Here is a 111379-nt window from a genome sequence, read left to right on the forward strand (position 1 = left end):
GTGATCACCGATGTGCACGAGCCATTCCAGGCCGCTCCGGTGGCCGAGGTCTGCGACATCATCCAGCTGCCGGCCTTCCTCTCGCGGCAGACCGATCTGGTGGTGGCGATGGCCAAGACCGGCGCGGTGATCAACATCAAGAAGGCGCAGTTCCTCGCCCCGCAGGAAATGAAGCACATCCTGAAGAAGTGCGAGGAAGCCGGTAACGACCAGCTGATCCTCTGCGAACGCGGCTCGTCCTTCGGCTACAACAATCTGGTCGTCGACATGCTCGGTTTCGGCATTATGAAGTCGTTCGAGTATCCGGTGTTCTTCGACGTCACCCATGCGCTGCAGATGCCGGGTGGCCGCGCCGATTCGGCCGGTGGGCGCCGTGCCCAGGTTACCGACCTGGCCAAGGCAGGGTTGTCCCAAGGGCTGGCCGGATTGTTCCTGGAAGCTCATCCGGACCCGGACAATGCCAAGTGCGACGGTCCCTGCGCGCTGCGCCTGAACAAGCTGGAACCTTTCCTCACCCAGCTCAAGCAGCTGGATGATCTGGTCAAGAGTTTTCCGCCAATCGAAACTGCTTGAAAGCCTTGCAGCTATCTATGGAGTGTTAATAACAATGGCAAAGATCATCGACATCAAGGGTCGTGAAGTCCTCGACTCCCGCGGCAATCCGACCGTGGAAGCCGACGTGATCCTCGATAACGGCATCATCGGCAGTGCTTGTGCACCGTCCGGCGCGTCCACCGGCTCGCGCGAGGCGCTGGAGTTGCGCGATGGCGACAAGAGTCGCTACCTGGGCAAGGGCGTGCTGAACGCAGTGGCCAATGTCAACGGGCCGATTCGCGATCTGCTGCTGGGCAAGGACCCGGTCGACCAGAAGGCGCTGGATCAGGCGATGATCGAACTGGACGGTACCGAGAACAAGGCCAAGCTGGGCGCCAACGCGATCCTCGCCGTGTCTCTGGCCGCCGCCAAGGCTGCTGCCCAGGCCAAGGGCGTGCCGTTGTATGCGCATATCGCCGACCTGAACGGCACGCCTGGCCAGTACTCCATGCCGGTGCCGATGATGAACATCATCAACGGCGGCGAGCACGCCGACAACAACGTCGACATCCAGGAATTCATGGTCCAGCCGGTCGGCGCCAAGACCTTTGCCGACGCTCTGCGCATGGGCGCGGAAATCTTCCATCACCTGAAAGCCGTGCTGAAGGCCCGTGGCCTGAATACCGCCGTGGGTGATGAAGGTGGCTTTGCACCGAACCTGGCCTCCAACGAAGACGCACTGGCGGCCATCGCCGAGGCAGTCGCGAAGGCCGGCTACCAGCTGGGCAGCGACGTGACCCTGGCCTTGGACTGCGCATCCAGCGAGTTCTTCAAGGATGGCAAGTACGATCTGTCCGGCGAAGGCAAGGCATTCGACGCCGCCGGCTTCGCCGACTACCTGGCCGGCCTGACCCAGCGCTATCCGATCATCTCGATCGAAGACGGCATGGACGAGTCCGACTGGGCTGGTTGGAAGGCGCTGACCGACAAGATCGGCGAGAAGGTCCAGCTGGTCGGCGACGACCTGTTCGTCACCAACACCAAGATCCTCAAGGAAGGCATCGACAAGGGCATCGCCAACTCGATCCTGATCAAGTTCAACCAGATCGGCTCGCTGACCGAGACGCTGGAAGCCATTCAGATGGCCAAGGCCGCCGGCTACACCGCGGTGATCTCGCACCGCTCCGGCGAAACCGAAGACAGCACCATTGCCGACCTGGCCGTGGGTACCGCAGCCGGCCAGATCAAGACTGGCTCGCTGTGCCGTTCCGACCGGGTGTCCAAGTACAACCAGCTGCTGCGTATCGAGGAGCAGCTGGCTGGCAAGGCACCTTACAAGGGGCGTGCCGAATTCCGCGGCTGAGTTGCGGCATTTAAAAAAGGGCGGCGCGAGTCGCCCTTTTTTGTTTCAATCGGCTCGACGCCCAACGCCGCGGAAGTCACTCGGGCCGCCAGCGGTGCGCTCGCCATCTTTCCATACTGAAAACCGCCGAAGTTCGTTTCATGCCTGCTATGCGCCGTCCCTACTGGTTGTTCGTCGTGCTGATCCTGCTGCTGGGCGGTTTGCAATATCGTCTGTGGGTAGGCGAGGGCAGCCTTGCCCAGATCAGCAGCCTGAATAAACAGATCGCCGAGCAGAAGGGCGAGAACGAACGCCTTCTTGAACGTAACCGCATCCTCGAAGCGGAAGTGCTGGAGCTGAAAGCCGGCATGGAGACGGTCGAGGAGCGCGCGCGCCAGGAGCTGGGCATGGTCAAAGAGGGCGAGACCCTCTATCAGCTGACCGAATGAGCCGCGCATTGCCTGATTTCTGGGTGGTGATACCGGCCGCTGGTGTGGGCAGCCGTATGCGTGCCGATCGCCCCAAGCAATACCTGCCGCTCGGTGGGCGTTGCATCATCGAACACACCCTCGACTGCTTTCTCGATCATCCGGGATTGCGCGGACTGGTGGTCAGCCTGGCCGACGCCGATCCGTACTGGCCGGGCCTCGCCTGTGCCCGCGACAAACGCGTGCAGCGCGCCGCCGGCGGGCGCGAGCGTTGTGACTCGGTGCTCAATGGTCTGCAGCGACTTGGCGAGCTGGGTGCGCAGGACCAGGACTGGGTGCTGGTGCACGATGCGGCGCGCCCCAACCTGACGCGTGAAGACCTGGACACGCTGTTGGCCGAGTTGGGCGAAGATGCCGTCGGCGGGCTTCTGGGTGTGCCGGCGCGCGATACGCTCAAGCGTGTCGGCGCCAACGGGCGCGTGCTGGAAACGGTGGATCGCAGTGTGATCTGGCAGGCATACACGCCGCAGATGTTCCGTCTCGGTTTGCTGCGTGACGCGCTGGAAAGGGCGCTGCGCAGCGGCGTAAGCGTCACCGACGAGGCCTCGGCACTGGAGTGGGCGGGCTTTGCGCCGCTTATGGTGGAAGGACGGGCAGATAATCTGAAAGTCACCCGGCCGGAGGACCTGCTCTGGCTGCAGCAGCGTTGGCCGGCCAAGACGCCGGACAACAGCTAGACGCCGCGCTCGCTACCGCTGGATACGATAGAGCGCCGCCGCACCGCGCGTGGACGACGGCTCGAGCACAGCGTCAACCTCTTTGCCCAGGTCTCCGGATTGTCAGCCCGTCTGACGCGATCATGATTAAGTACGCGCTAGAGCAGCGTCCCGGCATATTCGGGGCGCTGTGCCAGGCCGATCTTCAGCGCCTCGATGAGTAAACGGACCTTCGGTAGCGGATAGCGCCGTTGCGGGTAAACGGCCCATACGGCGGTGTCCGGCGGCTGATTGGCCTCCAGCAGCGAAACCAGCTCACCGTGGCGCAGCGGTTCCTGCACGTAATAGTCGGGCAGCTGGCAGAGTCCGAAGCCGCGCAGGGCAGCGTCCAGCACCGCCTGGCCACTGTTGCAGCGCCAGTTTCCGCTTGGCTTGAAGTGCTGTTCGCGGCCGTCGATCTGGAAGGTCCAGGTGTCGCCGGTGCCGATCAGGCAGTTGTGTCGGCCCAGCTCGGAAAGCGTGTGCGGTCGCCCGTAGCGCTCCAGATAGGATGGCGCCGCACACAGGTACATCGCGCGCGGCGCGATACGGGTGGCGACCAGTCGCGACTCACCGAGGCGGCCCAGGCGGATCGCCAGGTCATAACCTTCCTGCACCAGATCCAGCGTGCGGTTGGACAGTTCGATCTCGACTCGCAGCTGCGGGTGTTGTGCCATGAATTCGTTGACCAGCGGCACGATGAAGCGCTCGCCGTAGGCCACCGCCGCGGTCATGCGCAGCAGCCCGGTGGGAGCGGCGTGCAGGTCGCTGATTGCCAGGAATGCCTCGTCGCGTTCCTCGATTAATCGCTGGCAGCGCGCAAAGAAGGTGTGACCCGCTTCGGTCAGCGACACCCGGCGCGTGGTGCGGTAGAGCAGGCGTGCCTGCAGACGTTCCTCCAGGCGGGCGACCTGACGGCTGACATGTGAAGACGAGACGCGCAGATGCTCGGCGGCGCGCATGAAACTGCCGCATTCGGCAACAGCGACGAATTCGTCTAGGCCTTCCCAGCGACTCATCGTTGATCTCCCATTCTGGCGTCACAGGCCATTGTCCCTGATTGGCAATAATGTTTTCCAGAAAAGGCTGATTAAACCAATCTGTCGCTCAATTACACTCTTGGCTTTCCTTGTCACCTCGAGAGTGCCCCTATGACCATCAAATCGCGCGCCGCCGTCGCCTTCGGCCCGAACCAGCCTCTGCAGATCGTCGAGGTCGACGTCGCTCCGCCCAAGGCTGGTGAAGTGCTGGTACGCATCGTTGCCAGCGGTGTCTGCCACACCGACGCCTACACCTTGTCCGGGCAGGACTCCGAAGGGGTCTTTCCCTGCATCCTGGGTCACGAAGGCGGCGGCATCGTCGAGGCGGTCGGCGAGGGCGTGACTTCGGTGGCAGTTGGCGATCATGTGATTCCGCTCTATACCGCCGAATGTCGCGAGTGCAAGTTCTGCAAATCCGGCAAGACCAACCTGTGCAGCGCCGTGCGCGCCACCCAGGGCAAGGGTCTGATGCCGGACGGTACCACGCGCTTCAGCTACCAGGGGCAGCCGGTCTACCACTACATGGGCTGTTCGACCTTCTCCGAGTACACCGTGCTGCCGGAAGTCTCGGTGGCGGTGATTCCCAAGGACGCACCGCTGGAGAAGGTTTGCCTGCTCGGCTGCGGCGTGACCACCGGCATCGGTGCGGTGCTCAACACCGCCAAGGTCACCGAAGGCTCGACCGTGGCGATCTTCGGTCTGGGCGGCATCGGGCTGGCGGCGATCATCGGCGCGAAGATGGCCAAGGCCAGTCGCATCATCGGCATCGACATCAACCCCGCCAAGGAAGCCGTGGCTCGCGAGCTGGGGCTCACCGACTTCGTCAATCCGAAGGACCATGACAAGCCGATCCAGGATGTGATTATCGAAATGACCGACGGCGGCGTGGATTACAGCTTCGAGTGCATCGGCAATGTCCAGTTGATGCGCGCGGCGCTGGAGTGCTGCCATAAGGGCTGGGGTGAGTCGACCATCATCGGCGTCGCTCCGGCGGGTGCGGAAATCAGCACCCGTCCATTCCAACTGGTGACCGGGCGCGTATGGCGCGGCTCGGCGTTTGGCGGCGTGAAGGGGCGCACCGAGCTGCCCAGCTACGTCGAGAAGTCGCAGGCCGGCGAGATCCCGCTGGATACCTTCATTACCCACACCATGGGGCTGGACGACATCAACAAGGCTTTTGACCTGATGCACGAAGGCAAGAGCATCCGCACCGTCATCCATTTCTGACCTGTAGGGTGGATAACGCCGCCGCACGGCTTATCCACCTTATCCGGTGGGAAAACCTTGCGGTTTTTCACCCTGCGCGAGGCACGTCCATGACTCTAGAAATCGTTTCCAGCAATAAGAGTTTCGGTGGCTGGCACAAGCGCTACCGTCATCGGTCCAGCAGTCTGAACTGCGATATGGTGTTCGCCGTCTACCTGCCGCCGCACGCGGAGCAGGGTGCCCGACTGCCCGTGCTGTACTGGTTGTCAGGGCTGACTTGCACCGACGAGAACTTCATGCAGAAGGCCGGTGCACAGCGTCTGGCCGCCGAGCTTGGGCTGATCATCGTCGCTCCGGATACCAGCCCACGCGGCGCGGATGTGCCGGACGACCCCGACGGCGCCTGGGACTTAGGCCTGGGCGCTGGCTTCTATCTCAACGCGACCGAGCAGCCCTGGGCGCAGCATTACCGCATGTATGACTACGTGGTGCATGAGCTGCCGATGCTGATCGAGGCGAACTTCCCGGTTTCCGATCGCCGAGGCATCAGCGGGCATTCGATGGGCGGGCACGGCGCGCTGATCTGCGCGCTGAAGAATCCGGGGCGTTACCGGTCGCTGTCGGCGTTCGCGCCGATCAGTAACCCGCTGGACTGTCCGTGGGGTGAGAAGGCGTTTAGTCACTACCTCGGCGAGGATCGCTCACGCTGGCGCGAGTGGGATGCCTGTGCGCTGCTGGCCGAGGCGGGCGAGAAGCTGCCGATTCTGGTGGATCAGGGCGATCGTGATGATTTCATGGATAGCCAGTTGAAGCCCCGGACGCTCGAAGCCGCCGCCAGGGCCGCCGGGCATCCGCTGACCCTGCGCATCCAGCCGGGCTATGACCACAGCTACTATTTCATCGCCAGCTTCATCGAGGACCATCTGCGCCATCATGCCGAGGCGCTGAACGCATAGGGTGAATGACGGCGTAGCCTCATCCACGTGCCGGTTCAATCGAGCGTCTGCCTGTCACGCCGGGGGCGTTGAACACACTCGGGACGGACCGGAAGGATGAACGCCAAAGACGGGCACAAAAAAAGGCCCGGTCGGAATTCCCGACCGGGCCTTTCCATCGCCGGAGCTTAGAGCGACGGATAATCGGTGTAGCCGACCGGCCCCTGGGCGTAGAACCGCTCGGGCTTGGGCGCGTTCAGCGGTGCATCCTGGCGTAGACGCTCGACCAGATCAGGGTTGGCGATGTACGGAATGCCGAAGGCGACTGCGTCGGCTTTGCCTTCTGCCAGCCAGGCATTGCCCTGTTCCTTGGTGAAACGCTCGTTGGCGATATACACGCCGCCGAAGATCTGCTTCAGCTGCGGCCCGAGGCTATCTTCGCCGGCGTATTCGCGGGTGCAGATGAACGCGACGCCACGCTTGCCCAGCTCACGGGCGACGTAGCCGAAGGTTTCGGCGCGATTGGAATCGCCCATGTCATGCGAATCGGCGCGCGGCGCCAGGTGTACGCCGACGCGACCGGCGCCCCAGACACTGATGGCGGCGTCGGTCACTTCAAGCATCAGTCGCGCACGGTTTTCCAGCGAGCCGCCATAGGCATCGGTGCGCTGGTTGGTGCTGTCCTGCAGGAACTGGTCGAGCAGATAGCCGTTGGCGCCGTGGATTTCCACGCCGTCGAAACCGGCCTCCTTGGCATTCTCGGCACCCTTGCGGTAGGCCTCGACGATGGCCGGGATCTCGCTGGTTTCCAGCGCGCGCGGAGTTTCGTAGTCCTTCATCGGACGCACCAGGCTGACATGGCCAGCCGGCTTGATGGCGCTCGGAGCGACCGGCAACTGGCCGTCGAGGTACAGCGGATCGGAGATACGCCCCACATGCCAGAGCTGCAGCACGATCTTGCCGCCCTTGGCATGCACGGCTTCGGTGATCTTCTTCCAGCCTTGCACCTGCTCAGCCGACCAGATGCCGGGCGTGTCCGGGTAGCCGACACCCATCGGCGTGACCGAAGTGGCTTCGCTGATGATCAGGCCGGCACCGGCGCGCTGCGCGTAATACTCGACCATCAAGTCGCCGGGGACGCGGCCGGGTTCGGCACGACAACGGGTCAGAGGCGCCATGATGATGCGGTTGGTGAGTTCCAGATCGCCGATCTTGATCGGGTCGAAGAGAGTGGGCATAGCGATACCGCTCCTGTGCATTGGGAAAATGAAGAGCTTCAGAGTGACTGGCCGATGCGTTCGACGAAGGCCTGAATCACGGCCTCGTTGCGCTTGAAGAAATGCCACTGGCCGACCTTCTGGCTGTTGATCAGGCCGGCCTTCTGCAGCGTTGCCAGGTGCGCTGACACTGTCGACTGCGACAGCCCGGCCCGTTGATCGATCTGCCCGGCACAGACGCCGTTCTCCAGCGAGTGATGCTGTTCGGCGAAATGCAGGTGCGGCTCCTTGAGCCAGCGCAGAATGTCGCGGCGCAGCGGGTGGGCGAGTGCTTTGATGATGTCGTCGAGGTCGTCCGGCATATCGGTTCCGTTGAAAGGTATATCGGAATGAGGCGAACTATATATCGTGGTTTGGCGATATATGATTGATATAGTTGATGATGCTTATCGCCGATATCGATAGCTCAGCGGCTCTTTGTCATCCGGACACTACGGGGTCCTGTAGAATCGGCCGCCTGCGTTCTTTCGAAGGTATCTCTCATATGCGTATCGGCCACGGTTATGACGTACACCGCTTCGGTGAGGGCGATTTCATCACGCTCGGCGGTGTGCGGATTGCGCATCGCTTCGGGTTGCTGGCGCATTCCGATGGTGACGTGCTGCTGCACGCCTTGAGCGATGCACTGCTCGGCGCGGCGGCGCTGGGTGACATTGGCAAGCATTTCCCGGACACCGATCCACAGTTCAAGGGCGCCGACAGCCGCGTGCTGTTGCGTCATGTGCTAGAGCAGGTGAAAGCCAAGGGCTGGGCGGTCGGCAACGTCGATACCACCATCATTGCGCAGGCGCCGAAGATGGCGCCGCACATCGAGCGCATGCGCGAGCTGATCGCCGCCGATCTGCAGGTGGCGCTGGATCAGGTCAACGTCAAGGCCACCACCACGGAGAAGCTTGGTTTCGTCGGGCGCGAGGAGGGAATCGCGGTGCATGCGGTCGCCTTGCTGGTACGCGCATGAGCGAGAACCAGCTGCTGGGGCCACGGGCGCATGGCGAGCCTTGCGGAAGTGCGGTGCTGAAGGCGGTGGCCGAGGACTTTCAGGTCGACGAGGTGCTGGACATCGCCTTGTCCGGTGAAGGCGAGCACCTGTGGCTATGGGTGGAAAAGCGCAACCTCAACACCGAGGAAGCCGCCCGACGCATCGCGCGAGCCGCCGGGGTGCCGCTGAGGATGGTCAGCTACGCAGGGCTGAAGGACCGCCAGGCGCTGACCCGGCAGTGGTTCAGTCTGCACCTGCCGGGCAAGAGCGACCCGGACCTGGCGGCTGCGGAGAACGAAAGCCTGAAGATCCTCCAGCGCAGCCGCCACCAGCGCAAATTGCAGCGCGGCGCCCATTCGGCCAACGGCTTCACTCTGCGCCTGACGGAGCTGCGCGGCGAGCGTGCAGCGCTCGACGCGCGCCTGGAGCGCATCCGGGATCAGGGTGTACCCAACTATTTCGGTCTGCAGCGTTTCGGCCATGAAGGTGGCAATCTGCACGGCGCCCGCGAATTCGCCGGCCGCGGGGAACTGCCGGAGCAGCGCAACTTGCGTTCGCGGCTACTCTCGGCCGGCCGCAGCTACCTGTTCAACCGCGTTCTTGCCGACCGGGTCGCTGCGGCAACCTGGGATCGTGCTCAGGTGGGTGATCTGCTCGCGTTCACCGATAGCCGCAGTTTTTTTCCGGCGGGTGAGGCTGAATGTGATGATCCGCGGCTGGCGATTCTCGATCTGCATCCCACCGGACCGCTGTGGGGCGCTGGAGAATCGCCGGCCGCAGGCGATGTCCAGGCGCTGGAACAGCGGATTGCTGGCAATGAGCCGGTGATCGCCAAGTGGCTCGCAGATGCTGGCATGAAGCACGAACGGCGCATTCTTCGCCTCCCCATTGGGGGTTTGTCGTGGCATTATCCCGAGCCTGACATTCTGCAACTGGAATTCGTCCTGCCGACCGGATGTTTCGCCACCGCTGTGGTGCGCGAGTTGGTCAACCTGGCAGGGCAGATGGACATCTGATGCGTATTCTGATCGCCAACGACGACGGGGTGCATGCGCCCGGGCTCGCCGCGCTTTATGACGCGCTGGCCGACTATGCCGAGTGCCGGGTGGTTGCCCCGATCCAGGACATGAGCGGCGCCAGCAGCGCACTCACCCTGGATCGCCCGCTGCATCCCGTGAGCATGCCCAACGGCTTCATCGGCCTGAACGGCTCGCCCACCGATTGCGTGCACCTCGGGCTCAACGGGCTGCTGGCCGAAACGCCAGACATGGTCGTCTCGGGTATCAACCTCGGCGCCAACCTGGGCGACGACGTGCTTTATTCAGGCACCGTCGCGGCGGCCATCGAAGGACGGTTCACGGGGCGTCCGGCATTCGCCTTCTCGCTGATTTCCCGTTCTCCGGAAAACCTGCCGACTGCAGCCGCCATCGCCCGGACGCTGGTCGAGAAACATGATCAGCTCGATCTGCCGCCGCGCACGGTGCTCAGCGTCAATGTGCCGAACCTGCCGCTGGATCACATCCGCGGTATTCGGCTGACCCGTCTTGGGCATCGCAGCCGCGCCAAGCCGCCGGTCAAGCAGGCCAATCCGCGTGGCAAGGAAGGTTATTGGATTTCCGTCGCCGGAGACGTCGAGGATGGCGGACCTGGTACGGACTTCCATGCCGTGATGCAGGGCTATGTGTCGATCACGCCGCTGCAGCTGGATCGCACGTTCCGCGAGGCATTCCACGGCCTTGATCGCTGGCTGGAGGATCTGCTGTGAGTCATCGCGGATCGGGCGATCTGATGCGACACGGTACCGGCATGACCTCGCAGCGCACCCGCGATCGGTTGATCCAGCGGTTGTACGAGGAGGGTCTTTCCAATCCTCATGTGCTCGAAGTGATCCGCCGCACGCCGCGGCATCTGTTCGTCGACGAAGCACTGGCGCATCGCGCGTACGAGGACACTGCGCTGCCCATCGGACACAACCAGACGATTTCGCAACCGTTCATGGTCGCCCACATGAGCGAGCTACTGCTGGCCGACGGCCCGCTGGACAAGGTGCTGGAGATCGGTACCGGTTCGGGTTACCAGACCGCGGTGTTGGCGCAGCTGGTCGAGCGGGTGTTTTCCGTGGAGCGCATCCAGGCGTTGCAGGAGCGTGCCAAGGAGCGTCTGGCCGAACTCAAGCTGCGTAACGTGGTCTTTCGCTGGGGTGATGGCTGGGAGGGCTGGCCTGCGCTGGCGCCCTACAATGGCATCATCGTTACTGCGGCGGCTGCCGAGGTACCGCAGGCCCTGCTCGATCAACTGGCGCCCGGTGGGCGTTTGGTGATTCCAGTCGGGGCCGGCGAGGTTCAGCAACTGATGCTGATCGTTCGTGAGGAAACCGGCTTTTCGCGCCGCCTTCTGGATTCCGTACGCTTCGTGCCGCTGCTCAATGGACCGGTTGTTTGATCATCAGTGGAAGGAAGCATGAAAGACGCTTTGTTGCTGTACGCCAAGGGCATGGCGATGGGTGCGGCGGATGTGGTGCCTGGCGTATCCGGCGGGACTGTCGCGTTCATTACCGGCATCTATGACGAACTGCTGCGTTCTATCGCGGCGTTTCCCCGGGCGCTGGGATCGTTGCTACGTGGCCGGGTGGGCGAGGCCTGGACAATCGCCAATGCCGGGTTTCTGATAACTTTGCTGGCCGGTATCCTCACCAGCGTATTCAGTCTGGCTCGCTTGATTACCTATCTGCTGGAGCAGCATCCGATTCCAGTGTGGTCGTTCTTTTTCGGTCTGATTCTGGTCTCGGTGCACCTGGTCGCTCGGGAAATCCGTCAACGCAACCTGTCGAGCGGTATCAGCTTCGTGCTGGGTATCGCCTTCGCCTACTGGATCACCGTGGCGGCACCGATGCAGTGGGGAACCGATAGTCTTAGCCTGTTCTTCGCAGGAGCCATCGCCATCTGCGCGATGATCTTGCCGGGTATCTCCGGCAGCTTCGTGCTGGTGCTTCTCGGTCTCTATCCGACGGTGCTGGCCGCGGTAAAGAGCTTCGACATCGCCGTACTGGTCGTGTTTGCGGTCGGGTGTGCGGTAGGGCTGCTCAGCTTCGCCAAACTGCTTCACTGGACGCTGCATCGCTGGCGCGATCTGACGCTGGCCTTTCTCACCGGGCTGATGTTGGGTTCGCTGAACAAGGTCTGGCCGTGGAAGGAAACGCTGACCTGGCGCACCAATTCGCACGGCGAGCGTACGCCGGTGCTGGAACAGAACCTGTTTCCGGGCGCCTATGGCGAACTCACCGGGCAGGATCCGCAATTCGTATTGGCAGTTGTTCTGGCGGTCGCCGGTATCGCGCTGGTGCTCAGCCTGGAGTGGCTCGCCAGTCGCCGCCAGCCGGCAGCAGAAAGCGTCTGAACAGAGAGTTCTTCTTCAGGGAGCGAGCATTGAGGCTCACAGCCATTCAGCGGTTGATTCGCGATCCCTTGTTCCGTTTCGTGCCTGGCGCGCTGTTGGCCGGCTGGTTGCTGACCGGCTGTTCGACACCCCAGCAGGGAGGCGTGCAGGTGGTGGACCGTAACGGCCGTCCGGCCGTTACCAGCGGCTATCACACGGTGCGTCGCGGCGACACGCTGTCGTCGATCGCCGGTCGCTACGGGTGGGATTGGCGCGCACTGGCCCGCGCAAACGGGATTCAACCGCCCTATGTCATCCATCCAGGGCAACGCATTCGCTTCGACCGGGGTGCGAGCAACGCCGTGGCCGGTGCTCCGATACCTCGAAGCGCGCCAACGCCTGCGCCAACCCCCAGGACAGTGCCGCCTGCTGTTGTCGCAACGCCCGTCCCTCAGCAGTCGCCGCCAACACTCAGCAAGGCGCCCACCCAACCGGTGCCGGCCACGAAGGTCACTCCGGTGGCACGTTCGGCCAGCGGCTGGGCATGGCCAACGAACGGTCAGATCATCGGGCGTTTTTCCTCAAACGGGAGTTTGAATAAAGGCGTTGATATCGCTGGGCAATTAGGCCAGCCTGTTTTGGCTGCTTCTGATGGGACTGTTGTGTACGCCGGTAGTGGTTTACGGGGTTACGGCGAACTTGTGATCATCAAGCACAACGATACCTATGTGAGCGCCTACGGCCACAACCGCAGGCTGCTGGTTCGGGAGGGTCAACAAGTCAAAGCTGGGCAGAGCATTGCCGAGATGGGTTCGACGGGCACCGACCGCGTAAAGCTGCATTTCGAGATCCGCCGTCAGGGCAAACCCGTAGACCCCATGCAGTACCTGCCAAGGCGTTGACCTGACGGCCACCCGTTCCACGTAGGATGGGCTCTGGTTTCGCCAAGGATCGCGCGTCGCCTGAGCCCGTTGTCGAACTCAGAACGGGACAATAAAAATGGCACTCGAAAAAAAAGCGCTGGAGTTTGACGTTGACGACGAGGTTCTGCTCATGGAACCCACCCTAGACTTCGAGGCGGTTGGCGAGGCGCATCGAAGTCCCGCGAGTAGCAAAGGCAAGCTCGCGGCCAGCAAGCAACACAAGTTCATCGACTACAACCGCGCGCTCGACGCCACGCAGTTGTATCTCAACGAAATCGGTTTTTCCCCCCTCCTGACCCCCGAAGAAGAAGTTCATTTCGCCCGCCTGGCGCGCAAGGGCGATCCGGCGGGGCGCAAGCGCATGATCGAAAGCAACCTGCGACTGGTCGTCAAGATCGCCCGACGTTACGTCAATCGCGGTCTGTCGCTGCTCGATCTGGTGGAGGAGGGCAACCTGGGGCTGATCCGCGCGGTGGAGAAGTTCGATCCCGAGCGTGGTTTCCGCTTCTCGACCTATGCCACCTGGTGGATTCGGCAGACCATCGAGCGGGCGATCATGAACCAGACCCGCACCATCCGCCTGCCCATTCATGTGGTCAAAGAGCTCAACGTCTACCTGCGCGCGGCCAGAGAGCTGACCCAGAAGCTCGATCACGAGCCCAGCCCCGAAGAAATCGCCAACCTGCTGGAGAAGCCGGTGGCCGAGGTGAAACGCATGCTCGGGCTCAATGAACGTGTTACCTCGGTGGACGTATCGCTTGGACCGGATACCGACAAGACCTTGCTCGACACCCTGACGGACGACAAACCGAGCGATCCCTGTGAGCTGCTTCTCGATGACGATCTGTCCGCCAGCATCGATCAGTGGCTTTCCGATCTGACCGAAAAGCAGCGTGAAGTGGTGGTGCGTCGTTTCGGGCTGCGCGGTCATGAGAGTTGCACGCTGGAGGAAGTCGGACAGGAGATCGGCCTTACTCGCGAGCGCGTTCGGCAAATTCAAGTCGAAGCGCTGCGGCGGTTGCGCGAGATTCTGGAGCGCAATGGTCTTTCTAGCGAGGCGCTGTTCCAGTAGGGAGTTGCCCGCTATTAGCCCGGCCGCTCTGCCGGGCCAATAGCGAGCATGCCCCGCCGTAGTGATGCCCTTTGCCAATTCGACGGCTCACGGTCGATGGAATTAATCGCGAGTCGTAGAGGTTTCCCGTGTGTCGCTTTCTTTTGTAAGCATTTGCTTACGCACACTGTAAGAGAAGCGTGTAATCGCGCTGCTGCGTTTTCCTCGATTCGCCAGAATTTTGCTTATCTGATTGATTTTAAAATTCTTTTTCTGAGGTCCGGGCTGTTAGGCAGCATCGGTGCGCGAATCTCTGCGAGTTGTCGGCGCCCTTAAAGTCATTAATATCCCCTCCGTGCTTATGGATAAGCACGGGTCAGCAGGGATGAGGGCCAAGGAACAATCGCGGAGCGATTTCATCAGGAAGATGATGGACAAAGGGAGCAGGGAAGAAGACGGGCGGGGATAAACTCCCGCCCCTTTTTTTTTGCCCGGAAAAAGTAGCGCCAGTGTCGAACCCACGGCTTGCCGCAAGCGCAGCCGCGCCGATCAGCTTTAACGGCAGTTCTTTAATCAGTCGCTGCAGGTTGTGTAAAGCGCAGCGAGAGCCGGTCTTCGCGCTCCAGCAGCAGCGGTAGAATTTTTTCACGCAGCAGCGGTGCCAGATGCTCGGTACGCGCAGGTGGCAAGCCCAGCCAGTCCAACTCCTCCAGTTCCGCCTGCACCTTTACGGACTGGGTAAGGGACGCTTGGAACACCTCCGCTTCGAGCCAGTGTCCCGGCTCGTTCGCGGCTGGCGCTGAATGATGACCGAGCGACTGGAACGCGCCTTCATCCAGCTGCAACCCTAGCTCTTCCCGCAGTTCACGTTGCAGCGTCTGTATGGGTGTTTCGCCTGGCTCCGACTTTCCGCCGGGCAACATGAAATAGGAGCTGCCGCGCTTGCGCACGACGAGGACGCGTCCGGATTCATCGAACAGGCAGGCAATGGATATCGTCAGCGTTGGTCTGGGCAAGGGGGTCATCCGCGCGTTGCGTTGAAGGGCAATCAATGTCTTGGTTTGCTGGTAGCGTGCCAGCCGATCAGCCAGCGCCTCGGGCAGGGTGCTAGCTAGGGTAAATCCGAGACGTGCATAGAAGCCATAAAGACGTGGCTGGCAGAACAGCCAGATCGGCTGCTGGATGTCCTTCAGGGCCTGCCGCATCAATTGTGCGCCGATGCCCTGGTTGCGCTCATCTGGAGCGATCAGCAGGCCGGTCAGGAAATGGCCGTACGCCACGGGTGTCAGGCACAGCCCACCAATGATCTCGCATCGTCGGCGTACAACCCAGCATCGTGCCTGTGGCCGAACCCGGTTGCGACTGTGATGGGTCCGGTAGAACTTCACGATCAGGGGGTGTTGCGCGGCAGAGAGCTGCAGGAAGTCGAGGGCTGACATGGCCGTCCGCTGGTTTTTGAGGCCGCCTAGTCTAGCGTTCGAGCCGCTCGTATCGAAGCCTGATGAAGCTGAACGATGAAGCTGTGCCGCGTTATTGCCGCGCGCCTGGACAACCATGCGCGGGCTGCGCCTGGAGAATACGCTGGGCGGGTACGCGCAGCTGCTGGAGCAGGTATTCGGCGAATTCGGCGGAATAGGGCTGTCGTGCAATGGCGTAGGCCATGCAGTCGAGCCAGGCGTCGCGCTCGGCGTCGCCGACCTCCCAGCGTGTATGGAATTGCGGAATGCTGATTGGACCGAATTTTTGCGCATAGTGACGCGGCCCGCCCAGCCAGCCGCTGAGGAATGCGGCCAGTTTCTCGCGTGGCAATGTCAGGTCTTCGGGGTACATAGCGCGAATACCCGCTGCCTGTGGGAGTTGATTCATGGCGTGATAGAAATCATCTACCAGTCGCTCGATGCCGGCAGTGCCGCCCGCTGCCTGGAACGAGGCGTCGGCGGTGCCGAAAGGGGGAGTTTCAGGGGTTGTCATGCTTACCTCAGCGTCGCGTGATTAGCCTGAAATGATGCCTGCTTGCGCCAGATCAAGACAGCCTCGATGGTGGCGAGCCGCTGTCATGCTGCTGGGCTATGCTCAAGTTCACTCAACAAGGGAGGTGTCTATGCGCAATATTCTGCTTGCATTCGATGGTTCGGAAAACGCCAAACGCGCGCTGCAGTATGTGATCGATCTGGTTCGCGATACGTCGTTGCCGCTGCAGGTGCAGGTACTGAATGTCCAGCACGAACCCATCATTTACGGCGAATACGTTACCGCCAGCCTGATCGACGATCTCAACGCCGGCCTGATGGCGCAAGCTCAGGAAGTGCTCGACGAGGCCGCACAGAAGCTGAAGGCTGCCGGAATCACCCATGCAACCCATGCAGTGCTTGGCAACGTCTCCGAGCAGATCAACGATGCGGTCAAGCGTCTGGGTTGCGATACCGTGGTGATGGGGACGCGCGGGCTGGGCAGTTTCACCGGACTGGTGCTGGGCTCCGTGGCGACCCGGGTGATCCACGAGGTGACCGTTCCGGTTCTGCTGGTCAAGTGACGGCTCGGGCGGCTTGGCCGCCCTACGTCATTGCTTGCCCTTGAGCAGATCGGCCAGGTTGGCGAAGGCCTTGAAGGTTTCCTTCGGCCCCAGGTCGCTGCCGGGGCGGGCTTCTGCCTGGTACTGACTATCCGTATAGCGGGAATGCTCGTTGTCGTGACAGTACAGGCAGAGCAGCTCCCAGTTGGAACCGTCCTCCGGGTTGTTGTCGTGATTATGGTCCTTGTGATGGACCGTCAACTCGCTGAGACGCTTGCCGGAAAATTCCCGCGCGCAACGTCCGCAGACCCAGGGATACATCTTCAACGCCTTTTCCCGATAACCCTGCTCGCGCTGGCTGTAGGGCGTGGTTGGCTTGTTCGTGCTCATGGCTGGTCCGCTCGCTGAAGTCTGTTCACGGTGAAGGTGTGTCGTACGTCAGCCGGCCAGACCGACGTAGACATGCTGGACATCGTCGTGTGCATCGATGGCTTCGAGGAACGCTTCGACTTCCTCCAGCTCGGCTCCCGACAGGCTGACCGGATTTTTCGGTCGATAGCCCAGCTGTGCCGATTGCACGGTGAAGCCGAATTCCGGCAGTGCCTTGCACACCGCATCGAGGTCGGTAGGCTCGGTGATGAACAGCGTGGCACCCTCATCTGCCGCTTCGAAATCCTGCGCGCCGGCCTCGATGGCGGCCATTTCAGGATCGGCATCGCCTTCGGGGGCCGCTTCGATCATGCCGACATGGTCGAAATCCCAGCTCACCGAACCGGAGGAGCCCAGCTGGCCCTTGCGGAACAGCACGCGGATTTCCGCCACGGTGCGGTTGAGGTTGTCGGTGAGGCACTCGACGATCAGCGGAACCTGATGCGGCGCGAAGCCTTCGTAGAGGGTGCGCTCGTAATGGACGACCTCACCGCTCAGGCCCGCGCCTTTCTTGATGGCACGCTCCAGGGTGTCTTTGGGCATGGAGGCCTTCTTGGCCTGCTCGACCACCAGGCGTAGACGGGGGTTCATGTCAGGGTCGGCGCCGCTGCGGGCGGCAATCATGATTTCCTTCGACAACTTGCCGAAGATCCGTCCTTTGGCGTTCGCTGCCGCTTCCTTATGCTTCGCTTTCCACTGTGCGCCCATAGCCTGTCTCGTGTGAGGTCGTTCGAGCGGCGAATTCTAGCTGGTCGCCGTTCCGGCGGCATCTGTATGCAGCGAATGGCGGCGAACTGTATCGACGAAATGCCTGTTCACTGTACGGAGAGGTCCGTCCGGACAGCGGCTCTAATGATTCTTTACCCGATGCGGGGTGGGGTGTCATGTCGCCGAGAGATCTGTTGCTCGCTCTGGTCGTGATCGTGGTCTGGGGCTTGAACTTCGTCGTCATCATGGTGGGGTTGCAAGATGTGCCGCCCATGCTGCTCGGGGCGTTGCGCTTTTTGCTGGCGGCGTTGCCGGCGGTTTTCTTCATCAGGCCGCCGCGGGTGCCGTTGCGCTGGTTGTTGGCCTATGGCCTGACCATTTCGCTGGGGCAGTTCGCGTTCCTGTTCTCGGCAATGAAGGTAGGCATGCCCGCCGGGCTGGCTTCGCTGGTTCTGCAGTCGCAGGCGTTCTTCACGCTGTTCTTTGCCGCGCTGCTGCTGGGCGAGCGGGTGCGTTCCGTTAATCTGTTGGGATTGCTGGTTGCTGCCGGCGGGCTGGCGCTGATCGGCGCGCAGAGTGGGCAGGGGATGACGCTGGCCGGCTTCGTGCTGACCATCGGCGCAGCGTCGATGTGGGCGCTGGGCAACGTCGTGACGCGCAAGATCGGCGATGTGAATCTGGTTGGCCTGGTGGTGTGGGGCAGCCTGGTGCCGCCGTTGCCGTTTCTGGGGCTATCGTGGTGGCTGGAGGGGCCGGTAGCCATCGAGGCCGCACTGCAGGGCTTCGGCCTGAAGTCCTTGTTGGTGCTGGCCTATCTGTCGTTCGGGGCGACCATTCTCGGCTACAGCCTGTGGAGTCGACTGTTGTCGCGCTATCCGGCGAGCCAGGTGGCGCCGTTCTCGCTGCTGGTGCCGGTGGTTGGTCTGTCGTCGTCGGCGCTGTTGCTCGGCGAGCGCCTCGATGCGCTGCAGATGACCGGTGCCCTGCTGGTCATGCTGGGCTTGTTGGTCAATGTCGGCGGCGCGCGGCTGGTCGGGCTCATGCGTCCGCTCGGAGCGCGCTCGTAATGCTGATTGCTGAGGCCAAACGCCCCGCAGTGTGCGGGGCGTGCTTGGCGGGATTGTCGCCTAGTGGGTTGCGGTGTGGCTGCCCAAGAGCGTGGAGCCGCTCTTCTTGGCGCGCTTGGCCAGGCGTTTTTCCTGAGCGCTTTTCAGCGGCTTCTTCTTGGCCTGCTTCTTCGTATCCATACCCTTGCTCATGATGTTCACCTCGGACGGTAAGTGGCTGGGTACTTCGAGTCGGCGGGACGGGGCGACTGGTCGAACCGCGCCTGCCTGCCCAAACAGTATGGACCCGCTGTCGTCAGGCAGCCTGTTCAACGAGACGGGTGGCTGCGCTCATTCTCGGGTTCGCGGCTGAGCCGCTCGAGTTCGCGACGGACCATCGAGGCGTATTCGGCGGGACTGAGCCGATAAAGCTCGGTCGCGGCCCAGGCGAGCCACTGCGCACCCAGCGTAGCGCGCTGGTCGAGCAGCCGCTGTGCTTCGGCCTGGGCACGTGCTGCGTTCTGCTGATGGAAATCCGCTCGTTTCATGGGGCCTCCTGTCGATGTGGGCGACTGGATAGCAGAGCCCGCGCGCCAATGCCAGTCCCGCGCTTGGTATCGCGGCGACAGCGCGTTAGGCTCGGCGCTTTCCGTTGTGCGAGTGCGAGCTATGCCGGTTGATTTCAAGGAAAAGATTTCCCGCCAGCGTCCCTACGGCAGGGTCGAGGCCGGCATGAAGGCGAGCGACGGCGACATTGGCGCAATTCTCGATCAGCTGGAAAGCGATCGTGGCCGTATCATCAATTCCGCTGCCGTGCGTCGGTTGCAGCAGAAGACGCAGGTCTTTCCGCTGGAGCGCAACGCCGCGGTGCGCAGCCGCCTCACGCATTCGCTGGAGGTGCAGCAGACCGGCCGGTTCATCGTCCGCACACTGTACAAGCAGCTGGGTGCCAGAGCGTCGGACTACGGTCTGGACGGGATCGAAAACGTGTTGCAGAGCCTGGTGGAGATGGCCTGTCTGATGCACGACATCGGCAACCCGCCCTTTGGCCATTTCGGCGAATTCGCTATCGGCGAATGGTTCGCGCGTCATCTCGACGAGCTGTTTGGCGCCGCGGTACCGCTTGGGCAAGGCGATGCCGAGCTGCGCGCGCGCATGCTGGCCGATCTCAAGCGCTTCGAGGGTAACGCGCAGGCGATCCGTCTGGTGGTGAGCCTGTTGCGGTTGAATCTGACCTATACCCAGACCGCCGGACTGCTCAAGTACGTGCGTGCCGCGTATGCCGAGCGGCCGGTGCAAGGCAGTCCCGGCGCCTATCTGCAGAAAAAGCCCGGTTTCTACCTGTCGGAGCAGCCGTTCATCGAGCAACTGCAGCAGGTGCTCGACTTGCAGCCCGGTAGCCGCCATCCGCTTGCCTACATCATGGAGGCCGCCGATGACATCGCCTACTGCCTGGCCGATATCGAGGATTCGGTGGAGAAGGGCATCTTCACCATCGAGCAGTTGGCGCAGCTGCTGCTGGTCAAGTTCGCCGAGCATGGCGCGCTGGATGAGCCGATTCCCGGTGCCGAGCGCAGCTTTCGCAGCATGGTTGGCTATGCACTGGAGCGCGCCGGGCGCGAGCCGATCAACAAGACCGGCGAGTTCTTCATCTGGCTGCGGGTGACCATGATTCACCCGCTGGTGCAGCACGCCGCGCGGCAGTTCATCGACAACATCGAGGCGATCTTCCACGGCACGCTGGATCGGGCGTTGCTGGAGGATCGCAGCTTGCCCAACGCCATCGTGCAGACATTCAAGGATGTAGCGATGGAGCGGGTGTTCTGCCATCGCGAAGTGGAAACACTGCAACTGCAGGGCTATCGCATCCTCCAGGGACTGTTGGATGACTATGGCGCGTTGCTACGGGTTGCGCCGGCGACCTTCCGTGCGCTGGCCGCCGGCGACTGTCGGCGCGAGCCGCAACTGCAGATGCTTGCCCGTCGCCTGCCCGATCAGCTGGTCAAGGCCTATCACGAGGCGCTGAAGGATGTGCCGCAGGCTTCGCCGGACTTTGCGCTGTGGGAGTTCTACTACCGCAGCCGTCTGCTGCAGGACCTTGTCAGCGGCATGACCGATCAGCTCGCTCAGGACGAATACCGCGCGCTGTCGGCGCTGTAGCTGGAGGCAGGGAGGAGGGCGGTCGTGGAGTGCGCTATGCCATCGTGCTGGGGAAACGTGGTGGAACTGCATCGCTTGCAACGGCCTCTTATCTGCAACGGCGCGCGCATGATCGCCTGCGCCATCGATGCGGAGAATTTCATGGAACTGCCCAATAAAGACCTCGGTACCCTGTTCGAACAACTGGGGCTGGACTCCGATCCGGCCAGTATCGACGCGTTCATCGCCCAGCATGCGCCGCTGCCCAACGAGGTGAAGGTGTCCGAGGCGCCGTTCTGGAACGAGTCGCAAGCGGCATTCCTCAAGGGCGAATTGCTGGAGGACGCGGAGTGGGCGCCGATCGTCGATGAGCTCAACGTGCGCCTGCACGAACACAACGCGCCGTGACCTCCGGCACGCTTATGGATCCTGTGTAAGCGCTACGGCCAGCCCCAGCGCGATACTCAGCGAAAAGCTCAACAGCGTACCCAGCAGTACGTATTCGCTGCGCTGGCGGTTGTTGCGGCCCTTCAATTCGTTGAAGCGCAGGATGCTCTTGGCAGTCAGCAAAAAGCCGATCGCCTGCCATTGGTCCAGCAGCACGAAGGTCACGATCAGGCCACGTTCCAGATAGCCGACGAACGCGCCGCCGTTGACCAGTGAATCGTCAGTGCCTAGGCGCTCCTGCCAGGGCTTGAGCAGGGCGCCGATCAACGCCGAGGCTGGTTTGAAGGCCACCAGATAGGTCAGCAGGATCGACAGGTGATGGGTGCTGGCCTGCGCCTGCAGGAAGGTCGGGAACGAAGTCCACAGTCGTTCGCTGGATAGCCAGAGCGCTAGCACCAGTACCACCTGCACGCCATGTTCCAGAAGGAGCGTGGCGGCAGTGCGAGGACCTCGGCTGGCCGCCCAGCCGGCGGTCAGCAGGCGACCCGACGCCAATACCAGGGCCGCACCGCAGGCGAACGCCAGTCCGCCGCGCAGCAGGGCGAATATCACCAGCGCCGCGAGTCCTTGGGCAAATGCCAGAAGATAGAGCGCCGGGCTGCGCCAGGCTGGCGTGTGAGTCCGAATACGCTGGCGCAGTGGCAGCAGGAAATCCACGGCGACGTGTCCGAGCAGTAGCGCCAGCAGCAGCGTCGTCGAGTCAGGCATGCTGCAGCTCCTCGACCCAGCCGCGAGTGCAGGCCAGATAGCGATCCACCAGGCGCGCGTCGGCGCGTTGCAGGGCCTTGGTCACCGTCACGCGGGATTTGCCCAGCTGCTCGGCGATGCTCTGCTGGTCGCGACCTTGGACCAGATGCAAGAAATAGGTCTGCGCTTCCACGGGGGTCCAGCGATCAATCAGTGCAGCGAGAAATGCGGTCGGCAACTCGGTGCAGCGCTGGAGCCCGGGCTCGTCGCTGAAGATGCAGAACGTCTCTTTTTTCATGCCATCCAACCCCCTGCCGGAGAGAACGAAGGCTTCGCTGTAGGGCTGCGCCGCGGTGTTGTCCTGGCTGATGCCCAAGGCCAGCCGCGCATCCCAGCGCTCGCCTGGCGCGCTGGCGGCAAGCAGGCCGGCGCGTATCGCCACCGCGCAGTCGAACACGTCCTGCGCATGGCGCATGACAACCTGAAAGCCATCGCCGCGGAAGGTTTCGACCTGGGCGTCAAAGTGCTCGCCGAGTTCGCTGAGCAAAATCTTCAGCTGAGCGATGAATGCGTTGGGGTCGCGCATCGAGCGTGAGTCGATGAGATCTCCGGTCAGGACAGCCTTCAGGTTCACGAGTCGCTCCGTTGGTGTACATACGCTACCTGCCAGAAAGTAGCCCTAATTGGCTACATATTCAAATGTTGCTTATAAGGGCTACTTGAAATATCCGGGATGCGGTAGGCCCGAGCGCTGCCTGTCTTTAGAATCCCGCCTTCACTTCGGCTTCTGAGGATTTTGCGATGGCTTCTTCCACCGGCACCACGCTCGATATCGAGGCGCGTTATGCCTGGGCGAAAAGCGTGGCACAGCAGGCAGCGCAAATGGGCATGGAGTTCTATCAGCAACGCAACGATCTAACGGTAGAGCACAAGGGGGATGACCGACAGGACGTGGTCAGCATTGCCGACAAGCAGATCGAAGCCTTCATTCGTGCGCAGCTGAGCGAGCATTTCCCCGAGGATGGCTTTCTCGGCGAGGAGAGTGGCTCCGCCGATCTCAATGCACGCTGCGTCTGGGTCATCGATCCTATCGATGGCACCGCCTGCTTCGTCAATGGGCTGCATAACTGGTGTGTGTCCGTCGGCCTGCTGGTCGACGGCGAGCCGTACCTCGGTGCCATCGCCGATCCGAATCACCGCGAGCTGTTCCACGGTTGCAAGGGCAGCGGTGCCTTCGTCAATGACACGCCGCTCGCTGTCAGTCAGGCGCGACATGTGCGTGAGGGGTTGACGGGGACCGGAACCTTTCATCCGCGCGGCAAGGAGCATTTCATCCCCTTCCTGCAAAAGCTGCTGGAGGAGGGCGGCATGTTCATCCGCAACGGTTCCGGTGCGCTGATGACGGCCTATGTCGCCGCCGGGCGCTTGATCGGCTACTACGAAACGCAGCTCAAAAGTTGGGACTGCGTCGCCGGCCTTGTGCTTGTGACGGAAGCTGGCGGACGGATCAACGACTTCTTTCGCAACGATGGCTTGCTCGATGGCAATCCTTATCTGGTGGCCGGTCCGGGCGTTTATGACCAGCTGGCGGAATTGATTGGCCCGTCGCTGGATGGCTGAGGCGCCCTTCGTCGGTCGCACATTGCATTGCCGTGGTGAGGCGCGCAGCCTGTCGAACACATCCGCTAGGATCCGTTCTCGGATTGCATGCCGGATGGATGCTTGGTACTCCAGCGGGGCTTTTGTTGCTGTCGAACAGTCGTATCGTCCTGATGGATGCCTTCGAGACTGCGAGGTACCGATCATGAGCACGATGCAATGCACCTACCGTGGCTATCACATCATTGCCGATGTGATGGAGTATCCCGGTTCGCCGACGCCTTGGGCCGGCGGTTGCCGAATCAGCGACCCGTCGGGTCATGCTACCCGCCGCATGTCCCTGCCCGTCGAGCACGCCTTCATGGCGGAGCTGGACAAGGCCCAGCGTCTTTCCCTTGCGCATGGAAAATGGCTGGTAGATCAATGTCTTGATCACGGCTTGCGGCTATTTCCCGAGGCGGCCTGAAAACGATGCGTGGTTTGGCTGGTTTTCGATGCGGCCCCTCCAGAAGCGGGGCCGGCGACGAACGCTCGCCAATCATCGGGTAATTGCCCGTATCGCGCTGCTAAACGGCAGAGCCGTGTCGGCAGTCATCAGGCTCTTTTCACGGCTGCGCTGATTTCCCCGTTGCTTAAAAACGGCAACGGTGGCATAGCTTGTCTCAAGCCATCTGAAAAGATGGCCTTCACGAAGCGGAAGTAAGGACGACGTATGCAAATCCAGGTTCATAGCGATAACCACATCGAAGGCAGTGCCCGGTTAGTCGACTGGGTGAGTGCCAGTGTCGCCAGCAAGCTGGAGCGTTTCGACGACGAACTGACCCGAATCGTCGTGCATCTCAACGACGAAAACGGCGAGAAAGCCGGCGCGCATGACAAACGCTGCCAGATCGAGGCACGCCCGAAAGGGCAGCAGCCGATTTCCGTGACCCACAAGGCCGAGTCGCTGGAGCTGGCCATCGACGGTGCGATCGATAAGCTAGGCAACGCGCTGAGCCATCAGTTCGGCAAGCTGCGTAGCAAGCGTGCCGTCACCCAGCCACAAGGAAATGAAGGCGGCGCCGGCATGCAGGATGCGCTGCTGGAGGAGGATTTCCTCGCCGACGAGCAGCTGCGTAGCTCGTGAACGCACCGCCGAGCCTTGCATCGCCTAGCGGTGGCGAGGCCCGACGAGTGATTTCCCTTCTTCGCTAACAAAAAACGGGGTGCCCGCATGCGGTGCACCCCGTTTCTCTTTGCGGCTTCGATTATTGAGCGTTCAATGCTTGGCCGTTGATGCCTGCGCTATCGGGACCCATGAGATACAGATAGACCGGCATGATGTCCTGTGGTAGCGGATTGACCAGCGGATTCTCCCCTGGGTAGGCCTTGGCGCGCATATCGGTGCGTGTGGCGCCCGGGTTCACGCTGTTTGCGCGAATTGAGGCGGTGCCATCGAGTTCGTCGGCCAGAACCTGCATCAGCCCTTCAGTAGCGAACTTCGATACTGCGTAAGCGCCCCAGTATGCGCGGCCCTTACGACCGACGCTGCTGGAAGTGAAGATGACCGACGCATCCGCCGATAGCCTGAGCAGCGGCAGCAGCGTGCTGGTGAGCATGAACATTGCGTTCACGTTCACCTGCATCACGCGCATGAAATTGTCGCCTGAGAGCTGCTCCAGCGGTGTACGAGGACCGACAATGGCAGCGTTGTGCAGCAGGCCGTCCAGACGACCGAACTCTCGCTCGATCATTGCGGCGAGTTCGTCGTACTGGTGCGGCAATGCCGTCTCGAGGTTGAACGGAATGACTGCCGGACGTGGGTAACCCGCTGCCTCGATATCGTCGTAGACGCGGTTGAGGTTGTCTTCGTTCTTGCCCAGCAGCAACACCGTGGCGCCATGAGCAGCGTAAGCCTTCGCGGCCGCTTCGCCGATCCCCCGGCCAGCGCCGGTCACCATGATGATTCGGCCCGCGAGAAGGTCGGGGCGGGCGGAGTAGTCAAACATGAAAAGTCTCTCTTGTTTCAGAAGTCTGGACGCAAAGCGCCAACGGCTCAGCAGCTGCACAGTGCCCGGTCAAGCACGGAGCGCAGTTCAAGCGGGTTGTCCACCACCACGTCGGCCCCCCACAGGCCTGGGTTGTCGTCCGGGTGGATGTAGCCGTAACGCACCGCGGCAGTCTTGCTTCCGGCGGCGCGCCCCGATTCGATATCGCGCAGATCGTCGCCGACGAAGAGTACGGTAGACGGGTCGAGCTGCAGCTTCCTGCAAGCGAGCAGCATCGGCTCTGGATCAGGCTTGCTGCGACTGACATGGTCGGGACAGACCAGCACCGAGGAGCGCGAAGCGAGCCCGAGCTGCTGCATGATCGGTTCGGCAAAACGCAACGGCTTGTTAGTCACCACGCCCCAGATCAGCTTCGCTTGCTCGATGTCCTGAAGCAGTTGCTCCATCCCGTCATACAGGCGGCTGTACACCGCGCAATGCGATTGGTAGCGCTCGAGAAACTCCAGACGCAGCGTTTCGAACTCGTCTGACATGGGGTCGACGTCGAATGCACTCAGTACCATCGCCCGGGCGCCGCCAGAAACCACATCGCGTATCTGCTGATCCGCGACCGGAGTCAGGCCGCGCGCCAGTCGCATGGCTTGGGCAACGGCGATGAAGTCAGGGGCGGTATCGAGCAGCGTTCCGTCCATATCGAATAAAACGGCGCGCAGGCGCATCAAGCCTCCTTGATGGTCTGAACCATATAATTGACATCGACATCCGCCGACAACTTGTAGAACTTGGTTAGCGGATTGTAGGTGAGACCGACGATATCCTTGACTGCCAAGCCGGCATCGCGGCTCCAGGCGCCCAGCTCCGACGGCCGGATAAATTTCTTGAAATCGTGCGTGCCGCGCGGCAGCAGTTGCAGCAGGTACTCCGCCCCGACGATAGCGAGCGCATAGGCTTTCGGGTTGCGGTTGATGGTCGAGAAAAACACTTGGCCACCGGGTTTGACCAGCGCGCAGCAGGCGCGAATTACCGAGGCCGGGTCCGGCACGTGTTCCAGCATCTCCAGGCAGGTTACGACATCAAACTGTTCGGGGCATTGCGTAGCCATGTCTTCGGCAGTGATTCTCCGGTAATCGATCTCCAGTCCCGACTCCAGCAGGTGCAGGCGCGCCACGGAAAGCGGTGCTTCGCCCATGTCGATACCCGTAACCTGGGCGCCGCGCTGAGCCATCGCCTCGCTGAGAATCCCTCCGCCGCAACCGACATCGAGCACTTTCTTGCCGGCCAAGGCGACGTGCTCGTCGATCCAGTTGACGCGTAGTGGATTGATTTCGTGCAGCGGCTTGAATTCGCTTTCACGATCCCACCAGCGATGGGCGAGTGCTTCGAATTTGGCGATTTCGGCGTTGTCGACGTTGCTCATGGTCTGTTCCGTTTAAGATCTTGAGGTGAAGCTTGAGCTGCAATTGCCCATGTTGCCAGCCTCAGTCCGATAAAGGAGAGAGGTAATGTTCTCTCTCGTGGGGCAGTTTGTCGCAGTGGTGCAGCGTCCTGTAGAAAGAGTCAGAGCTTTTTTCCGTTGCGTATCTTCGTGCCCCACTGACGCACGCTCGCCATCAGTTCGTCCTGATCGATGCGGGTCAATCGGCGATCGCTGAGCAGTTGCTTTCCGGCTACCCAGACATGGCGAACGCAGTCCCGGCCGCAGGTATATATAAGCTGTGACACCGGGTCGTAAACGGGTTGCTGTGCCAGGCCGGAAAGATCAAATGCCACCAGATCCGCAAACTTACCAACCTCCAGCGAACCCGTATGCTCGTCCAGACCCAACGCTCGAGCGCCATTCAAGGTCGCCATGCGCAAGGCGCGATGCGCGTCCAGCGCGCTGGCCGATCCGGCGACGGCTTTGGCAAGAAGCGCCGCGGTTCGGGTTTCGCCCAGCAGATCGAGATCGTTGTTGCTTGCCGCGCCGTCCGTGCCGATCGCCACATTGACGCCGGCGGCCCAAAGCCGTTCCACGGGACAGAATCCACTTGCCAGCTTCAGATTCGATTCGGGGCAATGGATTACGCTGCAATTATTCTCGACGAGGAGCGCAAGGTCTTCGTCGTCGATCTGCGTCATGTGTACGGCTTGGAAGCGGGGTCCTAGAAGCTGTCGTTTCGCCAGGCGTGCCAGTGGGCGCTCGCCATGACGCTGCAACGCTTCATGTATCTCCGACGCGGTTTCGTGCAGGTGCATATGGATGCCTGCATCCGTCTCCGCAACCAGGATGCGCATTTTTTCAAGACTGTCGTCGCCGACTGAATAGGGGGCATGCGGACCGAACGCAATGCTGATCCTTGGATGGTGCTTGAGATCGTCGAAAAGCGCGACGCCCTTGCGTAACGCTTCGCCTGCGTCGCGGGCTCCCGGAACGGCGAAATCCATTATCGGAACGGCGATCTGGGCTCGCATCCCACATCTATGTATGACTTCACTGGCTACTTCTGGGAAGAAATACATGTCCGAAATGCAGGTGATACCGCCTAGCAGTTGCTCGGCAATTGCCAGTTCCGTACCGGTCTGAATGAAAGCTTCGTCAACCCAGCGATTTTCGGCAGGCCAGATGTGATCGTGCAGCCAACTCTTGAGCGGAAGATCGTCAGCTAGTCCGCGAAACAAGGTCATCGCAGCATGCCCATGCGCGTTGATCAGCCCCGGTGCGAGAAGCATGTCGGGCAGCTCCAGAACGCACCTTGCTGCATGCTTGTTTGCCTCCGGCCGCGGAGCGATCAAGACGATGCGTCCGTCGCGAATACCCAGGCCATGCTCCCGGAGAACTACGCCCGCTGGCTCGACCGGAACGAGCCAGGTAGGAAAAAGGAGAAGATCCAGCTGTTCGGAGTCGAGTTCTGACATAGCAGGGCCAAAGCAATAACAAAGTTGGCAAGTGTAAAGCCGATGGGTTTACGGCGCGAATGAAACCCCGCAAGAGAGATCCGCCCATGGCCACGGCTTGTGGTTGAGCCATGAGCGCAATAAAGCGCTTGACGCACACTTTCAGCCCCCTATAATGCGCACCACTTCTGGCGCGGTCCTCTGCTAAAAGTTCTTGTAAATCAACAAGTTGCTTGAGACTGAGGGTTGTGCTGGTGGCGGATTCGAGTAGAATGCGCCGGGCTGGCAGGGTGGTGGTTGAGTCCTGTTGGTGGCTTCGGTCGGATTGATCGGAAGCGGTGAAAGAGGTGGTTGACAGCGGTTTTGAACGCTGTATGATTCGCCTCCCGCTGACGAGAGATAAAGATTGATCGGAGCGGCAAGCGGTTGAGTAGAAAAGAGATTTTCGAAAAACAGCTTGACAGTGAGAAAGGCTGCTGTAAAATGCGCGGCCTCGGTTGAGACGAAAGACTTGATCGAAACGCTCTTTAACAACTGAATCAAGCAATTCGTGTGGGTGCTTGTGAATGTAAGACTGATAGTCGCATGATTATCAGCATCACAAAGCAACACTCGTTAATTCGAGAGTTACTCTTTACTTGTAAAGAGATTTGCGATTGCTGAGCCAAGTTTAGGGTTTTCTCAAAACCCAAGCAGTATTGAACTGAAGAGTTTGATCATGGCTCAGATTGAACGCTGGCGGCAGGCCTAACACATGCAAGTCGAGCGGATGAATGGAGCTTGCTCCATGATTCAGCGGCGGACGGGTGAGTAATGCCTAGGAATCTGCCTGGTAGTGGGGGACAACGTTTCGAAAGGAACGCTAATACCGCATACGTCCTACGGGAGAAAGTGGGGGATCTTCGGACCTCACGCTATCAGATGAGCCTAGGTCGGATTAGCTAGTTGGCGAGGTAAAGGCTCACCAAGGCGACGATCCGTAACTGGTCTGAGAGGATGATCAGTCACACTGGAACTGAGACACGGTCCAGACTCCTACGGGAGGCAGCAGTGGGGAATATTGGACAATGGGCGAAAGCCTGATCCAGCCATGCCGCGTGTGTGAAGAAGGTCTTCGGATTGTAAAGCACTTTAAGTTGGGAGGAAGGGCAGTAAGTTAATACCTTGCTGTTTTGACGTTACCGACAGAATAAGCACCGGCTAACTTCGTGCCAGCAGCCGCGGTAATACGAAGGGTGCAAGCGTTAATCGGAATTACTGGGCGTAAAGCGCGCGTAGGTGGTTCGTTAAGTTGGATGTGAAAGCCCCGGGCTCAACCTGGGAACTGCATCCAAAACTGGCGAGCTAGAGTATGGCAGAGGGTGGTGGAATTTCCTGTGTAGCGGTGAAATGCGTAGATATAGGAAGGAACACCAGTGGCGAAGGCGACCACCTGGGCTAATACTGACACTGAGGTGCGAAAGCGTGGGGAGCAAACAGGATTAGATACCCTGGTAGTCCACGCCGTAAACGATGTCGACTAGCCGTTGGGATCCTTGAGATCTTAGTGGCGCAGCTAACGCATTAAGTCGACCGCCTGGGGAGTACGGCCGCAAGGTTAAAACTCAAATGAATTGACGGGGGCCCGCACAAGCGGTGGAGCATGTGGTTTAATTCGAAGCAACGCGAAGAACCTTACCAGGCCTTGACATGCTGAGAACCTGCCAGAGATGGCGGGGTGCCTTCGGGAACTCAGACACAGGTGCTGCATGGCTGTCGTCAGCTCGTGTCGTGAGATGTTGGGTTAAGTCCCGTAACGAGCGCAACCCTTGTCCTTAGTTACCAGCACGTTATGGTGGGCACTCTAAGGAGACTGCCGGTGACAAACCGGAGGAAGGTGGGGATGACGTCAAGTCATCATGGCCCTTACGGCCTGGGCTACACACGTGCTACAATGGTCGGTACAAAGGGTTGCCAAGCCGCGAGGTGGAGCTAATCCCATAAAACCGATCGTAGTCCGGATCGCAGTCTGCAACTCGACTGCGTGAAGTCGGAATCGCTAGTAATCGTGAATCAGAATGTCACGGTGAATACGTTCCCGGGCCTTGTACACACCGCCCGTCACACCATGGGAGTGGGTTGCTCCAGAAGTAGCTAGTCTAACCTTCGGGGGGACGGTTACCACGGAGTGATTCATGACTGGGGTGAAGTCGTAACAAGGTAGCCGTAGGGGAACCTGCGGCTGGATCACCTCCTTAATCGAAGACATCAGCTTCTTCATAAGCTCCCACACGAATTGCTTGATTCATTGCGAAGACGATTGGGTCTGTAGCTCAGTTGGTTAGAGCGCACCCCTGATAAGGGTGAGGTCGGCAGTTCGAATCTGCCCAGACCCACCAATGTTATGGGGCGCAGGCTTCAAGACATTGGGGCCATAGCTCAGCTGGGAGAGCGCCTGCTTTGCACGCAGGAGGTCAGGAGTTCGATCCTCCTTGGCTCCACCACCACTCGTTAGAGTTCAGAAATGAACATTTGCAGGTTTTCTGTGGAATGTTGATTTCTGGTCTTTACCAGAATCGTTCTTTAAAAATTTGGGTATGTGATAGAAGTGACTGTTCGATCATTTTCACTGATGATCGGATAGCTCAAGGTAAAATTTGCGAATTCAAGCGCGAATTTTCGGCGAATGTCGTCTTCACGTTATAGACAGTAACCAGATTGCTTGGGGTTATATGGTCAAGTGAAGAAGCGCATACGGTGGATGCCTTGGCAGTCAGAGGCGATGAAAGACGTGGTAGCCTGCGAAAAGCTTCGGGGAGTCGGCAAACAGACTGTGATCCGGAGATGTCTGAATGGGGAAACCCACTGAGCACAAGCTCAGTATCTTGCACTGAATACATAGGTGTAAGAGGCGAACCAGGGGAACTGAAACATCTAAGTACCCTGAGGAAAAGAAATCAACCGAGATTCCCTTAGTAGTGGCGAGCGAACGGGGATTAGCCCTTAAGTTGATTTGAGATTAGCGGAACGCTCTGGAAAGTGCGGCCATAGTGGGTGATAGCCCTGTACGCGAAAGTCTCTTTTCAATGAAATCGAGTAGGACGGAGCACGAGAAACTTTGTCTGAATATGGGGGGACCATCCTCCAAGGCTAAATACTACTGACTGACCGATAGTGAACCAGTACCGTGAGGGAAAGGCGAAAAGAACCCCGGAGAGGGGAGTGAAATAGAACCTGAAACCGTATGCGTACAAGCAGTGGGAGCCTACTTTGTTAGGTGACTGCGTACCTTTTGTATAATGGGTCAGCGACTTATATTCAGTGGCGAGCTTAACCGAATAGGGGAGGCGTAGCGAAAGCGAGTCTTAATAGGGCGTTTAGTCGCTGGGTATAGACCCGAAACCGGGCGATCTATCCATGGGCAGGTTGAAGGTTAGGTAACACTGACTGGAGGACCGAACCGACTACCGTTGAAAAGTTAGCGGATGACCTGTGGATCGGAGTGAAAGGCTAATCAAGCTCGGAGATAGCTGGTTCTCCTCGAAAGCTATTTAGGTAGCGCCTCGTGTATCACTGCTGGGGGTAGAGCACTGTTTCGGCTAGGGGGTCATCCCGACTTACCAAACCGATGCAAACTCCGAATACCGGCAAGTGTCAGCACGGGAGACACACGGCGGGTGCTAACGTCCGTCGTGAAAAGGGAAACAACCCAGACCGTCAGCTAAGGTCCCAAAGTCATGGTTAAGTGGGAAACGATGTGGGAAGGCTTAGACAGCTAGGAGGTTGGCTTAGAAGCAGCCATCCTTTAAAGAAAGCGTAATAGCTCACTAGTCGAGTCGGCCTGCGCGGAAGATGTAACGGGGCTCAAACCATGCACCGAAGCTACGGGTTCAACGCAAGTTGAGCGGTAGAGGAGCGTTCTGTAAGCCTGTGAAGGTGAGTTGAGAAGCTTGCTGGAGGTATCAGAAGTGCGAATGCTGACATGAGTAACGACAATGCGAGTGAAAAACTCGCACGCCGAAAGACCAAGGGTTCCTGCGCAACGTTAATCGACGCAGGGTGAGTCGGTCCCTAAGGCGAGGCTGAAGAGCGTAGTCGATGGGAAACGGGTTAATATTCCCGTACTTCTAGTTACTGCGATGGGGGGACGGAGAAGGCTAGGCCAGCAAGGCGTTGGTTGTCCTTGTTTAAGGTGGTAGGCAGAGATCTTAGGTAAATCCGGGGTCTTAATGCCGAGAGCTGATGACGAGCTTTCTTTTAGAAAGCGAAGTGGTTGATGCCATGCTTCCAGGAAAAGCCTCTAAGCTTCAGGTAACTAGGAACCGTACCCCAAACCGACACAGGTGGTTGGGTAGAGAATACCAAGGCGCTTGAGAGAACTCGGGTGAAGGAACTAGGCAAAATGGCACCGTAACTTCGGGAGAAGGTGCGCCGGTGAGGGTGAATGATTTACTCAGTAAGCCCATGCCGGTCGAAGATACCAGGCCGCTGCGACTGTTTATTAAAAACACAGCACTCTGCAAACACGAAAGTGGACGTATAGGGTGTGACGCCTGCCCGGTGCCGGAAGGTTAATTGATGGGGTTAGCGCAAGCGAAGCTCTTGATCGAAGCCCCGGTAAACGGCGGCCGTAACTATAACGGTCCTAAGGTAGCGAAATTCCTTGTCGGGTAAGTTCCGACCTGCACGAATGGCGTAACGATGGCGGCGCTGTCTCCACCCGAGACTCAGTGAAATTGAAATCGCTGTGAAGATGCAGTGTATCCGCGGCTAGACGGAAAGACCCCGTGAACCTTTACTATAGCTTTGCACTGGACTTTGAATTTGCTTGTGTAGGATAGGTGGGAGGCTTTGAAGCGTGGACGCCAGTTCGCGTGGAGCCATCCTTGAAATACCACCCTGGCAACTTTGAGGTTCTAACTCTGGTCCGTTATCCGGATCGAGGACAGTGTATGGTGGGTAGTTTGACTGGGGCGGTCTCCTCCTAAAGAGTAACGGAGGAGTACGAAGGTGCGCTCAGACCGGTCGGAAATCGGTCGCAGAGTATAAAGGCAAAAGCGCGCTTGACTGCGAGACAGACACGTCGAGCAGGTACGAAAGTAGGTCTTAGTGATCCGGTGGTTCTGTATGGAAGGGCCATCGCTCAACGGATAAAAGGTACTCCGGGGATAACAGGCTGATACCGCCCAAGAGTTCATATCGACGGCGGTGTTTGGCACCTCGATGTCGGCTCATCACATCCTGGGGCTGAAGCCGGTCCCAAGGGTATGGCTGTTCGCCATTTAAAGTGGTACGCGAGCTGGGTTTAGAACGTCGTGAGACAGTTCGGTCCCTATCTGCCGTGGACGTTTGAGATTTGAGAGGGGCTGCTCCTAGTACGAGAGGACCGGAGTGGACGAACCTCTGGTGTTCCGGTTGTCACGCCAGTGGCACTGCCGGGTAGCTATGTTCGGAAGAGATAACCGCTGAAAGCATCTAAGCGGGAAACTCGCCTCAAGATGAGATCTCACTGGAGCCTTGAGCTCCCTGAAGGGCCGTCGAAGACTACGACGTTGATAGGCTGGGTGTGTAAGCGTTGTGAGGCGTTGAGCTAACCAGTACTAATTGCCCGTGAGGCTTGACCATATAACACCCAAACAATTTGGCTGTTAGACGGTAAGTCGACAAACAAACCGAAAATTTGCAAGAATTCGCGTTACCAGCATCACATACCCAATTCGCTGCAGCGGCTAAACCGAGGCAGCAACCGAATTGCTTGACGACCATAGAGCGTTGGAACCACCTGATCCCATCCCGAACTCAGTAGTGAAACGACGCATCGCCGATGGTAGTGTGGGGTCTCCCCATGTGAGAGTAGGTCATCGTCAAGCTTCTATCCCAAACCCCCGATCCGCTTGCGCGGTTCGGGGGTTTGTCTTTGTGCGAAAAAATGCTGAGTGGCGATGTTGCGGCGTGATGCCGAGCAGAATTACGGAGGCTCCAAAAGCGGAAGAACAGATTCTCGACTTTTTCACGCAGGTAGAGGCCGGTGTGCCGATTGAGGAGCTGCGCCGGCGGCATTGCTTCAGTGATGCCTCGTTCTACACCTGGCGTGCCAAGTTTGGTGGCATGACCGTGCCGGACGCCAAGCGGCTCAGGGATCTCGAACTGGAGAACAGCCGGCTGAAGAGGCCGCCGGTCGAAGCCCATCTGGATATCAAGGCACTGAAGGTGGTCGCCCGGGGAAAAGGGTAAGCCTGACAGCGCGGGGCGGGAGGCGGTGGAGGAGATGCAGGCCAGAACCGAACCGGCATCTCCGAGCGCCGTGCCGTTCCGCTGATCTGGTTGTCTCGTTCGTTGCTGCGCTATCAGTCCCGCTCCAGCGAGCAAGGCTCCAGGCTGCAAACCCAACTCGTGGAGCTGGCACAGGAGCGTCGGCGCTTTGGCTACCGGGGCCTGCATATCCTGCTGCGGCGGCAGGTATGCAGGTCAACCATAAGCGGATCTATTGCCTTGACCGGGCTGCCGGTTTGATGGTGAAGCGCCGAAGGCGCCCGCCACGGTGTTGCCGTAGAGCACGAGCGGCTGAGCCTGCCGAGCGCGCCGAACAAGGTGTGGTCGATGGACTTGGTCTTCGATGCACTTAGTACGGGGCGGAGGATCAAATGCGTAACGGTGCTCGATGATTTCGCCAAGGAGACGGTAGGTATCCTTGTGGATCACGGCATCAGCGGCTTTTTTCGCGTTACTCGCGCATTGGATGGAATAGCCCGATTCCGCGATTACCCCATCGCAATTCGCACCGCCCCAGACCCCAATTGACCGACAAGGCACTTGTCCTATGGGCCTATCAGCGCGACATCAAGCTGAGGCGGCTTCAGCCTGGTAAGCCCGCACAGAATCATTCAATGGCAGGTTTTTCGGATGAATGCCTGAACGAGCACTGGTTCTGCTCCCTGGCCGAGGCCAGAAACCGCATCGCGGCCTGGCGACGGGGCACAACGAGCACCGACCGCCCAGTGCTATCGGTACATGCATAAGGTTTGTGTGATGGTGCTATTCCGCATGTTCATCGATCACGGTAGGTCGCTAACGAGCTGGCATGCTCCGAAACGCTCGAGAAATTCTTGCAGCAGGATCACTCGCCGCGATATTCGCAGCCACTGGTGCAGGTTTCATGAATACGGATGCGCGAAAGCTCTGGAAGAAGCGGTTTTAGTTCGTTCCAGATCCATTTAGCGAGATTTTCGCTGGTTGGATTTTCGAGGCCGGCAAGGTCGTTGAGATAGTTGTGATCTAGCTGTTCATAGATCGGGCGGAAAATCGCTTTGAGTTCGCTGAAATCCCGAATCCAGCCGGTAAATGGGTCTACTTCGCCAGCAATGTAGATGGCTACACGAAAAGAATGGCCATGGAGGCGTCCGCATTTATGGCCCGCGGGCACATTCGGAAGTCGATGAGCAGATTCGAAAGTGAACTCTTTGAAAATTTCCACAAGAAACTCGCTAAATGATGAGGCGGCAATGCAGTGATTTTACTGCCTTTCCTGAGAGTCGTCGCGAATAGCCGACCAGCCTGCACCAGAAGTGCTAGCTAACGTGGACGGGCTGGGCTGGTGCTCAAATGGCAAACTGGACACGGATAATGCGTTATTGCAGAGTACGCCCCTTTCTCTCAAGTCTGGCTCGCGTAACGGTGAAGTTTGATGAATGCAGTGGTGGTTGCGGTCGGCGTCATGCTGATCTTGAGTTTATGCCGAGTGCACGTTGTAGTTGCGTTGATCGCCGGTGCGCTGTGCGGTGGGCTTCTTGGCGGCTTGGGTATCGAGTCTACGCTTGCGGCATTCAATAAAGGGCTCGGCGGAGGCGCAACGGTCGCGTTGTCGTACGCGCTGCTGGGAGCATTCGCCGTGGCCATCGGTAAGAGCGGTCTCGCTCATGCGCTGGCTGACAAGGCGCTGATGATGGTGGGAAACCGTACGGCGCAGTCAGGTCAGTCCGTCAAATGGATAGTGATGGCATTGTTGCTGGTGGTCGCGATCTCTTCCCAGAATATTTTGCCGATTCACATTGCTTTCATCCCGCTGCTGGTTCCTCCCTTGTTGTCTGTGGTGTCCAGCCTGCGCATCGACCGTCGCTTGATCGCTTGTGTGTTGGCCTTCGGGTTGATCACGCCCTACATGTTTTTACCGGTCGGTTTTGGCAACATCTTTCTCAACGAGATACTGCTCGCCAACGTTGCGAAAGGTGGGGTGGATGTATCTGGAGTAAAGGTGACGGAGGCGATGCTGATTCCAGCGCTTGGGATGGTCGCAGGGCTGATCATCGCCTTCTTTAGTTATCGCAAGCCGCGTGATTACGACCTGGGCCGAATAGATGAGGTCGAGCGGGTTAATGCAACCTACAGTCCCGTCACACTGCTCGTGGCGGCTATTGCCATCGGTGCTGCGTTCATTGTGCAGTTATGGCTGGATTCGATGATTATCGGTGCGCTTGCCGGGTTCGTGATCTTCTCTGCCTCCGGTGTGGTGCGTTGGCGTGAGGCGGACGACCTGTTCACCGAGGGTATGAAAATGATGGCCATGATCGGCTTCATCATGATTGCTGCAGCGGGGTTCGCCGAGGTCATGCGAGAAACCGGTCAGGTGAAATCGCTGGTAGACGCCTCCGCCGCGTGGATCGGCGACAGCAAGGCGGTGGCGGCGCTGCTGATGCTATTGGTCGGCCTTTTGGTAACCATGGGTATCGGTTCGTCGTTTTCGACGGTACCGATTATTGCGGCGATCTTCGTGCCGCTGGGCGTGGAGCTGGGGTTCAGCCCGCTTGCAATCGTGAGCCTGGTGGGCACGGCGGGCGCGTTGGGTGACGGTGGCTCTCCCGCGTCGGATTCGACCCTGGGACCGACCGCTGGCCTCAACGTCGACGGCCAACACAACCATATATGGGATACCGTGGTTCCGACGTTTCTCCACTACAACTTGCCGCTGCTCGCCTTTGGTTGGGTGGCAGCAATGATCCTGTGATTCGATAGGATCGAACGAAGAGGGCAGGGTAATTCCTGCCTTCTTTTTTGCGTGGAGAGAAAAGCTGCGCACTCGCGAATCCGTATGTTGACTAACGGGATAGCACAACGGATTTCTGGGTGAAGAATGATCAGATCGACGCTCGAGCAGAAGACCTTCCTCATTTTACTGGTGCTGGTTTCCCTCGCATTCGGCTGGATCCTCCTGCCATTCTATGGAGCGGTATTCTGGGCAGCGGTACTCGCCATACTCTTCTCGCCATTGCAGCGACGGCTGCAGCAGCGCTTCGTCGGGCGCCCGAATGTAGCTGCATTGCTGACTTTACTGATATGTCTATTGGTGGCGGTTATTCCCGTAATCGTAATTACCGGAATGCTGGTGCAAGAAGGTGCTGCGCTATATCAGCGCATCGAGACCGGTGAACTGGACGTTGGCAGCTACCTGGCACAAGTGAAGGCAATGATGCCGGATGGTCTGCGGGTGCAGCTCCAGCGGTTCGGCCTTGGCGATCTGGACAGCATGCGAGAAAAGCTTTCCAGCGGCGCGCTGGAAGGCAGTCAGTTTCTAGCGACGAAAGCATTCAGCTTTGGGCAGGGTACGTTTCAGTTTCTGGTGAGCTTCTGCGTGATGCTCTACTTGCTGTTCTTCTTCATTCGCGACGGGCGTGAGCTGGTGTTGCGGATTCGGCAGGCGCTGCCGCTGAGCGATACTCAGAAACGGAGGTTGTTCAATAAATTCACCCGAGTAGTGCGAGCCACCGTGAAGGGCAACGTCATTGTTGCGATCACGCAGGGCGCGCTCGGCGGAGTGATTTTCGCGGTGCTCGGTATATCAGGAGCCCTGCTCTGGGCGGTCTTGATGGCATTCCTGTCACTGCTTCCCGCCGTCGGGGCCGGACTGATCTGGACACCTGTAGCGATCTACTTCCTATTCAGCGGCGCAGTCTGGCAGGGAGTGATTCTGATCCTGTATGGGGTGATGGTTATCGGCCTGGTGGACAACATCCTTCGCCCGATCCTGGTGGGCAAGGACACCAAGATGCCCGATTACCTTGTCCTGATTTCCACCCTCGGTGGGCTCGCTCTGTTCGGGCTGAATGGCTTCGTGATCGGGCCGCTTATCGCGGCCTTGTTCATCTCATCGTGGGGGCTTTTTACCAATGGCGATCGGCCACGAGGTTCAGCTGACGCGGGCGAATGAACACCTTTTTAATCAAGGGCCGGCAGGGCCGGCCTTGATCAGGGGACGTCTCACATCAGTCGTTTGCCGTCCTTGCGGCTGATGATGACTGTTGCAGAACGCGGCCGCAGGCCAGGACCATCCGGCCAGCTGCTGCTGTAATTGCCCGGCGTAGACCCCTCACCTGGATGCTGGATATTCACGAACAGCGTGCGGAAATCGGGCGTTGCGGTGATGCCAGTCACCTCCGCGCCTAGCGGTCCGACCAGAAAGCGCTTGGTTTCCCCTGTCTTGGGATCAGAAACCAACATCTGATTGTTACCGAACGGGCCTGATTTCAGCTGGCTGCCGCTCATGTCGGTCTGGATCCAGAGTCGGCCTTCGTCATCGAACCACAGCCCATCTGGACTGGCCAGGATGTTGCTGTCATCCAGAGCGCGGCCCCTTGGGGTTCTGCTGTCGCCCTGCGGACCCGCCAATAGGTAGATGTTCCAGCGAAAGCGGGTTCCTGCGTAGTCGCGGCTTTCTTCCGACCAGCGAATGATATGGCCGTAAGGATTGGGCGAGCGCGGATTGGCTGCATCGGCCTCGCTACGCGCACTGTTGTTGGTCAGGGTGAAATAGACATCACCGTTGTCCGGGTGAACGGCACCCCATTCCGGGCGATCCATTCGCGTCGCGCCGGCGATGTCGGCAGCCAGACGGGTGTTGATCAGCACTTCGCCCTGATCGGCGAAGCTCACACCGGCCGTTGCGCAGGCCTGCTGGAACGCCGGGTCGTCAATGTCCAGAGCCAGCCAATCGCCGCTGCCATCCGCGTTGAAACGGGCTACGTAGAGCGTTCCCGCATCCAGCAGGCGACCATCGCTACGCAGCGGGCGGTAGCGGTCACGGCTGACATACTTGTAGATGTATTCATTCTGCGAGTCGTCACCTGAGTAGCAGACCAGCGGGCGACCCGGTTTGACGGGTGCAAACACCAGCCCCTCGTGCGCAAAGCGGCCGAGGGCGGTGCGTTTTACCGGCATGGCGTCTGGATCGAAGGGATCGATCTCCACGATCCAGCCGAAGGTGTTCGGCTCGTTGCGATAGTCGGACCGCGGATCGGCGCCGCGGCGTGTCGCATCGAAACGCTGGAACTCATCGCCAGCGATGGTCTCCCAGGCATAGCGGCTGGTGTCACGTACACCGTAACGGCTGAGCTCGCGCGGTAGTTCACTGTCCTGGCTGGCAAAGTAACCGGCCCAGTTCTCTTCGCAGGTCAGATAGGTGCCCCACGGGGTAAAGCCATTCGCGCAGTTGTTCAGTGTGCCGCGGGTGGAAGTGCCGCTCGGGCTGTAGCGGGTGCGCAGCAAGGCATGCCCCTTGGCGGGACCTTCGATACGCATGGCGGTGGCGCCGGTGATGCGGCGATTGCGGGCAGATGGCAGTACGGACCAGTCGCCGCGCACGCCGCGACGGATCTCCACTACGGAAACCCCGTGCGCATTGATTTCCTTACGGACTTCGTCGACTACGGTGCGCTTGCCGTCGACCACGGTCGGCCCGTTGGGGTGCAGCAGCGGCGCATCAATGTACTCGTGATTCACCACCAGCAATCCGTGATCGCTCTGGTGCCCGCCGTATTTGGCATTGATTGGGAAGAAATGCATGCCATCGTGATGCATGCCTGTCTGGTGCGCTTGGTCCTCGGCGCTGTTGCTGGCGTCTTCCAGATAGGCCGGATAGCGCCCGCTAATAGGGGTGCCCCACGGAATGAACGTCGTTGCGGTGTATCCCGGCGGGACGCTGATGCCATCGTGGCGAGTGACTGGAACAGCTGAGAAGGGAAGTCGGCTGCGGCGCTTCAGCGGAAAATCCTTGAGCCGCTCTGCCGATTGACCGGCGGCCTGGACCGCTCCCGGAAGTGTCGCTCCCAGGAAGGCCAGCGCGCCTAGCGAGGCGCCACCGGCCAGTACCTGGCGACGGCCGAGATTGATCACATCCTGAATATGGGTATTTCCGGAACGGTTGCTGGGTAGCTCATCGCCATTGCCGAACAGAATATTGTCGTTGTCAGTGCTCACGTCGCGTTCCCTGAGTCGATTGACGGAATCCTGACTCTAGTTTTGTCGTGAGACAGCTATATGACACCGCTCCGCATTACGACGAGCGACATGAGCGCTCGAAACGCAAAGGCCCCGGCTTAGAGCCGGGGCCTTTGCTACACCGCAGCCTGTTGCCAGGCTGAAACCGTTCCTTAGTGGAACTGGTTCATGGTGTTGTCCTTACCGCTCGCCTTCAGAGCCGCTTCGCCAGCGAAGTACTCCTTGTGGTTGTCACCAATGTCGGAGCCAGCCATGTTCTGGTGCTTGACGCAGGCGATACCCTGACGCAGTTCCTGCCGCTGAACGCCCTTCACGTAGGCCAGCATGCCTTGGTCGGCGAAGTAGCCCTTGGCCAGGTTGTCGGTGGACAGCGCGGCAGTGTGGTAGGTCGGCAGAGTGATCAGGTGGTGGAAGATGCCGGCGTGAGCGGAACCGTCCTTCTGGAAGGTACGGATCTTCTCGTCTGCAATCTGAGCCAGCTCGGTTTCGTCGTACTCGACGCTCATCAGCTTGGCGCGGTCGTAGGCGGAAACGTCCTTGCCTTCGGCGACCATGGCGTCGAACACTTGCTGACGGAAGTTCAAGGTCCAGTTGAACGACGGGCTGTTGTTGTAAACCAGCTTAGCGTTCGGGATCACTTCGCGGATGCGGTCAACCATGCCCTTGATCTGGCCAACGTGCGGCTTCTCGGTCTCGATCCACAGCAGGTCGGCGCCGTTCTGCAGGCTGGTGATGCAGTCCAGGACGCAGCGGTCTTCGCCGGTGCCCTTGCGGAACTGGAACAGGTTGGACGGCAGACGCTTCGGACGCAGCAGCTTGCCACCGCGGTTGATCACGACGTCGCCATTGCCCAGGTCGGAGGCAGCAACTTCTTCGCAATCCAGGAACGAGTTGTACAGGTCGCCCAGGTCGCCCGGCTCTTTAGTCACGGCGATCTGCTTGGTCAGGCCTGCACCCAGGGAGTCGGTACGCGCCACGATCACGCCGTTGTCGATACCCAGTTCGAGGAAGGCGTAGCGCACGGCAGCGATCTTGGCGAGGAAGTCGGCGTGCGGAACGGTCACTTTGCCGTCCTGGTGGCCGCACTGCTTCTCGTCGGAAACCTGGTTCTCGATCTGAATGCAGCACGCACCCGCTTCGATCATGCGCTTGGCCAGCAGGTAGGTGGCTTCCGGGTTACCGAAGCCAGCGTCGATGTCGGCGATGATCGGGACGATATGAGTCTCGTAGTTGTCGATCTGGTTCTGGATTTCAGCAGCCTTGGCGTTATCGCCGGCTTCGCGAGCGGCATCCAGGGCGGTGAACAGCAGATCCAGTTCGCGGCTATCGGCCTGACGCAGGAAGGTGTACAGCTCTTCGATCAGGTCGGAGACTGCGGTCTTCTCGTGCATCGACTGGTCCGGCAGCGGGCCGAACTCGGAGCGCAGAGCGGCAACCATCCAGCCGGACAGGTAGAGGTAGCGCTTGTTGGTGGTCTTCAGGTGCTTCTTGATGGAGATCAGCTTCTGCTGACCGATGAAGCCATGCCAGCAGCCCAGCGACTGGGTGTAGACGGACGAGTCGGCATCGTACTCGGCCATGTCCTTGCGCATGATGTCGGCGGTGTACTGAGCGATTTCCAGACCGGTCTTGAAGCGGTTCTGGGCGCGCATGCGGGCCACGGATTCCGGGTTGATAGCGCTCCAGCTGCTGCCGAACTTCTCTTTCAGGGCGGCAACTGCCTTGATGTCGTCTTGATATGCGGACATGGTCAATCCTTCATAGATGTGAATTTGGTTGAGCACCGACTTTCCCACCAAAAACTGCGTGCTAACGGATCAATGCGAGCAACACGCGGCAGAGCGTCGAACTGCGACCAGGACGAGGATTGAAACCGAGGAGGAGGGCATGGACACGATCGCCGGGCTGGCTCTTGGTTGCGAAGCTCCCGGTTGGCGTGGCTGCCGTGGGGCCTGACAACGTCGAGACTATAAGTCTGGCTGATGCGTTAATCGCTTCCCCGTCCCTCAGGACGACTCGTTCCAGTCGCAACCTCGTCAGTCCGCCTTGTGGGCAGTACAGTCACGGGACGGCTCGGCTGGTTGGCTGGAGCGCGCCCCGGAGACCCTTTCCAGAGCCTCTGGTTAGCGGGAGCGGGGCAATGATGCGCTGCCGGGAAAGCCTCGTCAATCATTTTGTAGTGTTTTTTTTGTGGCACTACATAAGCGGGGCGCTGCCACATTGCGCGAAGCGCTATCACTCCAGTACGTCGACTTTCAGTCGCAGCGAAAGGTCTTGCCGGCCCTGCGTGCTGTAACGTCGCAAGGTGCCGTCGTGTTGTGATGAGGCACTTTCGTCGATGCCGCCCAGGCTGATCCACTCGCCAACGCGGCCACTGACGCGGGTATCGGCGAGCTGCGTTTCGATCACATTCGGGGTCATCTGATTGACCCGATCACGGTTGCTGCTGACGGTGATCTGAACACGATCACCGATGAGATTGGCCGTCACGTAGAAGCCGCGGGTGACGTCGCGATACTGCGTCTGCTGGTAGATCCGGCCATAGCCGTCGGTGCCACTGGTGGTCAGCGGTACGCTCTGGCCGACCTGGATCAGCGCCGGATAGCCCTCATTGGTCTGGATCTGCTGGATGCCGCCCTCCTGACTGCTGGTCGAACGCCGGATGATGCGCACCTGGTCGCGACCATGACGTTCGCCACGGCCTGTCTCGAACTCGACATCTCCGGCGCGGATCGAACCATCCACACTGTAGCCGCTGGAGTTGCCAGCAGCCGAATCCTGGGTGTCGACACTGATAAGCAGGCGCTTGGGTTCGCTGTCGAGCTGCTCGAGTACCTGACGAAGTTCTACGATCGCCGCTTGCGGAGCATTGACGATCAACTGATTGCCGTAGGCGTTGACCCGACCCTGTTCGCCGATCACCGATTGGGCTACCGGCAGGACATCCTCAGCCATCCGGTATTGCAGCGGGATGACCTCCGTGGCGGCGTGCAACGGCAGGCAGATGGCCAGAGCGAGTGTGGCAAGATGGCGGCGTAGGGTCATAGCAGAAAGCTCCGCAGGTTGGCATCGGACAGGCTGCGTTCCCAGGCCTGGTCGAAGCTCGACTGGCTCAGACGGACCCGCGCCGGGTTGTTATACAGCGCATACCCGTTATGGGGATCGCGATGGGGACGTATCAGCAGGCCGGTTTTGTCCGCGATCAGATAGGCGTCCTCTTCGCGCGGATACTCGGGATTGACCTTGCGAATCTGGGCATTGCTGCTGAGGCGCCTGGCCAGCGCCAGCAGGCGGTGACCGCTCTGCACGGCCCGGGTGGAATCCTCGATGAGGATACGCAACCGGTTGCGCGGGTGCGCCAGCAGAAAGCGTGTGCAGGCCTGCTGGATACTGCTGTGGTGAAACAGCCAGGGTTCCAGGTCCGGGCTGTAGAGACACAGGTTGCGTTGCGCCTGCTGGAAGAACGCCAGCGCGTGCGCGCGAACCTGCTCGGGACTGGTGAAGTGCTGTACGCCGGCGTCCTCTCCGAGTCGCGCCGACGCGGCCTGCCAGGACGTCGGCGCCGGTTGGTCCGACAACGGATTATGCACGTCGAATCGCCCCGGCGATTGGAAGTCGATGATTAGCGACTCGCCTGTATCGTCCCGATCATCCTTGGCGTTGTCGTGCATGGCGAACCTCAGTGGCTATTGCGCAGCATGTCCACGTGCGGGATGCCGGCTTCGAGAAACTCCTCGCTGACGACCTCGAAACCCAGCCGTTCGTAGAAACGGGTTGCATGTACCTGTGCGGTCAGTTTCTGTTCACGCAGGCCGCGGCGTTCGGCTTCGGCGAGTACCGCTTGCATCAGCGCGTCGCCCACATTCATGCCGCGCCAGTCGCGCAGAACGGCGACGCGACCGATCTGGCCGTCCGCGAGCAGCCGTGCGGTACCGATGGCGTAACCATCCTCGAGTGCAAGGAAATGCACGGCCTCGACATCGTCGGCATCCCATTCCTGTTCTGGCGGGACGGCCTGTTCGGCGATGAACACCGCTTCGCGTATGCGCCGCAGGTCGGCGTTGTCCTTCTGCCAATCGGCGATGCGTACTTGGATGTTATTCATCAGCGAACTCCAGGCTTCCTTGTTTGATCAATTCCTGCAGCAGCTTACGCCCGTCGTTATCGCCAAGCCACGGAGCAAGATTGTCCTCGTGCAGGGCGTCGGCCGAGCAGATCAGCTTGAGCAGATCGCGGAGTTGGATGGGGAGCAGACGACTCTGGCCGCTGGCGAACAGTAGCAGGCCGAGATCGATCTCACTCCAGGCCATGCGCGCCGCGGGATTGCGTACCAGCACGGCGCCATCGGCGAGCGCTGCGCGCAGATCCTGCTCGGTCAGTTCGACGCCTTCGATCCGCTCGGGATAGCGAGGCTCGGTCATGAACTGGCCGAACCAGGTTAGCAGCAGTCGCTCGTCGCCCATATGCTCGGCCAGCAGCCTTTTCAGACGTTCCAGCGCGTCACTCTGAATCTGGTAGGGATCGTCGCTCGGTTGCAGATCGGCGTCGCCGTAGCGTTCTTCATCCGGCAGAAACTGGGCGAGGAAATCGGTGAAGTGGGTTAGCACCTCGGCGGCGCTGGGCGCGCGGAAGCCCACCGAATAGGTCATGCAGGCATCCTCGGCCGTGCCGAAGTGTGCCAGGCGCGGCGGTAGGTACAGCATGTCGCCAGGCTCCAGAACCCATTCGTCGGTACCCTGGAAGTCGGCGAGGATGCGCAGGTCGCCATGCTCGAGCAGTGCGCTGTCACTGTCGCACATCTGGCCGATGCGCCAGCGCCGTTGACCGTGCGCCTGCAGCAGGAACACGTCGTAGTTGTCGAAATGCGGGCCTACGCCGCCGCCCGGTGCGGCGTAGCTGATCATTACGTCGTCGATGCGCCAGTTCGGGAGAAAGCGGAACTGCCCGAGCAGCTCTGCCACTTCGGGCACCAGCTGATCGACGGCCTGGACCAGCAGGGTCCAGTCACGCTCGGGCAGCTGCTGGTAGGTGTCCTCGGCGAAGGGGCCGCGGCGCAGCTCCCACGGGCTGTCACCGTGCTCGATGACCACGCGCGACTCGACTTCCTCTTCGAGAGAAAGGCCGGCCAGCTCGTCCGGCGAGATGGGGCTTTGGAAATCCGGGATGGCCTGGCGGATCAGCAGCGGCTTCTTCTGCCAGTAGTCACGGAGGAACTCCCGCGCGCTGAGGCCGCCGAGGATTTGAAGTGGAGCATCAGAAGTCATGCGTAACACCTTGCTCTATATGCAGAGCTGCAAATAAAAACGCCCGGCGCAGCCGGGCGTGCGTATATGGAAATCGGTCAGACGCGCTTGGCCTGATCGCCGGCGTTGCCGATGTAGCTGGCCGGAGTCAGTTTGCGTAGTTCGGCTTTGGCTTCGGCTGGAATCTGCAGCGCGTCGATGAAGGCCAGCAGGGCGTCCGGCGTGATGCCCTTGCCGCGGGTGAGATCCTTGAGTTTTTCGTAGGCGTTTTCCACGGCATAGCGACGCATGACGGTCTGTACCGGCTCGGCCAGCACTTCCCAGCAGTTGTCCAGGTCTTCGGCGATGCGCGCAGCGTTCAGCTCCAGTTTGCCGATGCCCTTGAGGCTGGCTTCGTAGGCGATGACGCTATGGGCGAAGCCCACGCCCAGATTGCGCAGGACAGTGGAGTCGGTCAGATCGCGCTGCCAGCGGGAGATCGGCAGTTTGCTGGCCAGATGCTGGAGGATGGCGTTGGCGATGCCGAGGTTGCCTTCGGAGTTTTCGAAGTCGATCGGGTTGACCTTGTGCGGCATGGTCGAAGAGCCGATCTCGCCGGCCACGGTCTTCTGCTTGAAGTAACCGAGGGAGATGTAGCCCCAGATATCGCGGTCGAAGTCGATGAGGATGGTGTTGAAGCGCGCGATGGCGTCGAACAGCTCGGCGATGTAGTCATGCGGCTCGATCTGAGTGGTGTAGGGGTTCCACCTCAGACCCAGGTCCTGCTCGATGAACTCGCGGGCGTTGGCTTCCCAGTCCACCTGCGGATAAGCGGACAGGTGTGCGTTGTAGTTGCCCACGGCGCCGTTGATCTTACCCAGCAGCGGCACTTCCGCGACCTGCTTGATCTGCCGCTCCAGGCGATACACGACGTTGGCCAGCTCTTTGCCGAGCGTGGTCGGCGAGGCCGGCTGCCCGTGGGTGCGGGAGAGCATCGGGACATCGGCGAACTTGATGGCCAGCGCGCGGATTGCCTCGGCAATCTGGCGCATCAGCGGCAGCAGTACCTGGTCGCGGCCCTCGCGCAGCATCAGCGCATGGGACAGGTTGTTGATGTCTTCGCTGGTGCAGGCGAAGTGGATGAATTCGTTGACAGCGGCCAGTTCCGGCAGCTGCTTGGCCTGCTCCTTGAGCAGGTACTCGACGGCTTTCACGTCGTGATTGGTGGTGCGCTCGAACTCTTTGACGCGCTCGGCGTGCTCCAGCTGGAAATTGTCCGCCAGCTTATCCAGCAGCGCGTTGGCTTCGGCAGAGAATGGCGCGACTTCCGGGATGCCCGGGTGAGCCGCCAGACGCTGGAGCCAGCGCACTTCGACCTGAACACGGCAACGGATCAGGCCGAATTCGCTGAAGATCGGGCGCAGGGCGCTGGTTTTGCCGGCGTAGCGGCCATCGACGGGGGAAACCGCCGTGAGCGAGGAAAGCTGCATAGAGGGCATTCTCGGACAGTCGGGCAACGAAAAGGGCGCAGATTATACATGAAAGCACCGGCCACCGGACCGCGCTCCTGGGTGAATGCATCGGATCCGAACGACTTTCGCCGGTGGTGCTGCCGGCGCTGAACCGCTGTGGCTGGAGTGGCGGCGCGCAGTCAGTGGTTATCGGTCTGCGAGCGAACCTTGGGATACAGCGCGTCGAGCAGTTTGCGTCGGCTGATAATCATCTGCCAGCGATGCCCGCCGAGCTGTCGCCACAGGCGGGCCGAGCGGATACCGGCCAGCAGCAGCGCGCGAATCTTCGCGGCGTTGTCCGGCTGCTGCAGGTGGCGCATGTCGCCCTGCACCTGAATGCGCTGGCGGAATGTGCTCAGAGTGTCCTGATACAGACCGCCGAATGAGGCGATGACATTCTCATGCGTCAGGCCGAAGTGCTCGACCTGCTGCTGGATCTGATCGAGCCGGCTGCCGATGACCTGCAGCATGTCGCCACGCTTGTCCAGTTGTCGTTCGAGACCGACCATCGCCAGCGCGTAGCGCAGCGGTTCGCGTTGCAGGCTGCTGCTGTCGCGCTCCAGCGCGCCTACCAGAGCGCGATAGCCGTCGCGCAGATTGAGATCGTCGCCGCCGTAGATTTCCAGCGTCGTCTGCGGGTTGCGCGCCAGCAGACTGCCGAGCATGCAGGCAACCTGTGCGGTGGGGGCCTGGCCCGTGCGGGCGATGCGATCAACCAGCACGGCAGCCTCGAAGACGGCGCCAAGGGCGATCAGTTGCTCTTCGACGGAACTCATGGGTGGGCTCCTTCGAACCAAGGCTCGGCGTGCTCAATCACGCCGCCCCCCAGGCAGATTTCGCCATCGTAGAGCACCACGGACTGGCCGGGCGTCACGGCGCGCTGCGGAGCGTCGAAGAGCACACGGTAGCCCTGTGCAGTTTTCTCCAGTGTGCAGTCTTGGTCTGTCTGTCGGTAGCGCACCTTGGCAGTCAGTCGGCGCGGGGTGCTGATATCCAGCGGGTTGACCCAGTAGATTTCTGAAGCGAGCAGGGCGCGGGCAAACAGCCAGGGGTGATCGTTGCCCTGGCCGACGATCAACACGTTGCGCTGCAGGTCCTTGCTGAGTACGTACCAGGGCTCGTCCGAGGCGTCCTTGAGGCCGCCGATGCCCAGGCCCTGGCGTTGACCGATAGTGTGGTACATCAGGCCGTGGTGGCGGCCGATAACTTCGCCGTCGATGGTTTCGATATTTCCCGGCTGAGCGGGGAGGTACTGCCTGAGGAAATCGCTGAAACGGCGCTCTCCGATGAAGCAGATGCCAGTGGAGTCCTTCTTCTTCGCCGTGGCCAGCCCGTATTTCTCGGCGATTGCCCGCACCGCAGGCTTTTCCAGCTCGCCGACGGGGAACAGTGTCTTGCTCAGTTGTGCACCGCCGACGGCGTGCAGGAAATAGCTCTGGTCCTTGTTCGGGTCCAGGCCTTTGAGCAGCTCGCTGCGCCCGTCTACGTCGCGGCGACGCACATAATGGCCGGTGGCGATCAGGTCCGCGCCGAGCATCAGGGCATAGTCGAGGAACGCCTTGAACTTGATTTCGCGGTTGCAGAGGATGTCCGGGTTGGGCGTGCGTCCGGCCTTGTATTCGGCGAGGAAGTGCTCGAACACGTTATCCCAGTACTCGGCGGCGAAATTGGCGGTGTGCAGCTTGATGCCGATGCTGTCGCATACGGCCTGCGCGTCGGCGAGATCTTCCTTGGCGGTGCAGTACTCGGTACCGTCGTCTTCCTCCCAGTTTTTCATGAACAGGCCTTCTACCTGATACCCCTGTTCGAGCAGCAGAAGGGCGGAAACGGAGGAGTCCACGCCGCCGGACATGCCGACAATGACGCGAGTGTTTTCCGGGGCGGTGATGGCTGAAGCAGGCATAGGGATATCGCTGGCGGGATCTGCAAAAAGGACCGGATTCTAACAGGCTGCTGAACACATGTTGAAATCGTGTCAGTCGCGAACGACGTCCAAGGCATGTATCGGGCCACGCAGATAGTCGTCGATACAGCGCAGGACGAGTTCACTGCGCCAGCGCCCAGGTTGCGCGACCAGCTCATCGCGACTGAGCCAGGTGGCCGCGACGATCCCGTCATCCAGCTCGCGTTGCGGATCGTGCCGGATCGCCTTGGCGGTGAAGCAGACGCGCTGGTAGGTCACACCATTGCTCGGTGCGGTGTAGAGATAGATGCCGGTCACGCCGGTAAGCTCCACGTCCCAGCCGGTTTCTTCGAGCGTTTCCCGTATCGCGGCCTGGCGCAGGGTTTCGTTGGCCTCCAGATGGCCGGCGGGCTGGTTGAGCACCAGGCGTCCGGCCTTCAGTTCCTCGACGAGAAGGAAACGACCTGAATCCTCGATGATCGTGGCCACGGTTACATGGGGGCACCAGTCCATAAAAAATTCCTCGTAAGACACTGCGCGAGCGTAACAGTCGCAATAGTCGCTGGCGGGTGTAAAAACGGAAAAACCCCGGCGCGAGGGCCGGGGTTTTCCTTGAGCGGGCCGAGGGCGGCCCGCGCCTTCCTTTAACGCAGCGCAGCGAGCGCGTTGTTGAAGGTCTGGCTCGGACGCATGACCTTGCTGGTCAGCTCCGGGTTGGAGCGGTAGTAGCCGCCGATATCGACCGGCTTGCCTTGCGCGGCGTTGAGTTCGGCAACGATGGTCGCTTCGTTCTCGGTCAGCGTTTTGGCCAGCGGAGCGAAGCGTGCCTGCAGCTCGAGGTCTTCGGTCTGCGCGGCCAGTTCCTGAGCCCAGTACATTGCCAGATAGAAGTGGCTGCCACGGTTGTCCAGCTCACCCGTCTTGCGCGACGGCGACTTGTTGTTGTCGAGCAGTTTGCCGGTCGCTGCATCCAGCGTCTTGCCCAGCAGCTTGGCTTTCGCATTGTTGGTCTTGATGCCGGTTTCTTCCAGGGAGACCGCCAGCGCCAGGAACTCGCCGAGCGAATCCCAGCGCAGGTGGTTCTCTTCGATCAGCTGCTGCACATGCTTGGGTGCCGAGCCGCCGGCGCCTGTTTCGTACATGCCGCCGCCGGCCATCAGCGGAACGATGGACAGCATCTTGGCCGAAGTGCCCAGTTCCATGATCGGGAACAGGTCGGTCAGGTAGTCACGCAGTACGTTGCCGGTTACCGAGATGGTGTCACGGCCACGGATCATGCGTTCCATGCTGACGCGGATGGCTTCGTTGTAGCCCATGATGCTGATATCCAGGCCGCTGAGGTCGTGCTCTTTCAGGTACTTCTCGACCTTCTTCTGCAGTTCGCGGTCGTGGGCGCGCTCCGGGTCGAGCCAGAAGATTGCCGGGGTGTTGGACTGACGGGCGCGGGTAACGGCCAGCTTGACCCAGTCGCGGATCGGCGCGTCCTTGGTCTGGCAGGCGCGCCAGATATCGCCTTTCTCGACTTCGTGCTGCATCAGCACGGTGCCGTCGGCCAGTACGACGCGCATGGTGCCGTCGGCGGTCATCTCGAAGGTCTTGTCGTGCGAGCCGTATTCTTCGGCCTGCTGCGCCATCAGGCCAACGTTCGGCACGCTGCCCATCGTCACCGGATCGAATGCGCCGTTGGTCTTGCAGAAGTTGATCATCTCCTGGTAGATGCGGGCGTAGGTGCTTTCCGGCATTACCGCTTTGGTGTCCTTCTGCTTGCCATCCTTGCCCCACATCTGGCCGGAGTTGCGGATCATGGCCGGCATCGAGGCATCAACGATGACGTCGCTCGGGATGTGCAGGTTGGTAATGCCTTTGACCGAGTCGACCATCGCCATTTCCGGGCGGTGGCTGTAGACCTCGTGGATGTCGTGCAGGATTTCTTCCTGCTGCGAGGCCGGCAGCGACTTGATTTTGTCGTAGACGCTGCTGATGCCGTTGTTTGGATTGACGCCCAGGTCGTCGAACAGCTTGCCGTATTTGTCGAACACGTCTTTGTAGTAGACGCTGACGGCGTGGCCGAAGACGATCGGGTGGGAAATCTTCATCATCGTGGCCTTGACGTGCAGGGACCACATCACGCCGGTTTCCTTGCAGTCCTGCAGGGTGTCTTCGAAGAACGCCCGCAGTTTCTTGCAGCTCATGAACATGCTGTCGAGCACTTCGCCCTCAAGCAGGGAGAGTTGCTTCTTGACCTGAACCTGACCGTCCTTGCCGACGAACTCAAGGCGCACGTCACCGGCCTTCTCCATCGTGATGGACTGTTCGCTGGAGAAGAAGTCGCCACCGCGCATGTAGTCGGCATGCGACTGCGAAGCCTTGCTCCACTTGCCCATGGAGTGCGGGTGCTTGCGTGCATAGGCCTTGACGGCGGCAGGGGCGCGACGGTCGGAGTTGCCTTCACGCAGCACCGGATTGACGGCGCTACCGAGCACCTTGCCGTAGCGCGCGCGAACTTCTTTCTCGGCGTCGGTCTGCGGATCTTCTGGATAGTTCGGTACGTTGTAGCCGAGTGCCTGTAGCTCAGCGATGGCCGCCTTGAGCTGAGGGACCGATGCGCTGATGTTCGGCAGTTTGACGATATTTGCATCCGGCTGCATGGTCAGCTCGGCGAGTGCGGCGAGACTGTCCTCGACGCGCTTGTCGGCGTCCAGGTAGTCGGCAAAATTCGCAAGGATGCGCCCTGCAAGAGAGATGTCGCTGGTTTCGACGGCGATGTCTGCGGAGGCGGCAAACGCTTCGACGATAGGCAGAAGCGAGTAGGTGGCGAGAGCAGGGGCTTCGTCGGTGAAGGTGTAGATGATCTTCGAACGGGTGGGCATATCGTGTTGACTCTCTTCTTTGCTGGGCGTGCTCAAATCCTCGAAATGCGCAGGTAGGCGCTACGGCTCTCCGTTTCGTCGAGCCGGAAGTCAAGGGTTCGCCGCGGTGATGTTGGGTGCATCAGTAGAGTGTGGAGCATTTGATCCGTCAGGCCGCGGTAGCAGTGCGACGGCTTCAAGAAGCGGCGTCTCGATCCGGACAGCCGCTCCTTATGACTCGTTAGTCACCTACGCAGTATACCATCGTGCCGGTACGTCGAAGAATGTCGTCGCATAAGACGAACGAACATGTGGTCTGGCCCGATTCAAGTGGGTTAACCTCGGGCGCTGACCATTGTCAACCACGAAACGGAGTCCAGCATGGGATACCAAAAGATCCAGGTGCCAGCCAGCGGTGACAAAATCACCGTCAATGCCGATAACACTCTGAATGTTCCCGATAACCCGATCATTCCTTACATCGAGGGCGACGGCATTGGTGTCGATATCAGCCCGGTGATGATCAAGGTCGTCGATGCTGCCGTCGAGAAAGCCTATGGCGGAAAGCGCAAGATCGCTTGGATGGAAGTGTTCGCCGGCGAGAAGGCCACCCAGGTTTATGATCAGGATACCTGGCTGCCGAAAGAGACGCTGGAGGCCGTTCGTGACTATGTCGTATCCATCAAGGGGCCGCTGACCACGCCCGTTGGCGGTGGTATCCGTTCGTTGAACGTAGCTCTGCGTCAGGAACTCGACCTGTATGTCTGTCAGCGTCCGGTACGCTGGTTCACTGGTGTGCCCAGCCCAGTGAAGAAGCCGGGCGACGTCGATATGGTGATCTTCCGCGAGAACTCTGAAGACATCTATGCGGGCGTTGAGTGGAAGGCAGGTTCGCCTGAGTGCGAGAAGGTGATCAAGTTCCTCACCGAGGAAATGGGGGTCAAGAAGATCCGCTTTACCGAGAACTGCGGCATCGGCATCAAGCCGGTATCGCTCGACGGCACCAAGCGTCTGGTTCGCAAGGCTCTGCAGTACGCCGTGGACAACGACCGCAGCTCGGTAACCATCGTCCATAAAGGCAACATCATGAAGTTCACCGAAGGTGCCTTCAAGGAATGGGGCTACGAAGTGGCGCGGGACGAATTCGGTGCCGAACTGCTCGATGGTGGTCCGTGGATGCAGTTCAAGAATCCGAATACTGGCAAAAACATCGTGGTCAAAGACGCGATTGCCGACGCCATGTTGCAGCAGATCCTGCTGCGCCCGGCTGAGTATGATGTGATCGCTACGCTCAACCTGAACGGCGACTATCTATCCGATGCGCTGGCGGCCGAGGTGGGAGGTATCGGTATTGCGCCGGGCGCCAACCTTTCCGATACGGTCGCCATGTTCGAAGCGACGCACGGCACTGCGCCGAAGTATGCCGGTCAGGACAAGGTTAACCCTGGTTCGCTGATCCTCTCCGCGGAGATGATGCTGCGTCACATGGGGTGGATCGAAGCGGCCGATCTGATCATCAAGGCAACCGAGGGTGCGATTGCTGCGAAAACCGTCACCTACGATTTCGAGCGTCTGATGGAGGGTGCGCAGTTGATGTCCTGCTCACAGTTCGGCGATGCGATGATCAAGCACATGTAATCAGCTGTCCGATAAGGCACTCACTGAGCCGGGCCGCCTGTGGGGCAGGTCCGGTTCAGAGCGAGCCTTCGGTGGCAAAAACAAAAAGGCCGATCATGGATCGGCCTTTTTGCGTTCGGCCGGCGCTCAGGCGTCTACCGGAGTGGCGGCCTGGCTTGTCGGCGCTGCGACATCCGCGGATACCTGCTGAGGCCGGATATCTGTTGCGTGAAGGCCCTTCGGACCCTGCAGGATATTGAACATGACTGCTTGCCCAGCTTTGAGTGTCCGATAACCTTCCATCTGGATGGCGGAGTAGTGGGCGAACAGGTCCTCATCACCGCCGTCTGCTACGATGAAGCCGTAACCTTTGGCGTTGTTGAACCACTTGACCTTACCGCTTAGCATGCTGTTGTCCCTCTGCAAAGGAGTCCACTAGTGGAGTAACATCCATTTCATTCCGCGCTTGCAGCCTTGGGCCTTCATTGCGCGCAACCCATTTGCCCGATATAGGCACTTACTGTTTGTATCATCGTTTTGCCGATAGTCAAGGCGACTCGTCAGCTGGCTGTTAGCCCGTTCATTTACCTGGCCTCGGCGCCATGACCAGAACCGTATCCGCATGCGTGCATTTGCTCAGATTCGACTAACATTCAATCAGGATTCCGAACGAGAAGAGGACGATGCTTCCGGCCTGGCCGTGCAGGAAGCCAAGCCGGAATTGAAGGCGCCACCGATGTATAAGGTGGTCATGTTCAATGACGATTACACGCCAATGGATTTCGTCGTCGAGGTGCTGGAAGGCATCTTCAATCACAATCGGGAGGTGGCGACGCGGATCATGTTGGCTGTGCATACAGAGGGCCGCGCGGTGTGTGGTACGTACACGCGAGACGTGGCTGAAACCAAAGCGCTGCAAGTCAATCAATATGCAAGGGAATGCCAGCACCCGCTGCTTTGTGAGATCGAGAAGGACGGTTAACTCCGATTGCTGGGGAAGAGGTGAAGCTATGTTGAACCGTGAGCTCGAAGTCACTCTGAATCTGGCTTTCAAAGAGGCCCGCGCCAAGCGTCATGAATTCATGACGGTCGAACACCTCCTGTTGGCTTTGCTGGACAACGAAGCAGCCGCAACGGTCTTGCGTGCGTGCGGTGCCAGTCTGGATAAATTGCGGCGTGATCTGCAGGAATTCATCGACTCCACCACGCCCCTGATTCCTCCACACGACGAGGAGCGGGAGACGCAGCCTACGCTTGGATTCCAGCGTGTTCTGCAGCGCGCAGTTTTTCATGTTCAAAGTTCCGGCAAGCGCGAAGTCACCGGTGCCAACGTGCTGGTGGCCATCTTCAGCGAGCAGGAAAGTCAGGCGGTGTTCCTCCTCAAACAACAGAATGTAGCCCGCATCGATGTGGTCAATTATATCGCGCACGGAATCTCCAAGGTTCCTGGCAATGCGGGGAATCCTGAAAACGATGCCGAGATGCAGGATGATGAGGGAGGCGATTCAGCGGCCACGAGCAACCCGCTGGATGCCTATGCCAGCAATCTCAATGAGCTAGCGCGCCAGGGGCGGATAGATCCTTTGGTGGGGCGCGAACACGAGGTCGAGCGCGTCGCGCAGATTCTCGCGCGTCGTCGCAAGAACAATCCGCTGCTGGTAGGTGAGGCCGGCGTCGGTAAAACCGCCATTGCCGAAGGGCTTGCCAAGCGAATCGTCGACAAGCAGGTGCCCGACCTGTTGAGCGACAGCGTCGTATACTCACTCGATCTCGGAGCGCTGCTGGCGGGCACCAAGTACCGCGGTGATTTCGAGAAGCGCTTCAAGGCATTACTGCACGAGCTGCGCAAGCGTCCACAGGCCATTCTTTTCATCGACGAAATTCACACCATTATTGGAGCCGGAGCGGCATCGGGCGGTGTGATGGATGCTTCCAATCTGCTCAAGCCGTTGCTGTCCTCTGGTGAGATTCGTTGCATTGGCTCGACGACTTTCCAGGAGTTTCGTGGGATCTTCGAAAAGGATCGCGCACTGGCCCGACGCTTCCAGAAGGTCGATGTGTCGGAGCCTTCGGTGGAGGATACAGTGGGTATCCTGCGTGGCCTGAAGGGGCGTTTCGAGCAGCACCATCACATCGAGTACAGCGACGAGGCGCTTCGGGCTGCGGCCGAGCTGGCTTCGCGATACATCAATGATCGTCATATGCCCGACAAAGCGATCGATGTCGTCGATGAGGCCGGTGCGTTCCAGCGCCTCCAGCCTGAGGAGCGCCGAGTGAAGCTGATCGATGTCCCGCAAATCGAGGACATCGTTGCTAAGATTGCGCGCATTCCTCCGAAGCACGTGAGTAGTTCCGACAAGGAGCTGCTGCGCAACCTGGAGCGTGATCTGAAGCTCACGGTATTTGGCCAGGACGATGCCATCGATTCGCTTGCGACAGCGATCAAGCTTTCGCGTGCTGGGTTAAAAGCGCCTGACAAGCCCGTTGGTTCGTTCCTTTTCGCCGGCCCGACAGGGGTCGGCAAGACCGAGGCGGCAAGGCAGCTGGCTCGGGCGCTGGGAATCGAGCTGATTCGATTCGATATGTCCGAGTATATGGAGAGGCATACGGTGTCGCGTCTGATCGGGGCGCCTCCCGGGTATGTCGGTTTCGATCAGGGCGGTTTGCTGACTGAGGCCATTACCAAGCAACCGCATTGCGTGCTGTTGCTCGACGAAATCGAGAAGGCGCATCCAGAGGTCTTCAATCTGCTACTGCAGGTTATGGATCACGGCACGCTGACCGACAACAACGGGCGCAAGGCCGATTTCCGCAATGTGATCATCATCATGACCACCAATGCCGGGGCGGAAACCGCTGCACGAGCCTCCATTGGCTTTACCTTGCAGGATCATGCTTCGGATGCGATGGAGGTCATCAAGAAGAGCTTTACGCCCGAGTTCCGCAACCGTCTGGATACCATCATCCAGTTCGGTCGGTTGAGCCATGACGTCATCAAGAGCATCGTCGACAAGTTCCTCATCGAGTTGCAGGCGCAGCTCGAGGACAAGCACGTGACGCTCGAGGTCACCGATGCTGCGCGGAGCTGGTTGGCTGAGCATGGTTACGATGCGCGAATGGGCGCGCGTCCGATGGCGAGGCTGATTCAGGACAAGATCAAGCGCCCGCTGGCGGAGGAGATTCTCTTCGGGGAGTTGGCCGAGCATGGCGGCGTCGTGCATGTCGATATGCGTGACGGCGAGTTGTTTTTCGACTTCGAGACGACTGTCGAGCTCGCTTGATCGATAGCCTAGACGAGCGCCCGGCTTCGGCCGGGCGTTTTGTTTTTCGGGTTACCGATGAACGGCAAATACAAAAAAGCCCGGAAAGACCGGGCGTTTTTCTCGCGATTCGCTTAGCGAGCGCGGTAGGTGATGCGACCCTTGCTCAGATCGTAGGGGGTCAGCTCCACGCGAACCTTGTCACCGGTAAGAATCCGGATGTAGTTCTTGCGCATCTTTCCGGAGATGTGCGCAGTAACGACGTGCCCATTTTCCAACTCCACGCGAAACATGGTGTTAGGCAGGGTGTCGACGACAGTACCTTCCATTTCGAAGCTGTCTTCTTTCGACATTCAGTAAAGTCCTCGATATCAAGAAGAGCCCGGTGCAAGCACGCCCAGGCAAAAGCGGCAAGCATTGTGCCCGAAATGGCAGGATGAGCCAAGGACTTCAGCTGAGCGTCACCCAGCGCTGGTTGACCAGCAGCTCGATGGGCCGGTACTCGGTCTTATAATTCATCTTGCGGCAGTTCTTGATCCAGTAGCCTAAATAGACCGCTTTCAGTCCGAGGCGCGCAGCTTCGCCGATCTGCCAGAGAATGGCATAGCGGCCGAGGCTACGCCGTTCGTCCGAGGCGTCGTAGAACGTGTACACCGCCGACAGGCCGTTGGGGAGCACGTCAGTGACTGCCAGGGCCTTCAGGAGGCCGCCGAGGCGAAACTCGTAGAAGCGGCAGAACGAGAGGTCGCGAACGAGAAATGTGTTGAACTGGTCGCGGCTCGGGGGATACATGTCTCCGTCGGCGTGGCGTTTCTCGATATAGCTGGCGTAAAGGGCGTAATACTCCTCTGTGAAAGCTGGCTTGACGGGCCTGACCTGCAGGTCGGCGTTTCGCTTGAGGATGCGCTTCTGCTGACGACTCAGATTGACGCCCGTGGCCGGAATACGCGCCGGAATACAGGCCGAGCAGCGCTGGCAGTGAGGGCGATACAGATGATCGCCACTGCGTCGAAAGCCCATCTCCGAGAGTTCTGCGTAGACCTGCACATCCATTGGCTGGCTGGGGTCGAGAAACAGAGTGGTTGCCTGCTCGTCGGGCAGGTAACTGCAAGGGTGCGGCTGGGTCGCATAGAATTTGAGGCGGGCCAGGGAAGTCATGGTCAACTCTCGCAAATCTTGCGATCAGTGTAGGTCAGCTTGTCATGGCCGACTAGGCGCTCCAGTCGGCTTGGCTGGGCTGATCGATATAAGTCGCCAGCGCCTGCGCAAATGTTGCGCGCGGTATTGCCCTGGCGCCGAAACTGGCCAGATGCTGCGTCGGCATCTGGCAATCGATCAGTTCGAAACCCCAGTCACGCAAATGCTCGGCCAGTGTGGCGAAGCCCACTTTCGAGGCGTCGGTGGCGCGGCTGAACATGGATTCGCCGAAGAACAGGCGGCCAAGGGCCAACCCATAGAGCCCGCCGACCAGTTCGTCGTTGCGCCAGACCTCCACGGAGTGGGCAACGCCCATGTCATGGAGTTCGCCATAGGCGAGTTGCATCTCGCGGGTGATCCAGGTGCCGTCGGCGTAGCTGCGCGGTGCGGCGCAGCCCTCGACCACCGCGCGAAACGCTCGGTCGAAGGTGACGCGATAAGTGCCCTGGCGCATGCGCTTGCGCAGACTCCGCGAAACATGCAGTTCGTGCGGATAAAGCACCGTTCGCGGCTCGGGAGACCACCACAGCAGTGGCTGGCCCTCTTGATACCAGGGAAAGCAGCCGTGGCGATATGCGGCGAGCAGCCGTTGCGGGCTCAAATCGCCGCCGGCTGCCAGCAATCCATTGGGTTCGCGCAGTGCCGTATCCAGCGGGGGGAAGGCGAGTGAATCGCGTTGCAGCCAAGTCAGCATAGGGCGAGAGGGCGGGGCGATAGCGCCCCGCCGAACGGTCAGTTATCGAGGTACTTTTCAGCGTCCAGCGCTGCCATGCAGCCCGCGCCGGCAGAAGTGATCGCCTGGCGGTAGACATGGTCCGCCACATCGCCCGCGGCGAACACGCCTGGAATGCTGGTGCAGGTGGCATCGCCGTCACCGCCGCCCTTGATCTTCAGGTAGCCATCCTTCATGTCGAGCTGTCCTTGGAACAGATCGGTGTTGGGCTTGTGGCCGATGGCGATGAATACGCCGGTCAGATCGAGCGTCGATTCCTCGCTGGTCAGCGTGTTCTTCAGGCGTACGCCAGTGACGCCACTGGCATCGCCCAGAACTTCCTCGAGGGTATGGTTCCAGTGCAGGCGGATATTGCCGTTGGCGGCCTTCTCCATGATCTTGTCCTGCAGGATTTTTTCCGAGCGCAGCTTATCCCGGCGGTGGATCAGGTGGACTTCCTTGGCGATATTCGACAGGTACAACGCCTCTTCGACGGCGGTATTGCCGCCGCCGATCACGGCGACCACCTGATTGCGATAGAAGAAGCCGTCGCAGGTCGCACAAGCGGATACGCCCCGCCCGGAGAAGGCCTCTTCGGAGGGGAGGCCGAGATACTGCGCGGAGGCGCCCGTGGCGATGATCAGCGCATCGCACGTATAGGTGCCGCTGTCCCCCTGGAGCGTGAACGGGCGCTGTTGCAACTGTGCCGTATGGATGTGATCGAAGACGATCTCGGTGTCGAAGCGCTCGGCGTGCTTTTGCATACGGACCATCAGATCCGGGCCGGTGAGGCCTTCGACGTCACCGGGCCAGTTGTCGACTTCGGTGGTGGTCGTCAGCTGGCCACCGGGCTGGATGCCGGTGATCATGAGCGGCTTCAGGTTGGCGCGCGCGGCGTACACCGCGGCGGTATATCCGGCAGGGCCCGAGCCGAGAATGATCAGACGCGAATGCTTGACTTCACCCATAAAAAGCCCTCATAAGCCTTTGTTGCGAATAGAGAAGCGTGCTCCAGTCGAGCCGCGCTGCGAAAACCGGCGTTTATGCTACACCGAAGCATCGCCAAAAGCCCAAGCCGACGCGGAACCGGCATGCGATCGAACCGACAAACCCGTACAATGCCGGGGTTCTGGCTGACTACGGTTCATCGAGGCGCCGCAGGCGCAGGAAATACAGCGTTTTGAAGAATTCCTCCTCTACTGCGCCAGCAGCCGTCTGGCGCCAGCAGTTGCATTACCGCCTGAAGGAGGGCGCACTGATCGCCCTGGGTGCCCTGTGTGCCTACCTCTGGATGGCATTGCTCACCTACGATCCTTCCGATCCGGGCTGGACCCACACCAGCAATGTTCAGCAGGTGCAAAACGCCGCCGGCCGGGCCGGCGCCTGGTTTGCCGATGTGCTGTTCATGGTGCTGGGCTATTTCGCCTATGTGTTTCCGTTGTTGCTGGGAGTCAAAACCTGGCAGGTATTCCGCGCGCGGCATGAGGCTTGGCGGTGGAATGGCTGGCTGTTTTCCTGGCGGTTGATCGGTTTGGTGATTCTGGTCCTTTCCGGTTCGGCGCTGGCCTATATCCATTTTCAGTCAGCCGAAGGGCTGCCGGCCTCGTCCGGGGGCGCGTTGGGCGAGAGTCTGGGGCAGTTCGCGGTTCTCTCGCTGAACGTGCAGGGCAGCACGCTCGCACTACTGGCGCTGTTTTTGTTCGGTCTGACCGTCTTTACCGATCTGTCGTGGTTCAAGGTCATGGACCTGACCGGCAAGATCACGCTGGATCTCATCGAGCTGATTCAGAGCGTCTCCAGCCGCTGGTGGAACGCCCGTGCCGAACGCAAACAGCTGGTCGCGCAGTTGCGCGAGGTCGACGACGTGGTGAGCGAAGTGGCCGCACCGATGGTTCGCGACCGCCGCGAGCAGGCCAAGGTCAAGGAACGCATCATCGAGCGTGACGAGGCGCTGGCCCGACACATGAGCGAGCGCGACAAGCGCGTCGCGCCGGTGATCGCGCCGCCACCACCGTCGAAGCCTTCCGAGCCGAGCAAACGCGTGCTCAAGGAAAAGCAGGCCACGCTGTTCGTCGATCCACTGGTCGAAGGCAGTTTGCCGCCGATCTCGCTGCTCGATGCGGCCGAGAAGCAGCAGAAGCAGTACTCGCCGGAGTCCCTTGAGGCGATGTCGCGGCTGCTGGAGATCAAGCTCAAGGAGTTCGGCGTCGAGGTGGTCGTCGAGTCCGTGCATCCGGGGCCGGTGATCACTCGCTTCGAAATCCAGCCAGCTGCGGGCGTCAAGGTCAGCCGTATCTCCAACTTGGCCAAGGACCTGGCGCGCTCGCTGGCAGTGATCAGCGTGCGGGTGGTGGAAGTGATTCCCGGCAAGACCACCGTCGGCATCGAGATTCCCAACGAGGATCGTCAGATCGTGCGCTTCTCCGAGGTGCTGTCGTCGGCGCCGTATGACGACGCCAAGTCGCCGGTCACCCTGGCGCTCGGCCATGACATCGGCGGCAAGCCGGTCATCGCCGATCTGGCGAAGATGCCGCACCTGCTGGTGGCCGGTACGACCGGTTCCGGTAAGTCGGTAGGAGTCAATGCAATGATCCTGTCGATCCTGTTCAAGTCCACGCCCGAAGAGGCGCGACTGATCATGATCGATCCGAAGATGCTCGAGCTGTCGATCTACGAGGGTATCCCGCACTTGCTCTGCCCGGTGGTCACCGACATGAAGGAGGCTGCCAACGCGTTGCGCTGGAGCGTCGCCGAAATGGAGCGGCGCTATAAGCTGATGGCGGCGATGGGCGTGCGTAACCTGGCCGGCTTCAATCGCAAGATCAAGGAAGCCGAGGAGGCGGGCACACCGCTGACCGATCCGCTGTTCCGACGCGAGAGCATGGACGACCAGCCGCCGCTGCTGAAGGCGCTGCCGACTATCGTCGTGGTGGTCGACGAATTCGCCGACATGATGATGATCGTCGGCAAGAAGGTCGAAGAGCTGATCGCGCGTATCGCGCAGAAGGCGCGTGCGGCGGGCATACATCTGATTCTCGCCACCCAGCGGCCGTCGGTCGACGTGATCACCGGGCTGATCAAGGCGAACATTCCGACTCGCATGGCGTTTCAGGTTTCGAGCAAGATCGACTCGCGCACCATCCTCGACCAGGGCGGCGCCGAACAATTGCTCGGCCATGGCGACATGCTTTACCTGCCGCCGGGCACCGGCCTACCGATCCGCGTGCATGGCGCCTTCGTCTCCGACGACGAGGTGCACCGTGTGGTTGAAGCCTGGAAGGCCCGTGGCGCACCGGATTACATCGAAGAAATCCTCGCAGGCGTGGAAGAAGCCGGCAGTGGCTTCGACGGCGGCGCCGGCGAGGGCGGTGGCGAAGGCAGCGAGGAGGACCCGCTGTACGACGAGGCCGTGCGCTTCGTTACCGAAAGCCGTCGCGCGTCGATTTCCGCTGTGCAGCGTAAGTTGAAGATCGGTTACAACCGCGCCGCGCGGATGATCGAGGCCATGGAAATGGCCGGCGTGGTGACTTCCATGAACACCAATGGCTCGCGCGAAGTCCTCGCGCCGCCACCTATGCGCGATTGACTCGCTTCGAGGGCTTCATGCAATTGATCCGTTTGCTGTGTGCATCCGTCCTGCTGGTCGCGCTGTCTCCGGCGCATGCCGACCAGGCAACATCGACCAAGCGTCTCACCGGGCTGCTCAGCCAGGCCGAGACCCTGACCGGGCGCTTTTCCCAGTTGTCGCTCGATGGCAGCGGTACCCAGCTGCAGGAGACCTCCGGCGAGCTGGCGCTCAAGCGCCCCGGGCAGTTTCGCTGGCATACCGACGCGCCGATGGAGCAGCTGCTGGTCTCCAACGGCGAAAAGGTCTGGCTGTATGATCCGGACCTGGAGCAGGTCACCATCCAGAAGCTCGACCAGCGGCTGACCCATACGCCGGCGCTGCTGTTGTCGGGCGACGTATCGACCATCAGCGAAAACTTCGAGGTCTCCCACAAGGAGGCGGGCGATGTGGTCGACTTCACGCTCAAGCCGAAGGCCAAGGACACGTTGTTCGACAATCTGCGTCTGTCCTTTCGCGGCGGGGTGATCAACGACATGCAGCTAATCGACAGTGTTGGCCAGCGCACCAATATCCTGTTCATGGGGGTGAAGATGAACCAGCCGCTGAAGGCCGATCTGTTCACCTTCGAGATTCCCGAAGGCGCCGACGTCATTTCCGAGTGATCGGCCGTTGCCCGAGGCCCGTATGTTCCGGGCCTTGCCAATAGAGGTAGCCGTCCGCGATGGACCTGTTCAGCCGCGAACCCGTTGCCCAACCGCTCGCCGCGCGGTTGCGCCCGGCCAGCCTCGACGAGTACGTCGGGCAGGAGCATCTGCTCGCGCGCGGCAAGCCGCTGCGTGAGGCGCTGGAGCAGGGCGCGTTGCACTCGATGGTGTTCTGGGGGCCGCCGGGCGTCGGCAAGACCACGCTAGCACGGCTGCTGGCCAAGGTTTCCGACGCACATTTCGAGACCGTTTCGGCGGTGCTGGCCGGGGTCAAGGAGATTCGCCAGGCGGTAGAGATTGCCAAGCAGCAGGCGGCGCAGTATGGCCGGCGCACGATCCTGTTCGTCGACGAGGTGCATCGCTTCAACAAGTCGCAGCAGGACGCGTTTCTGCCCTACGTGGAAGACGGCACGCTGATCTTCATTGGTGCCACCACCGAGAATCCCTCCTTCGAGCTGAACAACGCACTGCTCTCGCGGGCGCGCGTCTATGTGCTCAAGAGTCTCGACGAAGCTGCGCTGCGTAAGCTGGTCGGGCGGGCGCTGAGCGAGCCGAAGGGGCTTGGCGATCTGCATCTCGAGCTGCCGGAAGAGAGCTTCCAGATGCTGCTGGCGGCTGCCGATGGCGATGGTCGCCGCCTGCTCAACCTGCTGGAAAATGCTTCGGATCTGGCCGAGGAGGGCGGTTCGATCGGACCCGATCTGCTGCAGGATCTGCTCGGCGACAGCCGCCGACGCTTCGACAAGGGCGGCGAGGCGTTCTACGACCAGATTTCGGCGTTGCACAAATCGGTGCGCGGTTCCAATCCGGACGCCGCGCTCTACTGGTTCGCGCGCATGCTCGATGGCGGCTGCGATCCGCTGTACATCGCCCGTCGCGTGGTGCGCATGGCCAGCGAGGAAATCGGTAATGCCGATCCGCGAGCGCTGCCATTGTGCCTGAATGCCTGGGATGTGCAGGAGCGTCTGGGCAGCCCCGAGGGCGAGCTGGCGGTAGCGCAGGCGATTGTCTACCTTGCCTGCGCGCCCAAGAGCAACGCCGTCTACACCGCGTTCAAGGCGGCCATGCGCGATGCCGCCGAGAACGGCTCGCAGGAGGTGCCGCTGCACCTGCGCAACGCTCCGACCCGATTGATGAAGGACCTGGGTTACGGCAACGAGTACCGCTACGCCCACGACGAGCCGGACGCCTATGCCGCGGGTGAGGATTATTTTCCCGAGGCGATGGAGCCGCGTCGCTATTACCAGCCGGTTCCGCGCGGGCTGGAAAGCAAAATTCGCGACAAGCTCGAACACCTGGCGCGGCTTGATCGTGCAAGCCCGCTGCAACGGAGAAAGCCATGATCCGCATGGTTCTGGCCGTCACCTGTGGTGGCGTGATCGGCACGCTGCTGCGCTTTGCCATCTCCACCTGGGTCAGCACCCAATGGCCGCGGCAGTTCTATCTGGCCACGCTGGCGGTCAATCTCATCGGGTGCCTGCTGATCGGCTATCTCTACGCGACCTTTCTGCTGCGCCCGGAGATCTCGCCGGAGTTGCGGGGGGCACTGATCATCGGCTTTCTCGGCGCGCTGACGACCTTCTCGAGCTTCTCGCTAGATGCCTTGCGATTGCTGGAGAGCGGGCAGATCGCAATCGCCTTCGGCTATCTCGCTTCCAGCGTGCTCGGCGGCCTGCTGGCGGCCTGGGCCGGGTTGGCGCTGGCAAGGTTATGAACCCGCACGGCTTCAAGTAAACTCCGTTCCCTCTTCGCCTTTCATCCAAGCTTTCACAGACGAGACCCACCATGCTTGATTCGAAACTGGTACGCACACAGCTACAGGACGTGGCGGCCCGCCTGGCCACCCGCGGCTACCAGCTGGACGTCGCGCGCATCGAGGCGCTGGAAGCCCAGCGCAAGGTGGTGCAGACCCGCACCGAGCAACTGCAGGCCGAGCGCAATGCGCGCTCCAAGTCCATCGGCCAGGCCAAGCAGCGCGGCGAAGACATCGCGCCGCTGCTCGCCGACGTGGATCGCATGGGCTCGGAGCTCGAATCCGGTAAGCAGGAGCTGGATCGCATCCAGGGCGAGCTGGACCAGCTGATGCTCAGCATTCCCAACCTGCCGCACGAGTCGGTGCCGGTCGGTGAGGATGAGGAGGGGAACGTCGAGGTACGTCGCTGGGGTACGCCGACGACCTTCGACTTCCCCGTACAGGACCACGTCGCGCTTGGCGAGCAGCATGGCTGGCTGGACTTCGAGACGGCAGCGAAGCTCTCCGGCGCGCGTTTTGCCCTGATGCGCGGGCCTATCGCCCGCCTGCACCGCGCGCTGGCGCAGTTCATGATTGATCTGCACACCCGCGAGCACGGCTACGAAGAGGCCTATACGCCTTATCTCGTGCAGGCTCCGGCGTTGCAAGGCACTGGCCAGTTGCCGAAGTTCGAGGAAGATCTGTTCAAGATCAGCCGTGAAGGCGAGGCCGATTTCTACCTGATCCCGACCGCCGAGGTCTCGCTGACCAATATCGTCGCTGGCGAGATCCTGGATGCCAAAGAGCTGCCGCTGAAACTCGTTGCGCACACACCGTGCTTCCGCAGCGAGGCCGGTGCTTCCGGGCGTGACACCCGCGGCATGATCCGCCAGCACCAGTTCGACAAGGTCGAGATGGTGCAGATCGTCGAACCGTCGAAATCCTTCGAGGCCCTGGAGAGCCTGACCGCCAATGCCGAGAAGGTCCTGCAGCTGCTGGGCCTGCCGTACCGCGTGCTGGCGCTGTGCACCGGCGACATGGGCTTCGGTGCGACCAAGACCTACGATCTGGAGGTCTGGGTGCCGAGCCAGGACAAGTACCGCGAGATTTCCTCGTGCTCCAACTGCGGCGACTTCCAGGCCCGGCGCATGCAGGCGCGTTATCGTAACCCGGAGACCGGCAAGCCGGAGCTGGTGCACACCCTCAATGGCTCCGGCCTCGCAGTGGGGCGCACGCTGGTCGCGGTGCTGGAAAATTACCAGCAGGCCGACGGCAGTATTCGCGTGCCGGATGTGCTCAAGCCGTATATGGGCGGTATCGAGCTCATCGGCTAGGCCTCGCGCAGATGGGTGCGGACGCCGTGCGACCCACGCGTGGCGTTGCGGCAAATGGCCCATCCTTGATTTTCGACAGGGGCAGGCCGATGCCGATCGGCTCAGATGCCCCTATCTACTGAGCTGAAATCGGGATCGAGCCGCATGGATTACCTTCCTCTGTTCCACAATCTCCAGGGCCGTCTGGTTCTGGTCGTCGGCGGTGGCGATATCGCCTTGCGCAAGGCGCGGCTGCTGTCCGAGGCTGGCGCGGTTCTACGGGTGGTTGCGCCACAGCTCGATCCGCAGCTGGTCGCGCTGGTGGAACAGCAGGGCGGCACGATCGCGCCGCGCGGCTATGCCGACGGCGACCTTGCCGGCTGTGTGCTGGCGATTGCCGCCACCGACGACCAGCCGCTCAACGCTCGCGTCTCGCAGGATGCCCGCGCGCTGGGCGTGCCGGTCAACGTGGTGGATTCGCCGGAATTGTGCAGCGTGATCTTCCCGGCCATCGTCGATCGCTCGCCGCTGGTGATTGCGGTTTCCAGCGGTGGCGATGCCCCGGTGCTGGCCCGGCTGATCCGTGCGCGTATCGAAACCTGGATTCCGGCGGCCTATGGCCAGCTCGCCGGGTTGGCCAAGCAGTTTCGTGCCAAGGTCAAGGCGAGGTTTTCCGACGTCCAGCAGCGCCGGGTGTTCTGGGAGGAGGCGTTCCAGGGGCCCATCGCCGAACAGGCGCTGGCCGGTCGCACCGCCGAGGCCGAGCGCCTGCTGGCGGAGAAACTCGCCGGCGCCGCGCCGCGTGCGCTGGGCGAGGTCTATCTGGTCGGCGCCGGTCCGGGCGATCCCGATCTGCTGACCTTTCGTGCGCTGCGGCTGATGCAGCAGGCCGACGTGGTGCTCTACGACCGTCTGGTGGCTCCGGCGATCGTCGACCTGTGCCGGCGCGATGCCGATCGCATCTATGTCGGCAAGCAGCGCTCCGAGCATGCGGTGCCACAGGAGCAGATCAACCAGAAACTCGTCGAGCTGGCCCGGCAGGGCAAGCGCGTGCTGCGCCTGAAGGGCGGTGATCCGTTCATCTTCGGTCGTGGCGGCGAGGAGATCGAAGAGCTGGCCGCCAACGGCGTGCCGTTTCAGGTGGTCCCGGGCATCACGGCGGCCAGCGGTTGCGCCGCCTACGCCGGGATTCCGCTGACCCATCGCGACCACGCGCAATCGGTGCGCTTCGTCACCGGTCATCTCAAGGATGGCACCTGCGATCTGCCGTGGACGGAGCTGGCGGCGCCGGCGCAGACGCTGGTGTTCTACATGGGGCTGGTCGGGTTGCCGATGATCTGCCGCGAACTGATCGCGCACGGCCGCGCTGCGCACACGCCCGCCGCACTGGTGCAGCAGGGTACGACGCGCACCCAGCGGGTGTTCACCGGCACGCTGGCCGAACTGCCGGAGCTCATCGCCGCGCAGGAAGTCCAGGCGCCGACTCTGCTGATCGTCGGCGAGGTGGTACAGCTGCGTGAAAAGCTGGCCTGGTTCGAAGGCGCCGAGGCCTGACGCTCGTCAGAAATGAAAAAGCCCCGGATTGCCGGGGCTTTTTCGTCATGCAGATGGCGGAGGCGGTGAGATTCGAACTCACGGAAGAGTCTCCCCTTCGGCGGTTTTCAAGACCGCTGCCTTCAACCACTCGGCCACACCTCCGCATGAAGCGGGCGCCATAGTACCGGATCGAAACACACTGTCAAACACTGCGCGTCAAACTGCTCCCGGTGCTCTGTTATAGTCACCGACGAATCGTTTTCATCCTCGGGAGTGTCGCCATGCACGAACACGAATACGCGCTTAGCCACACGCAGGTCGAACAGCGCGAAGTCAGCAAGGTCCTGCGCAACACCTATGGCCTGTTGGCCATGACGCTGGCCTTCAGCGGCCTGATCGCATACCTCGCCATGCAGGCCAACGCCGCGTATCCGAACATCTTCGTGGTGCTGATCGGCTTCTACGGTTTGTTCTTCCTGACCGCCAAACTGCGCAATTCGGCCTGGGGCCTGGTTTCCACCTTCGCCCTGACCGGTTTCATGGGATATACCCTCGGTCCGGTGCTGAACATGTATCTGGGCCTGAGCAACGGCGGCGAGCTGATCAGCTCGGCACTGTCGATGACAGCGCTGGTGTTCTTCGGCTTGTCGGCCTACGTGCTGATCACCCGTAAGGACATGAGCTTCCTCAGCGGCTTCATCACCGCAGGCTTCTTCGTTCTGCTCGGCGCCATGCTGGCCGGCTTCTTCTTCGAGATCACCGGGCTACAACTGGCGATCAGCGCCGGCTTCGTGCTGTTCTCCTCGGCCTGCATCCTGTTCCAGACCAGCGCGATCATCCACGGCGGCGAGCGTAACTACATCATGGCCACCATCGGCCTGTACGTTTCGCTGTACAACCTGTTCCTCAGCTTGTTGCAGCTGCTGGGCATCTTCGGCGGCGACGACTGATCGCGCGCCGGATCGATGGAGCCCGCTTCGGCGGGCTTTTTCGTTTTTGCGGCTCGCGTATCATGTCGGCCCAGCAACCCACTGGTGAGCCATGAAATTCGCGATCGCCCTGTTTTCTCCTCCCCATGCGCCGGCCTCGCGCCGCGCCTTGCGCTTTGCCGAAGCGGTGCTGGGCGGCGGACATGACATCGTTCGGCTGTTCTTCTATCAGGACGGGGTACACAGCGCGTCGGCCAACATCGTGACCGCCCAGGACGAGCTGGATGTCGCTGGTGAGTGGAGTCGCTTCATCGCTGCACATCAGCTGGACGGCGTGGTGTGCATCGCCGCCGGCCTGCGCCGTGGTGTGCTGGACGAGCAGGAGGCGCGCCGCTATGCGCGCGCTGCGGCCAACCTGGCCGCGGGCTGGGAGCTTTCCGGTCTGGGTCAGCTGCACGAGGCGGCGCAACAGGCCGACCGTCTGATCTGCTTTGGAGGTGACTGATGGCGCGTTCGATGCTGATCATCAGCCGTCAGTCGCCCTGGTCCGGGCCGGGCTCGCGTGAGGCGCTGGATATCGTGCTGGCCGGTGGCGCGTTCGAGCTGCCGCTGGGCTTGCTGTTCCTCGACGACGGCGTGTTCCAGCTGGTGCCGGGGCAGCAGGCCGCGTGCCTGCAGCAGAAAGACCTCGGTGCCAACCTGCAGGCCTTGTCGCTGTTCGGCGTCGAGGCGCTCTACGTCGCGTCGCGCAGTCTTGCCGAGCGCGGCCTAGAGGGGCAGCCGCTGAGCCTGCCGGTGGAGCCGCTCGACGATGCCGGCCTGCGCGCACTCATCAATCGCTACGACCATGTGATCACTCTCTGATGGCGACCCTGCACGTTCTTTCCGCTTCACCTTTCGCCAGCGACCATTTCGCCGGCTGCCTGCCACTGCTCGGCGCGGGCGATGGCCTGCTGCTTTGCGGCGATGCCGTGTATGCGCTGCGGGCCACCACGGCCCAGCGTGGCCAGCTCGAACAGCTTGCGGCAGACGTTGCGCTGTTCGCCCTGGCCGAAGATGTCGAGGCTCGCGCGCTCGGCGAACTGCCTGCGCGGGTGACGCTGCTCGATTACCCGGGCTTCGTTGAGCTGTGCGGCCGCTTCGAACGGGTCAACAGCTGGCTATGAGCGTCCTGAACGTGGACGGTCGGCACATCGAGCTGGACGACGACGGCTACCTGCGTGATCTCGCCGAATGGAACGAGGACGTGGCCCAGGCGCTCGCCGAGCGGGAAGGGCTGGCGCTCGAAGCCGCGCATTGGGAAGTCATCCATCTGCTGCGCGACTTTTATCGCGAGTTCCAGCTGTCACCGGCCACCCGGCCGCTGATCAAGTACGTCGCGCTCAAGCTGGGCGCGGAAAAGGGCAACAGCCTGCACCTCAATCGTCTATTCAACGGCACCCCCGCCAAGCTGGCCGCCAAGCTGGCGGGCCTGCCCAAACCGAGCAATTGTCTATGAGTCTGGTTACCCCTGAAGAGCATCCGTTTGCCGTTTTCGTGCGCATTCTTGGCAAGGGCAAGCGGGGCGCACGCGGCTTGACCCGCGAGGAGGCCCGCGAGGCAATGGGCATGCTGCTTGATGGTCAGGTCGAGGAGGCTCAGCTCGGCGCCTTTCTCATGTTGCTGCGGCACAAGGAGGAGAGCGCCGAGGAGCTGGCCGGCTTCACCGACGCGGTGCGTGCGCGGGTGGGCGAGCAGAACATTGCGGTCGATCTCGACTGGCCGAGCTATGCCGGCAAGAAGCGTCATCTGCCGTGGTATCTGCTTGCTGCGAAATGCCTCGCTGGTAACGGTGTACGCATCCTGATGCATGGCGGCGGCGCGCACACCGCCGGGCGCCTCTACAGCGAGCAGTTGCTCGATAGGCTCGGCATTGCGCGCTGTGCCAGCTGGCAGGAAGTAGGGGCCACGCTCGATCGCGACGGTCTGGCGTTCATCCCGCTCGGTGCCTGGATGCCGACCCTGCAGCGCATGATCGACCTGCGCAACGTGCTCGGCCTGCGCTCGCCGGTCCACTCGCTGGCGCGCATCCTCAATCCGCTGGACGCGCGCTGCGGTTTGCAGAGCATCTTCCATCCCGGCTATCAGGACACCCACCGGGAGGCGAGCCGGTTGCTGGGCGACCACGCCATCGTGATCAAGGGCGAGGGCGGCGAGATCGAAATCAACCCGGACAACATTTCCCATCTGTACGGCGCCACCGCCGGCCAGGCCTGGGACGAGGAGTGGCCGGCGCAATCGGCGCAACGCCATGTCAAGCCTGCGACGCTCGAGCCGCAGCACCTGCTCGACGTCTGGCATGGCCGCGCCAGCGACGCCTACGGCGAGCTGGCCGTGGTGGCGAGCATGGCGCTGGGCTTGCGCGGGCTCGGGCATCCGCGTGAGACGGCGTTCGAGCTGGCGCAACGCTACTGGGCGCAGCGCAATTCATCGAACTGACGGATCGGTTAGACCAAGCATTCGGTCCCATCGACCGAACCATCGTCTCTAGAGTGCTTCCTAATAGAAACAACTGGAGGCACGAATGGGATTGTTGATCGATGGCCAGTGGCATGACCGCTGGTACGAAAGCCGCGACGGACGTTTCGAGCGTGAGCAGGCCAAGCGCCGTCACTGGATCACCGCGGACGGTAAGCCGGCTGCCGATGGTCAGCCGGGATTCAAGGCCGAGGCCGGGCGCTACCACCTGTATGTTTCGCTTGCCTGTCCGTGGGCCCACCGCACGCTGATCTACCGCAAGATCAAGGGGCTCGAAAGCCTGATCGACGTCTCGGTGGTGAGCTGGCTGATGGCCGACCACGGCTGGACCTTCGATCGCAGCACCGGCTCCAGCGGCGATGCGTTGGACAACGACCGCTACCTGCACCAGCGCTACACTCGCGACGATCCCCGTTACAACGGCCGCGTGACGGTACCGCTGCTGTGGGATCGCAAGCAGCAGCGCATCGTCAACAACGAATCCTCCGAGCTGATCCGCATCTTCAACAGCGCCTTCGACCACCTGACCGGATCGTCGCTCGACCTCTACCCCCAACCGTTGCGCGGCGAGATCGACGCGCTCAACGCGCGTATCTACCCGGCGGTCAACAACGGCGTCTACCGGGCCGGTTTTGCCACCAGCCAGGAGGCCTATGAAGAGGCTTTCGCGCAGGTGTTCAGTACGTTGGACTGGCTGGAGCGTCGCCTCCACAAGCTGCGCTATCTCACCGGTGAGTACCTGACCGAGGCCGACTGGCGGCTGTTCACCACGCTCATCCGTTTCGACGCGGTGTACCACGGCCACTTCAAGTGCAACCTGCGGCGCATCGAGGACTATCCGAACCTCTCCAACTGGCTGCGCGAGCTGTACCAGTGGCCGGGGATCGCCGATACGGTGGATTACGGTCATATCAAGCGGCATTACTATCAGAGCCATCGGCAGATCAACGGCAACGGCATCGTGCCGCAGGGCCCGGCGCTGCAACTGGAGCGCGCGCATGATCGCGAGCGCCTGCCGGGCCTGGGCATCTTCAATCGATCGGCTGCAGCCGTTCTGTCCTGAGTGCGACGGCTGCGCAAACGGTCATTCACACCTGAGCTAACGGCGGCATTGCTCACCATTTGCCGCCGAGGCGGCGCGGCAGCGATGCACCGTGCATACTGCGCGGCCAAGCAAGGGTGGATGGACGCGATCGATGTGGGGGCTTTCCGGCTATCTCGGCCTTTTTCTGGCAGCGTTCGGCGCAGCGACGCTGCTGCCGATGCAATCCGAGGCGCTGCTGGCGGGGTTGCTGCTGTCGGAGCGCTATGCCGTCTGGGGATTGCTGGCGGTGGCCAGCATCGGCAACGTGCTCGGCTCGCTGGTGAACTGGCTGCTGGGGCGCTACGTCGAGCGGTTTCGCCACACGCGCTGGTTTCCGGTCAACGAGCGGCAGCTGGCGCGCGCACAGCAGCACTATCACCGTTACGGTCGCTGGACCTTGCTACTCAGCTGGATGCCGATCATCGGTGACCCGCTGACGCTGGTAGCGGGGATGATGCGCGAGCCGCTGTGGAGCTTCGTGCTGATCGTCGCGCTGGCCAAGACGACGCGCTATCTGATGGTGGTTGGCCTGACGCTGGGCTGGATGTGACGGACGTCGGGTTGGAAACCGCAGCCGACTGAACGATGATCCCGAGCGACGTCCAGCGGATACCTCGGCACGCATGACTCACGCACCGTCTTCGACCACACACCTTACCGTTACGCAACGTGACAGCATCTCCGTGCGCCTGGTGCGCGAGGCGCTGCTCGCGTTCGAGCGCGCCGATCTGACGGGCGCGCAGCTGCTGGCCGAGCTGGGCCTCGATCCGGCCTGTCTGCGCGAGCCGGACGGGCGTGTCGACGTGCGCGACTACACGCGGCTGTGGCTCGGGCTGGCGCAGCGCTTCGATGACGAACTGTTCGGCATGGACCCGCGTCGACTGCGTTCCGGCAGTTTCGTCTTCGTCAGCCGCTGCTGCATCCAGCAACCCACCCTGGAAAAGGCGTTGCAGCAGGCGCTGAGCTTCTTCGGCCTGGAGTTGGAGAATTTTCACGGCAAGCTGATCCGCAGCCAGAGTCTTGCCGAGATCGTGCTGCGCGAGCGCGCCTCCGAGCCCGCACGGGCGTTCTGCTATTTCACGTTCTGGATGCTGCTGCACGGGCTGGCCTGCTGGCTGGTGGGACGGCGCATCCCCTTGCTGGCGGTGGAATTGCGCTGCGCCGAGCCGGAGTACACCGACGACTACCGGGTCATGTTTTCCGACAACCTGCGCTTCGCGCGTCCCTCGACGCGCATCATCTTCGCCGCCGAAGTGCTCGATCTGCCGGTCCGGCGCAGCGAAGCCGAGCTGCACAGTTTCCTTGCCGAGGCGCCGGCGAACATCCTGGTGCGCTATCGCGATCATTCCAGCCTGGCCAGCCGCATCCGCCAGCAGCTGCGCCATCTGCCGGCGGAGCAGTGGCCCGATGCGGCGACGCTGGCGCAGCGCCTGTGCATGTCTGCCTCGACGTTGCGCCGCCGGCTGGCCGAAGCGGGCCAGCCCTACCAGACCATCAAGGACGGACTGCGTCAGGAGATGGCCACGCAGTGGTTGGCCGATGCCAGCGTCAGCTACGGCGAGATCGCCGAGCGGCTCGGTTTCGCCGATGTCAGCTCGTTCTACAAGGCGTTTCGCAAGTGGACGGGTAGCAATCCCGGTCACTACCGCAACTTGATCCTGGCGCCGACACAGCGCTGACCGCACGCCCAGGCAGCGCCCGTCACCGGCGTGATTGCCCTTTGCCATTGGCCAAAACGCTCAGGCAGGTTGAGTAGATCTGCCATTGCCGCTCCTGTGTCGCTGTCTAAAGATGAATCCCGGCTTCGCACCGAATAACAACAAGCACGGGAGAGCGCCATGCAGATTCGCGACAGGGTATTCCTCATCAGCGGTGGTGCTTCGGGGCTTGGTGCCGCCGCGGCACAGGCGCTGGTCGAGGCGGGTGGCAGCGTGGTGCTGGCCGATCTCGACGAGGCGGCGGCCATCGCCCAGGCCGAAGTGCTCGGCGCCGGCGCACTCGGCGTGCGGGCCGACATCCGCGACGAACAGGCCGCGCGTCACGCGGTGACGACGGCCCGCCAGCACTTCGGTGCGCTGCACGGGTTGGTCAACTGCGCCGGGGTTGCCGGTGGCGAGAAAATCCTCGGCCGTAATGGCCCGCACGGCCTCGACAGTTTCAGCCGCATCGTCGACATCAACCTGATCGGCAGTTTCAATATGCTGCGCCTGGCCGCAGAGGCAATGGCCGAGAACGCGCCGGATGCCAACGGCGAGCGCGGCGTGATCATCAATACCGCGTCCATCGCGGCCTTCGACGGACAGATCGGCCAGGCGGCCTATGCGGCCTCCAAGGGCGGCGTCGTCAGCCTGACGCTGCCGGCCGCCCGCGAGTTGGCGCGCTTCGGTATCCGTGTGATGACCATTGCCCCCGGCGTGTTCGAGACACCGATGATGGCCGGCATGACCCAGGAAATCCGCGACTCGCTGGCCGCCGGCGTACCGTTCCCGCCCCGTCTGGGCCGCCCCGCCGAATACGCCGCGCTGGTGCGGCACATCTTCGAGAACAGCATGCTCAACGGTGAGGTGATCCGTCTCGACGGTGCCTTGCGCATGGCCGCCAAATAAAGGAAATGCACATGAAAGATGATCCGATCGTAATCGTCAGCAGCGCGCGCACGCCGATGGGCGGCTTCCAAGGTGACCTGCTGGGCATGACTGCGCCCCAGCTCGGTGCGGCAGCGATCCGCGCCGCGGTGGAACGCAGCGGCCTGCCGCCGGAGAACGTGCAGGACGTACTGATGGGCTGTGTGCTGCCGGCCGGACAGGGCCAGGCGCCGGCGCGGCAGGCGGCGCTGGGGGCGGGGCTGACCCGCGCCACCACCTGCACCACGGTGAACAAGATGTGCGGCTCGGGCATGCAGACGGTGATCCTGGCGCACGACCAGCTGCTTGCCGGCAGCGCCGACATCGTCGTTGCCGGCGGCATGGAGAGCATGTCCAACGCGCCGTATCTGCTCGACCGAGCCCGCGGCGGCTACCGCATGGGCCATGGCCGGGTGCTCGATCACATGTTCCTCGACGGTCTCGAGGACTCGTTCGACAAGGGTCGGCTGATGGGCTCGTTCGCCGAAGAGTGCGCCGACACCTTCGGCTTCAGCCGCGAGGCGCAGGACGCCTACGCACTGGAGTCGCTGCGCCGGGCGCAGGCGGCGATCGCCGAAGGGCGTTTCGCCGAGGAAATCGTCACGCTGGAAGTCACCCAGGGCAAACAGCAACGCACGATTCGCGACGACGAGCAGCCGCCCAAAGCCATGCCGGAGAAGATCCCGAGCCTGAAGCCGGCGTTCCGCGAAGGCGGCACGGTGACCGCCGCGAACTCCAGTTCGATTTCCGACGGCGCCGCCGCGCTGCTGCTGATGCGCCGATCCGAGGCCGAGCGCTGGGGGCTGCAGCCGCAGGCGGTGATCCACGGCCACGCGGCCTACGCCGATGCACCGAACCTGTTTACCACCGCGCCGATCGGGGCGATCCGCAAGCTGATGGAGCGCACTGGCTGGCGCCTCGAGGACGTCGATCTATTCGAGATCAACGAAGCCTTCGCCGTGGTGGCGATGGTGGCGATGCGCGAGCTGGGGCTGGATCACACCAAGGTTAACGTCAATGGCGGCGCCTGCGCGCTGGGGCATCCGGTGGGGGCGTCCGGCGCACGCATCCTCGTCACGCTGCTGGCGGCGCTGCGTGCGCGCGGCTTGCGGCGCGGCGTGGCGGCGATCTGCATTGGCGGTGGCGAGGCCACGGCGATGGCTGTCGAGCTGATCTGAGGAGGTGTCCATGCTGCCCAACGAAGACCAGTGCGCCATCGCGGAGGTGGCGCGGCAGTTCGCCGAAGAGCGGCTCAAACCCTTCGCCGAGCAGTGGGGTCGCGCCCATCGCTTTCCGGCCGAGGCCATCGGCGAGATGGCCGCGCTGGGCTTCTTCGGCATGCTGGTGCCGGAGCAGTGGGGCGGCAGCGACACCGGCTACCTGGCGTACGCCATGGCGCTGGAAGAAATCGCCGCCGGCGACGGCGCCTGCTCGACCATCATGAGCGTGCATAATTCGGTGGGCTGCGTGCCGATCCTGCGTTTCGGCACCGAGCAACAGAAGCGTGACTTCCTCGTGCCGCTGGCACGCGGCGAGCAGATCGGCGCCTTCGCCCTCACCGAACCGCAGGCCGGCTCCGACGCCAGCAGCTTGCGTACCCGTGCCCGACGCGACGGCGATGACTATGTGCTCAACGGTGCCAAGCAGTTCATCACCTCCGGCAAGCATGCCGGCACGGTGATCGTCTTTGCGGTGACGGACCCGGACGCCGGCAAGCGCGGCATCAGTGCTTTTATCGTGCCCACCGACAGCCCTGGCTATCAGGTGGTACGGGTCGAGGACAAGCTCGGCCAGCACGCCTCGGATACCTGCCAGATCGCCTTCGAGGACCTGCGTGTGCCGGTCGCCAACCGGTTGGGCGAGGAGGGTGAGGGCTACCGCATCGCCCTGGCCAACCTGGAAGGCGGACGCATCGGCATCGCCGCCCAGGCGGTGGGCATGGCCCGCGCCGCCTTCGAAGCGGCGCGCGACTACGCCAGGGAGCGCGAAGCCTTCGGCAAGCCGATCATCGAGCACCAGGCGGTGGCCTTCCGCCTGGCCGACATGGCGACCCAGATCGCCGTGGCGCGGCAGATGGTGCATCACGCCGCGGCGCTGCGCGAGGTCGGACGGCCGGCATTGGTAGAGGCCTCGATGGCCAAGCTGTTCGCCTCGGAGATGGCGGAGAAGGTCTGCTCGGCGGCGATCCAGACGCTCGGCGGTTACGGCTACCTGGCCGACTTCCCGGTGGAGCGTATCTACCGCGATGTGCGCGTCTGCCAGATCTACGAGGGCACCAGCGACATCCAACGCCTGGTCATCGCGCGCAACCTGGGCGCGTGAACGAAGCGTCATGCGGCGCGGCGAGCCGCCGTGCCGAGCACAGCCGGGACACGCCGGCCACCTGAAAATAAAAACAAGACGAGGTAGGAAACATGCAGACAGGCTTGATGCAGAACGCGCCCCTGTTGATCAGCGGCATCCTCGCCCACGCCGCGCGCGCTCACGCCGATCGCGAGATTGTCTCGCGGCTGGTCGGCGAGCCGCTCTGGCGCTACGACTACGCCGGCCTGGCCAGCCGCGCGGCCCAGGCTGCCACGATGCTGCGCAGCCTCGGTATCGACGCTGGCGACTGTGTATCGTCGCTGGCGTGGAACACCCATCGGCATTACGAGCTGTTCTTCGCGGTGCCGGGTATCGGCGCGGTGCTGCACACCGCCAACCCGAGGCTGTCGGACGAGCAGATCGTCTACACGATCAACCACGCCGGCAGTCAGGTGTTGCTGTTCGACAGCTCCTTCGCCGAATGCGTCGCCCGGTTGCGTCCGCGGCTGGACAAGATCCGTCATTTCATCGAGCTGGCAGCCCAGCCCGTTTCCGCAATGGCTGAGGTGCAGGGCTATGAGCGACTGATCGCTGCCGCAATGCCGCTCGACTGGCCGCAGTTCGACGAGAACGCCGGCGCCGTGCTCTGTTACACCTCCGGTACCACCGGCGATCCCAAGGGCGTGCTGTACAGTCACCGTTCCGTGGTGCTGCACGCGATGGCGGCGGGGCTGTCCGGTGCCTTCGGCCTGTCCGCCTTCGATTGCATCATGCCGTGCTCGTCGCTCTACCACGGCACTGCCTGGGGTTTGCCGTACGCCGCGGCGATCAATGGCTGCAAGTTCGTCCTGCCGTGCGACCGGATGGACGGCCCGAGCCTGCAGGAGCTTATCCAGAGCGAAGGCGTGACCATCTCCGGTGGCGTGCCGACTATCTGGACCATGTACCTGACCCACCTTGAGCGCAGCGGCGAGGATGCTGGCACGCTCGCGCGGTTGGTGATCGGCGGTTCCGCAGTGCCCCGCGCGATGGCTGAAACCTTCCAGACCCGCTACGGCGTTGCGGTCTGCCAGCTCTGGGGCATGACCGAAACCAGCCCGTTGGGGGTAGTGGCCACGCCGACGCCCAGATTGGCCGGGCGTGGTCAGCAGGCCGTCAACGATACCGTCTGGACGCGCCAGGGGCGCTTGCAGTTCGGCATCGAACTGCGGGTGGTGGACGAAAAGGGCCGCGAATTGCCGCGCGACGGAGTCAGTGCCGGTCGTCTCAAGGTGCGCGGCCCGTGGACGGTGGAACGCTACTACCGGAGCGAAACCAGTGCGCTGGACGAGGACGGCTGGTTCGATACCGGCGACATCGCCACGTTGGATGCCGATGGCTTCATGCGCATCACCGATCGCAGCAAGGACGTAATCAAGTCCGGCGGCGAGTGGGTCAGTTCCATCGATATCGAGAACGTCGCCGCCGCGTGCCCCGGGGTGAAGGTTGCGGCGGTGGTCGGCGTGTTCCACCCGAAGTGGGAGGAGCGCCCGCTGCTGGTGATCGAGCCACATGGTGATGCCGAGGTCACCGCCGAATCGGTCCTCGCGCATCTGGAACCGAACATCGTCAAGTGGTGGATGCCCGATGCGGTGGTCTTCGACGCTGTGCCGCTGACGGCCACGGGCAAGATCGACAAGAAAGTGCTGCGCGAGCGCTACCGCGACCATCTAATCGACAAGTCGCTTAATGCGGCGAACCAGTAGTCGTCGCCGCACGGTGCTCTCGCATCGACGCGGAGCGCCTGAGGGAGCCAGAAAGGGGAGGGACGATGAGCGAGACCGAGCAGGATCGTCAGGGACCGCTGCGTGGCCTGCGCGTGCTGGAGTTCGCCGGCATCGGTCCCGGACCGCACTGCGCGATGCTGCTCGCGGACATGGGCGCCGAGGTGCTGCGCGTCGAGCGCGAGGGCGGTACGGGATGGGCGAACCCGGTGGTCGACCGCGGTCGCACGGTGGTGACTCTGGATATCCGCAACGCTACCGGGCGGGCGCGCTGCGTGGAACTGGCGCAGGGCGCCGATGTGCTGATCGAGGGCTTCCGTCCGGGCGTCATGGAGCGCCTGGGCCTGGGGCCGGACGAGCTGCTGGCGCGCAATCCGCGGCTGATCTACGGCCGCATGACTGGCTGGGGCCAGACCGGACCGCTGGCCCAGGCGGCCGGGCACGACATCAACTATATCGCGCTGACCGGTGCGCTGGCCGCGATCCGCGGCGAGAGCGGGCCGGCGGTGCCGCCGCTGAATCTGGTCGGCGATTTCGGTGGCGGCTCGCTGTACCTTGCGGTGGGTATCCTCGCCGCACTGTGGGAGCGCGAGCGCTCGGGCCAAGGGCAGGTGATCGATGCGGCGATCGTCGATGGCGTGTCGTCGCTGATGACCTTCTTTGCCGGGCTGTTACCCAGCGGGCGTATCGAGATGCAGCGCGAGCGTAATCCACTGAGTGGCGCGGCGCCGAACTACCGGTGTTACCTCTGCGCCGATGGCCGCGAGATTGCCATCGGCGCGCTGGAGCCGCCGTTCTGGCGCGAGTTGCTCGAACGCATCGACGCTCCGCAAGCGCTTTGGGAGGGCTGCGCGGACCCGGCTGCCTGGGCCGAGCAGGGCGACGTGCTGGCACGGTTGTTCGCCAGCCGCAGCCAGGCCGAATGGTGCGCCTTGCTGGAGGGCAGCGATGCTTGCTTCGCTCCGGTACTGCCTCTGGACGAGGCGGCCGGGCATGTTCATATGCGCCAGCGTGGCGTCTATCAGGAGGTCGACGGCAAGTTGCAAGCGGCGCCTGCACCGCGATTCTCACGCACTCCCGGCAAGGCCCGGCGCACGCTGCGCGTAGTGGAAGCGGACGCCCGCTGGGATTGATGTGAGCTGTCGCTGTTGCCCGCCGCGTGCGTCTGCCGGCTTGGCGGTTCACGCTCACGAACAGGTGATGAATGGGCGAAGTTCATTGTTCGACAATCCGTAATTCACGCCGATTCACTAAAGCCTCTTGGTCTCGATGCCGCAACGAAGAGGCGGGCGGGATATCAGAAGTTGAATAAGCAGATGAACTTGAGGTGGTGCGTAGACTGTCGACGGGATGTTGCAGAAGTGCCTGTAAACCAATGTTCATCCGCCTGTAACGCTCGACCTAGACGAGCCGCGCGTCGGTTTGAATTGCATCGGCACGAGAGCTGGCTACCCTTAATGTAGATGCCAATTATTACAACAAAAAGCGGGGAGTCAGACGTCATGAACAATTACAACGAGCCTGTAGTTGCACTTGAGCTATGCCGCTTCTGCGCGCATTGCATCGCTGCCATTGTTGTGGCCGGCATGTTGTTCATTGGTTTGATCGGGTCCTGGAGCGTGGCCCTGAATGTAGGCTTGGTTCCACTGCTCGCACTTGCGGCCTCCGATCTGCTGGCCAAGCGTCAGGAAGATGCGCTGCAATCGGCAATCCGCGCCTGAGCACGAAGCGTCGGCGCAACCCATGGCGTCGACGCCCTTCCGATAGAACGCAGGCAGCCGCCGGGTTCCCGCGGCTGCCCCTTCCCATTTTCCGGCTTTTCGAGGCGTCGCACATTGTGCGGCCGCGACCCAGTGGTGTGCGCTGAGCGGCGTGCCGGTGTTACCGCTTCACAGAAATGTAACGACGCCTTGGGGCGCACGGTAACGATGGTGCCCGTTTTCCCTGCGCGTGAGAGTCTGCTTAAAAACGTAAGTCTATGAAAAATAAGGATTTACAAAAGATGGCACGCCGAATGCTTTATCTCTTGCACAACAAGAACAAGAAAGCAGAACCCACAACAAAAACAACACGTAGCGACTCCAACAAAATAAAAACAAGCACGTGGAGGCGTAGCAAACTGATTCTTTTGGAGAGGAATTGCCCGACAGGTTTCCTGTCGACCGGGCCGAGAATGACAAAACTGCCATGAGGCAGCACCAGAACCGGTTGAGCCCTGAGGGGCAGTGGCAAATCAGCGACCAAAATAATCCGTTTGTTCTTTATGTCCCGAACCTGGGACTGCTTCGGGCTCTGGCTCGAACCGGGCGCTCAACAAAAACAACAAGCCCGTCAGCAGAAGAAGAACAAAGCAATAACTCTTGAAGGGGAGCCGTCAGGCTCCCCTTTCTATTTTTTGCTTCGCCAGCACGGCTGGTCAGGCCCTGACTGACGACAAGCGCCGCAGCGTCTACTCCGCCAGGCCGAGCACCTTGAGCACGAAGGCATACTCCAGCGCCACGTCCTTGAGCGCCTGGTAGCGGCCGCTCATGCCGCCGTGCCCTGCGCCGAACTCGGTCTTGAGCAACAGCAGGTTGTCGTCGGTGCGCGTGGCTCGCAGCTTGGCGACCCACTTGGCGGCTTCCCAGTACTGCACGCGGCTGTCGTTGTAGCCGGCCACTGCGAGCAGCGCGGGGTAGGCTTGGGCGCGGATGTTTTCGTACGGCGCATAGGCCTTGATCCGCTCATGCACCTCCGGCTGGTTCGGGTCGCCCCACTCGTCGTACTCGGTCACGGTCAGCGGCAGGTCGGCGTTGAGCATGGTGTTCAGTACATCGACGAAGGGCACCTCGGCGACGGCTGCGCCAAACAGCTCCGGACGCAGGTTGAGCACCGCGCCGATCAGCAGGCCGCCAGCGCTGCCGCCACTGATGGCCAGGCGTGGCGACGTGGTGTAGCCATCGGCCAGCAACTGTTCGGCGCAGGCGATGAAGTCGGTGAAGGTGTTCGGCTTGTGTTCCAGCTTGCCGGCGCGGTACCAGGCTTCGCCCAGATCACCACCGCCACGCACATGCGCGATGGCGAAGACGAAGCCGCGGTCGAGCAGCGACAGCCGCGCGTGGGAGAACCAGGGGTCGAGGCTGTGACCGTAGGCACCGTAACCGTAGAGGTAGAGTGGTGCGGGCTTGTCGAAGCTGTCGCGGCGGCCGACCAGGCTGATGGGAATCTGCGTGCCGTCCTGGGCGGTCGCCCAGATGCGCCGACTTTCGTAGGCATCGGCATCGAAGGGGCCTTCCACCGGGGTTTCCTTGAGCACCTTCTGCGTGCCGTCGGCCAGGGTCAGCTGGCGGATCTGCGCCGGGCGATTCAACGCCTCGTAGCGCAGGCGGATCACCGTGCTGGTGAATTCCAGCGAGTTCTGCACGTGCAGGCTGTAGGCCGCATCGGGCAATTGCAGGCGATAGGGCTGGACGCCCTGCGGCCGCACCTCGATCACCGGCAGGCCGCTCTCGCGCAGGGTCAAAGTGATTGCCTCGGCGTTCAGGCTGACATCCTCGAGCATCACCGCGTCGTCATGCGGGACCAGCTCCTGCCAGTGCTCGCGGCCCGGCTCGGCCTCGCTGGCGTGATAAAGGGCGAAGTTGATGCCCGCCTGGTTGCTGCGAATCAGCCAGCGCCACTGGCCCTCGTACAGGCCATGATCGGGGAAATATTCGTGGTCTTCCCGGCGCGGCGCCAGGCAGGTCCACCTGCCTTCCGGCTGATCCGCCGACAGCACCCAGGCTTCGCTGGTGGTCTTGCTGTGGGAGAGGATGACCAGCTGGCGGTCGGAGCTGGCGCGGTAGCAATGCACGAAGAAGCGCCCGTCCGGGTCATGATAAACCTCACTGCTGTCGGTTTCGCCGAGGCGATGGCGGTAAATCCTGTGTGGTCGGTGGGTCTCGTCCAGCTCGCCGTAGAACAGGGTCTGGCTGTCGTTGGCCCAGGTCATGCTGCCGTCGCAGTTGTCGAAGGGCAGCTCGCTCACCGCGCCGCTGGCCAGGTCCTTGACATACAGCTGGTAGATCTCGTCGCCTTCGCGGTCGAGGCTGTAGGCGAGCTTGCTGTGGTCCTGGCTGATGCTGAAGGCGCCCAGCGAGAGGAAGCCGCCACCGGCCAGCTCGTTGGGGTCGAGCAGCAGCTGTTCGGTGCTTTCATCGACGGTCAGCGAACCATCCAGTGGGCGCGGGCAGCGGTAGTGCCGGGGATACTCGTCCCCAGCGGTGGTGCGCTGGTAGTACAGCCACGGCCCCCACGGCGAGGGCAGTGACAAATCGGTTTCGCGGATGCGGCTCTTGATTTCCTGGAACAGGGTTTCGCGCAGTTCGGCTTGATCGGCGAGCTGCTCTTCGAGATAGGCATTCTCCGCCCTGAGATAGGCCAGCACGTCCTCCGCGTCGCGATTCTCCAGCCAGCGGTAAGGATCGGCGCCTGCATCGGCGCGGGCGATAGGGGCTTGGGACATGCAGTACTCCAGTCTGGGGGCGGCGGCATTTCGGTCCGCGTATGGCGTGCGATGACAGGCGGCAGTGTACCCGCTCGGCGCTTTGTAGGTTGACTGACGCGCTGAGCTACGGTTTCAGCGATGGGTGCTGCTGGCCATCGGTCGATAGATGCTGCAAATGGACAGAAATTCGTGTGTCTGAGAATGACCGGTCAGTCGCGAAATGTCCGAATCCGTCTCGATGAGAGAGCCGATTGACAAGGCAGTGCTTTTGCTCGAAGGTGTGCCGACCCAAATCAAACGGGCGTATGAATCGAGCGTTTGTCAGTGCATCGCCGATTGCCCGATGTATCGTGTCGGTGGGTGTCGTCGCCGCGAGGCGTGGTCGCAGTAGACCGAAGACGTGCGGCACGTAACGTTCAGCTTCCATTCCTGGAGATCAGTTGATGATTTACGAAGGTAAAGCCATCACGGTTAAGGCTCTTGAGAGCGGCATCGTCGAATTGAATTTCGACCTCAAGGGTGAGTCCGTCAATAAATTCAATCGCCTCACTCTCAACGAACTCCGTCAGGCGGTCGACGCCCTCAAGGCCGATGCATCGGTCAAGGGCGTGATCGTCACCAGCGGCAAGGACGTATTCATCGTCGGTGCCGATATCACCGAGTTCGTCGACAACTTCAAGCTGCCCGACGAGGAGCTGGTCGCCGGCAACCTCGAAGCCAACAAGATCTTCAGCGATTTCGAGGACCTGGGCGTGCCCACCGTGGTTGCCATCAACGGCATCGCCTTGGGTGGCGGTTTCGAGATGTGCATGTCTGCCGATTACCGCGTCATGTCCAGCGCCGCCAAGGTTGGCCTGCCGGAAGTGAAGCTGGGCATCTACCCGGGCTTCGGCGGTACCGTCCGCCTGCCGCGCCTGATCGGTGTCGATAACGCCGTCGAGTGGATCGCGTCAGGCAAGGAAAACGGTGCCGAAGACGCGCTCAAGGTGCACGCGGTCGATGCCGTCGTCGCTCCGGAAAAGCTGCAGGAAGCGGCACTGGATCTGGTCAAGCGCGCCATCTCCGGTGAGCTGGATTACAAGGCCAAGCGCCAGCCGAAGCTGGACAAGCTCAAGCTCAACGCGATCGAGCAGATGATGGCGTTCGAGACCACCAAGGCCTTCGTGGCCGGCCAGGCCGGCCCGAACTACCCGGCGCCGGTCGAAGCCATCAAGAGCATCCAGAAAGCCGCCAACTTCGGCCGTGACAAGGCGCTGGAAGTCGAGGCCGCCGGCTTCGTCAAACTGGCCAAGACTTCGGTTGCCGAAAGCCTGATCGGCCTGTTCCTCAGCGATCAGGAGCTGAAGAAGAAGGCCAAGGCTTACGACAAGCAGGCGCGCGACGTGAAACTGGCTGCCGTGCTGGGCGCCGGCATCATGGGTGGCGGCATCGCCTACCAGTCGGCCGTCAAGGGCACGCCGATCCTGATGAAGGATATCCGCGAAGAGGGTATCCAGATGGGTCTGGACGAGGCCTCCAAGCTGCTCGGCAAGCGTGTCGAGAAGGGCCGTCTGACTCCGGAGAAGATGGCGCAGGCGCTCAACGCGATCCGCCCGACCATGTCCTACGGCGATTTCGGCAACGTCGACATCGTTGTCGAGGCCGTGGTCGAGAACCCGAAGGTCAAGCACGCCGTGCTGGCCGAGGTGGAAGGCCACGTGCGCGAAGACGTGATCATCGCCTCCAACACCTCCACCATCTCCATCAGCTATCTGGCCCAGGCGCTCAAGCGTCCGGAAAACTTCTGCGGCATGCACTTCTTCAACCCGGTGCACATGATGCCGCTGGTGGAAGTGATCCGTGGCGAGAAGACCAGCGAAACCGCCATCGCCACCACCGTCGCCTACGCCAAGAAGATGGGCAAGAGCCCGGTCGTGGTCAACGATTGCCCGGGCTTCCTGGTCAACCGCGTGCTGTTCCCATACTTCGGCGGCTTCGCTCGCGCCATCGCCCACGGTGTCGACTTCGTTCGCGCCGACAAGGTGATGGAGAAGTTCGGCTGGCCCATGGGCCCGGCTTATCTGATGGATGTCGTCGGCATGGACACCGGCCACCACGGCCGTGACGTGATGGCCGAAGGTTTCCCGGATCGCATGAAGGACGACACCCGCACGGCTGTCGACGTCATGTACGACGCCAACCGCCTCGGCCAGAAGAACGGCAAGGGCTTCTACGCCTACGAGATGGACAAGAAGGGCAAGCCGAAGAAGGTCGTCGACCCGCAGGCCTACGAGCTGCTCAAGCCGATCGTTGCCGAGACTCGCGAGCTGTCCGACGAGGACATCATCAACTACATGATGATCCCGCTGTGCCTGGAAACCGTGCGCTGCCTGGAAGACGGCATCGTCGAGACCGCTGCCGAAGCCGACATGGGCCTGATCTATGGCATCGGCTTCCCACCCTTCCGTGGTGGTGCGCTGCGCTACATCGATTCGATCGGCGTCGCCGAGTTCGTTGCGATGGCCGACAAGTACGCCGACCTGGGCCCGCTGTACCACCCGACCGCGAAGCTGCGTGAGATGGCTGCCAACGGCCAGCGCTTCTACGGTTAATCGAGGGAGAGAGAATTCATGAGCCTGAATCCAAGAGATGCAGTCATCGTCGACTTCGGTCGCACCCCGATGGGGCGCTCCAAGGGCGGCATGCACCGTAATACCCGCGCCGAGACCATGTCCGCGCAGCTGATCGATGGCGTGCTGGCGCGCAACCCCAAGATCGACCCGGCCGAAGTCGAGGACGTGATCTGGGGCTGCGTGAACCAGACCCTCGAGCAGGGCTGGAACATCGCCCGCATGGCGTCGCTGTTGACCCGCATTCCGCACACCAGCGCCGGCCAGACCGTGAGCCGCCTGTGCGGTTCGTCCATGAGCGCCCTGCACACCGCAGTGCAGGCTATTCAGACCGGCAATGGTGACGTGTTCGTCATCGGCGGTGTGGAGCACATGGGCCACGTCAGCATGATGCACGGCGTCGACCCGAACCCGCAGTTGTCACTGCACGCGGCCAAGGCGTCCGGCATGATGGGTCTGACCGCCGAAATGCTCGGCAAGATGCACGGTATCACCCGCGAGCAGCAGGATGCCTTCGGCGAGCGTTCGCACCGCCTGGCGCACAAGGCTACGGTGGAAGGCAAGTTCAAGGACGAGATCATTCCGATGGAAGGTCACGACGAGAACGGCTTCCTCAAGGTCTTCGATTACGATGAGACCATCCGTCCGGATACCACGCTTGAAAGCTTGGCCGCACTGAAGCCGGCATTCAATCCGAAGGGCGGCACCGTGACTGCGGGTACGTCCTCGCAGATCACCGACGGTGCGTCCTGCATGATCGTCATGTCCGCCCAGCGCGCCAAGGATCTCGGCATCCAGCCGATGGCCGTGGTTCGTGCCATGGCAGTGGCGGGTGTCGACCCGGCAATCATGGGTTACGGCCCGGTGCCGTCGACCCAGAAGGTGCTCAAGCGTGCCGGTCTGACCATGAATGACATCAGCCACGTCGAGCTGAACGAAGCCTTTGCAGCGCAGGCGCTGCCGGTGCTCAAGGACCTCAAGCTGCTCGACCAGATGGAACAGAAGGTCAACCTCCACGGCGGCGCCATCGCCCTGGGTCACCCGTTCGGCTGCTCCGGTGCGCGCATCTCCGGTACCCTGCTGAACGTAATGAAGCAGAACAACGGTACGCTGGGTGTCGCCACCATGTGTATCGGTCTGGGGCAGGGGATCAGTACGGTCTTCGAACGCGTCTGACAGATGCAGATGACTGCGCTAGGCTGACAGCCGCGCCCGCAGGTTCGCGGGGCGGATTGTCAGACGGTGCATGGAAGCCGGGGCCAAGTGCCCCGGTTTTTCTTTTTGTGATGGCAGGGGAAGCGGATGATGCAGGTGGAGCCGGGGCGATATCGCCACTACAAGGGGCCCGAGTACCGGGTGTTCGCCGTGGCGCGACATTCGGAGACGGAAGAGCCGATGGTGTTCTATCAGGCACTGTACGGTGAATACGGACTGTGGGTGCGCCCATTGTCCATGTTCGTCGAGACCGTCGATGTCGATGGCGAAACTGTGCCGCGGTTCGCGCTGATCGAGGCCGAGCCGAGCCGTTACTGATGCGTGCGAACGCTTGCTGGCCAGGCTCGGCGCTTGACCTCGTCGCGCTCGCCACTATATATAGCGGTGCCTTTCGGACAGAGTGGCTGTCCTTGCACTCGTTCATGCGTTCTCGGGCATGCTCGGAAAGCTCATTGAAGCGCGTCGACGACGCTGCCAGCAGTCCGACCTCCGGTCGCCGATTTGCGCGCACCTTGCCGCAGATACTCGCTCCGTTCACCTCTCGATTCAGGAACTCTGCTCTCCATGGGTAAATCGCTGGTCATCGTGGAATCACCGGCCAAGGCCAAGACAATCAACAAGTATTTGGGCAACCAGTACGTGGTGAAGTCGAGTATCGGCCATATCCGCGACCTTCCCACCAGCGGTTCCGCCAGCAAGGAGCCGGCAAAGCGCGGCAAGGCCGCCGCTGGCGAGACGCCCGCCCTGTCGCCCAAGGAGAAGGCCAAGCGTCAGCTGTTCGCGCGCATGGGCGTCGACCCGGAGCATGACTGGAAGGCCAAGTACGAGATCCTGCCGGGCAAGGAGAAGGTGATCGAGGAGCTGCGTCGCCTGGCCAAAGAAGCCGATACCATCTATCTCGCGACCGACTTGGATAGAGAAGGGGAGGCGATCGCCTGGCACCTGCGCGAATCCATCGGCGGCGACGACACCCGCTACAAGCGCGTGGTATTCAACGAAATCACCAAGAAGGCGATCCAGGAGGCGTTCGCGCAGCCCGGCGAACTCGACATCAATCGCGTCAATGCCCAGCAAGCCCGACGTTTCCTCGACCGCGTGGTCGGTTACATGGTGTCCCCGCTCCTGTGGGCGAAGATTGCTCGCGGCCTGTCCGCCGGTCGGGTGCAATCGGTGGCGGTGAAGCTGGTTGTGGAGCGCGAGCGTGAAATCCGCGCCTTCGTGCCGGAAGAATACTGGGAAGTGCATGCCGACCTGGCGACCACGCAGCAGGCTAAGGTGCGCTTCGAGGTGGCCCGCCAGAACGGTGAGGCATTCAAACCACTGAACGAGGCGCAGGCCACCGCAGCGCTGGAGAAACTCAAGAGCTCGAGCTACCGCGTCAGCAAGCGCGAGGACAAGCCGACCTCCAGCAAGCCATCGGCGCCGTTCATCACCTCGACCCTGCAGCAGGCTGCGAGCAACCGCCTCGGCTTCGGCGTGAAGAAGACCATGATGATGGCGCAGCGGCTCTACGAGGCGGGCTACATCACCTACATGCGTACCGACTCGACCAACCTCTCGGCCGACGCCATCGCCATGGTACGTGGCTTTATCGAGAGCGAGTTCGGTGGCAAGTACCTGCCCGAGAAGGCCAATGTCTATTCGAGCAAGGAGGGCGCGCAGGAGGCGCACGAGGCGATCCGCCCGTCTGATGTCAATCTGCGCCCCAACCAGCTTTCGGGAATGGAGCGCGATGCCGAGCGCCTTTACGAGCTGATCTGGCGCCAGTTCGTGGCTTGCCAGATGCCGCCGGCCCAGTACCTGTCCACCAGCGTCACGGCAACGGCCGGCGAGTTCGAGCTGCGTGCCAAGGGCCGCATTCTCAAGTTCGACGGCTACACCAAGGTCATGCCGCAGCAGAGCAAGGCCGGCGAGGACGACGTGCTCCCGGATATGCAGCAGGGCGAAGCGCTGGCGCTGCTCAAGCTCGACCCGAGCCAGCACTTCACCAAGCCACCCGCGCGCTACTCGGAAGCCAGCCTGGTCAAGGAGATGGAGAAGCGTGGTATCGGTCGTCCGTCCACTTATGCGGCGATCATTTCCACGATTCAGGATCGCGGCTACGTCTCGCTGCACAACCGCCGCTTCTATTCGGAAAAGATGGGCGACATCGTCACCGAACGCCTTTCCGAGAGCTTCGAGAACCTGATGGACTACGGCTTCACCGCCGGCATGGAAGAGCATCTGGACGACGTCGCGCAGGGCGAGCGCGAATGGAAGCACGTGCTCGATGAGTTCTATGGCGACTTCAAACGCAAGCTCGAGCAGGCGGAGGGCAGCGAGAACGGCATGCGCGCCAACCAGCCAACCCTGACCGACATTCCCTGCAAGGTCTGCGGCCGGCCGATGATGATCCGCACCGCGTCCACCGGCGTGTTCCTCGGCTGCTCTGGCTACAGCCTTCCGCCCAAGGAACGCTGCAAGTCGACGATCAACCTCGTGCCTGGTGACGAGATCGCTGCAGATGACGAGGGTGAATCAGAATCCCTGGTACTGCTGGGCAAGCATCGCTGTCCGATCTGCAGCACGGCGATGGATGCCTATTTGCTCGATGAGAAGCGCAAGCTGCATATCTGCGGTAACAACCCCGATTGCTCGGGCTACGAGATCGAGGAAGGCCAATACCGGATCAAGGGCTACGAAGGCCCAAGCCTGGAATGCGACAAGTGCGGCAGCGAGATGCAGCTCAAGACCGGTCGTTTCGGCAAATTCTTCGGCTGCACCAACGCCGAATGTAAGAACACTCGTAAGCTGCTGAAGAACGGCGAGCCGGCGCCGCCGAAGATGGATGCTGTGAAGATGCCGGAGCTACGTTGCGAGAAAGTTGACGACACCTACGTACTGCGTGACGGTGCATCGGGGCTGTTCCTGGCCGCCAGCCAGTTTCCGAAGAACCGCGAGACACGTGCTCCGCTGGTGAAGGAGCTGATCCCGCACCGTGACGAGATCGATCCGAAGTACCACTTCCTGCTGGACGCACCGCAGCAGGACGCAGAAGGTCGCCCGACGGTGATCCGCTTCAGCCGCAAAACCAAGGAGCAGTACGTGCAATCGGAAGTCGACGGCAAGCCGACCGGCTGGAAGGCCTTCTTCGTCGGCGGTAAGTGGAAGGTCGAGGAGAAGTAACGCACGCCGCTGCGACGATGCGCTTGCAGATACCGTCCGACTAGGCGGTGTCTGCGGCTGTTGAGCTCTGCCTGTAGCGCTGGCGTTGACGGGCGGCAGAGTTCATTCTTGCAGTTTCCCGACATTCGGAGAGCGCCCACATGGCTCACGAGCTCTACACCCGGACCAATCAGAAAATCTACTTCGCTGGTCTGTCGCTGGATAGTTGGCGCAAGGCCGAAGCATCGGGCTCGCTGAATGCGCAGGGGCTGATCCAGGCCGAGCGTGAGGCGAGCCTGTTCCATCTCTACGGCGCCCTGCTGGGGCTGTGTCATGAAATTGCCGGCTACTACCGCTCGCCTGGCGCCGGTGCGTCGCGGGTCGAACTGATTCTCTCGCGCTCGGTTCTCGACGCAGCGCCGAGTCCGGAGCTGGCCGAGCTGGTGGAACTGGCCGAGCAGGGGGAAACCTGGCTGGCCAGCCTGTTGCAAGCCTACGTGGCGCTATTCGAGCCGCCGCGTGCGCCGGCAAAGGTTAAATCCGATCCACGCCAGCCATTGATCGAGGCCGTCAGCCTCGACGAGCCGGAGCCCGCCCTGACCCGTGAGGAACTGGAGCTCTGGCGACAGAACCTGAAGAGTCTGGCCTTGCGCTTTCGCGAGTCGCTGACCGAGTGGTGAGCGGGCGCTTCCACATCATGCCGCTTCTGGCTTGCGAGTCAGCATGACCAGGGCAATGCCGCAGAGAATTGCCGTGCCGGCGATCAGCAGGCGGTCCGTCAGTGCTTCGCCAAGCAGCAACGCGCCGGCAAGGGCGGTCAACAGTGGCACGCTCAGTTGCACGCTGGCGGCCTGGATCGCCGTTAGACCGGGTAACGCCGAATACCAGATGGCGTAGCCGACACCAGAGGCCAGAGCGCCCGAGAGCAGCGCGTAAATCAGGCCTGGGATATCCCACTGCAATTGATTCCAGCCCGCCAGGCTCAGCAGGATGCCCAGCGGCACCGCTCGCATGAAGTTGCCGGCGGTGGCATTCAGCGGATTGACGGTCCCGCGTCCCCGCAGGGAATAGATTCCCCAGGCGACTCCGGAGGCCAGCATAAGCAGCGCAGCATGCCATGACGGCGCGCTACTCCCCGGCAGCAGCAGAAATACCAAGCCGCCCAGCGCCAGGATCAGGCCAACGATCTGCCAGTGGCCGAATCGCTCGCCACGTATCAGCCCCCAGACGATCATGCTCAGCTGCACGGCGCCGAATAGCAGCAGCGCGCCGGTGCCGGCGTCGAGATGCAGATAGGCGAACGAGAACGCTGCGGCGTACACGAACAAGGCCGCGGCACCGTACCAGTCACCGTCCGGTATCGCGCGGCGTTCCCGTCGCAACATCAGAAACCAGAGTGTCAGCGCACCGCCAAGCAGGCGTACGCCGGTGAAGCTGGCGGGGTCTATGGCGGTGTCTCGCAAGGCGATCCGGCACAGCAGCGAATTGCCGGCGAAGGCGAACATGGCCAAGGTAGTAAGCAGCAGAATGCGGGGCGTCATGGATACTCGGCCTGTTCTTGGTGTGTTGTGCCGGGCGGTGTCGGTTCGGGCAATGCTACGTCCTGGACCGCCACCATGAAACCCGGCCATGGCGGGTTGGCCTGTTGCCTGAAGGCTGCCCCGTCGATAGTCGACTGGTACAATGCGCGCCTTTCTCGGAGAGCTGATCGAATGCCTACCTCGTTTCTGGAAATTGTCGAGCTACCTGACGGCCGCATCGTCCTGCGCCGTGCCGAAGACGAAGAGGTGCTGGTGACGCTGGATTTCTCCGACGACGCGAAACTCTTTCTGCAGGGCCAGCATGTGGAGATCGCCAAGGCGATGTTCAACGTGGGTGTGCAGATGGCTGGACGCATGTCAGAAGGTGAGGGCGAGATCGAGTACGAGGATGAGCCGCGGGTACTGCACTGAGCGAGGTGGGGGTGTAGCGGGGGGGATTCGGCACGATCCATGTGCCTTTCGGGACTACTAGCGGCCTAGGCGAATGTTGAGACTCTGAGTGTTGCCCTGGCTGGCGGCGCTATGCAACCTGCTGCGCATGCGGGCATCCATGTGAGCAAACCAGCTGACGACGGTGTGGCTGCAGCCGGAAGTCAGCGCCTTGCAGGTCAGCTCCAGCGCGCCCTGAATACCGCGCGGTTGCAGCAGGATGATGCGTTCGCGATTCAGTCCGGTTTCGCGTAGCCACTGGGACGACAGAAATGCCGGAGGGGCGACCAGCGTGAGCCAGCGGCTGTCGGGAGCATCGCTGAGTTCGCGCAGCATGGGGGCGAGTAGCAGCCGACAATGCTCGCTGTTGCCGCTCAGGCTCAACTCACTCAGGCGCTCGAGTTGCGGCGGCGCTGGTTCGGCGAGAAAGGGCGGCATGCCATGAGCGATCAGTCCCTCGAAGAGGGACAGCTGCGGCCTGGTGTTTGGTGTGGGGAGGTACTGCATCGAACGTCTCCTAGCGGCGTATCACGCCGACACTCAAGCCCTCGATCACGAAGTCTTCATGTTCGAGATCCACTTCGATAGGTGCGAACTCGGGGTTTTCCGCCAGCAACCAGACCTTGTCACCTTCGCGCTTGAGGCGCTTGACGGTAACCTCTTCGCCGACCCGTGCGACGACGACCTGGCCGTTGCGCGCGTCGCGGGTGCTGTGGACTGCCAGCAAGTCGCCATCGATGATGCCGATGTCCTTCATGCTCATGCCACGTACCCGCAGCAGGTAGTCGGCGCGCGGGTGGAAAAAGTCCGGATTGATCTGGCAGGACTCCTCGACATGCTGTTGCGCCAGGATCGGTGCGCCTGCTGCCACCCGGCCGATGATCGGCAGGCTGCCTTCCTGCGCAGCGGGCTCGAAGTCCGGGATGCGTATCCCGCGCGAGGCGCCGGGCGTCATCTCGATTGCGCCCTTGCGCGCCAGCGCTTTGAGATGTTCCTCGGCGGCGTTGGGGGACTTGAAGCCGAGCTCCTGTGCAATCTCGGCGCGCGTCGGCGGGTAGCCGTGGTCTTCCAGGCAGCGCTTGATGAAGGCGAGGATTTCCGACTGGCGGGGCGTCAGCTTGATCATGGCGGTCTCTGTTCTTTTATACAGTGACTGGGATTATATACAGTGATCGGGTGTTGGCAACGAGTTCTGCGAGCATTCGATCGCGACGGCCGTGAATGCGAAGATGAGCTAGGCGCCACGCCGCTTTCATGGTTGACTTGGCTATTGGCTGAAACGTAAGTTTCAAACAGATGTTCGTCATTGGAGGGGGCATGGCGCAGTCCGAGACAGTCGAGCGCATTTTGGATGCAGCGGAACAGCTGTTCGCTGAAAAAGGCTTCGCTGAGACTTCGCTTCGCCTGATCACCAGCAAGGCCGGCGTAAACCTGGCGGCGGTGAATTATCACTTCGGTTCGAAGAAGGCGCTGATTCAGGCAGTTTTCTCACGCTTTCTCGGCCCCTTCTGCGCCAGCCTGGAACGCGAGCTGGATCGCCGCGAGTCGATTTCCGATAAGCCGGATACGCTCGAAGAGCTGCTGGAAATACTGGTGGAGCAGGCCCTGGCGGTTAAACCGCGCAGCGGCGACGACCTGTCGATTTTCATGCGCCTGCTCGGACTTTCCTTCAGCCAGAGCCAGGGCCATCTGCGGCGCTACCTCGAAGATATGTACGGCAAGGTATTCCGTCGCTACATGCTGCGTGTGCATGAGGCCGCGCCGAACATTCCACCGATTGAGCTGTTCTGGCGCGTGCATTTCATGCTCGGTGCGGCGGCGTTCAGCATGTCCGGGATCAAGGCACTTCGCGCGATTGCCGAGAATGACTTCGGTGCCCGGACTTCGATCGAGCAGATCATGCGGATGATGGTGCCGTTCCTGGCGGCTGGCATGCGGGCCGAGAGCGGTGTGGCAGATGCTGCGCTGGCCGAGGCCCAGCCCAAGGGCAGGCGCAACGCCGTAGCCGTGCCGGCGAAGGGGTGAGGTGCTAGGCGCCAGATCCTTCGTTTAAGCTAGTCGCCCATGACCCATCTCGATTGTTTGTACATCTCCCTCGCCGACCAGCAGCTCTATGGCTTTGCCGACGGGAAGCTGCGTTGCCGCTTTGCGGTATCCACTGCCCTTAATGGCGCCGGCGAGCGCAACGGCTCGGGTTGCACGCCGCGTGGCCGGCATCAGGTGCGTGCGCGTATCGGTGGCGGTCTGCCGCTTGGTGCGGTGCTGCGTGGCCGGCGCTGGACCGGAGAAATTTGGTCGGCCGAGCTTCACGAGCGTTTTCCCGGGCGCGACTGGATTCTGAGCCGAATTCTCTGGCTGAGTGGTTGCGAGATCGGCCGTAATCGGCTCGGCGATGTCGATACCTTTCGCCGCTACATCTATCTGCACGGCACGCCTGATTGCGAACCCATGGGCGTTCCGCTGTCGCACGGTTGCATTCGTATGCGCAATGTCGATCTGGCCCGGCTGTTCGAGCAGGTGCCGCTGCATTGCCCCGTCCACATAGAAGAACGCGCCCGCCCGGAATGGGCAAGCGCCGAACTTGCTCAAGGATTTATCTGACCCATGCACGGTTCACTGATGCTGGATATCGGCGGTACCTGGCTGACGCCCGAGGATCGCCACCTGTTGCGCCAGCCGGAAGTCGGCGGGTTGATTCTGTTCGCTCGCAATATCGAGCATCCCCGCCAGGTACAAGAGCTGTGCCGTGCGATTCGCGCGCTACGGCCCGATCTGCTGCTGGCGGTGGATCAGGAAGGTGGGCGCGTGCAGCGGCTGCGTCAGGATTTCGTGCGGCTACCAGCAATGCGCGAGTTTTCCCGTCACGCCGACGGTGCGCGTCTGGCTGAGATCTGCGGCTGGGTGATGGCTACCGAGGTGCTGGCCGTGGGGCTGGATTTCAGTTTCGCGCCGGTGCTCGACCTCGATCACCAGCGCAGCGGCGTCGTCGGTACGCGTGCCTTCGAGGCGGACCCTGAGCGCGCGGTCGAGCTGATCGGCGCGTTCATCCGTGGTATGCGCGCGGCCGGTATGGCCACAACCGGCAAGCACTTCCCCGGTCATGGCTGGGCTGAGGCAGATTCGCACGTGGCGATTCCGGTTGACGGACGCAGCCTCGACGAGCTGCGCAATCACGATCTGGTGCCGTTCCGCGCACTGGCGCCTGTGCTCGATGCGGTGATGCCGGCGCACGTGATTTTTCCTGAAGTCGATGCGCAGCCGGCAGGCTTTTCCCGCCGCTGGCTGCAGGACATCCTGCGTGGTGAGCTGGGCTTTCGTGGGGTGATCTTCAGTGATGATCTGTCGATGGCAGGGGCGCATGTGGCAGGTGATGCGGCGGCCCGCATCGAGGCTGCGCTGCTGGCCGGTTGCGACATGGGGCTGGTATGCAACGACCGCCCAGCAGCGGAGCTGGCGCTGACCGCACTGCAACGCCTCGGCGTGCAGCCCGCACCGGCGCTCGCACGCATGCGCAGCGCCGGCACCGCGTCGCTTGACTACAAGCAGCAGCCGCGCTGGCTCGAATCGATTGGTGCGCTGCGCAGCGCCGGGCTCATCGACTGATCACACCGATCCTCCAAGGAAAGATTCCATGACTGTCCACGCCATTATCGGCGGCACCGGCCTGACCGAGCTCAGCGGGCTCGTGCTGCGCGAGATCAGAGCGATCGAGACGCCCTACGGCCTGCCTTCTGCCGACATCGTGTGCGGTGAGTTCGCCGGACGCGAGGTCCTGTTTCTCGCCCGTCACGGACACCCGCATCGCATCGCGCCGCATCAGGTCAACTACCGGGCGAACCTGTGGGCGTTGCGTCATGCCGGCGCGCAGTCTGTCATCGCGGTAAATGCCGTCGGCGGTATCCACGCCGCTATGGGTACCGGGCATTTTTGTGTACCGCATCAGATCATCGACTACAGCTACGGTCGCGAACATACCTTCTTCGCTGGCGACCTCGACCACGTCACCCATATCGATTTCACTCATCCCTACGATGCGCAACTACGTGAACGGCTGATTGCCGCGTTGCAGGCTCAGGGTTGCGCTTTCAGCGACCATGGCGTCTATGGCTGCACGCAAGGGCCGCGCCTGGAGACGGCTGCCGAGATCGCCCGAATGGAGCGCGACGGCTGCGACATCGTCGGGATGACCGGCATGCCCGAGGCTGCGCTGGCGCGTGAACTGCAGTTGCCTTACGCGTGCCTGGCGCTGGTGGTCAATCCCGCGGCAGGCAAGGCGAACGAGGTGATCACCATGAGCGCGATCGAGGCGGCGTTGGTCGAGGGTATCGGTCAGGCACGTGCCGTGCTGGCCCGAGTTCTGGTCTGAAGACCGACATGCCAAACGAGGTCGCGGACGGAAACCGGCCTGTCATCCAAATGTAGGAAACTGCCTTCTTTTATGGTCGCTCCCCGTTGCGGCCCAAGCGCCGCTTGCTACACTGAGCCGTCTTTTGGAGTACCGGTATGCTTTGCCCGCCACGAATAACAAGAACGCTAAACACCGTGGTTCTGCTGGGTCTTTTCAGCCTGCTGAGCGGTTGCTCCACCTGGTTCGGCGCCGAGTTTCGCGATCCGCGCGTCGAGCTGACGAAGGTCGAGATCATCAAGGCTCGGCTGCTGGAACAACAGTTTCTGCTGCGCTTTCGCATCGACAATCCCAACGACCGCAGTTTGCCGGTACGCGGGCTCGTCTATACCGTACACCTGAACGATGTCGAGCTGGCGAGCGGCGAGTCCAGCGGCTGGCTGACAGTGCCGGCCAACGGCTTCGACTATTACGAAGTGCCGGTGCATACCAACCTGTGGCGGCACATGAAATACATCGTGCGCCTGCTGGAAAAGCCTGATCGGCCGATCCGCTATCGCTTCGACGGCGAGATCAAGACCGGCCTGATGTTCGGCCGCAAGGTGCATGTCGCGAGCAATGGCGAGATAATCCCCGGCAACTTCATCCCTGAGTAGTAGACGCAACATGAACCACGAAACCCACGTCCACGGCCCCGACTGCAATCACGATCACGACCATGCGCACGATCACCATCACGTGCACGGGCCGCACTGCAATCACGGCCATCATGAGCCGGTGCGCAATCCGCTGAAGGACGTCGGTCGCAACGACCCGTGCCCGTGCGGCAGCCAGAAGAAATACAAGAAGTGCCACGGCGCCTGACCGACCATGACTCCGCTCGTTGTCACGCTGCTCGTTGTCGCGACGCTGCTGGTCGGCGCGCTGGCTGGCTACGCGTTGTACCTGTGGCGCCGGGTGTGGCGTAACGAGCGCCTGCTGGCGGAAGCGCAGACCAAGCGTCACGCCGCGCTGGCCGAAGACCTGCGAATTCTCGCCAGCAGCCTGCTGGATGAGCAGCTGCCGCTGATCGAAGGTGCCATCCGCATCAAGGTGCTGCTCGACAACTACGACTCGGCGTTGGGGCAGGACCCGCGCTGCGAGGTGTTCCAGAAACTGTTCGAGGCGACCGAACAGGTCCCCACGCACGCCGCCTGGAAAGCGCTGGACAGCAAAGAGCGACGCCGTCACGAGGCGAACTTCAGCGCCCTGGAGCTGCAGCACAAGGCGGCCGCGCGACGCTCGGCGCGCTGGTTGCTCGACGAGGCGCTGCCCAAAAACGGCCGCGCGGCCTGAGGCGTCAATCCCGGCACTTCCTGCGGTTCATACACTCACTACCATTACTACGGCTTTGCGCTCTCAGGAGTCGTCGATGACGCTGCGTCTGCCCTTTCCCTTGGTTCGCCTGACCGTCGGCATGGCGTTCGGCCTGGTCAGCCTTGCCGGTTGCCAGTCCTATCTGGACAACCGCTACAGCGCCAGCCTGCCACCGGCGCAAGGTATCCAGCCGCTGTCCGGCCTGGCCGGCAGCGCGAGCATTCGGCGCAACGCTCTGGGTATGCCCTTGATCGAAACCTCGTCGTTTCACGATGCGCTGTTCGCGCTGGGCTACGTTCACGCCACGGACCGTCTGAGCCAGATGGTCAGCCTGCGGCTGACCGCTCAGGGCCGGTTGGCGGAGATGGCTGGACCGGGCGTGCTGGAGATCGATCGCTTCATGCGCACGGTGAATCTGCGCCAGAGCGCCGAGCTGCTCTATCGCGAAAGCTCGCCGCGGATGAAGAAGTTCTTCGAAGTCTACGCCCGCGGCGTCAACGCCTATCTGTTCCGCCATCGCGACCGGTTGCCGATGGATCTCGCCGAGTCCGGCTACCGCCCCGAATACTGGAAGCCCGAGGACTCGGTGCTGGTGTTCTGCCTGCTCAATTTCGGCCTGTCGGTGAACCTGCAGGAGGAGATCGCCGCGCTGGTCATGGCGCAGAAGGTCGGCAGCGACAAGCTGGCCTGGCTGCTGCCGACCTACCCGGACGAGCCGCTGCCGGTGGAGGAGGCGGCCAAGCTGCAGGGTCTGGATCTGGGCGGGCAGATTTCGGGGCTGGCCGCGCTGGAGCGCGCCGCCGGTCAGGTCTCCGCGCTGAACATGCTCGGTGTTGCCGCATCGAACAACTGGGCGATTGCCGGCAGCCATACGCGCGGCGGCAAGCCGATCCTGGCCAACGACACCCATCTGCCGCTGTCGATGCCCTCGTACTGGAATTTCGTGCAGATCCGCGCACCGAAATTTCAGGCCGCAGGCGTCTCCATCGCCGGTGTGCCTGCGGTGGTCGCCGGTTTCAACGGCAAGCTTGGCTGGGGCATGACGATGGTCATGGGCGACAACCAGGACCTGTTCCTCGAGCGCATTCGTCGCGAAGGCCCGCGCCTGATGTATCAGGCCGACGGCAAGTGGCTCGCCGCGCGCGAGCGGCATGAGACGTTCTTCATCAAGGGGCAACGGCCGGTTCGCGAAATCATCTACGAAACCCGCCACGGTCCGTTGCTCAACAGTGCACTGGGCGAGCGCAAGCACCCGATTCAGCCGTTGCAGCTCGGCAGCGGCTACGGCCTGGCGCTCAAGACCACGCAGCTGGAAGCGGACAAATCGCTGGATGCGTTTTTCGATCTGTCGCGCGCGCAGTCCGTCGATGAAGCCTTCGCCGCCACCGGCAGGATCGGCACGACCGCGTTGAACATGGTCTTCGCCGACCGTCAGAGCATTGGCTGGCAGGTGACCGGACGTTTTCCCAACCGTCGCGAAGGGCTAGGGCTGATGCCTTCGCCCGGCTGGGATGGACGCTACGACTGGGACGGTTTTGCCGATCCGATGCTGCACCCCTACGACCAGGACCCTGCGCAGGGTTGGCTGGGCACCGCCAACCATCGCATAGCCCCGCGCGGCTATGGCATGCAGCTTTCCAGCACCTGGTATGGGCCGGAGCGCTTCGAGCGTCTGGCCGAGCTGGCCGGGCGCGGCAAGCACGACACCCGCAGCACCATCGCCATGCAGTACGACCAGACCACGACATTCGCCGCCAAGCTCAAGACGATGTTCGAGGCGCCCGGCATGGCCGAGCCGCTGCGTGCCGCCATCGCGGCGCTGCCAGCCGGCGAGCGCGCCAAGGCCAAGGAGGCCTATCGGCGCCTGCTGGCGTTTGATGGCCGTCTCGCCGCCAGCTCGGCGGATGCCGCGCTGTATGGCGCGTTCCTGCATGAAAGTGCGCGCCACACCTTCCTCGATGAACTGGGGCCGGACGACAGCCAGACCTGGAAAGCGCTGCTGCAGGTGTCTGGCCTGTCCTACTCGGCGCAGGCCGATCATCTTCTCGGCCGCGACGACAGCCCGTTCTGGGACGACATCGGCACGCCGCAGGTCGAAGACAAGCCGGCAATCCTCGCGCGCAGTCTGGCTGCGGCGGTGAATCTGCTGGAAGCACAGGTGGGGCACGAACGCAGCGCTTGGCAGTGGGGCAAGCTGCATCGTTACGAATGGCTTACCGGCAATACCCAGCTGGCGCCGCACCTGCCGGCGGGGCAGGGGCGCTCGATCAAGGCGCTGCACGGCTATCTGGATCGCGGACCCTACCCGGCGGGTGGCGACCACAGCACGCTGAACGTCTCGGCGTACCACTGGGGTGCGGGGTTCGATACCTGGCTGATACCAGCGATGCGCATCATCGTCGATTTCAATCAGGCAGAGCCGATGCTCGGCGTCAACAGCTCGGGTCAGTCAGGCAATCCGGCCAGCCCGCATTACGCCGACGGTATCGAGGCCTGGATGAAGGCGCAGTACCTGAGTTTCCCGTTCCAGCCGGCCAACCTGGACAAGGTCTATGGCACCCGGCGCCTGTTGCTGACGCCGAAGCAGTAGCCGCTTCGCGTGCCGAGGTGATGGCGCTAGGCGCGAACCACCTCGACCACGCGGATTGTGCCCGGCGTGGGGTAGTGCCAGCGGACTTGCACGTCCCAGAACTGCGTACCGTAGCGCCGTTCCGGATCGGGCTTCTGGTACGCCGGGCGCGGGTCCTGCGCCAGACACTGTTCGATCAGTTCCACCAGGGGCTCGCCCAGGCGCAGCGCCTCGCCACGGGCCTGAGCCAGCCCGGGCTCGCTCCACTGCACTTCGAGCAACGGGGGCGGTGCCGCCGCCATCGCATTCGTGGCGTCTGGCAGAGCATCGGCGTAGGGCACGTAGGGTTTGATATCGATCACCGGCGTGCCGTCGAGCAGATCGATGCCGGAAAGCCACAGCCGATTCGCCTCCACCTTCTCGAGTTTCACCACCGATTGGCCGATGCCGTTGGGACGATGCGTCGCGCGGGTGGCGAACACACCCATCATGCGGTTGCCGCCCAGGCGCGGCGGACGCACCCTGAGCCGCGGCTTGTCCTCCAGCGCCTGATGGAACAGGAACAGCAGCCAGACATGGCTGACCTGCTCCAGTCCGGCCACCGCCTCGCCGGTATCGAACGGCGGCAGCAGCTCCAGCACGCCGCGTGCGGCTGGTGCCAACTGCGGTTGGCGCGGGATGGCGAACTTCTCCTTGAAGCAGGAGTGCAGGATGCCGACGGGGCGGACGTAATGCAGCATGGAAGGCGCCCGGGAAAGGAACGAGGCTGCGGATGATACGCGCCGCACGCGGCGAGAACACCCCGCGCCGCGAGCGCGGGGCGCGGGTTCGACTACAGGCCCAGCAGGCGCGCGACGTAGTCGGCGTCCTTGTCGCCACGGCCGGACAGGTTGACCAGGATGTGCGTGTCCTGCGGCAGCGTTGGCGCCGCACGGATCGCCCAAGCTACCGCGTGGGCGCTTTCCAGCGCCGGGATGATGCCTTCCACGCGTGACAGGGTCATGAACGCGTCGAGGCATTCCTGATCGGTCGCGGTCTGATAGTTCACCCGGCCGAGATCCTTCAGATAGCTGTGCTGCGGCCCGACACCGGGGTAGTCCAGCCCGGACGCGATGGAGTGCACCGGCGACGGATTTCCCTCGGCATCCTCTAGCACGTAGCAGGCCATGCCGTGCAGCTCACCCGGCTTGCCCTTGGACAGCGTGGCCGAGTGACGGCCGGGCTTGTCCAGGCTCTCGCCGGCCGGCTCGATACCAACCAGGTCGACCGCGGCATCCTCAAGAAACGCGGTGAACATGCCCATGGCATTGGAGCCGCCACCCACGCAGGCGACGACCTGATCGGGCAGACGGCCATGTTTGGCCAGGAACTGCGCACGCGCCTCGGTACCGATGATCGACTGGAAGTCGCGCACCATCTTCGGGAACGGATGCGGGCCGACCACCGAGCCGATGGCGTAGATGTAGTTGTGCGGGTCCTTCAGGTATTCCTCGAAGGCGCTGTCCACCGCTTCCTTGAGCGTCGCCGCGCCGCGGGTCACCGGCACCAGCTTGCAGCCGAGGATCTTCATCTTGGTGACGTTGGGGTGTTCCTTCTCGATATCCACCTGGCCCATGTGGATCTCGCAGGGAATGCCCACCAGCGCGCAGGCGGTAGCCAGCGCCACGCCGTGCTGGCCGGCGCCGGTTTCGGCGATCACCTTCTGCTTGCCCATGAATTTGGCCAGTAGCGCCTCGCCCAGGCAGTGATTGATCTTGTGCGCGCCGGTGTGGTTCAGGTCCTCGCGCTTGAGATGAATCTGCGCGCCACCGAGCTGCTCGGACAGGCGTCGGGCATGGAAGATCGGGCTCGGCCGGCCGACGTAGTCAGCGAAAAGGGCCGCCAGTTCCTGCTGAAAGTCCTCGCGCTGGCGGATTTCCTCGTAGGCCAGATTGATGTCATCCATGGCCTGCTTGAGATGCGGCGGTACCAGCTGGCCACCATAGGGGCCGAAGTATCCGTTGGCATCAGGCATGGCGGCGAAGCGCGAGTCTTGGGTCATGGGCGTGCGAGTCCTGATAGAGATCGTGAAAATCTGCAGTTTATCGGAGGCAATTCGTTCGGGGCTGCGGCAGATCAGCATGCGGGCCGGCCTCGTGCATCCACAGCGATCAGTGTGGCGCGTGGTTGCCCACCGAGGCAGCGCTGGACGAGCTGCCAGATCCCGCAGGAGCGGTGATAGCGGGTATTCACGCGGCGACCCGGGCCGAAGCGTGGGCGGATTCTATGCCGCCTCACCACGATCGCGGAATCCGGCGAGAGGTCAGCAGTACTTGACAGAGGGCCAAGGTCGTTCTTCCAGCAATAGCTGGTTTGGGCGGAGCCTGGCCGGTGGGGAGGCGGGCGGCAGATTGCTCCTCAGCCGCAGCGTGGAACTAGCCGGTCTGGGTGCAGGCTCGGTTGAATCTGGCATTAGCCATCACCCTCGGTAGCTGGTCGCTTTGAGAATTGGCGGATCGAGGTAATTTCCCCCGGTGCTATTCCGAGCGATTCAAGAAAATCCTGATGCGCATCGGGTGACATCTTCTCGAATTCCGCATGCCATTTTTGTATTCCTTCTTCGTTTAATCCGGTGGGGGCGAGTAGCGCAATCCACTGCTCCTTGGTCATTGAACGACTCTTTCGCAGCCTGCGCGTCGCCGAGCAATTGGGCGATGACGTGTTGTTGCTGTCGGAGTCTGGCGATTTCCTCGTTGACCTTCTGCAAGTGACGTTCCAGCACCACAGGAGCAGATGCGCCATCGGCCTGTAATAGCGCTCCGATGACATCCAGCGAGAGCCCCGTATCGCGATAGGTCATTATCCCTACCATGCGCTGCACATCATCTTAGGAATAAAGGCGATAGCCAGATTGGTGAGGAGAAAATATAAAGATCTCGATGGCCTCGATGCTTATTTGGGATGTAGTTTGATATTTTCTCTAGTGTAAGCTCGCCATGCTTTTCAAGCATTTTTTAGTATTTTAATTGCATGCCCTTTCATGGCGATTGGCCAGCTTCTAACGATTAAGCTAACGGGCGGACAAAAGCGCAGCTTTTGGACGTCCAGCGAACGAAGTGAGCGACAGTTGAGCGCATTGTTGTGCGCTGAACTGGCCCAGGGCTGCCATTAACGATATAGCGAACACGAGGATTCCGACGCAGCATACATACGCCTCATTTTTTGATCCGCTCAGCCATTCGCGCTTGGGGTATTTCCCAAGTGTGACGGCTTTTACAAAAGGCCAGCCTATCGCGTAGAAGAAGGTTCCGAGTAGTAACTCGCTTACTACGTAGCCTAGGAAGCGGAGTATCGGGCTGAGTAGTTCGTCCATGTGGCTCCAGCGTATAACGATTAAGCTAACAGGCGAGCAAAAGCGCAGCTTTTGCGAGTCCAGTGAGCGAAGCGAGCGGTGTTGAGCGATTTGTTAGAGCTTATATTGCACGGCGTCGCCATGGGCTCCCTCCGATGGACTTTCTTTGAATGAAATCTGCCATTGCGTTATCTGTGTCTATTACACATCGAAGTATCTGGGCTCTGTATTCATGGAGATTTATAATTGTTATGTATCCCGCATCCCTTCCCCGGTGAGCAATGTCACCTCTGGCGGTAACGAATGCATTTAATGCTTCTTCGCCAATAGACCACGAATTTGATAAATTTTCGATTCCAACGAAGCGCTTAAACAAGGGGTCAATATTTGTGCTCTTTGGTGTGTTTAAGCCTTGGATTGTTTGAGTGGTGTGGTTGTCGTAAACAGTTTTCCAACCGTCGCCCGCCAGCTCAAGTGGCTTGAGTTTATGTTTGGACTCTCGGACAGTCTTTGAGATTTCTTTCTGAACGTGTTGTGGTAACTGGGTAGGAATGTCCGCGCGGCGAATCAAGGTGCGCACGCTCTCTACCAAAAGTTCCTCTAGATATAGCTCCCATGCTGCGCAAAGCATAAGGACACCACTTCTAGTGATATGGCCAAGACCTCTGCGCCCTAAGCCGTCGTGATTGAGTTGCCCATGGCTCTCAATAATCCTGTCGACGTCCACAAGCATGTTGCGTTCAAATTTTTGCAGGGCAGATGACGGCATGCGTTTAGCTCTAACGATTAAGCTAATGGGCAGACAAAAGCGTAGCTTTTGGCTGTCCAGCGAACGAAGTGAGCGACAGTTGAGCGCATTGTTATACGCAAGGCACCTATTGCCATTGGCGAACTATGGTTCTGCGCTTTTTCTCGTCTAACTCTTTAATGTTTTTTAATAGTACTGGTTCGAGATTACACTGCCCATTGCTTACTTTATAGCAATGAATTGCGGCCTGTTTGCCATTTTTTATAATCCAATTCTCTGCGTTTTCATGAGCTGCTTTTATGCTATTTGCTAGCTCTGCCAGAGTGTCGTCGTCACTGACGATCATGCGTACCACTACTGTCGGAAATTCTCCAGGCCTGCATAGAATGCTCCGATACTCGATGGTTTCTTTTCTGTTTAATGGAATGTTGTTGCGAGCTTTATCTATAAATTTTCTCAGGCTTTCTTTGAATTTTTCCTCGAATAGTTCATCGAGAACTTAATTTCCTGCCCAGGCGTGCAAATAAGGCGAGTCCGCCAATAAAGGTTGAAGCGCCGGCATCAGCAGTAGCTGTTGTCTTGAATGTTAATTCTTGCCGTTTGGCAACTGAGTCCTCTGCCTCCGTAATTCCGGCTTCTTGGAAATGCGGGCGTAACTCTTCATCAAAAGCTTCTAGGAACCTCAGCATTTGGTGGGATTGCCCGCCAATAAAGAACCTGTATCTCAAGCCATCCATGCACTGGCTCCTTGTGTATAACGATTAAGCTAAGGGGCCGGCTTCGCCGGTCCCAGCGAACGGAGTGAGCGCTTTGAGCGCATTGTTAGGTGCCATACCCATTGCTTGCCATGAGGCGTGCAAGGATGTAGTAGCCAAAGCTTGCTAGCTCTGCCTCAGGTAATGAATTTAGCTCAGCAAGAGTTTCCGGCGGGTAGTCCTTGAAGGTAAACAGACTTTGGTGCTGCCAGGTGCACAGCTGTTTACCTTTAGCGACATCATCTAGTGTCACGCGCAATGAACCATCAGGCAGCTCAGCTAGACTGCACAGAACTGCCATACTCTTGGTCGGGGCTTTCTGAGAACTTTCCATGGCACCTAACTATAAGTAGGCGACACAAATGGCGTAAAAAACTACGCCACATGTGTCGCATAAAATTCCTTGCCGCCCTGCAGGTCTTGTCTAGCCTGAAAAACGCATCAACAGATGCGACACGAATCAGGGAGCAACAGCGACATTGATAACAAGCCTAGGCTGCTCGACCAGGTGCGAGGGCAGATTCGATTGCGACACTATTCGATTCGTACCGAAGCTGTCTATTTGGAGTGGATCAGGCGCTTCATTCGTTTTCATAAGTACCGACATCCACAGGATATGGGCGCGTCTGAAGTGGAGGCCTTTCTCAGTGATCTGGCGGTGCGCCGTGATGTTTCGGCGTCCACGCAGAACCAAGCGCTGTCGGCGATTCTGTTTCTGTACAAGCAGGTGTTGCAGATAGAGTTGCCGTGGCTGGAGGGTGTGATCAGGGCGAAGCACGCATTTGCTGAGAGCGGCCAGGACATTCTCACGGTGCAGGAGCTGCTCGGCCATGCCGATGTGAAAACCACGCAGATCTACACCCATGCCTCAATCGCGGTGGTCTGGCGATGCTCAGTCCGCTCGACCGCCCATGAAAAAGCCCCGCATGAGCGGGGCTTCTTTAGCAGGCGCGGTGATCAGATCACTTCGGCCCAGAGGTCGTACTCGTCGGCGTTGGTGACGCGTACACGGACCTTGTCGCCCGGCTGCAGCGGCTGTTCGCTGTCGACGTAGACCATGCCGTCGATTTCCGGTGCGTCGGCCCAGGAGCGGCCGATGGCGCCGTCTTCGTCCACTTCGTCGATCAGCACGTCCATCTCGCGGCCGACTTTCAGCTGCAGGCGCGCTGCGCTGATGGCCTGCTGGTGGGCCATGAAACGGTCCCAGCGGTCCTGCTTGATCTCGTCCGGCACCGGCTCCAGGCCCATATCCTCGGCCGGTGCGCCGTCGACCGGTGAGTACTGGAAGCAGCCGACGCGGTCGAGCTGGGCTTCGGTCAGCCAGTCGAGCAGGTACTGGAAGTCTTCTTCGGTCTCGCCGGGGAAGCCGACGATGAAGGTGGAGCGGATGGTCAGCTCGGGGCAGATCTCGCGCCACTTCTGGATGCGTGCCAGAGTCTTGTCCTCGAAGGCCGGGCGCTTCATGGCCTTGAGCACCTTAGGGCTGGCGTGCTGGAAGGGGATGTCCAGGTACGGCAGGATCTTGCCGGCGGCCATCAGCGGGATCACGTCGTCGACGTTGGGGTAGGGGTAGACGTAGTGCAGGCGCACCCATACGCCCATCTTGCCCAGCGCTTCGCACAGTTCGAGCATGCGCGTCTTGACCGGCTGGCCGTCCCAGAAGTCGAGCTTGTACTTGAGGTCCACGCCGTAGGCGCTGGTGTCCTGGCTGATCACCAGAATCTCCTTCACGCCAGCCTTGACCAGCCGCTCGGCCTCGGACAGCACGTCACCGACCGGGCGGCTGACCAGCTTGCCGCGCATCGAGGGGATGATGCAGAAGCTGCAGCTGTGGTTGCAGCCTTCGGAAATCTTCAGATAGGCGTAGTGGCGCGGGGTGAGCTTGATGCCCTGCGGCGGCACGAGGTCGATGAAGGGATCGTGCTCGATGCTCGGCGGCACCACTTCATGCACCGCGTTGACCACCTGCTCGTATTGCTGCGGGCCGGTGACGGCCAGCACGCTGGGGTGCACGCCGCGGATGTTGTTCTCGTCCACGCCCATGCAGCCGGTGACGATCACCTTGCCGTTCTCGGCGATCGCCTCGCCGATGGCGTCCAGTGATTCGGCCTTGGCGCTGTCGATGAAACCGCAGGTGTTGACCACCACCACATCGGCATCCTCGTAGGACGGCACGATCCGGTAACCCTCCATGCGCAGCTGGGTGAGGATGCGCTCGGAGTCAACGGTTGCTTTCGGGCAGCCGAGGGACACGAACCCTACGCTTGGAACTTTATTCGACATGACAGGCCGGGCCTCGGTGATGCGGCAGGGGAAAAATGGCGCGAGATTATACAGCGATCCGCGCCTTTTCGATGCCCGTCGCGATGCCGAATATCAGCTCGTACCATGGCCCGCCTGCAACGGATCGCCGTGGTGGCACGGCGATCCGTTGCGCACCGGCGATCAGCCGCGGTAGTAGCGTTGCGGCACGAACGGTGTCTTGGACACTTTCATCGGCACGCGCTTGCCACGCACCACGGCCCAGACCTCGCTGTCGAGCGCAGCATGGCTACTGGCGACATAACCCATCGCCAATGGCGCGCCCAGGCTGGGACCGAAGCCGCCACTGGTGACCTGGCCGATCGGGCTGCCATCGGCATCGACGATCTCGGCACCTTCGCGTACCGGCATGCGGTCCTGCGGCAATAGGCCGACGCGCTTGCTCGGCACGCCGTCGCGCTGCTGGGCGAAGATGCGCTCGGCACCCGGGAAGCCGCCGGCCCGCGCGCCATCGGCGCGGCGTACCTTGGAGATGGCCCACAGCAGGCTGGCATCGATGGGGGTGGTGGCGCTGCTCATGTCGTGGCCATACAGGCACAGGCCGGCTTCCAGGCGCAGCGAGTCGCGCGCGCCGAGGCCGATCGGCTGGACTTCCGGCTCGGCCAGCAGGGCGCGGGCGAGCTGTTCGGCGGCGACCGCCGGAACGGAAATCTCGAAACCGTCCTCGCCGGTGTAGCCGGAGCGGCTGACATAGCAGTCGATGCCGGCCACGGCGACCCGCGCGAAGTTCATGAAGGTCATCTTCGTCACGTCCGGCGCCAGGCGCGCCAGCACGTCGACGGCGCGCGGTCCCTGCAGGGCGAGCAGCGCGCGCGACTCGAACAGCGATTCGATCTCGCAGCGGTCGCCGATGTGTTTGCGCAGATGGGTAAGGTCCTGCTCCTTGCAGGCGGCGTTGACCACCAGGAACAGCCGGTCGTTGCCCAGGTTGGCGACCATCAGATCGTCGAGGATGCCGCCGTTCTCGTCGGTGAACAGCGCGTAGCGCTGCATGCCCACCGGCAGGTCGATGATGTCCACCGGCACCAGGCTTTCCAGCGCGGCCGCGGCCTGCGGGCCGTGCAGCAGGATCTGGCCCATGTGCGATACGTCGAACAGACCGGCCTGCTCGCGGCAGTGCAGGTGTTCCTTGAGCACGCCCAGCGGGTATTGCACCGGCATGTCGTAGCCGGCGAACGGAACCATCTTGGCGCCCAGTTCCAGATGTAGGGCGTGCAGCGGAGTTTTTTCCAGGGACATTGCTCGTTCCTCAATATGAAGGAGCCGCAAACTTCAAACCGCACGCTGCAGGGTGAAACCGACGCTTCACCTGCCGCCGCCGATGTCAGCTTGCCGCTGCTTTTTTCAACATTCGATGATGTTCACGGCCAGCCCACCGCGGGCGGTTTCCTTGTACTTGCTCTTCATGTCCGCACCGGTCTGGCGCATGGTGCGGATAACCTTGTCCAGCGAGATGAAGTGATGACCGTCGCCACGCAGCGCCAGGCGCGCGGCGTTGATCGCCTTCACCGAGCCCATTGCGTTGCGCTCGATGCACGGCACCTGCACCAGCCCGCCGACCGGGTCGCAGGTCAGGCCGAGGTTGTGTTCCATGCCGATCTCGGCGGCGTTCTCGACCTGCGGCGGAGTGCCGCCGAGCACCTCGCACAATGCTCCGGCGGCCATTGAACAGGCCACGCCGACCTCGCCCTGGCAGCCGACCTCGGCGCCGGAAATCGAGGCGTTCTCCTTGTAGAGGATGCCGATGGCCGCAGCCGTGAGCAGGAAGCGCTCGACGCCCTCGATGTTGGCGCCCGGGATGAAGCGCATGTAGTAGTGCAGCACTGCCGGCACGATACCGGCCGCGCCGTTGGTGGGCGCGGTAACCACGCGTCCGCCGCTGGCGTTCTCCTCGTTCACTGCCAGCGCGTAGAGGTTCACCCAGTCCACTACCGACAGCGGGTCGCGCAGGGCGGCCTCGGGGTTACCGCTCAGCTGGCGGTACATCGCCGCCGCACGACGCTTGACCTTGAGCCCGCCGGGCATGATGCCCTCGTTGTGGCAGCCGGCTTCGACGCAGTCCTGCATGACCTGCCAGATGCGTTGCAGGCCGTTGCGGGTTTCCTCGTCCGGGCGCCAGGCGCGCTCGTTCTCGCGCATCAGCGCGCTGATCGACAGACCGTGCTCGGCGCACAGCGCCAGCAGTTCGGCGCCGCTGCGGAACGGGTAGGGCAGCGGAGTACTGTCCTCGACGATGCGATCAGCACCGGCAGCGCTGTCGTCGACCACGAAGCCGCCGCCCACCGAGTAGTACTCACGCGAACGCAGCTGCAAGCCAGCGGCGTCGAAGGCACGAAAGATCATGCCGTTGGGATGGTATGGCAGCGGCTTGCGGATCAACGCCAGGTGTTCCTTCTCGACGAAGCGGATCGGCCGCTCGCCGCCCAGTTTCAGCTCGCCGTTGGCGCGGATCGTCTCCAGGCGCTGCGGGATCAGCGCAGTGTCGACCCGCTCCGGCAGTTCGCCTTCCAGGCCGAGCAGCACGGCCTTGTCGCTGCCGTGGCCTTTGCCGGTGGCGCCGAGCGAGCCGTACAGCTCCACCCGCACGCTCGCCGTGGCGGCCAGCAGATCGTCGCGACGCAGGCCGTCGACGAAGCGCACCGCGGCGCGCATCGGGCCGACGGTGTGCGAACTGGATGGCCCGATGCCGATCTTGAACAGGTCGAAAACGCTCAGGGACATGGCATGTACTCCAATTGCGGGAGCCGTACCAGCGGCCCGCGCAATATCGATGGCCTGGTTATTCAACATAGACGGGGAACGTCGCGCAGAGGTCGGTGACCTGGCCTTTGACGCGCTCGATCACCGCCGGATTGTCGATGTCATCGAGGATGTCGCAGATCCAGCCGGCCAGCTCGCGGCACTCGCCCTCGCCGAAACCGCGCGTGGTCACCGCCGGCGTGCCGATGCGGATGCCCGAGGTCACGAATGGCGACTGCGGGTCGTTGGGCACGGCGTTCTTGTTCACCGTGATGTGCGCGCTGCCCAGCGCGGCGTCGGCGGCCTTGCCGGTCAGTCCTTGGCGGATCAGGCTGACCAGCATCAGGTGGTTGTCGGTGCCGCCAGACACCACGTCATAACCGCGGCCGACGAAGACTTCGGCCATCGCGCGGGCGTTCTGTACCACCTGCGCCTGGTAGTCGCGAAAGCCCGGCTCCAGCGCCTCCTTGAAACACACCGCCTTGGCGGCGATCACGTGCATCAGCGGGCCGCCCTGGGCGCCCGGGAATACGGCGGAGTTGAGCTTCTTCTCGATCTCCTCGTTCTTCTTCGCCAGGATCAGACCACCACGCGGGCCGCGCAGGGTCTTGTGGGTGGTGGTAGTGACCACGTCGGCGAACGGCACCGGGTTGGGATACAGCCCGGCCGCGACCAGTCCGGCGACGTGGGCCATGTCGACGAACAGGTAGGCGCCGACCTTGTCGGCAATCGCGCGGAAACGGGCGAAATCCAGCACGCGGGAATAGGCGGAGAAGCCGGCGACGATCATCTTCGGCTTGTGCTCGACGGCCAGGCGCTCGACCTCGTCATAGTCGATCAGGCCCTGCTCATCGATACCGTATTGCACGGCGTTGTACAGCTTGCCCGAGGAGGAAACCTTGGCGCCGTGGGTCAGGTGGCCGCCGTGGGCCAGGCTCATGCCGAG

At 61.6% G+C, this 111379-nt stretch carries 107 protein-coding genes, 3 tRNA genes, 3 rRNA genes and 3 pseudogenes (2 of these 116 only partly in view); 68 read left to right on the plus strand and 48 right to left on the minus strand.

Annotation, left to right across the window (positions count from 1 at the left end):
• The 4 genes from kdsA to ispD form a co-directional block, all read left to right on the plus strand.
• Nucleotides 1-573 carry the 3' portion of a 3-deoxy-8-phosphooctulonate synthase gene (gene kdsA, locus HU825_RS12560; RefSeq protein WP_043296503.1) on the plus strand. The gene continues 273 nt to the left of window position 1, outside the view, so 573 of the gene's 846 nt are visible here — the last part of the coding sequence; the start codon falls outside the window, past its left edge; the stop codon is at nucleotides 571-573.
• 34 nt (nucleotides 574-607) lie between these two features.
• Nucleotides 608-1897, plus strand: a complete 1290-nt coding sequence (gene eno / locus HU825_RS12565; protein ID WP_043296501.1) for a phosphopyruvate hydratase — start codon at nucleotides 608-610, stop codon at nucleotides 1895-1897.
• A gap of 149 nt (nucleotides 1898-2046) precedes the next feature.
• Nucleotides 2047-2325, plus strand: coding sequence for a cell division protein FtsB (gene ftsB / locus HU825_RS12570; RefSeq protein WP_008566898.1), 279 nt, complete (start codon nucleotides 2047-2049; stop codon nucleotides 2323-2325).
• Nucleotides 2322-3041 carry a 2-C-methyl-D-erythritol 4-phosphate cytidylyltransferase gene (gene ispD / locus HU825_RS12575; protein WP_234302142.1) on the plus strand — a complete coding sequence of 240 codons (720 nt, stop codon included), beginning with the start codon at nucleotides 2322-2324 and terminating at the stop codon, nucleotides 3039-3041. The genes ftsB and ispD overlap by 4 nt, the downstream gene beginning before the upstream one ends.
• A gap of 137 nt (nucleotides 3042-3178) precedes the next feature.
• Here the strand turns inward: ispD and HU825_RS12580 are convergent, their stop codons facing one another.
• The gene (locus HU825_RS12580; RefSeq protein ID WP_043296497.1) at nucleotides 3179-4078 is read right to left on the minus strand and encodes a LysR family transcriptional regulator; all 900 of its coding nucleotides are present in this window, start codon (nucleotides 4076-4078) and stop codon (nucleotides 3179-3181) included.
• A 132-nt stretch (nucleotides 4079-4210) separates the two neighbouring features.
• On the opposite strand from HU825_RS12580, the gene HU825_RS12585 reads away from it, so the two are divergent.
• Entirely contained in the window at nucleotides 4211-5326 is a 1116-nt protein-coding gene (locus HU825_RS12585) for an S-(hydroxymethyl)glutathione dehydrogenase/class III alcohol dehydrogenase (RefSeq protein WP_077683994.1), read from the plus strand.
• 89 nt (nucleotides 5327-5415) lie between these two features.
• A complete protein-coding gene (gene fghA, locus HU825_RS12590; RefSeq protein WP_138299710.1) occupies nucleotides 5416-6261 on the plus strand; it encodes an S-formylglutathione hydrolase in 846 nt (281 codons plus the stop codon).
• 167 nt (nucleotides 6262-6428) lie between these two features.
• On the opposite strand, the gene HU825_RS12595 is transcribed toward fghA, so the two are convergent.
• Nucleotides 6429-7478: an alkene reductase gene (locus tag HU825_RS12595; protein WP_043296491.1), complete on the minus strand. Its 1050-nt coding sequence runs from the start codon at nucleotides 7476-7478 to the stop codon at nucleotides 6429-6431.
• A gap of 38 nt (nucleotides 7479-7516) precedes the next feature.
• On the minus strand, nucleotides 7517-7819 hold the full coding sequence (locus tag HU825_RS12600; RefSeq protein WP_054095304.1) for an ArsR/SmtB family transcription factor: 303 nt from the start codon (nucleotides 7817-7819) through the stop codon (nucleotides 7517-7519).
• 182 nt (nucleotides 7820-8001) lie between these two features.
• Between HU825_RS12600 and ispF the strand changes: the two genes are divergently transcribed.
• The 7 genes from ispF to rpoS all read left to right on the plus strand — a co-directional run bounded on the left by ispF (nucleotide 8002) and on the right by rpoS (nucleotide 13866).
• A complete protein-coding gene (ispF, locus tag HU825_RS12605) occupies nucleotides 8002-8475 on the plus strand; it encodes a 2-C-methyl-D-erythritol 2,4-cyclodiphosphate synthase (protein ID WP_234302143.1) in 474 nt (157 codons plus the stop codon).
• Nucleotides 8472-9512: a tRNA pseudouridine(13) synthase TruD gene (truD, locus tag HU825_RS12610; RefSeq protein ID WP_234302144.1), complete on the plus strand. Its 1041-nt coding sequence runs from the start codon at nucleotides 8472-8474 to the stop codon at nucleotides 9510-9512. Before ispF ends, truD begins: the two co-directional genes overlap by 4 nt.
• Nucleotides 9512-10261, plus strand: a complete 750-nt coding sequence (gene surE / locus HU825_RS12615; RefSeq protein WP_213663136.1) for a 5'/3'-nucleotidase SurE — start codon at nucleotides 9512-9514, stop codon at nucleotides 10259-10261. Before truD ends, surE begins: the two co-directional genes overlap by 1 nt.
• Before the next feature lie 41 nt (nucleotides 10262-10302).
• Nucleotides 10303-10938, plus strand: coding sequence for a protein-L-isoaspartate(D-aspartate) O-methyltransferase (locus tag HU825_RS12620; protein WP_008566909.1), 636 nt, complete (start codon nucleotides 10303-10305; stop codon nucleotides 10936-10938).
• An 18-nt stretch (nucleotides 10939-10956) separates the two neighbouring features.
• Nucleotides 10957-11892, plus strand: coding sequence for a polyprenyl-phosphate transporter (locus HU825_RS12625; protein WP_077683997.1), 936 nt, complete (start codon nucleotides 10957-10959; stop codon nucleotides 11890-11892).
• A 29-nt stretch (nucleotides 11893-11921) separates the two neighbouring features.
• Complete coding sequence (locus tag HU825_RS12630; RefSeq protein WP_223250058.1) at nucleotides 11922-12773, plus strand: peptidoglycan DD-metalloendopeptidase family protein; 852 nt, start codon at nucleotides 11922-11924, stop codon at nucleotides 12771-12773.
• 97 nt (nucleotides 12774-12870) lie between these two features.
• The gene (rpoS, locus tag HU825_RS12635) at nucleotides 12871-13866 is read left to right on the plus strand and encodes an RNA polymerase sigma factor RpoS (protein WP_043296483.1); all 996 of its coding nucleotides are present in this window, start codon (nucleotides 12871-12873) and stop codon (nucleotides 13864-13866) included.
• 548 nt (nucleotides 13867-14414) lie between these two features.
• Here rpoS and HU825_RS12640 read toward each other — a convergent pair.
• A complete protein-coding gene (locus HU825_RS12640) occupies nucleotides 14415-15284 on the minus strand; it encodes a GNAT family N-acetyltransferase (protein ID WP_234302145.1) in 870 nt (289 codons plus the stop codon).
• A 91-nt stretch (nucleotides 15285-15375) separates the two neighbouring features.
• On the minus strand, nucleotides 15376-15816 hold the full coding sequence (locus HU825_RS12645) for a group II truncated hemoglobin (protein WP_234302146.1): 441 nt from the start codon (nucleotides 15814-15816) through the stop codon (nucleotides 15376-15378).
• Between the two features lie 130 nt (nucleotides 15817-15946).
• Between HU825_RS12645 and HU825_RS12650 the strand changes: the two genes are divergently transcribed.
• A complete protein-coding gene (locus tag HU825_RS12650; RefSeq protein WP_155553082.1) occupies nucleotides 15947-16378 on the plus strand; it encodes a universal stress protein in 432 nt (143 codons plus the stop codon).
• Between the two features lie 27 nt (nucleotides 16379-16405).
• Here the strand turns inward: HU825_RS12650 and HU825_RS12655 are convergent, their stop codons facing one another.
• Both HU825_RS12655 and HU825_RS12660 read right to left on the minus strand, forming a co-directional pair.
• Nucleotides 16406-16747 carry a YajD family HNH nuclease gene (locus HU825_RS12655; protein ID WP_234302147.1) on the minus strand — a complete coding sequence of 114 codons (342 nt, stop codon included), beginning with the start codon at nucleotides 16745-16747 and terminating at the stop codon, nucleotides 16406-16408.
• Nucleotides 16748-16795: 48 nt separating this feature from the next.
• Nucleotides 16796-17494: a YebC/PmpR family DNA-binding transcriptional regulator gene (locus HU825_RS12660; protein WP_008566919.1), complete on the minus strand. Its 699-nt coding sequence runs from the start codon at nucleotides 17492-17494 to the stop codon at nucleotides 16796-16798.
• 176 nt (nucleotides 17495-17670) lie between these two features.
• On the opposite strand from HU825_RS12660, the gene HU825_RS12665 reads away from it, so the two are divergent.
• The gene (locus HU825_RS12665) at nucleotides 17671-18561 is read left to right on the plus strand and encodes an EamA family transporter (RefSeq protein ID WP_234302148.1); all 891 of its coding nucleotides are present in this window, start codon (nucleotides 17671-17673) and stop codon (nucleotides 18559-18561) included.
• Between the two features lie 60 nt (nucleotides 18562-18621).
• Here the strand turns inward: HU825_RS12665 and HU825_RS18785 are convergent, their stop codons facing one another.
• Together HU825_RS18785 and HU825_RS12670 are read right to left on the minus strand one after the other, a co-directional pair.
• Nucleotides 18622-18753, minus strand: coding sequence for a hypothetical protein (locus tag HU825_RS18785; protein ID WP_256203196.1), 132 nt, complete (start codon nucleotides 18751-18753; stop codon nucleotides 18622-18624).
• Nucleotides 18754-18869: 116 nt separating this feature from the next.
• Entirely contained in the window at nucleotides 18870-19088 is a 219-nt protein-coding gene (locus HU825_RS12670; protein ID WP_234302149.1) for a hypothetical protein, read from the minus strand.
• Nucleotides 19089-19209: 121 nt separating this feature from the next.
• Between HU825_RS12670 and dgt the strand changes: the two genes are divergently transcribed.
• Both dgt and HU825_RS12680 read left to right on the plus strand, forming a co-directional pair.
• Nucleotides 19210-20700: a dGTPase gene (gene dgt, locus HU825_RS12675; RefSeq protein WP_234302150.1), complete on the plus strand. Its 1491-nt coding sequence runs from the start codon at nucleotides 19210-19212 to the stop codon at nucleotides 20698-20700.
• Nucleotides 20701-20841: 141 nt separating this feature from the next.
• Nucleotides 20842-21087 carry a DUF2789 domain-containing protein gene (locus HU825_RS12680; RefSeq protein ID WP_043296704.1) on the plus strand — a complete coding sequence of 82 codons (246 nt, stop codon included), beginning with the start codon at nucleotides 20842-20844 and terminating at the stop codon, nucleotides 21085-21087.
• A gap of 12 nt (nucleotides 21088-21099) precedes the next feature.
• Here the strand turns inward: HU825_RS12680 and HU825_RS12685 are convergent, their stop codons facing one another.
• Complete coding sequence (locus tag HU825_RS12685; RefSeq protein ID WP_156716559.1) at nucleotides 21100-21834, minus strand: hypothetical protein; 735 nt, start codon at nucleotides 21832-21834, stop codon at nucleotides 21100-21102.
• Nucleotides 21827-22447, minus strand: coding sequence for an RNA polymerase sigma factor sigma-70 region 4 domain-containing protein (locus HU825_RS12690; protein WP_234302151.1), 621 nt, complete (start codon nucleotides 22445-22447; stop codon nucleotides 21827-21829). Before HU825_RS12690 ends, HU825_RS12685 begins: the two co-directional genes overlap by 8 nt.
• A 167-nt stretch (nucleotides 22448-22614) precedes the next feature.
• On the opposite strand from HU825_RS12690, the gene HU825_RS12695 reads away from it, so the two are divergent.
• The 3 genes from HU825_RS12695 to HU825_RS12705 all read left to right on the plus strand — a co-directional run bounded on the left by HU825_RS12695 (nucleotide 22615) and on the right by HU825_RS12705 (nucleotide 24538).
• Complete coding sequence (locus tag HU825_RS12695; RefSeq protein WP_043296464.1) at nucleotides 22615-23433, plus strand: inositol monophosphatase family protein; 819 nt, start codon at nucleotides 22615-22617, stop codon at nucleotides 23431-23433.
• Nucleotides 23434-23617: 184 nt separating this feature from the next.
• Nucleotides 23618-23878, plus strand: coding sequence for a hypothetical protein (locus HU825_RS12700; RefSeq protein WP_043296463.1), 261 nt, complete (start codon nucleotides 23618-23620; stop codon nucleotides 23876-23878).
• Between the two features lie 246 nt (nucleotides 23879-24124).
• Entirely contained in the window at nucleotides 24125-24538 is a 414-nt protein-coding gene (locus HU825_RS12705) for an HPF/RaiA family ribosome-associated protein (protein ID WP_043296461.1), read from the plus strand.
• Between the two features lie 121 nt (nucleotides 24539-24659).
• On the opposite strand, the gene HU825_RS12710 is transcribed toward HU825_RS12705, so the two are convergent.
• From HU825_RS12710 to HU825_RS12725, 4 genes are all read right to left on the minus strand, one after another.
• The gene (locus HU825_RS12710; protein ID WP_077684004.1) at nucleotides 24660-25400 is read right to left on the minus strand and encodes a YciK family oxidoreductase; all 741 of its coding nucleotides are present in this window, start codon (nucleotides 25398-25400) and stop codon (nucleotides 24660-24662) included.
• Nucleotides 25401-25447: 47 nt separating this feature from the next.
• A complete protein-coding gene (gene mupP, locus HU825_RS12715) occupies nucleotides 25448-26119 on the minus strand; it encodes an N-acetylmuramic acid 6-phosphate phosphatase MupP (RefSeq protein WP_043296456.1) in 672 nt (223 codons plus the stop codon).
• Nucleotides 26119-26817, minus strand: a complete 699-nt coding sequence (gene ubiG / locus HU825_RS12720; protein WP_234302152.1) for a bifunctional 2-polyprenyl-6-hydroxyphenol methylase/3-demethylubiquinol 3-O-methyltransferase UbiG — start codon at nucleotides 26815-26817, stop codon at nucleotides 26119-26121. Before ubiG ends, mupP begins: the two co-directional genes overlap by 1 nt.
• A gap of 140 nt (nucleotides 26818-26957) precedes the next feature.
• A complete protein-coding gene (locus HU825_RS12725; RefSeq protein ID WP_234302153.1) occupies nucleotides 26958-28295 on the minus strand; it encodes a TRZ/ATZ family hydrolase in 1338 nt (445 codons plus the stop codon).
• Nucleotides 28296-28974: 679 nt separating this feature from the next.
• Here HU825_RS12725 and HU825_RS12730 point away from each other — a divergent pair.
• From HU825_RS12730 to HU825_RS12755, 6 genes and pseudogenes are all read left to right on the plus strand, one after another.
• A 16S ribosomal RNA gene (locus HU825_RS12730) occupies nucleotides 28975-30511 on the plus strand.
• Between the two features lie 64 nt (nucleotides 30512-30575).
• A tRNA-Ile gene (locus HU825_RS12735) sits at nucleotides 30576-30652 on the plus strand.
• A gap of 29 nt (nucleotides 30653-30681) precedes the next feature.
• Nucleotides 30682-30757, plus strand: a tRNA-Ala gene (locus HU825_RS12740).
• Between the two features lie 230 nt (nucleotides 30758-30987).
• A 23S ribosomal RNA gene (locus HU825_RS12745) occupies nucleotides 30988-33878 on the plus strand.
• 129 nt (nucleotides 33879-34007) lie between these two features.
• Nucleotides 34008-34123, plus strand: a 5S ribosomal RNA gene (gene rrf, locus HU825_RS12750).
• The 16S, 23S and 5S rRNA genes sit together here with 2 tRNA genes alongside, the layout of an rRNA operon.
• 85 nt (nucleotides 34124-34208) lie before the next feature.
• Nucleotides 34209-35262: pseudogene (locus tag HU825_RS12755) on the plus strand (IS3 family transposase); the annotation flags it as partial.
• 108 nt (nucleotides 35263-35370) lie between these two features.
• Here HU825_RS12755 and queD read toward each other — a convergent pair.
• Nucleotides 35371-35727: a 6-carboxytetrahydropterin synthase QueD gene (queD, locus tag HU825_RS12760; protein ID WP_043299101.1), complete on the minus strand. Its 357-nt coding sequence runs from the start codon at nucleotides 35725-35727 to the stop codon at nucleotides 35371-35373.
• Between the two features lie 210 nt (nucleotides 35728-35937).
• Here queD and HU825_RS12765 point away from each other — a divergent pair, with 210 nt between their 5' ends.
• Together HU825_RS12765 and HU825_RS12770 are read left to right on the plus strand one after the other, a co-directional pair.
• Nucleotides 35938-37254 (plus strand): Na+/H+ antiporter family protein, encoded by a 1317-nt coding sequence (locus HU825_RS12765; protein ID WP_234302154.1) that lies wholly within the window; start codon nucleotides 35938-35940, stop codon nucleotides 37252-37254.
• A 126-nt stretch (nucleotides 37255-37380) separates the two neighbouring features.
• Nucleotides 37381-38454 (plus strand): AI-2E family transporter, encoded by a 1074-nt coding sequence (locus HU825_RS12770; protein ID WP_234302155.1) that lies wholly within the window; start codon nucleotides 37381-37383, stop codon nucleotides 38452-38454.
• Nucleotides 38455-38504: 50 nt separating this feature from the next.
• Here the strand turns inward: HU825_RS12770 and HU825_RS12775 are convergent, their stop codons facing one another.
• The 11 genes from HU825_RS12775 to HU825_RS12825 all read right to left on the minus strand — a co-directional run bounded on the left by HU825_RS12775 (nucleotide 38505) and on the right by HU825_RS12825 (nucleotide 52026).
• Complete coding sequence (locus HU825_RS12775; protein ID WP_234302156.1) at nucleotides 38505-40499, minus strand: PhoX family protein; 1995 nt, start codon at nucleotides 40497-40499, stop codon at nucleotides 38505-38507.
• A 173-nt stretch (nucleotides 40500-40672) separates the two neighbouring features.
• A complete protein-coding gene (locus HU825_RS12780) occupies nucleotides 40673-42268 on the minus strand; it encodes an isocitrate lyase (RefSeq protein ID WP_054094833.1) in 1596 nt (531 codons plus the stop codon).
• A 487-nt stretch (nucleotides 42269-42755) separates the two neighbouring features.
• Nucleotides 42756-43565 carry a secretin N-terminal domain-containing protein gene (locus HU825_RS12785; protein ID WP_054094834.1) on the minus strand — a complete coding sequence of 270 codons (810 nt, stop codon included), beginning with the start codon at nucleotides 43563-43565 and terminating at the stop codon, nucleotides 42756-42758.
• Nucleotides 43562-44191 carry a DUF7931 domain-containing protein gene (locus tag HU825_RS12790; protein ID WP_054094835.1) on the minus strand — a complete coding sequence of 210 codons (630 nt, stop codon included), beginning with the start codon at nucleotides 44189-44191 and terminating at the stop codon, nucleotides 43562-43564. The genes HU825_RS12785 and HU825_RS12790 overlap by 4 nt, the downstream gene beginning before the upstream one ends.
• Nucleotides 44192-44199: 8 nt before the next feature.
• Nucleotides 44200-44625: a GNAT family N-acetyltransferase gene (locus HU825_RS12795; RefSeq protein ID WP_234302157.1), complete on the minus strand. Its 426-nt coding sequence runs from the start codon at nucleotides 44623-44625 to the stop codon at nucleotides 44200-44202.
• Nucleotides 44618-45784 (minus strand): ribosomal protein uL16 3-hydroxylase, encoded by a 1167-nt coding sequence (locus HU825_RS12800; protein ID WP_234302158.1) that lies wholly within the window; start codon nucleotides 45782-45784, stop codon nucleotides 44618-44620. Before HU825_RS12800 ends, HU825_RS12795 begins: the two co-directional genes overlap by 8 nt.
• A 77-nt stretch (nucleotides 45785-45861) precedes the next feature.
• Nucleotides 45862-47232: an adenylosuccinate lyase gene (gene purB / locus HU825_RS12805; RefSeq protein WP_234302159.1), complete on the minus strand. Its 1371-nt coding sequence runs from the start codon at nucleotides 47230-47232 to the stop codon at nucleotides 45862-45864.
• A gap of 161 nt (nucleotides 47233-47393) precedes the next feature.
• The gene (gene hflD, locus HU825_RS12810; RefSeq protein ID WP_156716570.1) at nucleotides 47394-48029 is read right to left on the minus strand and encodes a high frequency lysogenization protein HflD; all 636 of its coding nucleotides are present in this window, start codon (nucleotides 48027-48029) and stop codon (nucleotides 47394-47396) included.
• Complete coding sequence (gene mnmA / locus HU825_RS12815) at nucleotides 48026-49156, minus strand: tRNA 2-thiouridine(34) synthase MnmA (protein ID WP_234302160.1); 1131 nt, start codon at nucleotides 49154-49156, stop codon at nucleotides 48026-48028. The genes hflD and mnmA overlap by 4 nt, the downstream gene beginning before the upstream one ends.
• Nucleotides 49157-49228: 72 nt before the next feature.
• Nucleotides 49229-49669, minus strand: a complete 441-nt coding sequence (locus HU825_RS12820) for an NUDIX hydrolase (protein WP_234302161.1) — start codon at nucleotides 49667-49669, stop codon at nucleotides 49229-49231.
• Between the two features lie 131 nt (nucleotides 49670-49800).
• Nucleotides 49801-52026: an NADP-dependent isocitrate dehydrogenase gene (locus HU825_RS12825; protein ID WP_234302162.1), complete on the minus strand. Its 2226-nt coding sequence runs from the start codon at nucleotides 52024-52026 to the stop codon at nucleotides 49801-49803.
• 360 nt (nucleotides 52027-52386) lie between these two features.
• On the opposite strand from HU825_RS12825, the gene icd reads away from it, so the two are divergent.
• Nucleotides 52387-53643 (plus strand): NADP-dependent isocitrate dehydrogenase, encoded by a 1257-nt coding sequence (icd, locus tag HU825_RS12830; RefSeq protein WP_043299078.1) that lies wholly within the window; start codon nucleotides 52387-52389, stop codon nucleotides 53641-53643.
• Between the two features lie 126 nt (nucleotides 53644-53769).
• Here the strand turns inward: icd and cspD are convergent, their stop codons facing one another.
• Nucleotides 53770-54030: a cold shock domain-containing protein CspD gene (cspD, locus tag HU825_RS12835; RefSeq protein WP_043299110.1), complete on the minus strand. Its 261-nt coding sequence runs from the start codon at nucleotides 54028-54030 to the stop codon at nucleotides 53770-53772.
• A gap of 214 nt (nucleotides 54031-54244) precedes the next feature.
• Between cspD and clpS the strand changes: the two genes are divergently transcribed.
• A complete protein-coding gene (clpS, locus tag HU825_RS12840; RefSeq protein WP_043299076.1) occupies nucleotides 54245-54604 on the plus strand; it encodes an ATP-dependent Clp protease adapter ClpS in 360 nt (119 codons plus the stop codon).
• A gap of 28 nt (nucleotides 54605-54632) precedes the next feature.
• On the plus strand, nucleotides 54633-56903 hold the full coding sequence (gene clpA / locus HU825_RS12845; protein WP_043299074.1) for an ATP-dependent Clp protease ATP-binding subunit ClpA: 2271 nt from the start codon (nucleotides 54633-54635) through the stop codon (nucleotides 56901-56903).
• Nucleotides 56904-57016: 113 nt separating this feature from the next.
• On the opposite strand, the gene infA is transcribed toward clpA, so the two are convergent.
• The 4 genes from infA to trxB all read right to left on the minus strand — a co-directional run bounded on the left by infA (nucleotide 57017) and on the right by trxB (nucleotide 59759).
• Entirely contained in the window at nucleotides 57017-57235 is a 219-nt protein-coding gene (gene infA, locus HU825_RS12850; RefSeq protein ID WP_002553999.1) for a translation initiation factor IF-1, read from the minus strand.
• Nucleotides 57236-57332: 97 nt separating this feature from the next.
• Complete coding sequence (locus HU825_RS12855; RefSeq protein ID WP_043299073.1) at nucleotides 57333-58040, minus strand: arginyltransferase; 708 nt, start codon at nucleotides 58038-58040, stop codon at nucleotides 57333-57335.
• Nucleotides 58041-58092: 52 nt separating this feature from the next.
• Nucleotides 58093-58773 carry a leucyl/phenylalanyl-tRNA--protein transferase gene (gene aat / locus HU825_RS12860; protein ID WP_234302163.1) on the minus strand — a complete coding sequence of 227 codons (681 nt, stop codon included), beginning with the start codon at nucleotides 58771-58773 and terminating at the stop codon, nucleotides 58093-58095.
• Nucleotides 58774-58811: 38 nt separating this feature from the next.
• Entirely contained in the window at nucleotides 58812-59759 is a 948-nt protein-coding gene (gene trxB / locus HU825_RS12865; RefSeq protein WP_043299071.1) for a thioredoxin-disulfide reductase, read from the minus strand.
• A gap of 161 nt (nucleotides 59760-59920) precedes the next feature.
• On the opposite strand from trxB, the gene ftsK reads away from it, so the two are divergent.
• From ftsK to cysG, 6 genes are all read left to right on the plus strand, one after another.
• The gene (gene ftsK, locus HU825_RS12870; protein ID WP_197424561.1) at nucleotides 59921-62377 is read left to right on the plus strand and encodes a DNA translocase FtsK; all 2457 of its coding nucleotides are present in this window, start codon (nucleotides 59921-59923) and stop codon (nucleotides 62375-62377) included.
• A gap of 17 nt (nucleotides 62378-62394) precedes the next feature.
• Entirely contained in the window at nucleotides 62395-63021 is a 627-nt protein-coding gene (lolA, locus tag HU825_RS12875; RefSeq protein ID WP_043299067.1) for an outer membrane lipoprotein periplasmic chaperone LolA, read from the plus strand.
• A gap of 59 nt (nucleotides 63022-63080) precedes the next feature.
• Nucleotides 63081-64406 carry a replication-associated recombination protein A gene (locus tag HU825_RS12880; protein ID WP_234302164.1) on the plus strand — a complete coding sequence of 442 codons (1326 nt, stop codon included), beginning with the start codon at nucleotides 63081-63083 and terminating at the stop codon, nucleotides 64404-64406.
• Nucleotides 64403-64777 carry a fluoride efflux transporter CrcB gene (gene crcB, locus HU825_RS12885; RefSeq protein WP_138299733.1) on the plus strand — a complete coding sequence of 125 codons (375 nt, stop codon included), beginning with the start codon at nucleotides 64403-64405 and terminating at the stop codon, nucleotides 64775-64777. Before HU825_RS12880 ends, crcB begins: the two co-directional genes overlap by 4 nt.
• 71 nt (nucleotides 64778-64848) lie before the next feature.
• Nucleotides 64849-66129, plus strand: a complete 1281-nt coding sequence (gene serS, locus HU825_RS12890) for a serine--tRNA ligase (protein WP_043299062.1) — start codon at nucleotides 64849-64851, stop codon at nucleotides 66127-66129.
• Between the two features lie 144 nt (nucleotides 66130-66273).
• On the plus strand, nucleotides 66274-67662 hold the full coding sequence (gene cysG / locus HU825_RS12895) for a siroheme synthase CysG (RefSeq protein ID WP_077682441.1): 1389 nt from the start codon (nucleotides 66274-66276) through the stop codon (nucleotides 67660-67662).
• Nucleotides 67663-67716: 54 nt separating this feature from the next.
• On the opposite strand, the gene HU825_RS12900 is transcribed toward cysG, so the two are convergent.
• A tRNA-Ser gene (locus HU825_RS12900) sits at nucleotides 67717-67806 on the minus strand.
• Between the two features lie 119 nt (nucleotides 67807-67925).
• On the opposite strand from HU825_RS12900, the gene HU825_RS12905 reads away from it, so the two are divergent.
• From HU825_RS12905 to HU825_RS12975, 15 genes are all read left to right on the plus strand, one after another.
• Complete coding sequence (locus HU825_RS12905) at nucleotides 67926-68594, plus strand: Bax inhibitor-1/YccA family protein (protein ID WP_008570805.1); 669 nt, start codon at nucleotides 67926-67928, stop codon at nucleotides 68592-68594.
• Nucleotides 68595-68685: 91 nt separating this feature from the next.
• Nucleotides 68686-69078, plus strand: coding sequence for a sulfurtransferase complex subunit TusD (gene tusD / locus HU825_RS12910; protein WP_234302165.1), 393 nt, complete (start codon nucleotides 68686-68688; stop codon nucleotides 69076-69078).
• Complete coding sequence (gene tusC / locus HU825_RS12915) at nucleotides 69078-69437, plus strand: sulfurtransferase complex subunit TusC (protein ID WP_054094845.1); 360 nt, start codon at nucleotides 69078-69080, stop codon at nucleotides 69435-69437. The genes tusD and tusC overlap by 1 nt, the downstream gene beginning before the upstream one ends.
• The gene (gene tusB, locus HU825_RS12920; protein WP_054094846.1) at nucleotides 69437-69739 is read left to right on the plus strand and encodes a sulfurtransferase complex subunit TusB; all 303 of its coding nucleotides are present in this window, start codon (nucleotides 69437-69439) and stop codon (nucleotides 69737-69739) included. The genes tusC and tusB overlap by 1 nt, the downstream gene beginning before the upstream one ends.
• Complete coding sequence (locus HU825_RS12925) at nucleotides 69736-70071, plus strand: TusE/DsrC/DsvC family sulfur relay protein (RefSeq protein WP_003290025.1); 336 nt, start codon at nucleotides 69736-69738, stop codon at nucleotides 70069-70071. Before tusB ends, HU825_RS12925 begins: the two co-directional genes overlap by 4 nt.
• Nucleotides 70068-71051 carry a glycosyl transferase family protein gene (locus HU825_RS12930; RefSeq protein WP_234302166.1) on the plus strand — a complete coding sequence of 328 codons (984 nt, stop codon included), beginning with the start codon at nucleotides 70068-70070 and terminating at the stop codon, nucleotides 71049-71051. Before HU825_RS12925 ends, HU825_RS12930 begins: the two co-directional genes overlap by 4 nt.
• An 85-nt stretch (nucleotides 71052-71136) precedes the next feature.
• Complete coding sequence (locus HU825_RS12935) at nucleotides 71137-72153, plus strand: glutathione S-transferase family protein (protein ID WP_234302167.1); 1017 nt, start codon at nucleotides 71137-71139, stop codon at nucleotides 72151-72153.
• A 133-nt stretch (nucleotides 72154-72286) separates the two neighbouring features.
• Nucleotides 72287-72724 carry a YqaA family protein gene (locus HU825_RS12940; protein WP_234302168.1) on the plus strand — a complete coding sequence of 146 codons (438 nt, stop codon included), beginning with the start codon at nucleotides 72287-72289 and terminating at the stop codon, nucleotides 72722-72724.
• A gap of 73 nt (nucleotides 72725-72797) precedes the next feature.
• Entirely contained in the window at nucleotides 72798-73853 is a 1056-nt protein-coding gene (locus HU825_RS12945) for an AraC family transcriptional regulator (protein WP_234302169.1), read from the plus strand.
• A gap of 159 nt (nucleotides 73854-74012) precedes the next feature.
• Nucleotides 74013-74780, plus strand: a complete 768-nt coding sequence (locus HU825_RS12950; protein ID WP_234302170.1) for an SDR family NAD(P)-dependent oxidoreductase — start codon at nucleotides 74013-74015, stop codon at nucleotides 74778-74780.
• 11 nt (nucleotides 74781-74791) lie between these two features.
• Nucleotides 74792-75976: an acetyl-CoA C-acyltransferase gene (locus HU825_RS12955; protein ID WP_043299043.1), complete on the plus strand. Its 1185-nt coding sequence runs from the start codon at nucleotides 74792-74794 to the stop codon at nucleotides 75974-75976.
• Nucleotides 75977-75986: 10 nt separating this feature from the next.
• Entirely contained in the window at nucleotides 75987-77120 is a 1134-nt protein-coding gene (locus tag HU825_RS12960; RefSeq protein ID WP_234302171.1) for an acyl-CoA dehydrogenase, read from the plus strand.
• A gap of 107 nt (nucleotides 77121-77227) precedes the next feature.
• Nucleotides 77228-78847: a long-chain fatty acid--CoA ligase gene (locus tag HU825_RS12965; RefSeq protein WP_234303405.1), complete on the plus strand. Its 1620-nt coding sequence runs from the start codon at nucleotides 77228-77230 to the stop codon at nucleotides 78845-78847.
• 65 nt (nucleotides 78848-78912) lie between these two features.
• On the plus strand, nucleotides 78913-79998 hold the full coding sequence (locus tag HU825_RS12970) for a CaiB/BaiF CoA transferase family protein (RefSeq protein ID WP_234302172.1): 1086 nt from the start codon (nucleotides 78913-78915) through the stop codon (nucleotides 79996-79998).
• Nucleotides 79999-80367: 369 nt separating this feature from the next.
• Entirely contained in the window at nucleotides 80368-80586 is a 219-nt protein-coding gene (locus tag HU825_RS12975) for a hypothetical protein (protein WP_043299039.1), read from the plus strand.
• A 728-nt stretch (nucleotides 80587-81314) separates the two neighbouring features.
• Here the strand turns inward: HU825_RS12975 and HU825_RS12980 are convergent.
• Entirely contained in the window at nucleotides 81315-83348 is a 2034-nt protein-coding gene (locus HU825_RS12980; protein ID WP_234302173.1) for a S9 family peptidase, read from the minus strand.
• 425 nt (nucleotides 83349-83773) lie between these two features.
• Between HU825_RS12980 and fadB the strand changes: the two genes are divergently transcribed.
• The 5 genes from fadB to HU825_RS13005 all read left to right on the plus strand — a co-directional run bounded on the left by fadB (nucleotide 83774) and on the right by HU825_RS13005 (nucleotide 90978).
• Nucleotides 83774-85921 carry a fatty acid oxidation complex subunit alpha FadB gene (gene fadB / locus HU825_RS12985; RefSeq protein ID WP_234302174.1) on the plus strand — a complete coding sequence of 716 codons (2148 nt, stop codon included), beginning with the start codon at nucleotides 83774-83776 and terminating at the stop codon, nucleotides 85919-85921.
• 18 nt (nucleotides 85922-85939) lie between these two features.
• A complete protein-coding gene (fadA, locus tag HU825_RS12990; RefSeq protein WP_043299035.1) occupies nucleotides 85940-87115 on the plus strand; it encodes an acetyl-CoA C-acyltransferase FadA in 1176 nt (391 codons plus the stop codon).
• A gap of 129 nt (nucleotides 87116-87244) precedes the next feature.
• Nucleotides 87245-87472: a DUF1653 domain-containing protein gene (locus tag HU825_RS12995; protein ID WP_003290002.1), complete on the plus strand. Its 228-nt coding sequence runs from the start codon at nucleotides 87245-87247 to the stop codon at nucleotides 87470-87472.
• Between the two features lie 246 nt (nucleotides 87473-87718).
• The gene (topA, locus tag HU825_RS13000) at nucleotides 87719-90319 is read left to right on the plus strand and encodes a type I DNA topoisomerase (protein ID WP_043299032.1); all 2601 of its coding nucleotides are present in this window, start codon (nucleotides 87719-87721) and stop codon (nucleotides 90317-90319) included.
• 140 nt (nucleotides 90320-90459) lie between these two features.
• Nucleotides 90460-90978, plus strand: a complete 519-nt coding sequence (locus HU825_RS13005) for a DUF6586 family protein (RefSeq protein ID WP_234302175.1) — start codon at nucleotides 90460-90462, stop codon at nucleotides 90976-90978.
• Nucleotides 90979-90993: 15 nt separating this feature from the next.
• Here HU825_RS13005 and HU825_RS13010 read toward each other — a convergent pair whose 3' ends face one another.
• A complete protein-coding gene (locus HU825_RS13010; RefSeq protein ID WP_234302176.1) occupies nucleotides 90994-91839 on the minus strand; it encodes a DMT family transporter in 846 nt (281 codons plus the stop codon).
• A 171-nt stretch (nucleotides 91840-92010) separates the two neighbouring features.
• On the opposite strand from HU825_RS13010, the gene HU825_RS13015 reads away from it, so the two are divergent.
• Nucleotides 92011-92250 carry a hypothetical protein gene (locus tag HU825_RS13015; RefSeq protein WP_054094858.1) on the plus strand — a complete coding sequence of 80 codons (240 nt, stop codon included), beginning with the start codon at nucleotides 92011-92013 and terminating at the stop codon, nucleotides 92248-92250.
• A 57-nt stretch (nucleotides 92251-92307) separates the two neighbouring features.
• On the opposite strand, the gene sulA is transcribed toward HU825_RS13015, so the two are convergent.
• Both sulA and lexA read right to left on the minus strand, forming a co-directional pair.
• Nucleotides 92308-92775: an SOS-induced cell division inhibitor SulA gene (gene sulA / locus HU825_RS13020; RefSeq protein WP_043299026.1), complete on the minus strand. Its 468-nt coding sequence runs from the start codon at nucleotides 92773-92775 to the stop codon at nucleotides 92308-92310.
• Between the two features lie 10 nt (nucleotides 92776-92785).
• Complete coding sequence (lexA, locus tag HU825_RS13025; RefSeq protein WP_043299024.1) at nucleotides 92786-93394, minus strand: transcriptional repressor LexA; 609 nt, start codon at nucleotides 93392-93394, stop codon at nucleotides 92786-92788.
• 191 nt (nucleotides 93395-93585) lie between these two features.
• Between lexA and HU825_RS13030 the strand changes: the two genes are divergently transcribed.
• From HU825_RS13030 to HU825_RS13065, 8 genes are all read left to right on the plus strand, one after another.
• Nucleotides 93586-94293: a TetR/AcrR family transcriptional regulator gene (locus HU825_RS13030; protein ID WP_054094859.1), complete on the plus strand. Its 708-nt coding sequence runs from the start codon at nucleotides 93586-93588 to the stop codon at nucleotides 94291-94293.
• A gap of 39 nt (nucleotides 94294-94332) precedes the next feature.
• On the plus strand, nucleotides 94333-94869 hold the full coding sequence (locus HU825_RS13035; RefSeq protein ID WP_043299022.1) for a L,D-transpeptidase: 537 nt from the start codon (nucleotides 94333-94335) through the stop codon (nucleotides 94867-94869).
• Nucleotides 94870-94872: 3 nt separating this feature from the next.
• A complete protein-coding gene (gene nagZ / locus HU825_RS13040) occupies nucleotides 94873-95871 on the plus strand; it encodes a beta-N-acetylhexosaminidase (RefSeq protein WP_234302177.1) in 999 nt (332 codons plus the stop codon).
• 28 nt (nucleotides 95872-95899) lie between these two features.
• Nucleotides 95900-96634: an S-methyl-5'-thioinosine phosphorylase gene (locus tag HU825_RS13045; protein ID WP_234302178.1), complete on the plus strand. Its 735-nt coding sequence runs from the start codon at nucleotides 95900-95902 to the stop codon at nucleotides 96632-96634.
• Nucleotides 96635-96771: 137 nt separating this feature from the next.
• Nucleotides 96772-97269, plus strand: coding sequence for an LEA/WHy family protein (locus HU825_RS13050; protein WP_008570838.1), 498 nt, complete (start codon nucleotides 96772-96774; stop codon nucleotides 97267-97269).
• 10 nt (nucleotides 97270-97279) lie between these two features.
• Nucleotides 97280-97477 (plus strand): SEC-C metal-binding domain-containing protein, encoded by a 198-nt coding sequence (locus HU825_RS13055; protein ID WP_003289983.1) that lies wholly within the window; start codon nucleotides 97280-97282, stop codon nucleotides 97475-97477.
• Nucleotides 97478-97483: 6 nt separating this feature from the next.
• The gene (locus tag HU825_RS13060) at nucleotides 97484-97948 is read left to right on the plus strand and encodes a DUF2489 domain-containing protein (RefSeq protein ID WP_043299014.1); all 465 of its coding nucleotides are present in this window, start codon (nucleotides 97484-97486) and stop codon (nucleotides 97946-97948) included.
• A gap of 76 nt (nucleotides 97949-98024) precedes the next feature.
• The gene (locus HU825_RS13065; protein WP_234302179.1) at nucleotides 98025-100559 is read left to right on the plus strand and encodes a penicillin acylase family protein; all 2535 of its coding nucleotides are present in this window, start codon (nucleotides 98025-98027) and stop codon (nucleotides 100557-100559) included.
• Between the two features lie 26 nt (nucleotides 100560-100585).
• Here HU825_RS13065 and tsaA read toward each other — a convergent pair whose 3' ends face one another.
• The 7 genes from tsaA to HU825_RS13100 all read right to left on the minus strand — a co-directional run bounded on the left by tsaA (nucleotide 100586) and on the right by HU825_RS13100 (nucleotide 105706).
• The gene (tsaA, locus tag HU825_RS13070; RefSeq protein ID WP_234302180.1) at nucleotides 100586-101278 is read right to left on the minus strand and encodes a tRNA (N6-threonylcarbamoyladenosine(37)-N6)-methyltransferase TrmO; all 693 of its coding nucleotides are present in this window, start codon (nucleotides 101276-101278) and stop codon (nucleotides 100586-100588) included.
• A 92-nt stretch (nucleotides 101279-101370) separates the two neighbouring features.
• Nucleotides 101371-102579, minus strand: a complete 1209-nt coding sequence (trpB, locus tag HU825_RS13075) for a tryptophan synthase subunit beta (RefSeq protein WP_234302181.1) — start codon at nucleotides 102577-102579, stop codon at nucleotides 101371-101373.
• A gap of 489 nt (nucleotides 102580-103068) precedes the next feature.
• Nucleotides 103069-103377 (minus strand): MerR family DNA-binding protein, encoded by a 309-nt coding sequence (locus tag HU825_RS13080; RefSeq protein WP_193749407.1) that lies wholly within the window; start codon nucleotides 103375-103377, stop codon nucleotides 103069-103071.
• A gap of 613 nt (nucleotides 103378-103990) precedes the next feature.
• Nucleotides 103991-104638, minus strand: a complete 648-nt coding sequence (locus HU825_RS13085) for a HEPN domain-containing protein (protein WP_234302182.1) — start codon at nucleotides 104636-104638, stop codon at nucleotides 103991-103993.
• Nucleotides 104639-104744: 106 nt separating this feature from the next.
• A complete protein-coding gene (locus HU825_RS13090) occupies nucleotides 104745-104963 on the minus strand; it encodes a hypothetical protein (protein ID WP_152947597.1) in 219 nt (72 codons plus the stop codon).
• Between the two features lie 142 nt (nucleotides 104964-105105).
• Nucleotides 105106-105354, minus strand: a complete 249-nt coding sequence (locus HU825_RS13095; RefSeq protein WP_152947599.1) for a hypothetical protein — start codon at nucleotides 105352-105354, stop codon at nucleotides 105106-105108.
• An 85-nt stretch (nucleotides 105355-105439) separates the two neighbouring features.
• Nucleotides 105440-105706, minus strand: a complete 267-nt coding sequence (locus HU825_RS13100) for a hypothetical protein (RefSeq protein ID WP_234302183.1) — start codon at nucleotides 105704-105706, stop codon at nucleotides 105440-105442.
• 114 nt (nucleotides 105707-105820) lie between these two features.
• Here HU825_RS13100 and HU825_RS13105 point away from each other — a divergent pair.
• Nucleotides 105821-106060, plus strand: a pseudogene (locus HU825_RS13105) (phage integrase N-terminal SAM-like domain-containing protein); the annotation flags it as partial.
• A 105-nt stretch (nucleotides 106061-106165) separates the two neighbouring features.
• A pseudogene (locus HU825_RS13110) lies at nucleotides 106166-106237 on the plus strand (tyrosine-type recombinase/integrase); the annotation flags it as partial.
• A 92-nt stretch (nucleotides 106238-106329) separates the two neighbouring features.
• Here HU825_RS13110 and rimO read toward each other — a convergent pair.
• The 4 genes from rimO to glyA form a co-directional block, all read right to left on the minus strand.
• The gene (rimO, locus tag HU825_RS13115) at nucleotides 106330-107655 is read right to left on the minus strand and encodes a 30S ribosomal protein S12 methylthiotransferase RimO (protein ID WP_234302184.1); all 1326 of its coding nucleotides are present in this window, start codon (nucleotides 107653-107655) and stop codon (nucleotides 106330-106332) included.
• 162 nt (nucleotides 107656-107817) lie between these two features.
• Nucleotides 107818-108933 (minus strand): glycine cleavage system aminomethyltransferase GcvT, encoded by a 1116-nt coding sequence (gcvT, locus tag HU825_RS13120; protein WP_008567596.1) that lies wholly within the window; start codon nucleotides 108931-108933, stop codon nucleotides 107818-107820.
• 105 nt (nucleotides 108934-109038) lie between these two features.
• Nucleotides 109039-110415 carry an L-serine ammonia-lyase gene (locus HU825_RS13125; RefSeq protein ID WP_043299004.1) on the minus strand — a complete coding sequence of 459 codons (1377 nt, stop codon included), beginning with the start codon at nucleotides 110413-110415 and terminating at the stop codon, nucleotides 109039-109041.
• A gap of 58 nt (nucleotides 110416-110473) precedes the next feature.
• Nucleotides 110474-111379 carry the 3' portion of a serine hydroxymethyltransferase gene (glyA, locus tag HU825_RS13130; protein WP_077682461.1) on the minus strand. Its footprint extends 348 nt past the window's final position, so 906 of the gene's 1254 nt are visible here — the last part of the coding sequence; the start codon falls outside the window, past its right edge; the stop codon is at nucleotides 110474-110476.

The organism is Pseudomonas phenolilytica, from assembly GCF_021432765.1.
Taxonomy (GTDB): domain Bacteria; phylum Pseudomonadota; class Gammaproteobacteria; order Pseudomonadales; family Pseudomonadaceae; genus Stutzerimonas; species Stutzerimonas phenolilytica.

What these genes read in the sequence shown, in the direction of transcription:
- HU825_RS18785 (WP_256203196.1), bottom strand. Translation starts at nt 18,753, where the DNA reads ATGAGCAAGGGTATGGATACGAAGAAGCAGGCCAAGAAGAAGCCGCTG.
- HU825_RS12930 (WP_234302166.1), top strand. Translation starts at nt 70,068, where the DNA reads ATGAGTCTGGTTACCCCTGAAGAGCATCCGTTTGCCGTTTTCGTGCGC.
- serS (WP_043299062.1), top strand. Translation starts at nt 64,849, where the DNA reads ATGCTTGATTCGAAACTGGTACGCACACAGCTACAGGACGTGGCGGCC.
- HU825_RS12975 (WP_043299039.1), top strand. Translation starts at nt 80,368, where the DNA reads ATGAACAATTACAACGAGCCTGTAGTTGCACTTGAGCTATGCCGCTTC.
- HU825_RS12795 (WP_234302157.1), bottom strand. Translation starts at nt 44,625, where the DNA reads ATGAATAACATCCAAGTACGCATCGCCGATTGGCAGAAGGACAACGCC.
- ubiG (WP_234302152.1), bottom strand. Translation starts at nt 26,817, where the DNA reads ATGAGCAACGTCGACAACGCCGAAATCGCCAAATTCGAAGCACTCGCC.
- lexA (WP_043299024.1), bottom strand. Translation starts at nt 93,394, where the DNA reads ATGATCAAGCTGACGCCCCGCCAGTCGGAAATCCTCGCCTTCATCAAG.
- fghA (WP_138299710.1), top strand. Translation starts at nt 5,416, where the DNA reads ATGACTCTAGAAATCGTTTCCAGCAATAAGAGTTTCGGTGGCTGGCAC.
- HU825_RS13055 (WP_003289983.1), top strand. Translation starts at nt 97,280, where the DNA reads ATGAACCACGAAACCCACGTCCACGGCCCCGACTGCAATCACGATCAC.
- icd (WP_043299078.1), top strand. Translation starts at nt 52,387, where the DNA reads ATGGGATACCAAAAGATCCAGGTGCCAGCCAGCGGTGACAAAATCACC.
- HU825_RS12940 (WP_234302168.1), top strand. Translation starts at nt 72,287, where the DNA reads ATGTGGGGGCTTTCCGGCTATCTCGGCCTTTTTCTGGCAGCGTTCGGC.
- HU825_RS13035 (WP_043299022.1), top strand. Translation starts at nt 94,333, where the DNA reads ATGACCCATCTCGATTGTTTGTACATCTCCCTCGCCGACCAGCAGCTC.
- HU825_RS12960 (WP_234302171.1), top strand. Translation starts at nt 75,987, where the DNA reads ATGCTGCCCAACGAAGACCAGTGCGCCATCGCGGAGGTGGCGCGGCAG.
- HU825_RS12925 (WP_003290025.1), top strand. Translation starts at nt 69,736, where the DNA reads ATGAGCGTCCTGAACGTGGACGGTCGGCACATCGAGCTGGACGACGAC.
- HU825_RS12580 (WP_043296497.1), bottom strand. Translation starts at nt 4,078, where the DNA reads ATGAGTCGCTGGGAAGGCCTAGACGAATTCGTCGCTGTTGCCGAATGC.
- HU825_RS12725 (WP_234302153.1), bottom strand. Translation starts at nt 28,295, where the DNA reads ATGTCAGAACTCGACTCCGAACAGCTGGATCTTCTCCTTTTTCCTACC.
- truD (WP_234302144.1), top strand. Translation starts at nt 8,472, where the DNA reads ATGAGCGAGAACCAGCTGCTGGGGCCACGGGCGCATGGCGAGCCTTGC.
- HU825_RS12820 (WP_234302161.1), bottom strand. Translation starts at nt 49,669, where the DNA reads ATGGACTGGTGCCCCCATGTAACCGTGGCCACGATCATCGAGGATTCA.
- sulA (WP_043299026.1), bottom strand. Translation starts at nt 92,775, where the DNA reads ATGCAGTACCTCCCCACACCAAACACCAGGCCGCAGCTGTCCCTCTTC.
- HU825_RS13100 (WP_234302183.1), bottom strand. Translation starts at nt 105,706, where the DNA reads ATGGAAAGTTCTCAGAAAGCCCCGACCAAGAGTATGGCAGTTCTGTGC.
- HU825_RS12645 (WP_234302146.1), bottom strand. Translation starts at nt 15,816, where the DNA reads ATGACAACCCCTGAAACTCCCCCTTTCGGCACCGCCGACGCCTCGTTC.
- infA (WP_002553999.1), bottom strand. Translation starts at nt 57,235, where the DNA reads ATGTCGAAAGAAGACAGCTTCGAAATGGAAGGTACTGTCGTCGACACC.
- tusC (WP_054094845.1), top strand. Translation starts at nt 69,078, where the DNA reads ATGGCGCGTTCGATGCTGATCATCAGCCGTCAGTCGCCCTGGTCCGGG.
- HU825_RS12880 (WP_234302164.1), top strand. Translation starts at nt 63,081, where the DNA reads ATGGACCTGTTCAGCCGCGAACCCGTTGCCCAACCGCTCGCCGCGCGG.
- HU825_RS13030 (WP_054094859.1), top strand. Translation starts at nt 93,586, where the DNA reads ATGGCGCAGTCCGAGACAGTCGAGCGCATTTTGGATGCAGCGGAACAG.
- HU825_RS12800 (WP_234302158.1), bottom strand. Translation starts at nt 45,784, where the DNA reads ATGACTTCTGATGCTCCACTTCAAATCCTCGGCGGCCTCAGCGCGCGG.
- HU825_RS12935 (WP_234302167.1), top strand. Translation starts at nt 71,137, where the DNA reads ATGGGATTGTTGATCGATGGCCAGTGGCATGACCGCTGGTACGAAAGC.
- HU825_RS12620 (WP_008566909.1), top strand. Translation starts at nt 10,303, where the DNA reads ATGACCTCGCAGCGCACCCGCGATCGGTTGATCCAGCGGTTGTACGAG.
- HU825_RS12970 (WP_234302172.1), top strand. Translation starts at nt 78,913, where the DNA reads ATGAGCGAGACCGAGCAGGATCGTCAGGGACCGCTGCGTGGCCTGCGC.
- cspD (WP_043299110.1), bottom strand. Translation starts at nt 54,030, where the DNA reads ATGCTAAGCGGTAAGGTCAAGTGGTTCAACAACGCCAAAGGTTACGGC.
- HU825_RS12685 (WP_156716559.1), bottom strand. Translation starts at nt 21,834, where the DNA reads ATGCCTGACTCGACGACGCTGCTGCTGGCGCTACTGCTCGGACACGTC.
- trpB (WP_234302181.1), bottom strand. Translation starts at nt 102,579, where the DNA reads ATGACCCAAGACTCGCGCTTCGCCGCCATGCCTGATGCCAACGGATAC.
- HU825_RS12780 (WP_054094833.1), bottom strand. Translation starts at nt 42,268, where the DNA reads ATGTCCGCATATCAAGACGACATCAAGGCAGTTGCCGCCCTGAAAGAG.
- tsaA (WP_234302180.1), bottom strand. Translation starts at nt 101,278, where the DNA reads ATGCTGCATTACGTCCGCCCCGTCGGCATCCTGCACTCCTGCTTCAAG.
- clpS (WP_043299076.1), top strand. Translation starts at nt 54,245, where the DNA reads ATGCGTGCATTTGCTCAGATTCGACTAACATTCAATCAGGATTCCGAA.
- HU825_RS12625 (WP_077683997.1), top strand. Translation starts at nt 10,957, where the DNA reads ATGAAAGACGCTTTGTTGCTGTACGCCAAGGGCATGGCGATGGGTGCG.
- HU825_RS12790 (WP_054094835.1), bottom strand. Translation starts at nt 44,191, where the DNA reads ATGCACGACAACGCCAAGGATGATCGGGACGATACAGGCGAGTCGCTA.
- hflD (WP_156716570.1), bottom strand. Translation starts at nt 48,029, where the DNA reads ATGAGTTCCGTCGAAGAGCAACTGATCGCCCTTGGCGCCGTCTTCGAG.
- nagZ (WP_234302177.1), top strand. Translation starts at nt 94,873, where the DNA reads ATGCACGGTTCACTGATGCTGGATATCGGCGGTACCTGGCTGACGCCC.
- HU825_RS12640 (WP_234302145.1), bottom strand. Translation starts at nt 15,284, where the DNA reads ATGTCAGCCCTCGACTTCCTGCAGCTCTCTGCCGCGCAACACCCCCTG.
- ispD (WP_234302142.1), top strand. Translation starts at nt 2,322, where the DNA reads ATGAGCCGCGCATTGCCTGATTTCTGGGTGGTGATACCGGCCGCTGGT.
- tusB (WP_054094846.1), top strand. Translation starts at nt 69,437, where the DNA reads ATGGCGACCCTGCACGTTCTTTCCGCTTCACCTTTCGCCAGCGACCAT.
- HU825_RS12770 (WP_234302155.1), top strand. Translation starts at nt 37,381, where the DNA reads ATGATCAGATCGACGCTCGAGCAGAAGACCTTCCTCATTTTACTGGTG.
- HU825_RS12855 (WP_043299073.1), bottom strand. Translation starts at nt 58,040, where the DNA reads ATGACTTCCCTGGCCCGCCTCAAATTCTATGCGACCCAGCCGCACCCT.
- HU825_RS13065 (WP_234302179.1), top strand. Translation starts at nt 98,025, where the DNA reads ATGACGCTGCGTCTGCCCTTTCCCTTGGTTCGCCTGACCGTCGGCATG.
- dgt (WP_234302150.1), top strand. Translation starts at nt 19,210, where the DNA reads ATGCCGGTTGATTTCAAGGAAAAGATTTCCCGCCAGCGTCCCTACGGC.
- HU825_RS12665 (WP_234302148.1), top strand. Translation starts at nt 17,671, where the DNA reads ATGTCGCCGAGAGATCTGTTGCTCGCTCTGGTCGTGATCGTGGTCTGG.
- clpA (WP_043299074.1), top strand. Translation starts at nt 54,633, where the DNA reads ATGTTGAACCGTGAGCTCGAAGTCACTCTGAATCTGGCTTTCAAAGAG.
- mupP (WP_043296456.1), bottom strand. Translation starts at nt 26,119, where the DNA reads ATGCGCCTGCGCGCCGTTTTATTCGATATGGACGGAACGCTGCTCGAT.
- HU825_RS12680 (WP_043296704.1), top strand. Translation starts at nt 20,842, where the DNA reads ATGGAACTGCCCAATAAAGACCTCGGTACCCTGTTCGAACAACTGGGG.
- eno (WP_043296501.1), top strand. Translation starts at nt 608, where the DNA reads ATGGCAAAGATCATCGACATCAAGGGTCGTGAAGTCCTCGACTCCCGC.
- HU825_RS12995 (WP_003290002.1), top strand. Translation starts at nt 87,245, where the DNA reads ATGCAGGTGGAGCCGGGGCGATATCGCCACTACAAGGGGCCCGAGTAC.
- HU825_RS12655 (WP_234302147.1), bottom strand. Translation starts at nt 16,747, where the DNA reads ATGAGCACGAACAAGCCAACCACGCCCTACAGCCAGCGCGAGCAGGGT.
- HU825_RS13080 (WP_193749407.1), bottom strand. Translation starts at nt 103,377, where the DNA reads ATGACCTATCGCGATACGGGGCTCTCGCTGGATGTCATCGGAGCGCTA.
- cysG (WP_077682441.1), top strand. Translation starts at nt 66,274, where the DNA reads ATGGATTACCTTCCTCTGTTCCACAATCTCCAGGGCCGTCTGGTTCTG.
- HU825_RS13015 (WP_054094858.1), top strand. Translation starts at nt 92,011, where the DNA reads ATGCCTACCTCGTTTCTGGAAATTGTCGAGCTACCTGACGGCCGCATC.
- purB (WP_234302159.1), bottom strand. Translation starts at nt 47,232, where the DNA reads ATGCAGCTTTCCTCGCTCACGGCGGTTTCCCCCGTCGATGGCCGCTAC.
- aat (WP_234302163.1), bottom strand. Translation starts at nt 58,773, where the DNA reads ATGCTGACTTGGCTGCAACGCGATTCACTCGCCTTCCCCCCGCTGGAT.
- topA (WP_043299032.1), top strand. Translation starts at nt 87,719, where the DNA reads ATGGGTAAATCGCTGGTCATCGTGGAATCACCGGCCAAGGCCAAGACA.
- HU825_RS12705 (WP_043296461.1), top strand. Translation starts at nt 24,125, where the DNA reads ATGCAAATCCAGGTTCATAGCGATAACCACATCGAAGGCAGTGCCCGG.
- HU825_RS12945 (WP_234302169.1), top strand. Translation starts at nt 72,798, where the DNA reads ATGACTCACGCACCGTCTTCGACCACACACCTTACCGTTACGCAACGT.
- HU825_RS13010 (WP_234302176.1), bottom strand. Translation starts at nt 91,839, where the DNA reads ATGACGCCCCGCATTCTGCTGCTTACTACCTTGGCCATGTTCGCCTTC.
- HU825_RS12765 (WP_234302154.1), top strand. Translation starts at nt 35,938, where the DNA reads ATGAATGCAGTGGTGGTTGCGGTCGGCGTCATGCTGATCTTGAGTTTA.
- fadA (WP_043299035.1), top strand. Translation starts at nt 85,940, where the DNA reads ATGAGCCTGAATCCAAGAGATGCAGTCATCGTCGACTTCGGTCGCACC.
- rimO (WP_234302184.1), bottom strand. Translation starts at nt 107,655, where the DNA reads ATGTCGAATAAAGTTCCAAGCGTAGGGTTCGTGTCCCTCGGCTGCCCG.
- HU825_RS13085 (WP_234302182.1), bottom strand. Translation starts at nt 104,638, where the DNA reads ATGCCGTCATCTGCCCTGCAAAAATTTGAACGCAACATGCTTGTGGAC.
- HU825_RS12950 (WP_234302170.1), top strand. Translation starts at nt 74,013, where the DNA reads ATGCAGATTCGCGACAGGGTATTCCTCATCAGCGGTGGTGCTTCGGGG.
- HU825_RS12955 (WP_043299043.1), top strand. Translation starts at nt 74,792, where the DNA reads ATGAAAGATGATCCGATCGTAATCGTCAGCAGCGCGCGCACGCCGATG.
- HU825_RS13090 (WP_152947597.1), bottom strand. Translation starts at nt 104,963, where the DNA reads ATGATCGTCAGTGACGACGACACTCTGGCAGAGCTAGCAAATAGCATA.
- HU825_RS12600 (WP_054095304.1), bottom strand. Translation starts at nt 7,819, where the DNA reads ATGCCGGACGACCTCGACGACATCATCAAAGCACTCGCCCACCCGCTG.
- lolA (WP_043299067.1), top strand. Translation starts at nt 62,395, where the DNA reads ATGCAATTGATCCGTTTGCTGTGTGCATCCGTCCTGCTGGTCGCGCTG.
- HU825_RS12905 (WP_008570805.1), top strand. Translation starts at nt 67,926, where the DNA reads ATGCACGAACACGAATACGCGCTTAGCCACACGCAGGTCGAACAGCGC.
- HU825_RS12785 (WP_054094834.1), bottom strand. Translation starts at nt 43,565, where the DNA reads ATGACCCTACGCCGCCATCTTGCCACACTCGCTCTGGCCATCTGCCTG.
- HU825_RS12695 (WP_043296464.1), top strand. Translation starts at nt 22,615, where the DNA reads ATGGCTTCTTCCACCGGCACCACGCTCGATATCGAGGCGCGTTATGCC.
- HU825_RS12980 (WP_234302173.1), bottom strand. Translation starts at nt 83,348, where the DNA reads ATGTCCCAAGCCCCTATCGCCCGCGCCGATGCAGGCGCCGATCCTTAC.
- mnmA (WP_234302160.1), bottom strand. Translation starts at nt 49,156, where the DNA reads ATGCCTGCTTCAGCCATCACCGCCCCGGAAAACACTCGCGTCATTGTC.
- rpoS (WP_043296483.1), top strand. Translation starts at nt 12,871, where the DNA reads ATGGCACTCGAAAAAAAAGCGCTGGAGTTTGACGTTGACGACGAGGTT.
- gcvT (WP_008567596.1), bottom strand. Translation starts at nt 108,933, where the DNA reads ATGTCCCTGGAAAAAACTCCGCTGCACGCCCTACATCTGGAACTGGGC.
- HU825_RS12670 (WP_234302149.1), bottom strand. Translation starts at nt 19,088, where the DNA reads ATGAAACGAGCGGATTTCCATCAGCAGAACGCAGCACGTGCCCAGGCC.
- HU825_RS12965 (WP_234303405.1), top strand. Translation starts at nt 77,228, where the DNA reads ATGCAGAACGCGCCCCTGTTGATCAGCGGCATCCTCGCCCACGCCGCG.
- HU825_RS12710 (WP_077684004.1), bottom strand. Translation starts at nt 25,400, where the DNA reads ATGTTTGACTACTCCGCCCGCCCCGACCTTCTCGCGGGCCGAATCATC.
- ispF (WP_234302143.1), top strand. Translation starts at nt 8,002, where the DNA reads ATGCGTATCGGCCACGGTTATGACGTACACCGCTTCGGTGAGGGCGAT.
- HU825_RS13095 (WP_152947599.1), bottom strand. Translation starts at nt 105,354, where the DNA reads ATGGATGGCTTGAGATACAGGTTCTTTATTGGCGGGCAATCCCACCAA.
- HU825_RS13060 (WP_043299014.1), top strand. Translation starts at nt 97,484, where the DNA reads ATGACTCCGCTCGTTGTCACGCTGCTCGTTGTCGCGACGCTGCTGGTC.
- tusD (WP_234302165.1), top strand. Translation starts at nt 68,686, where the DNA reads ATGAAATTCGCGATCGCCCTGTTTTCTCCTCCCCATGCGCCGGCCTCG.
- HU825_RS13125 (WP_043299004.1), bottom strand. Translation starts at nt 110,415, where the DNA reads ATGTCCCTGAGCGTTTTCGACCTGTTCAAGATCGGCATCGGGCCATCC.
- trxB (WP_043299071.1), bottom strand. Translation starts at nt 59,759, where the DNA reads ATGGGTGAAGTCAAGCATTCGCGTCTGATCATTCTCGGCTCGGGCCCT.
- HU825_RS12825 (WP_234302162.1), bottom strand. Translation starts at nt 52,026, where the DNA reads ATGCCCACCCGTTCGAAGATCATCTACACCTTCACCGACGAAGCCCCT.
- surE (WP_213663136.1), top strand. Translation starts at nt 9,512, where the DNA reads ATGCGTATTCTGATCGCCAACGACGACGGGGTGCATGCGCCCGGGCTC.
- HU825_RS13045 (WP_234302178.1), top strand. Translation starts at nt 95,900, where the DNA reads ATGACTGTCCACGCCATTATCGGCGGCACCGGCCTGACCGAGCTCAGC.
- HU825_RS12585 (WP_077683994.1), top strand. Translation starts at nt 4,211, where the DNA reads ATGACCATCAAATCGCGCGCCGCCGTCGCCTTCGGCCCGAACCAGCCT.
- fadB (WP_234302174.1), top strand. Translation starts at nt 83,774, where the DNA reads ATGATTTACGAAGGTAAAGCCATCACGGTTAAGGCTCTTGAGAGCGGC.
- HU825_RS12660 (WP_008566919.1), bottom strand. Translation starts at nt 17,494, where the DNA reads ATGGGCGCACAGTGGAAAGCGAAGCATAAGGAAGCGGCAGCGAACGCC.
- crcB (WP_138299733.1), top strand. Translation starts at nt 64,403, where the DNA reads ATGATCCGCATGGTTCTGGCCGTCACCTGTGGTGGCGTGATCGGCACG.
- HU825_RS12595 (WP_043296491.1), bottom strand. Translation starts at nt 7,478, where the DNA reads ATGCCCACTCTCTTCGACCCGATCAAGATCGGCGATCTGGAACTCACC.
- HU825_RS13050 (WP_008570838.1), top strand. Translation starts at nt 96,772, where the DNA reads ATGCTTTGCCCGCCACGAATAACAAGAACGCTAAACACCGTGGTTCTG.
- HU825_RS12700 (WP_043296463.1), top strand. Translation starts at nt 23,618, where the DNA reads ATGAGCACGATGCAATGCACCTACCGTGGCTATCACATCATTGCCGAT.
- HU825_RS13005 (WP_234302175.1), top strand. Translation starts at nt 90,460, where the DNA reads ATGGCTCACGAGCTCTACACCCGGACCAATCAGAAAATCTACTTCGCT.
- HU825_RS12650 (WP_155553082.1), top strand. Translation starts at nt 15,947, where the DNA reads ATGCGCAATATTCTGCTTGCATTCGATGGTTCGGAAAACGCCAAACGC.
- ftsB (WP_008566898.1), top strand. Translation starts at nt 2,047, where the DNA reads ATGCGCCGTCCCTACTGGTTGTTCGTCGTGCTGATCCTGCTGCTGGGC.